Source organism: Micromonospora sp. NPDC005203 (assembly GCF_042872705.1).
Taxonomy (GTDB): domain Bacteria; phylum Actinomycetota; class Actinomycetes; order Mycobacteriales; family Micromonosporaceae; genus Micromonospora.
This window is the reverse complement of record NZ_JBIAKV010000015.1, coordinates 58,350-157,651: the sequence shown is the minus strand read 5'-3', so window position 1 is coordinate 157,651 and position 99,302 is coordinate 58,350. Positions and strand designations below refer to the sequence as shown.

Here is a 99,302-nt window from a genome sequence, read left to right as displayed (position 1 = left end):
CGGATCAGATCGGTACGCATGATGGCGTGCTCCTCTGCATCGGGGGTGCCCGCACCACACCCGGGGGGTGGGTGGTGGTGTGGGAGAAGTTCGTGCCCGGCAGCCCACAACGGGGGCCGGCATCGGGTAGCGGTGTAACGGCTCGCGCCGGCGTGGCATTCCGTCTGCCAGGGGCTCGCCGGGTTGTGGTGCTCGGTCCTGCGGGGGATGTAACCGTGGCGGCCCGGCGGGTGTTCCCGGCGGCTGCCGCACACCAACGACCCGACGGTCGCGGTGGCATGCCAGGTATAACGACCCGGCCCGGCCCCCCATTCCGCCGCCATGGTGACCCCGACCATGGGACGAAACCCCCCAGACAGAACGAATCGTTCACGCGGTGCTCCCACCCCGTGGGCAGCGCACGATGATCCACTCGCGGTCAGGAATATCGCGGTGTCGGCGCGGCCCGGACACCGCGATTTCGGCAAACGGGAGTGGACCATGCCCGTGTCCGGTTCCGGCCCGAAACGGGGCACGCCTTCCGCATCCCGGCCGCGCATCCGACTACCGCCTAAATATCGGCGAATCAGGCAAAAATCCCCACGACCTGGTCGACCTGCCGCCAGGAGCGGGAGGTGCCGAAGGGGTCGGCAGCACGCGCACCAGCGCGACCGCTACCGTCGCGACGACCGTCCAGGAGGGAGGCCCGAGGGCGCGGTGGTGCGGGAGTCGGTCGAGCTGGTCAGGCGCCGTCTGCGGGCTTCGTGGCGTCGCCGGCCTGGGCGTGCCGTTCCCGCAGGCGCTGCCGGATCTCCTCCGGGGTGTACGCGCGCCGGCGTCGTTCGGCCCGCGCGATGACCACGCCGGAGGCCGCCACGCCAGCGAGACCGGCCAGACCGAGGACCTTCCACCACCGCAATCCTTGCCGCATCGGCCTAGGCTAGTCCCTCATGAGCATCAGCCTGGATGAGGCCGTCGAGTTGACCCGTACCGGAGACGTGTGGGTGTTCCGGGGTCGCAGCGTGCCGGACCGGGCGATCCAGTCCATTACCAACAGCCCGGTCAACCACGTCGGGATGGCGGTCGTGCTGGACGACATGCCCCCGTTGATGTGGCACGCGGAGCTGGGCAGGTCGTTGCCGGACCTGTGGTCGGGCACCCACCAGCGCGGCGTCCAACTGCACGACCTACGGGACGCGGTCTGCGTCTGGGCCAACCGGTACGGCCAACGTGCCTGGCTGCGGCAACTCGACCCGCCGGCCGACGATGAGATGGAGCGGGCGGTGCTGCGGACGATCGCGCGGTTGGACGGCACGCCGTTCCCGTCGACGGCGCAGTTGGCGTGGCGCTGGGTACGTGGTCGGGTGCCGACGCTGCCGCTCCCCGGCCGCCTGTCCGCGCTGGCGCTCCCCGGCCGCCTGTCCGCGCTGTCGCGCCCCGCTCGGCCAACACCTGCGCCAACCCCGGCCGCCCCCGGCAGCGCGGTCGCCTCTGGCAGCGCGGTCGCCCCCGGGAGCACGGCCACGTCGGCGGGGGAGCGGGACCGGGCGTTGGAGACGGCGTACTGCGCCGAGGTGGTGGCGGTGACCTATGAGGCCATGGGGTTGCTGCCGGCGGGCCGGCGTCCGAACTGGTACGACCCGGGGCGGTTCTGGAGTGGGGACGACCTTGGCCTGGCCGGCGACGCCCGGTTGGGTTCGGAGATCGAGGTACGGGTGCCGCCGCGCTGAGGTTTGACCTGGGCGGAGACTGGCAACTGCGGTGACCGTGAACGCCTCCACGGATCTTGACACGTTGGCCGACTTCTTCGACAGGTACGGCGTGGCGTTGACCTCGGGCGACCTGCCGGCCATCGCTGGCTGTTACGCCCTGCCGGGGTTGGTGGTGGCCGACACCTACAGCTTCTCGTTCACGTCCGCGGCGGCGGTGGCGCTGTCCTTCGTGGGTGCCGCGCCCGACTACCAGGACCGGGAGTTGGTCGCGGCCCACGCCCGGATCGAGGACGTGCAGCCGCTGTCCGCGTTGTTGACGATGGTGGTCGTGGAGTGGGAGTTCCTGGACAGTCGGGGGCAGGCGGTGCCGGGGGAGCGGTACCGGTACCTGCTGCGGCTTGCGAATGGTGGACCACTGATCTGCACGGTTGTCCGGACGGGCTGACCGACCCGGGCCGGTTGGCCCGATCCGTACCCGCCCGGTTTCCGGTCCGTGCGCCGCTGGCTACGCTGTCGCGTCGGTGGGGACGAGGGGAGACCTGATGGCGGTGCGGCCGGACGGTGCGGCAGGGACACGAGCGGCGCGGGTGTTGGCATCGATGCCGTGGGTCGTGGTGCTGCTCGGTGTGTGCGCGCTGGTGGTGCTCCTGGTGATCGCGCTGCTGTCGTTCCGGACCAGGGAGCGGGACGTCGCGCCGTGGGCCGCACCCACGGTGTTCCTGCCGACCGTGCCGGCTGCCTCGTCGGCCAGCGGTGGGCCGAGTCCGGCCGCGGTGGAGCGGCGCTCGGTGTCGCCGCGGCCGTCGCGCAGTAGTCGGACGCCGTCGCCGCGGGCCACCACCGTGACCAGTTCGCCGACTCCGCTGCGGACGAGTGCTCCGGCGGTGCCGGTCGTGCCGGTCAGGCCGACCAACGGCACGGTGGGTGCCCGGTACCAGGTCGGTGAGAACGGCTGGGGCGGCGACGCCGCGGTGCTGTCGATAACGAACGAGTCGGGTCGGTCGGTGGACTGGTCGGTGGAGTTGGCGTTCGACGACGACCTGTGGGCTCTGCGGGCCACTGACGACTCGGGTGTCGCGGTGCGGGGTCGGGGGAACGGCGAGTTCGTGGTGCGCGGCACGCGTTCGCTGGAGGCGGGTGACTCTCGGACGGTGCGGCTGCGGGTCGGCTGGGGTGAGTCGGCGCAGCGGCCGCTCCGGTGCACGATCAACGGGGTCGACTGCCGGCTCGGCTGAGCCGGGAGGGCACCGGGGCGTGTCGTTGGCGCTTCCGGCTCCGGCCGCCGATCGCTAGGCTGCCCGGACGGTGCGCTGAGGGAGGTACATGTCCGGAATGCGTCGGGCCCCGTGGCTGTCGCACGGTCGGGCCGCGATCGTGTCGTCGCCCTGGATCGTGGTGGGCGTTGGTGTCCTCGTGATGGTGGTCCTGCTCTTCATGGCCCTGGGCGCGTACCGGGGGCGTAGTCCCGCGCCGGCCGGCGCGCCGGTGCCCCCGGTGGTGCCGCTGCCCACGGGGGTGGGGTTGCCGAGCGCTCCCGGCCCGGCGTCGTCGCCTCCGCCGGTGCGCCCGGGGTTGTCCGGGCGGGCGAGCGGGCTGCCGCCGAGCGCGTCGGCGGGGTCGCCGTCGCCGTCGGTCGGCCCGTCTGTCGGCGCGACGGCCAGTGGGCCGGTGGTGACGCGGTCACCGAGTCGGGCTCCGCAGGGGCAGCCGGCGATGAGTGGGCGGTACCGGGTGGTGCAGAGCTTCGACGGGGGTTTCATCGGCGAGGTGTCGATGATCAACCGGTCCCCGCAGGGTCGTGGGTGGACGGTCCGGTTGGAGTTCTCCGGTGGGCGGTTGGTGACCGCCTGGGTGGAGGGCGTGCCACAGGGGACGCTTCGCGAGTCCGGTGACGGTTTCACCTACGTCAGTGGGGTGGACGTGCGCCCCGGTGGGTCGGTGTCGTTGCGGTTCCACCTGGAGCGGACTTCCAGCACCCCCCGCGAGTGCACTGTCGACGGGGTGCGCTGTAGCGGATTCTGAGCGGCGCTTCCGCAAGGATGCTGCTGTGTTACGACCGTGTTTGCAAGGCATTGCAGAATGTTTCGGCAAGGGTTAGCGTGCGGCGCATCACGACCAGAGGAAGGCGTCGATGAGACCCACGCCGATACCGCGCACCGCCCTGCTGGCCCTCGTCCCCCTGCTCACCCTCACGCTTGTCGGCACTCCGGTCGCCGCGCATCCGGCCGCCGCCGCTGTCCGGCCCTCGGACGCCGCCGCGTCCGCCCCCACCGGCGCCGCGCAGTGGCGTGCCGAACCCACCGCCGAGGCGCTGCTGAAGGCGGGCGACAATTCGGCGCGCGCCGAGCAGTTCTACTTCGTCCTGCCGGACCGCTTCGCCAACGGTGACCCCCGCAACGACCAGGGCGGGCTGACCGGTGACCGGTTGCGGACCGGGCTCGACCCGACCGACAAGGGCTTCTACCACGGCGGTGACCTCAAGGGCGTCATCGACAGGTTGGACTACATCCAGGGGATGGGCACCACGGCCATCTGGCTCGCCCCGGTCTTCAAGAACCGGCCGGTGCAGGGTGCCGGCAACGACATCTCGGCCGGCTACCACGGCTACTGGATCACCGACTTCACCGAGGTGGACCCGCACTTCGGCACCAACGAGGAGATGAAGCGGCTGGTCACGCTCGCCCACCGGCGCGGCATCAAGATCTACCTCGATGTGATCGTCAACCACACCGCCGACGTCATCAAGTACGCCGAGGACACGTACGCGTACGTGGACAAGGCGACCTCGCCGTACACGGACGCGCAGGGGCGGGCGTTCGAGGACCGCAACTACGCCGACGGCAGCCGCGCGTTCCCGCCGGTCGACAAGGAGTCCTTCCCGTACACCCCGGTCCTTCCGGAGCCGGGTGACGCGAGCGTCAAGGTTCCGGCGTGGCTGAACGACGCGACGATGTACCACAACCGGGGAGACTCGACCTTCGCGGGCGAGAACAGCGAGTACGGCGACTTCTTCGGCCTCGACGACCTGTGGACCGAGCGGCCCGAGGTGGTCCGGGGGATGACCAAGGCGTACGGGGACTGGATTGGCGCGATCGGCGTCGACGGGTTCCGGCTGGACACCGTGAAGCACGTCAACATGGAGTTCTGGCCGCAGTTCAGCCAGGGTATCGAGCGGGCCGCCGAGAAGGCCGGCAAGAAGGACTTCTTCATGTTCGGTGAGGTCTACAGTGCCGACCCGGAGATCAGTTCCCGTTACGTGCGGCAGGGTGGCCTGCCGGCGACCCTCGACTTCGCCTTCCAGGAGGCCGCGCGCGGGTACACCGCCGGCGCCGGCTCGGCGAAGGCGCTCGCCGACGTGTACGCCCGCGACGACCTCTACGCCGCCCGGGACACCGACGCGGGCCGGTCGCCCACCTTCCTCGGCAACCACGACATGGGCCGGATCGGCTCGTTCATCGCCGGCGGTGGCACCGACCCGGCCAGCCACCTGCGCCGCGACCAGCTCGCGCACCAGCTGATGTTCCTGACCCGGGGCCAACCGGTGATCTACTCCGGCGACGAGCAGGGCTTCACCGGACCCGGCGGGGACAAGGACGCCCGGCAGGACATGTTCGCCTCGTCGGTGCCCGACTACCTCGACGACGACCTGCTCGGCACCGACCGCACCCACGCCAGCGACCAGTTCGACACCGGCCACCCGCTGTACCGGACGATCGCCGAGCTGGGCCGGCTGCGCCAGGCGCACCCCGGGCTGCGCGACGGTGTGCAGGTCACCCGGTACGCCGCCGACGGCCCGGGCGTGTTCGCCGCCGCCCGGATTGCCCCCGCCGACCGGACGGAGTACGTGGTGGCGGTGAACAACGCCGACACCGCGCAGACTGTCACCGTGGACACCTGGTCGGCCGGCGCAACCTTCACCGGCATCTACGGCGGCAGCCAGACTGCCGGGGCCGGCGCCGACGGCAAGCTGAGCGTGACCGTGCCGCCGCTGTCCGCGGTGGTGTACCGGGCCGGCACCCCGATCGCGCGCCCGGTCGCCGCATCGCGCATCACCATCACCAGCCCGGCCCCGGACGCGCCGGTCGCCACCCGGGCAGCGGTCACCGCCCAGGTGACAGGTGACCCCCTCGCCACCGTCACCGTCGCCGCCCGGGTCGCGGGTGGGCGGTGGACGTTGCTGGGCAGCGCGGACCACGCGCCGTACACCGTGCAGCACGACCTGACCGGCCTGGCCGGCGGCACCCGGATCGAGTACAAGGCGGTGGTCCGCGACGGCCGGGGCCGCACCGCGACGGCCCGGTCCACCGCCACCGTGGGTACGCCCCCGCCCGGCGGTTCGCGGGACTGGGCGGTGGTGCACTACCAGCGCCCCGCGGGTGGGTACGACGACTGGGGGCTGTACGCCTGGGGTGACATCGACCCGGCGTACGTCACCGAGTGGCCCAGCGGGCAGCCGTTCGCGGGGGAGGACTCCTACGGCCGGTTCACGTGGGTGAAACTCAAGCCGGGCGCGACGTCGGTGAACTTCCTGGTCGTCGACAGGACTGGTGCGAAGGACGTCGCCCAGGACCGCAGCATCGACGTGACCTCCACCGGGGAGATCTGGCTCAAACAGGGCGACCCGACGATCTACCCGACCCGGCAGGCGGCCACCGGTGAGCCGGACCCGCCGGTCGAGGAGGGCACCGCGGTGATCCACTACCGGCGGGCCGACAACACCTACGACGGCTGGGGCCTGCACGTGTGGGACGGCGCGGCCAACCCGACCGAGTGGTCGACGCCGCTGAAGCCCGTCCGGACCGACGCGTTCGGGGCGGTGTTCCAGGTGCCGCTGGCGGCCGGCGCGACCGCGCTGAACTACATCATCCACAACGGTGACACCAAGGATCTGCCCGAGGATCAGCGGCTCGACCTGGCCGGCACGGGCCGGGAGGTGTGGCTGCTCGCCGCCACGCCGGGCCGGTTGCTGCCGACGACGACGACCACCGCCAGCGGGGACACCGACATCGGCAAGCAGAAGGCACACTGGATCGACAGGTCCACCGTGGCGTGGCAGACGTCGCCGACCGACGGCAGGACGTACGCGCTCGTCGTCGCGCCCGAGGGCGGGGTCGGCGTGGTCGACGGGGAGCTGACCGGGGCGTACACGACGTTGCCGTTGCGGGCGCAGCGCAACGGGCTCACCGAGGCCCAACGCACGAGGTTCCCGCACCTGTGGTCGTACCGTAGCTTCGCCCTGGACCGGGGCGACCTGGCCAAGGTCCCGGCGGCGCTGCGCGGGCAGGTGCTGGTGACCGAGCGCGACGCGGCGGGTGCCCTGCTCGCGGCGACCGCCGTGCAGATCCCCGGTGTGCTCGACGACGTGTACGCGCGGGCCGCCGACGCCACCCTCGGGCCGACGTTCGCGGGCCGGACGCCGAGCGTCGCGCTGTGGGCGCCGACCGCGCGGACGGTGGCGTTGCAGGTGTTCGACTCGCCCACCGCGTCGCCGAGGACCGTGGGAATGCGGCGTGACGACCGCACCGGTGTGTGGTCGGCGCGCGGCGACCGGAGCTGGGTCGGGAAGTACTACCGGTACCAGGTGCGGGCGTGGCAGCCCGCCGTACAGAAGATGGTCACCGCGGCGGTGACCGACCCGTACTCGGTGGCCCTCGCCGCGGACTCCACGCACAGCCAGTTGGTCGACCTGAACGACCCGGCGCTGGCCCCGGCGGGCTGGCGGACGAGACGCAAACCAGCTCCGGTGCCCCCGGCGAAGGTGCAGATCACCGAGCTGTCGGTGCGGGACTTCTCCATCGCCGACGAGACCGTGCCGGCCGAGCGGCGGGGGACGTACCTCGCCTTCACCGACCCGATGACCGCCGGCATGACCCACCTGAAGGCCCTCGGTGACGCCGGTGTCAGCCACCTGCACCTGCTGCCGGCGTTCGACTTCGCGACGATCCCGGAGCAGCGAGCCGATCAGCGTCAACCCGCCTGCGACCTGGCCGCGCTCCCGCCGGACTCCGCCGAACAGCAGAAGTGCGTGGCGGCGGTCGCCGACACCGACGGCTACAACTGGGGGTACGACCCGCTGCACTACACCGTGCCCGAGGGCGGTTACGCCGTCGACCCGGCCGGGGCGGCGCGGACCACCGAGTTCCGGCGGATGGTCGCCGGGGCGAACGACGCCGGGCTGCGGGTCGTCATGGACGTGGTCTACAACCACACGGCCGCGGCCGGCACCGACCCGAAGTCGGTGCTCGACCAGATCGTGCCCGGCTACTACCACCGGTTGCTGGAGGACGGCACGGTCGCCAACTCCACCTGCTGCGCCAACACCGCCCCCGAGCACACCATGATGGGCAAACTGGTCGTGGACTCGCTCGTCACCTGGGCGCGGCAGTACAAGGTGGACGGCTTCCGGTTCGACCTGATGGGTCACCACCCGAAGGCGAACATCCTGGCCGTCCGCCAGGCGCTGGACCGGCTGACCGTCGCCCGCGAAGGCGTGGACGGCCGGTCGATCCTGCTCTACGGCGAGGGCTGGAACTTCGGCGAGGTCGCCAACGACGCCCGTTTCGTCCAGGCCACCCAGGCCAACATGGCCGGCACCGGCATCGGCACCTTCAACGACCGGCTGCGCGACGCGGTGCGCGGCGGCGGACCGTTCGACACCAACCCACGGGTGCAGGGCTTCGCGTCCGGGCTCTACACCGACCCGAACGGCGACACGGTCAACGGGTCGGCGGCCGAGCAGAAGGCGCGCCTGCTGCACGCCCACGACCTGATCAAGGTGGGGCTGACCGGCAACCTGGGCGGCTACCGGTTCACCGACACCGCCGGGCGGCAGGTCACCGGGGCGCAGGTGGACTACAACGGCTCCCCGGCCGGCTACACCGCCGCGCCGGGGGAGGCCGTCACCTACGTCGACGCGCACGACAACGAGATCCTGTACGACGCGCTGGCGTACAAGCTGCCGCAGGCCACCTCGGCGACCGACCGCTCCCGGATGCAGGTGCTGGCGCTGGGCACTGTGGTGCTGGGACAGGGCACCGGGTTCGTCACCGCCGGCACCGAGCGGCTGCGGTCGAAGTCGCTGGACCGCAACTCGTTCAACTCCGGTGACTGGTTCAACCAGATTCGCTGGGGTTGTGAACGGGGCAACGGGTTCGGCGCCGGTCTGCCGCCCGCGCCCGACAACGAGGACAAGTGGTCGTACGCGTTGCCGCTGCTGGCGGACCCTGCGCTGGTGCCGGACTGCGCGGCGATCAACACCACGAACGCCCGGTACGCCGAGTTGCTGCGCATCCGGGCGTCGTCGCCGGTGTTCGGGCTGGCCACCGCCGAGCAGGTGCAGCGGCGGGTGGCGTTCCCGCTGTCCGGGGAGCAGGAGACGCCGGGCGTGCTGACCATGACGCTGGACGCCCGGGGGCTGGGCGGGGCGTGGCAGTCGGTGACTGTCGTCTTCAACGGCACCCCGGAGACGGCGACGCAGACGGTGGCCGACCTGCGCGGTGCGGATGTGGCGCTGCACCCGGTGCTCGTCGACTCGGCCGATCGGGCGCTGCGTACCGCCTCGTTCCACCGGGCGGCCGGCACGTTCAGCGTCCCGGCGCGCAGCGTGGCGGTGTTCGTCCAGCGGTAGCGAACGTGAACCGGCCCCCTTCCGCGTGGCGCGGAAGGGGGCCGGTGCGTTGTGCTGGCGCTACCTGATCGATCAGGCGAAGCAGTTCTCGATGGTGCCGCCCGGGATGGCCAGGCAGTTCGTCGGACGGTTCGCGGTGATGGCGGACTTGTCGTCCACGTTTACCTCGCCGAAGAAGCTGAGGACACCGCCCGGCTCGAAGGTGGAGAAGTTGTGGGCGACCTTCGTCTTCGACAGGTTGACCTCGCCGAAGATGTTGAAGATGCCGCCGCCGACCCCGATCGGGCCCACGGCCCGGTTGCCGACGACCTCGCTGTCGCGCAGCGTGGTGACGCTGCCAGCGTTGAAGAGCCCGCCGCCGAAGAAGCCGGCGGTGTTGTCCTTGATGTTGCTCTGCTCGAACGTGACCACGCTGTCGAAGGCGATGGCCACACCGCCACCGACACCGGCGGTGCTGTTCTTCTCGATCGTGACGTGGTGCAGGTTGAGCTGGCTGTCCGCCGCCGCGAGGCCGCCACCGGCGAGGACCGCGGTGTTCGAGGCGAACTTCGTCTCGTACGCCGTGGTGTTGCCCTCGATGTCGAGGTAGCCGCCGCCGAAGCCGAGCGTCTCGTTGTCGGTGATCTCGGCCTTCTTGAGCTCGACGGTCCCACCGTCGACGTCGTCGGTGAAGATCTCCGCGGCGCCGTTGGAGATACCGCCACCACCGATGACGGCGGTGTTGTCGGTGATCTTCGACTCCTCGACCTTGAGCAGGCCGGCGTTGAAGACACCGCCACCGAAGAAGAAGGCGGTGTTACGGGTGACGGTGCTGTGCCAGATCTTCGTGGTGCCGAAGTTGGCCACGCCACCGCCGTTGCCGCCCGACTGGTTCAGGACGACCTCGGACTCCAGGATCTCGGCGGTGCCGCCCGGCTGGACCAGGATGCCGGCGCCGTCGTTCTCCTCCGGCTCCTCGACGAGCGGCGTGACGACGCCCGGCGTGACCTTCTTGGTGACCTTCGGCGCGGCCTTCAGGCCTGCCTTCGGGTTGGCCTGTCGGGTGCTGAGCGCCTGGGCCAACGGGGTGCCCGCCTTCACCTGCGCGGCGAGCGCCTCGGAGTCCGAGTAGGCCGCCCAGACCGCGGCCGGCTCGACGCTGTTCTCCAGTTCGATGGTCTGGCCACCCTTGATGGTCAGGCCCTTGATGGTGAGGTGACCACCGGCGCCGACGTTGAGGATGCGGAAGTAGTCCGCCGTGGCTTCCCGGGAGATCGTGGTGTGCTCACCCTTGAGGGTGATGCTCTCGGTGATCACCGGAAGGCCGTTGCCCTCGTAGTCGTTGCGGGTCAGGTTGTAGGTGCAGCCCTTGGCCAGCTCCAGCACACCGCCGTGCTTGTTGTTGGCGAACACGATGGCCTGAATCAGCTTGTCGGTGTCGCAGGGCACCTCCTTCCCGCGCTCGTGGTCCTTGTCCCGGTCCTTGTCGTTGTCCCGGCCCTTGTCCTTGTCCCACTCGCGCCCCTCGTCACCCCGCTGGTCGCCGTCTTTGCTGACCTGCGCGGTGTTCCAGTTCAGGCCGACCGCTCCGGCGCTGCCCGCGACGCCAACCGCCGCGAGACTGATCACGCCCGTCAAACCGGCCACGCCACTGGCGAGCCAGAGCTTGCGGCGGCGCTTGGCCGTCGCCCGCCCGGAGGCTTCGTTGTTCGTTAGGTAGTTGGACATCGGAGCTCTCTGCCCTCTCCTCGTACCAGACAGGGTCGCCGCCGTCAGACGGGTGTCCCCTGCTACAAATCGGTTGTAGCTCCCAAAACCACCGTATGAGAAGGTTCCTCGCCTCGCGGGCTTATCCGAGAGAACCCCACATTCGGTTCATGTCGCGTCGGGAAGGGTCGGGACACCCCGCCGGACCCACTGCCGCCCAGGACGCCGTAGACCCCTCTTGACCTGCCAAAACGGGTACGCCCCTCCGAGCCGTTGACGGCGCGGAGGGGCGTACCTCTCTATGTGGTTCAGCCCCACCCGATCAGGCGAAGCAGTCCGAAACGTTGAAGCAGTTGGTCGGGCGGTTGGCAGTGACCGCGGACTCGTCGTCAAGCGTCACGGTGCCGCCGATGCTGTTGAAGATGCCCCCCGGCTCGAGGGTGGAGAAGTTGTGCGCCACAGTCGTCCGGTGGAGTCTGACCTCGCTCCCATCGGCGTTGACGATGCCGCCGCCGCGGGCGAACGGACCGACGGCCCGGTTGCCCACCACTTCGCTGTCGCGCAGCGTGGTGACGCCGTCGTCGTTGTAGAGGCCGGCGCCGGACAAGCCCGAGGTGTTGTCCTTGATCCTGCTGCTCTCGATCGTCGCGACGCTGTCGGAGCTCACGAACAGGCCGCCACCCTCGCGAGCGGCGCTGTTCCTGGCCACCGTGGCGTCCTTGAGGGTGAGCTGGCTGTCCGCCACCGCGATGCCACCACCCTCGAGCACCGCGGTGTTGTCACCGACCGTCGTCTGGTGCAGCGTCGTGGTGCCCTCGACATCCAGCACGCCGCCGCCGAAGCCGAGCGTGTCGTTGTCGGTGACCTCACTCTTGTAGACCCAGACCGAACCGCCCACAACGCCCTCGCTGCGAATCGCCGGCGCGCCGTTGGAGATGCCACCGCCACCGATGATTCCGGTGTTGTCCTTGATCTTCGACTCGTCGACCTGGAGTACGCCGGCGTTGAAGATGCCGCCGCCGACGAGGAAGGCGGTGTTGTGCGCGACCGTCGTCTTGCTGAGCCGGGTGCTGCCGAAGTTGGCCAGCCCACCGCCGTTGCTGCCGGACTGGTTGTAGAGCAACTCGCTGTCCAGGATCTCGGCCCGACCACCGGGCTGCACCAGCACCCCGGCACCGTCGGTGAACCCGGGCTCCTCGACCAGCGGCGTCACCGCCGACCCGGCCGGCGCCGGCTTGGCCGCCACGGGCGTGGCCGGTGCCGCCTTGGCGGCCGTGGTTGCCGCCGCCGTGGCCGGTGCGGCCTTGGTTGCTGTTGCCGCCTTGGCCGCGGGTGCCGTGGCGGGTGCTGCCTTGGCGGCCGTTGTTGCGGCGGGCTTCGCTGCTGCCTTGGCGGCTGTTGTTGCGGCGGGCTTGGCTGGTGCCGCCTTGGCCGCTGGTGCGGCGGCCTTGGCGGCGGGTGCTGCCTTGGTCGCCGGTGCCGGTGCGGGCTTCGCTGCCGTGCCGGTGGTGGTGGAGCGGGTCAGAGCCGAGTACGGCGCCCAGACCGTCGCCGGGTCGGCGGTTATCGGGGACTGAAGGGTCTGGCCGCCCCTGATGCTCAGGCCCTTGAGGGTGAGGTGCCCGCCGGGGCCGACGTTGAGGATGCGGAAGTAGTCGGCGGTGGCCTCCCGGCCGATGGTGGTGTGCTCGCCCTTCAGGGTGATGTTCTCGGTGATCACCGGAAGGCCGTTGCCGTCCTGGTTGCGGGTCAGCGTGTAGGTGCAGCCCTTGGCCAGCTCCAACACGCCGCCGTCCTCGTTGTTGGCGAAGGTGATCGCCTGGATCAGCTTGTCGGTGTCGCACGGGACCTGCCTGCCACGGTCCTTCTCGTCGCGCTTGTCGTCCTGGCGCTTGTCGTCGCCGGACCGGTCGTCGAAGCCGCTCCAGTCGTCGCCGCCCCACTCGTGGTCCTGAGCGTCGGTTTCCTTGGCGTCGTTCTCGTCCGCACCGCCAGCGTCGCTGATGTTCTGCCGGTTGGTCGACGGCTGCGCGTCGGACACCTGGTCGGATTTGGGCTTGTCATTCCGGGCGGCCACACCGCCGAGGGCCGCCAGACCGACCACGCCGGTCAACCCGGCAACGCCGGCGACCCACAGCGCCCGCCGTCGTCGTGTTGGCGGAGCCGTCGAGGCCCCGCCGTCGGTACTCGTTACGTCGTTGGACATCAGAGCCTTCCGCCCTCTCCTGCTACCAGACGGGATCGCACCGCCCGAGGCGCCACGACCAGCTACAAATGGCTTGCAGCCTCTGATCCCCACCGTATGAGAACCATCTTCGCGACGCGGACTTATCCGAGATAACCCCGCATTTGGCGCAAGACGGATGAGGACGGGCAGCCGGTCCGGGCCGGTGAAAAGGGTGTGAGCAGCGCAAAGACGGCTCTGACGGGCGTCTGTCACCGCCATCGCGGGACAGGCATCGCCCGCCGCCCGCCGCCCGCCGACCGCCGCCCACGCCGCAGGCGTTGCCCAAGGGCGTGATCCACTCGGGTTTCAGCAAAAGGCGGTGTTCGTGCGGTCTGGATGGGGCGGTTTCCGTGAAGTCGAGTGGATCACGGGTGTGGTCGACCGTCACGGGGTGTGGTCGACCGTCACGGGGTGTGGTCGACCGTCACGGGGTGTGGTCGACCGTCACGGGGTGTGGTCGACCGCTACGGGTGTGGTCGGCCGTCACGGGTGTGGGCTGCCGCTGCCGGGGCGGCGCCAGCACACGGTGCTTGGCCGAGCCGGAGGTCTCGTCAACAACGGCGCACCGGCGCTGACGGGGGCCGGAGGTCTTTCGACAACCGCGCACTGGCGTTGGGCTGGGGCCGGAGGTCTTCGACAACGACGCACCGGCGTCGCCGGGCCGGTGGTCGGCTGGCGGCGGCGCCGGTGCGGTGGTCGGGTGGCGGGGCTGGTGGGGCGGTCAGCCGGGCAGGCGGGGGCCTGCCTCACGCTGCTCGGCCAGCCAGGTCTCCACCTGGTCGGAGGTGCGCGGCAGCCCAGCCGACAGGTTCACCGCGCCGGTCGCGGTGACCAGTACGTCGTCCTCGATCCGGATGCCCACGCCGCGCAGCTCGGCGGGGACCAGCTCGTCCTCCGGCTGGAAGTACAGGCCGGGCTCGACGGTGAGCACGTAGCCCTCGCCCAGCGCGCCGTCGCGGTAGGTCTCCTTGCGGGCGTTGGAGCAGTCGTGCACGTCGATACCGAGCATGTGGCCGAAGCCGTGCAGCGTCCACCGCCGGTAGACGGTCGACTTCTCATCCATCGCCTCGTCCACGCTCACCGGCAGCAGGCCCAGCTCGGATAGGCCCTCGGCGAGCACCCGCATGCAGGTCAGGTGGACGTCCTTGAACTTCACGCCGGGGCGGATGGCGTCGATGCCGGCCTGCTGCGAGGCGTACACGATGTCGTAGACCTGGCGTTGCAGCGCGGTGAACCGGCCGTTGACCGGCAGGACCCGGGTGACGTCGGCGGTGTAGAGGTTGCGGCCCTCGACGCCCATGTCCATCAGCAGCAGGTCACCCGGTCGGGTGGAGCCGTGGTTGTGCACCCAGTGCAGGATCGTGGCGTGCTCGCCGGCGCCGACGATCGAGCTGTACCCGACGTCGTTGCCGTCGTGCCGGGCCCGCAGCGCGAAGACACCCTCCAGGAGCCGCTCGGACACCGCGCGGTCGGCCGGGAGGATCCGGGCCACGTCCTCGAAGCCGCGGACGGTGGCGTCGATCGCATCCTGGAGTTGGCCGATCTCCCACTCGTCCTTGACCAGCTTCATTTCCGAGATGGCGATCGCCAACTCCCGGTCGCGGGCCGGCTGGCCCTCGGCGCGCGGTCCGTCGTAGCCACGGACGGCCGCGTCCACCTGGGTGTCGAAACCGCGCAACACCCGGGTACGCCCCGGCGCCAGGTCGGCGAGGGTCGCCTCCAGGCCGGTCAGGTCGGCGGTGGGCAGGCCCAGCTCGGTCGACTTCTCGCTGAGCGTGTGTCGCCGGCCCACCCACAGCTCGCCGTTGCGGCTGCGGAAGAACTCGTCGGTCTCCCGGGACGATCGGGGCCGCATGTACAGCGTCGCGTCGTGCCCCGAGCCGTTGGGGCGCAGCACCAGCACGCTGTCGGCGTCGTGGTCGCCGGTCAGGTAGGCGAAGTCGCTGCCCGGCCGGAACGGGTAGTCGGTGTCGTTGGCCCGGACCTTCTCGGTGCCGGTGGGGATGACAAGCGTCTCGCCCGGGAAGGCCGCGGAGAGCGCGGCACGCCGCTTGGCGTAGTTGGGCGTCTCCGGGCGGGGCGTCACGGGGAGCGCGGTGTCACGCCAGCCCTGCCGCATGAAGGACAGGAACGCCTCCGGGAAGTCCGGATCGTGCGATTCCGTGCCGTCCGTCGGCGTACCGTCGGTTTGTCCCTCGGTCATTGCGCCGCTCCCTCCGCCTCGTTGCTGATCTCGACGGTACCGCGCGCCCGGTTCCCGTTGGCGACCCCGGGAGTCGGATCGACGGACGGCTGCGACGGGCCGACAGCGCGCGTGGAAAGATGACCACCATGTGCGGACTTCTGGCCTTCTTCAGCGCGAACGGTAACGCCGCCGCGCACCGCGACCACATCGCCGGAGCGTTGGAATGCCTGCACCACCGCGGCCCCGACGAGACCGGGGTCGAGGTGGTCGGCGACGCTTCCGGCCGGTACGCGGACGGCGTGTTCGCCCACAAGCGGCTGGCCATCATCGACGTCGCGTCGAGTCACGAGCCGCTGCCCTACGCGAACGGCCGTTACCTGCTCACCTTCAACGGTGAGATCTACAACTACATCGAGCTGCGCGAGGAGTTGATCAGGAACTTCGGCGCGCAGTTCGCCACCGCCGGTGACGGCGAGGTGATCGTGGCGGGCTACCACTTCTGGGGCGAGCAGGTGCTCACCCGGCTGCGGGGCATGTTCGCCTTCGTCATCTGGGACCGGCAGGAGCGGCGCGCGTTCGGTGCCCGCGACTACTTCGGCATCAAGCCGATGCACTACCTGGAGACCGCCGACGGGCTCTACCTGGCGTCGGAGAAGAAGGCGCTGCTGCCGTTCGCGCACAGCAGCTACCAGGGTGACGCGGGCGTCGACGGAGCCAGCCTCAGCCACTACCTGACCCTGCAGTACGTCCCCGAGCCCGGCACCCTGCACAAGGGCATCAGCCGGATCGGCTCGGGGGAGTACCTGAACTGGACCCCGGGTGGGCGCATCGACGTACGGCGGTGGTACCGGCCGGTGTTCCGGCCGGCGCCTGTCGACGACGAGCAGAAGCTCTACCACGAGATCCGGGAGACGCTGCGGGAGAGCGTGCGCATGCACATGCGCTCCGACGTGCCGGTCGGCTCGTTCCTGTCCAGTGGCATCGACTCGACAGCGGTGGTGGCGCTGGCCCGGGAGTTCAACCCGAACATCCTCACCTTCACCGTCGGCTACGACGTCCCGGGTTACTCCGAGATCGACGTCGCCCAGGAGTCGGCGCGGCACCTGGACGTCACGACGATCCCCACCAAGATCGGTCCGCAGGACATGATCGACGCGCTGCCGAAGATCGTCTGGCACCTGGACGACCCGGTGGCCGACCCGGCGCTGGTGCCGCTCTACTTCGTGGCCAAGAAGGCCGCCGAGCACGTCACAGTGGTGCTCTCCGGCGAGGGCGCGGACGAGTTCTTCGGCGGCTACACGATCTACCGGGAGCCGCTGTCGCTGGGCACCGTCAACGGCCTGCCCGGCGGGGTGCAGAAGGGCCTGCGCGCGGTCTCCAAGGCGATCCCGCAGGGGGTCAAGGGCAAGAGCTTCCTGGAGCGGGGCACCACCCCGATCGAGGAGCGTTACTACGGCAACGCGCGGATGTTCACCGAGGAGGAGAAGCAGCACCTGATGCGCCGCTACGACCCCTCGGTGCGCTACACCGACGTCACCGCCCCGATCTACGCCGAGTGCACCGAGCTGGACGACGTCACCAAGATGCAGTACGTCGACCTCTACACCTGGCTGCGCGGCGACATCCTGGTCAAGGCCGACCGGATCTCGATGTCGCACTCGCTGGAGGTGCGGGTGCCGTTCCTCGACCGCGAGGTGTTCGACGTCGCGGCGAAGATCCCGGTGGACCTGAAGCTGCCGCCGCGCTCCGACGCCACCAAGTACGCGATGCGTCAGGCGTTGCAGGGTGTCGTGCCGCCGGCGATCGTCAACCGCAAGAAGCTGGGCTTCCCGACCCCCACCCGGGTCTGGCTGCGCGGCGAGATGTACGAGTGGGCCCGGCACGTGTTGAGCACCTCGGGCGCGGGCGACCTGCTCGACCTGTCGTACGCGCTGCGGCTGCTCGACGAGCACAAGCGGGAGGAGGCCGACCACTCCCGCAAGGTGTGGACGGTGTTGATCTTCTGCATCTGGCACGCGATCTTCGTGGCCAAGACCCTCGACCCGGGCATCCAGCGCAACCAGTCCGCCCTGCTCACGAAGCCGGTGGTCGGTTCGATGGTCCGCTGACACCCTGTTGACCAAGAGGTTTGCGTCATCCGGAGCAGTTCCGGTGACGCAAACCTCTTGATCATTCCAGGGGGTGGTGACGGCTACTTGCGGGCGCAGGTGACCGTCGGGAGTCCGTTCGTTCCTGTGCTGCTGGCCAGGAAGCCGAACGTGGTGGTGCCCTCCGGCGCGACGGTGCCGTTGTAGTTGACGTTCGTCGCCGTCACCGACGAGCCGGACGACGTCTGGGTGGCGCCCCAGATCTGACTTATCGCCTGCCCGTTGGGCCAGGTCCAGCTCGCGGTCCAGCCGTTGAACGGCGTACTGCCGTGGTTCATGATCGTGACCTCGCCCTGGAAGCCACCCTGCCAGGGAGTGCCCACCACCTTGTAGACCGCCATGCAGTCACCGCCCGGCGCTGGCGTGGTCGGGTTCGGTGGCGGGGTGGTCGGGTTCGGTGGCGGGGTGGTCGGGTCCGGCGGCGGCGTGGTCGGGTTGGGCGGCGGCGTGGTCGGGTCCGGCGGCGGGGTCGTCGGGTCGGGCGACGGCGAACCGGTACCCGGACCCACCCCGGTCACCTGACCGTTGCCGCCGTCGAAGGTCACGTCGGAGCAACCGAAGAAGTTCTCCTGCGAGTCCGAACGCACCCAGCGGGAGTAGATGATGTGCCGGCCACTCTTACCCGACGGCAGGTTGCCGCTGAAGTAGTAGTGCCCGTCGTTGGTGCCGACCGCGCCGCGCTGCGGCGGGTTGGTCACCGTCAGGAACGGCTGCTCCAGGTCGCTCCAGGCCAGCGCCCGGGTCGGGCTCCAGCTGTCCTTGGTCACGTAGAAGTAGAACGTGCCCGGGTGGTGCGCCCAGTTGCTGTACTTGAAGTCCAGCCGCGACCCGGCGGTCAGGTGGGTCAGCGGCCAGTCGGTGCGGGGCAGGTCGTAGCCGCGGAAACCGGTGGCGCCGCCGCTGCACAGCTGCCCGTCCGGGATGAAACCGGTGGTCCGGCCGCCAGCGTCGGAGCGCAGCACACTGAACCAGTTGTAGAGCGAGTTCGCCCCGCTCTGCGCCACCGCGGCGGAGCACGCGGGGTTGTTCGGCCGGATCTCACCGGTCTGGCTGCGGCCGTCCTGCCAGCACAGGTAGGTACGGCTGCCCGGGGTCATCGCCGCGCCGTGCGCGGCGGCGGGCTGGGGACTGGACGCCAGGGCGACAGCGCCCAGCGCGAGGGTCATGGCCGCGGTGAGCAACGCGGCCGTACGGGAACGGTTCACGGGTTCTCCTGACTCGCGAGGCGCGCCGCCCGAGCCGCCCCGCCGCGAACGGACGGGACGTGGCCTGCTCGCCCCGCTGAAATGAGCGGTGCGACGATCACGGCGACGTGCCCCGGCGGAAGCCCAGCCGGTGGACGCGTGCCATCAACGGTCCTGTCAGGGACCGGCGCCCTCGCGTGTGTCGAACCCGGCAACCGGTGGCGCGGCAGCCCTCGCACCGCCCGGTAGACGTCATCCCATCACGCCACGCCGTGCCAGCGCAATAGCTGTTCCTCGATGGATGAGTTGACCCGCCGGCCGCCGCCGAACGCCATATCCTGCGGACGGGGACGACGGAGGCGGAGAGGCGGCGGCCGGTGCCGGACGTATTCGACGAGGTGCTGCGCCGGTGCCGTTGCGGTGAGCCGGTCGCGCTGGCCACCGTCGTGGCCACCTGGCACTCCGCACCGCAACCGCCCGGCGCGGCGATGGCGGTGGCGACCGACGGCACGGTCACCGGCAGCGTCTCCGGCGGCTGCGTCGAGGCGGACCTCTACGAACGGTCCCGCCGGGTCCTGGACACCGGCGCCGCCGAGCTGATCCGGTACGGCATCAGCGACGACGACGCGTACTCCGTGGGTCTGACCTGCGGTGGCATCCTCGACGTGTTTGTGGAGCGCGTCGAGGCCAGCGCCCTGCCGGGGCTGGCAGCGGTCGCCGCCGCCCGCCGGGACGGCCAACCGGCGGCGGTGGTCACCTGCGTGGCCGCCGACGCCGGCGATCCACCGGGCGCGGTGCCGACCGATCCAGCTCGGCGGTTGGGCCGGCGACTGGTGCTGACCGGCCAACTGCCGATCGGGTCGCTGGGTGACGACCGGCTCGACGACGCCGCCCGCGTCGACGCCCTCGGGCTGCTCGCGGCCGGGCACAGCGGGGTGCTCCGGTACGGCTACCACGGGCAGCGCCGCGGCAGCGGGATCAGCCTCTTCGTGACCGCGTACGCCACCCCGCCTCGGATGATCGTCTTCGGGGCGATCGACTTCGCCGCCGCGGTGGCCCGGATCGGCGCGTTCCTCGGCTACCGGGTCACCGTCTGCGACGCCCGAGGAGTCTTCACCACCGCCCGGCGTTTCCCCGAGGCCGACGAGGTGGTGGTGCAGTGGCCGCACCGCTACCTGCGAGACGAGCTGGACGCGGGCCGGACCGACGGGCGGACCGTGGTGTGTGTCCTCACCCACGATCCGAAGTTCGACGTGCCGGTGCTGGAACTGGCGTTGCGCCACCGGTTGGCGTACGTCGGCGCGATGGGTTCGCGGCGCACCCACGACGAGCGGCACAAACTGCTGCGCGAGGCGGGGCTCGGCGCGGAGCAGCTCGCCCGGCTCGCCTCGCCGATCGGGTTGGACCTCGGTGGTCGTACCCCGGAGGAGACCGCGGTGAGTGTGGCCGCGCAGATCGTCGCGGCCCGCTGGGGTGGCAGCGGTCGCCCCCTCGCGGCGCTCGACGGGCCGGTCCACCGGCCCAGGTAGCCCCGTGCACCGCTTCGGTGCCCGCCGGGCGGCGCGCTGTGCCAGCCTGGGGGCACGGCGATCGGCTCGGCGTGCGGCGGCCGGTGGTTGGTGACGACGAGAGGATCTCCCATGGGCTACGCGGTGGTACTCGGCGAGGCACTCGTCGACCTGCTCGACACCGAGCGCGACGGGGAGCGGGTCTACCGGCAGGCGGTCGGCGGCGGGCCGCTCAACGTCGCCGTCGGGGTGGCCCGCCTCGGCGGCGCGGCACAGTTCGTCGGGTCCCTCGGCGACGACGTGCTGGGCGGCCGGATCCGCGCCTTCCTCAGCGCCGCCGACGTCGGGGTGGCCGGTGCGGTGACGGTGCCGGCGCCGACCACGCTCGCGGTGGTCACGTACGCCGGGCCGGAACCCGACTTCCGTTTCTACGGCGAACCGGCGTCCTACGGCCTGCTCGGGCCCGACGACCTGGACCTCGCGCTGGTGGAGGGCGCCGACGTGGTCTGCTGCGGCTCGATCGCGCTGCTCCAGCCCGGCCCGCTGGCCGCCGCCCGGCGCGCCTGGTCGCTCGCCACGGGTCTGCGGGTCTTCGACCCGAACGTGCGCCCCCGGGTGCTGGCCGGGCCGGAGGCGCTGGACGGGCTCCGCCAGGTGGTGGCCGAATTCGCCCCCGGCGCGCACCTGGTCAAGCTGAGCTCCGCCGACGCCGGGCTGCTCTATCCCGGTGAACCGGTCGAGGGGGTGGCCGCGTATCTGCGCGAGTTGGGGGCCGCCACGGTGGTGGTGACGCTCGGCGCGGCCGGCGCGGTGCTGGCCGCCGCCGACGCCGACCCGGTCCGGGTGCCGGCACCGAAGGTCGACGCGGTCGACGCCACCGGCGCCGGCGACTCGGTGCTGGCCGCGCTGATCGCCGACCTGCTCAACGACGGCGAACCGGACTCCCCGGCAGGTTGGGTCGAGCGGGTCGCGTTCGCGCTGCGGGTGGCGGGCCTGGTCTGCGAGCGCCCCGGCGGTGCCACCGCCATGCCCACCCGCGCCGACGTCGAACGCCGCTTCGCGGGTTAGCCCCCGCCCCCACCCCGCCCCCGCCCCGCCCCCCACCCCCCGCGCGCGCGCCCCACCCCACCCCCCGCGCGCGCCCCACCCCACCCCCCGCGCGCGCCCCACCCCACCCCGCGCGCGCGCCCCACCCCACCCCGCGCGCGTCGATCTTGCACTTTCTGTCGCCGTTCGGTCCCGCTGTGCCCCTTATGTCGGGACACAAACTGCAAGATCGACGCGGGTGGGGGGTGGGGGGTGGGGGGTGGGGGGTGGGGGTGGGGGTTAGATTTCGCCGTCCAGCTCCTGGTAGCCGCGGCGGGCGGCGACCAGGGCGGCGCGGGCGCCGAAGGGAGCCTCCGCGGCCACCCTCTCGGGCGGCGCGCTGCCGGTGTGCGCGGCCCGGATCAGCCAGGCCAACCTCACCAGGTCGGCATGTTGGGCGCGGACGAACTCGACGTTTACCGGGTCGCCGTGACCCGGCACCACAACCGTGCGCGCGGTGGTCAGCCGCAGCAGGTCCGCGACCGCGTCCGGCCACCGCAGGGGGTACGCGTCCTCGAAGGCGGGCGGGCCGCTCTGCTCCACCAGGTCCCCGGCGACCAGCACGTCGGCGTCCGGCACGTGCACCACCAGATCCGCGTCGGTGTGTCCCCGCCCCGGGTGGCGCAGCAGCACCCGCCGGCCACCCAGATCGAGCGACGTCTCGGTGTGCACGGTGTGCGTGGGGGCGAGCAGCGGGGTGTCGGCCAGCTCGGCGGCGAGCGCCGGGTGTTCCTCGCGCAGCTCCGCGTACGCCTCCCGGCGCAGCCCCTCCGGGTCCGTGCGCAGCGCCGTGGCGGCCAGCTCGTGCGCGTACACCGGGCGGGGTGGGTCGCCGGCCAGGACGGCGTTGCCGAAGCAGTGGTCGTAGTGGTGGTGGGTGTTGACAAGCGTCAACGGGCGGTCGGTGACCGTCCGGACGGCTGCGGCCAGGTCGGTGGCCTGCGCGGCCGACGAGAGCGTGTCCACCAGCAGCGCCTCGTCGTCCCCGACGACGAGTGTGACGTTGACCCGCAGCAGTGGTTCGCGAAGCACGTGCACCCGGTCGGCGACCTCGACGAACCCGGTGGTCACGACGGACGCCCGGCGCGTTCGACGAAGCGTTGCCGATCCACCAGGATCCGGTCCACCCGACCCCGGGCCACCGTCTGGTCACCGTCGCTGACCGTGACCTCGAACGACAGCCGGCGACCGTCGACGGTCGCCAGCAGCGCCTGCGCCCGGACCGTCCGGCCGACCACGGTCGGCGCCAGGTGCTCCAACTCGACCCGGGTGCCCACGGTCGTCGACCCGGGCGGCATCCCGGTCGCCGTCGCCGCGACGGTGGCCGCCTCGGCCAGCGCCAGCACCCGGGGAGTGCCCAGCACCGGTACGTCCCCGGAACCGACCGCCTGGGCGGTGTCCGCGTCGGTGACGGTCAACTCGACCTGGGCGGTCAGACCCGGCGCGAAGGCCGGCTCGGGCTGCTCCTGCATGGTCGTCAGCCTAGGTGTTCGGCGGACACGGTGAGCACGCGCCCGGCGATCCGGGCGCACCCGCCCGCGACGAGCACCGGGGTGGTCCCCCGTCGGTCGATGCCGTACCCGTCGTTAACCTTGACGACGATGGCCGTCGTGACTGACCCCCAGCCCCCCGCCCGGACCGAGCCGCCCGCGTCCCCGGACGGGGGTCGTCGGCGCGTCGTCGCGATGACCGTCTGGGCGGTCGCCTTCGTCGCCGCGTGGCTGGCCATCGGCCTGCCCACCGACCCGGCGTACGCCTTCGTCTGGATCTGGCTCGCGACCATCGCCTGGAACAGCGACCGACCCTGGCGCAGCCACCTGCGCTTCGCCCGGGACTGGGTGCCGGTGGTGCTGCTGTTCGTGATCTACAACCTCTCGCGCGGGTTCGCCGACAACGGGGCCACGCCGCACGCGATGGAGTTGATCGTCGCCGACCGGTTCATGTTCGGCTGGGCCACCGGCGGGGAGGTGCCCACCGTCTGGTTGCAGCAGCACCTCTACCACCCGCAGGTGCACTGGTGGGACGTTGCCGCGAGCTGGGTGTACTTCTCCCACTTCGTGGTGGCGCTGACCGCCGCCGCGGTGCTCTGGATGCGCGACCGGCACCGCTGGGCGGCGTACATGCGGCGCTGGGGTTTCCTCTGCGCAGCCGGCCTGGTGACCTACTTCATCTACCCGGCCGCCCCGCCCTGGTGGGCGGCGCAGAACGGCCTGCTCACCGAGGTCGCCCGGATCTCGACCCGGGGCTGGAAGGCGTTCGGCATGCACGGCGCCGGCAACGTGCTCAACGCCGGCCAGATCGCCTCCAACCCGGTCGCCGCGATGCCGTCGCTGCACACCGCGTGGGCGTTGTTCGTGGTGCTGTTCTTCCTGACCGCCACCCGCCGTCGCTGGTGGCCGCTACTGCTCGCGTACCCGCTGGCGATGACCTTCACCCTGGTCTACTCGGGTGAGCACTACGTGATCGACGTGCTGGTCGGCTGGGCGTACGTGGGTCTGACGTTCCTGGTGGTCGGTCTGGCGGAGCGTGGTTGGGCAGCGTGGCGCGTCGGTCACCCGCGCGCCAGGTCGGCCACGGAACCCCTACCGAATCCCGCCGACCCCCCGCCCGGTGAGCCCCCCACCCCCCGACAACCAGACACCACCACAACCCACCCCGCAATCCCCGCCGACCGCTGACCCCCACCCCGGCCCCCGGCTCCTCCGGCCCCCGGGGGCAGCGCGGACGGGCAGCGCGGCGCGGGCGGGCGGGCACCGCGGGCAGCGCAGCGCGGGCGGGCACCGCGGGCAGCGCAGCGCGGGCGGGCACCGCGGGCAGCGCAGCGCGGGCGGGCACCGCGGGCAGCGCAGCGCGGGCGGGCAGCGCGCGGCAGGGCAGCGGCGGGTCAGGGTTGGGTGCGGGCTTGGTGGGCTCTTTCGGTCAGGTCCGCTGCCAGGGACCAGGCCTCTGCCAGGTCGCGGTCCTGGGCGGTGGCGCCGGAGCCGCCCGCGGTGTCCGCGTGCACGGTGGCCAACCCGAGGCGGCGCTGGATGGGCCCCTGGACCACTCGCACGCTCTGGATCCGGGCGTACGGCACGATCACCAGCTGCCGGGTGAGCCGCCCGGACCGGGTGGCGAAGACCTGCTCGAACAGCCCCGCGCCGAACGCGGCACGGCCCAGTGGGTGCAGCCAACGGGTCCGGCGCGGAGGTGGGCTCAGCGGGAGCGCGTCGAGGCGTACCCCGGGAAGCACCTCGGCGACGATCATCGTCGCCGTCGGCAGGTCGCCGACCGGCAGCAGCCGGTCGGGCCGGCTGCGGTCGTCGGCCTCCGCGACGGAGTAACCGGCCACCTCCAGCCGCAGCCGCAGCCAGCCCTTCATCCGCCAGAGCAGCGGCCAGGTGGCCCGCACGGTCTGCACCCGCTCCAACGGCACGGTCTGCGCCCGCGTCTCCAGCAGGCCGTTGTGCACCCGCAGCGTGGCGCCGTCGCGGGCCAGCCGGAAGTTCCAGTCGTCGAGGACCCGGCGGATCGGCTGCAGCAGCACACCCGCCATCGCGGTCAGGGTGCTCGCCACCGCCACGAACGACCACGACCCGGCGGTGAGGAACTGCACCACGACGAAGGCCACACCGAACGGGAGCAGGAACGCCTGCGGGGTGAGCAGTTGGCTGATCAGCAGGTTCTGGTTGCGTACCGCGTGCAGTGGCCGACCCGGCGCGGCCGCCGGTGGCGCCGACGCACCCGGGGCCACCGGGGCGGTCGCGACGCCGGACGCGGGTAGCTGCGCCACCCGCCCGGCCAGCGCCAGCAGACGCTCGCGCAGCAGGGCGGCGTCGGCCACCCCGAGGTACGCCAGTGGCGCCTCGGTCTTGCCTCCGCCGACCACTTCCAGACGCAGCTCGGCCAGACCGGTGAGCTGGGCGAGCAGCGGCCGGACCACCTCCACGGCCTGCAACCGTTCCAACGGGATGGCCCGGGTACGCCGCCAGAGCAGCCCCTCGTACACCCGAAGTTCCCGGGCGACGACGTGGTAGCCGGTGTTGTACCAGCTGATCACCGACAGCACTGTCGCGCCGAGCGCCAGCACCGCCACCATCGCGGCGAACCAGCCGAAGCCGACCCGGGACAGCGTCGACCAGGACAGCCCGGCGATCACCACGACGAGGGACTTGGCGCCGTGCAGCACAGGGCTGAGCGGGTGCAGTCGCTGCCGGGGTTCGCCCTCGCCGCCGCCGGGTGGTGCCGGCCACGGTTCGCGCGCGCCGAACGGGTCAGCGGGAGCCGCGTCGGTGCCTGGCACGCCAGTGGCTGCCGGGCCAGTGGGCAGCACCGGCCCGGGTGGCGTCGGGCCAGTGGGTGGCAGGGTGCTCGGCCCGTCGCTCATCGCAGCGGCCCTCGGTGGGGACGGTGGTTGCCCGCGCGGGTGCTCACAGCCCCTCCGCCCGGTCCTCGCCGAGCGCGGTGAGCCGGTCGCGCAGCCGGGACGCCTCCGCCGGCCGCAGCCCGGGAACCCGCGCGTCGCTCGCCGCCGCCGCGGTGTGCAACTGCACGGTGGCCAGGTCGAAGGCGCGCTCCAACGGCCCGGCGCTCACATCGACGAACTGCATCCGCGAGTACGGCACGATGGAGAGCCGGCGGACCAGCAACCCGTGCCGGACCAGCAGGTCGTTCTCCCGCTCGGCGTACCCCCAGGCCCGCACCGCCCGGCCGATCGCGATGGCCCGCCACACGCCGAGCACCACCACGACGGCGACGGCGAGCCCGAACAGCCACTGGCCGCTGAGCGCCCAGCCGACGGCCGTCACCGCCAGCCCGATGGCGACGACGATCGCCAGCCGGATCAGCTCCACCCAGATCAGGTCGGTGGAGATCGGTTGCCAGTCGACCGTGTCCGGCCAGGGCTCCAGCGGCCCCCGGCCCGCCGGTGCGGCCGTCGAGGCGTCGGGTCCGGAAGGCGGTGGGGCGCCGGGTGTGCTCACGTGTCGAGCGTAGGCGATTCGGGCACCGCGGTGACGGCACGCAGGAAGCCGCGAGCGTCCAGGAAGTCACCGAGGCTGGTCCGATGGTCGGCGCAGGCCAGCCAGGTCTTGCGACGATCGGCGTCGTGCAGCCGGGGATTGTTCCACTCCAGGACCCAGACGGCGGCGGCCCGACAGCCGCGGGCCGAACAGACGAGGGCGTCGTCGGCGGTGGAGGGGATGCTCATCCGGGCCAGTCTAGGGGTGGCCGCACGGGAAGTTTGATCGCCGGGCGACCACGGGGGGAGCCGCCCGGCGACGGGGTGAATCGTACACGCGGCAGGCCGGTCCAGGTACACCCTCGACGGGCGATTCTGCTGCCGCGGACGGCGCGGCGAAAATCGGCTTCTCCCCACCTCGACACTCAGCAAGGCATGCGAGTCTTGATACCGCACGAGCCGCGACGACCGACAAACGCTGTGGAGGACCGGTGGCCCAGCCGACCATGCCCGACGCCCCGACGCCGAACGGAGCGGCACCCGCGCCGGTGACCACCCCCGCGCAGGACGCCACTCTCTTGGAGAAGGCGCTGTTCGAGATCAAACGTGTGATCGTCGGGCAGGACCGGATGGTGGAGCGGATGTTCGTCGCGCTGCTCGCTCGCGGTCACTGTCTGCTCGAAGGGGTGCCCGGGGTCGCCAAGACCCTGGCGGTGGAGACCCTCGCCAAGGTCGTCGGTGGGTCGTTCGCCCGGGTGCAGTTCACCCCGGACCTGGTGCCCGCCGACATCATGGGCACCCGCATCTACCGGCAGTCCAGCGAGAAGTTCGACGTCGAGCTGGGGCCGGTCTTCGTCAACTTCCTGCTCGCCGACGAGATCAACCGGGCTCCGGCGAAGGTGCAGTCCGCGCTGCTGGAGGTGATGAGCGAGCGGCAGGTGTCCATCGGCGGCGAGAGCCACCGGGTGCCCGACCCGTTCCTGGTGATGGCCACCCAGAACCCGATCGAGCAGGAGGGTGTCTACCCGCTGCCGGAGGCGCAACGCGACAGATTCCTCATGAAGATCGTGGTGGGTTACCCGACCGACGCGGAGGAACGCGAGATCGTCTACCGGATGGGTGTGTCCGCGCCCGAGCCGAGCGCGGTCTTCGACACACCTGAGCTGGTTGCCCTGCAACGTAAGGCGGACCAGGTCTTCGTGCACAACGCCCTGGTCGACTACGCGGTCCGGTTGGTGCTGGCGACGCGTACCCCCGCCGAGCACGGCATGCCCGACGTCGCGCAACTGATCCAGTACGGGGCCAGCCCACGCGCCTCGCTGGGCCTGGTCCGGGCGACGCGTGCGCTGGCGCTGCTGCGCGGGCGCGACTACGCCCTGCCGCAGGACGTGCAGGACATCGCGCCGGACATCCTGCGGCACCGGTTGGTGCTCAGCTACGACGCGCTCGCCGACGACGTGCCCGCCGACCACATCGTGCACCGGGTGATGTCGACGATTCCCCTGCCGGCGGTCGCGCCCCGGCAGCAGGCCACCGGACCGACGACCGCGCCGCCGCCGGGCGCTGGCTGGCCCGGGCAGCGGCCGTGACCTCACCCACCCCTCGTCCCGCCCCCGACCGCAGCGAGGCCGTGCTGTCCCGGCTGCAACTGCTCGTCACCCGCAAACTCGACGGTCTGCTCCAGGGCGACTACGCCGGTCTGCTGCCCGGGCCGGGCAGCGAGGCGGGCGAATCCCGGGAGTACCGCCCGGGCGACGACGTGCGCCGGATGGACTGGCCGGTCACCGCACGGACCACCACACCGCACGTGCGGCGTACGGTCGCCGACCGGGAACTGGAGACCTGGTTGGCGGTGGACCTGTCCGCCAGCCTGGACTTCGGCACCGGGAAGTGGCTCAAACGCGAGGTGGTGGTGGCCGCCGCGGCAGCCGTCACCCACCTGACCGTGCGCGGCGGCAACCGGATCGGCGCGGTGATCGGCACCGGTGGCGGTGTGTCCGCACCGGCCCGCCGCTGGCGTGGCGGAGCCGCACCGCCGGCCGGCCCTGGCGTGCTCACCCGGCTGCCGGCCCGCTCCGGCCGCAAGGAGGCGCAGGGCCTGCTGCGTACCCTCGCCGGCACCGCCATCCAGCCCGGCCGTGGTGACCTGGGCGCCCTGATCGAGATGCTCAACCGTCCGCCCCGGCGGCGCGGGGTGGCGGTGGTGATCTCGGACTTCCTCGCGCCGGCCGAGCAGTGGGCGCGGCCGATGCGCAAGCTGCGGGTCCGCCACGACGTGCTCGCGATCGAGGTGATCGACCCGCGCGAGCTGGAGTTGCCCGACGTGGGGGTGTTGCCGGTGGTCGACCCGGAGAGCGGCGAGCTGCATGAGGTGCAGACCGCCGATCCACGGCTGCGGCAGCGCTACGCCGACGCCGCGACCGCCCAACGGGCCACCATCGCCGCCGCCCTGCGTGGCGCCGGCGCGGCCCACCTGCGTCTGCGTACGGACCGAGACTGGCTGCTGGACATGGTGCGATTCGTGGCCGCGCAGCGGCACGCGCGTACCCGGGGGACGACACGATGATCCGTTTCATGCAACCGTGGTGGCTGTTGGCGGTGCTGCCGGTGCTCGCCCTCGCGGCGTTCTACGTGTGGCGGCAGCTGCACCGTCGGGCGTTCGCGATGCGCTTCACCAATGTGGACCTGCTGCGTACGGTGGCCCCGAAGGGCCTCGGTTGGCGTCGGCACGTTCCGGCGACGGCGTTCCTGCTCTGCCTGCTGGTGCTGGCCACCGCGCTGGCCCGGCCGGCGGTGGACACCCGGGAGCCGCTGGAGCGGGCCACCGTGATGCTCGCCATCGACGTGTCGCTGTCGATGCAGGCCGACGACGTGGCGCCGAACCGGTTGGAGGCGGCGCAGGAGGCGGCCAAGCAGTTCGTCGGTGAGCTGCCGGAGAGCTACAACCTGGGTCTCGTGTCGTTCGCCAAGGCGGCGAACGTGCTGGTGCCGCCGGGCAAGGACCGGGACGCGGTGACGAGCGCCATCGACGGTCTGGTGCTGGCCGAGGCGACCGCCACGGGTGAGGCGGTGTTCACCTGTCTGGAGGCGATCCGGTCGGTGCCGGCCGACGGCGCGGCGGGCATCCCGCCGGCACGGATCGTGCTGCTCTCCGACGGGTTCCGCACCTCCGGGCGGGCGGTGGAGGAGGCGGCGGCGGCCGCCCAGGCGGCGAACGTCCCGGTCTCCACCATCGCGTTCGGCACCGACACCGGGCAGGTCGACATCGGCGGGCAGTTGCAGCGGGTGCCGGTGGACCGGTTGGCCCTGGCCGAGCTTGCCGAGACCACCGAGGGCTACTTCTACGAGGCGGCCTCGGTGAGCGAGCTGAAGCAGGTCTATCAGGACATGGGCAGCTCGATCGGCTTCCGGACCGAGCCGCGGGAGGTGACCCAGTGGTACGCCGGGTTGGCGCTGCTGTTGGCGCTCTGCGCCGGTGCGCTCAGCCTGGTGTGGTCGTCACGGATGCTCTGAGCGGTGCACCGGCGGCGATCACCGACCGCCGCCGGTCGATCAGCACCACCTCAGTGGCCGCCGCCGGCGAGCACGAAGACGATGGCCACCCAGACGGCGGCGAGGGTGAAGCCCAGCGGGGCGACATAACGGCTCATGGACGGCTCCGGGTGGCGGCTGCTGGACGGTCCGCGTGCGGGGGCGGACCGCAGGGGGTGGGGAGGCGCACACGAAGTCGTGACCGGGCGGCTCCCGGCGACCGTCGGCGAACCGGACGGCGCGGCACGCTCCTCGGCGTGTGCCGAGGAGCGGGGGAGCGGAGCGGGGTCAGCTCACCAGACTGAGTCGTGGCTCAGCGGGGCTGACCATCGGCCCGGCCACGACTGGGAGGATCGCTATCTCGCACAGCGATCACCTCCTGCAAGTCGGGCGGGCCGGAACGTCGATGATCGTACACCTGCGCAGCCGACGAGACGCACTCGGCCGACCGGCCGGCGACCCCTCCACCGCCCGGTCGGCGCCCCGGCCGCGACTGGCCCGTCCGCACGATCGTGACCAGCACCGCGGCGAGCAACGGCAGCCAGCACAAGCGCGCCAGCACCCAGCCCGGGCCGTCCGGCACGGTGTGCAACCCGGGCAGCGCCAGCCCGCCGCGGGCGGTGAGCGCGGTCACCCCCACCAGTATCGGCTGGTGGCACAGATAGATCCGGAACGCGCAACGGTTCACCTCGGTCACCGCTCGGCCCGGCACCGGCCGGGCCAGCAGCCGTTCCAGCGCCGGCCGGGCGAGCAGCCCCAGCCCGACCTGGGTCACCGCCAGCGCCACGGCCAGCAGCGACGGCGGGTTCAGGTTGGACACCCCGGCCCCGGGCACGCCGACCGCGCTCACCGGGTAGCCCAGGGCCAGCAATGCCGCGAGCGCGGCCACGCCGCCGGCCGCGAGCGTGCCCGCCGCCCGTCGGCCGGCCAGCCGCCCGTCGGCGTGCGCCACGCCGAGCAGGTACGGCACGGACCAGGCCGCCACCACGCTGACCGGGGGCAGGTGGCTGCCGGCCGGCAGCAGACGCACCGCCACGTCCGCCGCGGCGACCACGATGACCGCCGGTACGACACAATGGCCCAACCCCCACCGGCGGACGGCGGCGCGCAGCGGTCCGGTCATCGCGATGAGGAACACCAGCGGCACCAGGAACCACAGCGGACTGATCGCGAGCCGCAGCGCGACGGCGAGCGTGTCGTCCGGGGTGCCGGCCACGGTGGCGGCGAGCAACACGGCGGCACCCACCCCGAGCAGCGCCACCGTCGGCAGCAGCAGCCGGCGCAGCCGACCGGCCAACCAGCCACCCGCACCGCCCCGGTGACCGGCCAACGAGCGGGCCGAGCCGAAGCCGGCGGTGAAGAAGAACAGCCCGAGCGTCTGCAACACCCAGGTCACCGGGGCCAGAGCGGGCAACGCGGTGAGCGGGCTGGCCTGGTGCAGCCCTCCGTCGCCGGTCAGCACCAACCCGGTGACCAGCCAGTGTCCCAGCACCACCCCGCCGATGGCGTACGCCCGCAACGCGTCGACGGTACGGTCCCGGTTCACCGCGGGTCCCCGACCCGGTCGGCGTCGACAGCGCCCAGCACGACGGCCGCCACCGCGACGAGCGTGGCGCTGCCCGGGGCCAGGTAGCCGTCGTGCCCGGTCACCCCGCCCGCCGGCAGGGTGCGGGCGCCGAACGACGGGTCGCCGGGGCGGCGGCCGAAGCCGAGACCGGGCAGCCGTACCGGCGGAACCCGACGGATCCAGTCGGTGCTCGCCTCCGCGGCCCAGAACCGCCGCCCGCCGGGCAGGTCGTCGGCGCGCTGCACCCCGGCGCCGACGCCGCCGAGGCTCACCACGTCGGTGACCTGGGCCGGGGCGTCCGCAGCCGCCAGGGCCACCACCAGCGACCCGTAGCTGTGCCCGACCAGGGTGATCGTCGCCGCCGGACGACGCGCCGCCAGTTCCCGCAGCAGTCCGGCCAGCCCGGCAGCGCCGCGCCGGGCGCTGAGGCCACCGGCGGCCGTCAACACCCCGTCGGGCGGGTCGTAGCCGAGCCAGGCCAGCACCACGACCCGCGCCGCCGGCTCGCTCGCCCGCAGCTCCCGGTAGAGCTGCCGGGCCTGCGTCGCCGGCGCCCGCCGGGCCACCCCGCCCAAACCCCTGTCGAAGTCGGCCAGGGTGCTGCCCACCCCAGGCACCAGCACCGCGATCCGGTCCGCGTCGGCCAGGTCGCCGAGCACCTCGACCGCGCGGCCGTCGCCGCGCCTGTCGAACGAGAGGAAACGACGCCCGTGGGCCGCCCAGTCCGCGTACGGCGGACCCGCCGCGCGCATCGCCGCCGCCGTGACCGGGTACGCCTCCACGAACCCGCTCGCCGCGACCGGCTCGGGTCGGGTCGGCAGGACCAGGTTCACGCCGAGCAGCGCGGCCAGCGCCACTCGGCTGGCACCTCGTCGTCGCATCTCGTTCTCCCTCCGGAATGTTCCTCCGGAGGCACAGTGCGCGGAAGGGCGGTGCGCGGTCGTCGTCCCGGGGAGCCGTCTGCGGGCTGGCTCCGGGGGACTACTCGCCGGCGGCCACCAGACCCGTCTCGTACGCCAGCACCACGGCCTGGGCCCGGTCGCGCAACCCCAGCTTGGCCAGGATCCGCCCGACGTGCGTCTTCACGGTCTGCTCGGCGACCACCAGGTCGCCCGCGATCTCCGCGTTGTTGCGACCCCGGGCGATCAACCGCAGCACCTCGGTTTCCCGGGGGGTGAGCCCGGCCAGGTCGGTGGGTCGGGGCCGGCGGCGGTCCGGGCGGGCCGCGAACTCGGCGATCAGCCGGCGGGTGACCGCCGGGGCGAGCAGCGCGTCCCCGGCCGCCACCACCCGCACCGCCTGCACCAGATCGGCCGCCGGGGCGTCCTTGAGCAGGAAGCCGCTCGCCCCGGCGCGCAGCGCCTCGTACACGTAGTCGTCGAGGTCGAAGGTGGTGAGGATGAGCACCCGGGGGCGCTGCGCCGACCGGTCGCCGAGCAGCTTGCGGGTGGCCTCCAGCCCGTCCATGACCGGCATCCGCACGTCCATCAGCACCACGTCCGGGTCGAGCCGGCGGGTGGCGGCGACGGCCTGCGCGCCGTCGGCGGCGTCACCCACCACCAGCAGGTCCGGTTGGGCGGCGAGCAGCGCTCCGAAGCCCTGTCGGACCATCGCCTGGTCGTCGGCGATCAGCACCTTGATCACGCGTCCCCGCCCTCCGCGTCGTACGGCAACTCGGCCGCCACCGCGTAACCCCCGTCGGGCAGTGGCCCGGCGGTGAACGTACCGCCCAGCGAGGTGGCCCGCTCCCGCATGCCGGTCAGCCCGTGCCCGGAGCCGCCGTCGGCGGTCGGTCGGACGTCGGCCGGGGAGTTCTCCACGCGTACCCCCAGCCCGGAGGGACCGGTGCGGACGCTGACCCGCACCGCGGCCCCGGCCGCGTGGCGGGCCGCGTTGGCCAGGCTCTCCTGCACGATGCGGTACGCGGCCAGCCCGACCGGCGCGGGCACCCGGTCGTCGTCCATCGGCTCGGCGTCCAGGGAGACCGCCAGCCCGGCCCGGCGCGCCGCGTCCACCATCGCGCCCAGGTCGGTCAGGTCCGGTTGCGGCGCGGTCTGCGGACCGATCGCCTCGCTGCGCAGCACGCCCAACAGCCGCCGCATGTCGGTGAGCGCGTCGCGGGCCGACGCGGCGATCGCGACGAACTCGGCGGCGGCCGGCGCGGGCACGTCCGACAGCCGGTACGGCGCGGTCTCCGCCTGCACCGCGATCAGTGACATGTGGTGCGCCACCACATCGTGCATCTCCCGGGCGATCCGGGTGCGCTCCTCCAGCACCGCGCGCCGCTCCTGCTCCCGTTCGCTCAGCTCGGTCTGCGCGTCCAGCGCCCGCCGGGACAGCCGGTTGCGCCGGATCAGGTCGCCGACGATCGCCAGCGCGCCGAGCAGCAGCAGGACCGGAACCCGGTTGTTGGGGTCGACGAAGGTCAGCACCGGCACCGTGCTGATCGTCACCACCCAGGCCAGCACCGGCCGGTCGACCCGCGCGACGACCACCGCCAGCACCGCGACCGACCCGAGCGCCAGCGGCGGGGTCCACGGCCAGGCCTGGTCGGCCGGCGCGTTGAACGTGCAGATCAGCAGGGCCAGCACCGTCAGCCGCCAGGCCAGCAGCGGACGCCGGGGCAGCGCCAGCAGCGGCGCCACCGTCAGCGCCGCGAACAGCAACGCGATCGGCGGCGGCAGGCCCCAGTCGCTCTCCACCGTCAGCGTGATCAGGAAGAGGCCGAGGACGGCCAGCAGACCGACCGGGGCGGCGTAACGGGCTGGCCCGGGCCAACCGGCCAGCAGCGGCCGTTCGGGCCGGGCGTCCGGGCCTACCAGGGTCTGCCGTAGGGCCCACAGGGCCACCGCGATCGGATGCCGGTTCACCACCCGGAGGCTACGGGCCGACCCCGTCACGAGGCGTGCCACCAGGGGTTGATCCCGGTGTCCTACCTCAGTGTGACGCGACTCCCGTTAGCGCTTACCTACCGGTAACGCCTAGGCTCCGACGCGTCCGTGCTGACCATTCGCAAGGGGGAACAGTGGCCCGTACCGTGCTGGTGACCGGGGGTAACCGGGGGATCGGCCTGGCCATCGCGCAGGCCTTCGCCAAGCAGGGCGACCGGGTGGCGGTCACCCACCGCAGCGGCGAGGCACCCGACGGGCTGTTCGGCGTACGCGCCGACGTCACCGACGCGGCCTCCATCGACGCCGCGTTCACCGCCGTCGAAGCCGAGTTGGGGCCGGTCGAGGTGCTCGTCGCGAACGCCGGCATGACCGCCGACACGCTGCTGCTGCGGATGACCGAGGAACAGTTCACCGGGGTGGTGGACACCAACCTCACCGGTGCGTTCCGGGTTGCCAAGCGGGCCTCCGCGAAGATGCTCCGCGCCAGGTGGGGCCGCATGATCTTCATCTCCTCGGTGGTCGGCCTCGCCGGCGGCGCCGGGCAGGTCAACTACGCCGCCAGCAAGGCCGGTCTGGTCGGCGTCGCTCGCTCGATCACCCGGGAGCTGGGCGGCCGCAACATCACCGCCAACGTGGTGGCGCCCGGCTTCGTCGACACCGACATGACCGCCGGCCTCACCGACGACCGCAAGGCGGAGCTGCTCAAGTCCATCCCGGCCGGCCGGATGGCCAGCCCGGACGAGGTCGCCGCCGTGGTCACCTGGCTGGCCTCGGACAGCGCCGGGTACGTCTCCGGCGCCGTCATCCCGGTCGACGGCGGCCTCGGCATGGGCCACTAACCCTTTTGACTACGGAGGAAATCAGCGATGTCCGGACTGCTCGCCGGTAAGCGACTGCTCGTCACCGGTGTCATCACCGACGCCTCGATCGCCTTCTCGGTGGCGAAGCTCGCTCAGGAAAACGGCGCGCAGGTCGTGCTCACCGGCTACGGCCGGCTCTCCCTGGTCGAGCGGATCGCCAAGCGGCTGCCCGAGGTGGCCCCGGTCATCGAGGTGGACGTCACCAACACCGAGCACCTGGCCGGCCTCGCCGACCGGGTACGCGAGCACGTCGACGGCCTCGACGGCGTCGTGCACTCGATCGGCTTCGCCCCGCAGAGCTGCCTGGGCGGCGGCTTCCTCGACGCCCCCTGGGAGGACGTGGCGACCGCGCTGCACGTCTCCACCTTCTCGTACAAGTCGCTGGCCATGGCGGCGCTGCCGCTGATGTCGCCGGGCGGCGCGGTGGTCGGCCTGACCTTCGACGCGACGAAGGCGTGGCCGGTCTACGACTGGATGGGCGTGGCCAAGGCCGGCCTGGAGTCCACGTCCCGCTACCTCGCCATGCACCTGGGCAAGCAGGGCATCCGCAGCAACCTGGTCGCCGCCGGGCCGCTGCGCACCATCGCCGCGAAGTCGATCCCCGGCTTCGACCAGTTCGAGGAGACCTGGTCCGAGCGGGCGCCGCTGGGCTGGAGCCTCACCGACCAGGAGCCGGCCGCGCGAGCCTGCCTGGCGCTGCTGTCCGACTGGTTCCCGGCCACCACCGGCGAGATCGTCCACGTCGACGGCGGCTACCACGCCATCGGCTCCTGACGCTCCACCGCGACGCTCCCTGGCCCCCGTCCGCGTGATCCACGCGTCCGGAGCAGGGGGCGTCGCCGGGCCGTCCCGGTCGAGGGACAAGAATGAGCCCATGTCGTACGACGCGGTGGTGCTGGTGTCCTTCGGTGGCCCGGAGCGGCCCGAGGACGTGATGCCGTTCCTGCAAAACGTGACCCGGGGTCGAGGCGTGCCGCCCGAGCGGCTGGCCGAGGTCGCCGAGCACTACCAGCACTTCGGCGGGGTGTCCCCGATCAACCAGCAGAACCGCGAGCTGCTGGCCGCGATCCGCGCCGACCTCGCCGCGCACGGCCTCGACCTGCCCGTCTACTGGGGCAACCGCAACTGGGACCCGATGCTCGCCGAGACCGTGACCCAGATGCGCGACGACGGGGTCACCCGGGCGCTGGCCTTCGTCACCAGCGCGTACGGCGGTTACTCGTCCTGCCGGCAGTACCAGGAGGACATCGCCGCCGCGCGCGCCGCGGTCGGCGCGGACGCCCCGGTGATCGAGAAGCTGCGCCAGTTCTGGGACCACCCCGGCTTCGTCGAGCCGCACACCGACGCGGTCCGGGCAGCCCTGGGTCAACTCGACCCGGCGATGCGGGAGACCACCCGGCTGGTCTTCACCGCCCACTCCATCCCCAGTTCGATGGCGGCCAACGCCGGCCCGCACGGCGGCCGGTACGAGGCGCAACTGCACGAGACCGCCCGGCTCGTGGCCGCGGCCGCCGCCCCCGACCTCGCGTACGACCTGGTCTGGCAGAGCCGCTCCGGCCCACCACAGATGCCGTGGCTGGAGCCGGACATCAACGAGCACCTGACCGCCCTCGCGCAGGGCGGCACCACCTCGGTGGTGGTCAGCCCGATCGGTTTCGTCTCCGATCACCTGGAGGTCGTCTGGGACCTGGACACCGAGGCGCTGGAAACGGCCAAGCAGCTCGGCCTGGACTTCGTCCGGGCTGCCACCCCGGGCATTGACCCGCGCTTCGTGAGCATGGTGCGGGAGCTCATCACCGAGCGGACCGACCCGGACGGCGCGCAACTGCGCCGTCGCCTGGGCGAGCTGCCGATCTGGGACACCTGCCCGACCGTCTGCTGCGTACCGACCCGCCGTCCGACGCCTGCTGGGGGCACCGATGCATGACCGCAAGCCCGTGCAGAGTTGGCTGACCGACATGGACGGCGTGCTGGTGCACGAGGGCCAGCCGGTGCCCGGGGCACCGGAGTTCATCAACCGGATGCGCGCCTCCGGCAAGCCGTTCCTGGTGCTGACCAATAACTCGATCTACACCCCGCGTGACCTGACGGCCCGACTGAGCCGGATGGGGCTGGACGTGCCGGAGGAGTCGATCTGGTCGTCCGCGCTGGCCACCGGCCAGTTCCTCGCCGACCAGCGGCCGGGTGGCACCGCGTACGTCATCGGTGAGGCCGGGCTGACCACGGCGCTGCACGCGGTCGGCTACGTGCTCACCGACTTCGCCCCGGACTACGTGGTGCTCGGTGAGACCCGCACCTACAGCTTCGAGGCGATCACCAAGGCGGTCCGTCTGATCAACGACGGGGCGCGGTTCATCTGCACCAACCCCGATGTGACCGGCCCATCGGTGGAGGGTGCGCTGCCGGCCGCCGGCTCGGTCGCGGCGATGATCTCCAAGGCGACCGGGGTGGAGCCGTACTTTGTCGGCAAACCCAACCCGATGATGATGCGCTCGGCGCTCAACACGATCAACGCGCACTCGGAGACCACCGCGATGATCGGCGACCGGATGGACACCGACATCCTCTGCGGCCTGGAGGCCGGGCTGGAGACCATCCTGGTGTTGACCGGGATCAGCAGCCGTACCGAGGCGGAGCGCTACCCGTACCGCCCGTCCCGGATCATCAACTCGGTCGCGGACCTGCTCGACGAGATCTGATCGACCGGCCTCGCCGGGCTGCCTCCGTCAGGGGCGTAGGGGGGCGTTGCAGGCGGCCACCAGCGCCTGGCGGCAGGCCGCGGTGAGGGGGCGCAGAGCCGCGTCGCGCTGCTGGGCCTCGTAATTGTTGATCGCGCCGCCGGGCGCGGCGTGCCCGGCCAACGCGAGCACCCGGTCGAGCACCGCGGCGCGGGCGAAGAGCCGGCGGGCTCGCGGGTCGAAGCCTGGTGGCAGGTCGGTGGTGCCGTCCGGACGGCGCAGCGCGGCCAGCGCGCCGGCCAATTCGGGTCGCCACTGGGCCACGTCGAGACGGGTCAGCGCGGCGGTCGTCTCGGCCAGCGCGGCGGCCAGCTCGGCCTCCGCCTCGGCGGCGCCAGGCAACGACAGTGACGCGGCGGGGGCGTTGGCCGGCAGCGGGTAGACCCGCCAGAGCACCGTCTCGAAGCAGTCCCCGGAGCCGGAGGTGTGCGAGCGGACCTCCGGGATCAACCCGAGCCCGCCGGCTACCACCGCCTCGCCCGTGACCAGCGCCGCGCCGGCGAAGTCACCGGGGCCGGGCAGTCCCCGGGGGTCGCCCGGCGCGGGGAGCACCAGGCGGATGTCGTCCGGGGAGAGCTTGGCCAGGGTGGGCAGCGCGGCGCCCAGCGGGACGTCGGTCCAGGTGCCGGGGGCGTCCGCGACGAGATGTTCCTCGTCGCCGGCGATGGCGTCGGCGACCTCGTCGTACGGCACCAACCCGGCGCGCCACGCGCGCACCCAGGCGACGAACCGGCTCGACCGGCGCGGCGTGAGTGTGGCCGCGCCCGTTGCGGGGGTGGACATGCCGAAAGGGTACGTGGTCCCGACCGGCCCTGTCTCGACTGCCGCTCCGGTCGCCCGGCCTGCCACCAACTGCCCTGTTCGCCCCAATCCCCGGCCCCTGGCGTGCGTGTGTGGTCGGCGCTCCTGGGACGGGCGGTGTGTCGAGGGCCGGGGTGGGCGCGGGCTGGGTTTAGCGTGATCGACATGGCGGGGCGATACGGCGAGGACGTGTTGGCGGGAGACTGGCGACGGCGGAAGGTCACCCCGGAGGTGGACGCCGAACCGGATCTCGTGGTCGAGGATGCCGACTCCGGGTTCTGCGGAGCGGTGGTGGGTTTCGAGGCCGGCGCGGTGGTGTTGGAGGACCGGCACGGTAAACGGCGCAACTTTCCGCTGCTGCCGGCGGCGTTCCTGCTCGACGGCCGCCCCGTGACGCTGCGCCGGCCGAGTCGCGCGTCGGTGCCGGCGGCCCGTCGACGGACGGCGTCCGGTTCGGTGGCGGTGGACAACGTCCGCGCCCAGGTGGCGAAGGCCAGCCGGATCTGGGTGGAGGGCATCCACGACGCCGCGCTGGTCGAGCGGATCTGGGGCGACGACCTGCGGATCGAGGGTGTGGTCGTCGAACCGTTGGACGGCATCGACGCCCTCGACGCCGAGGTACGCGGCTTCACCCCCGGTCCGACCCGACGGCTCGGCGTGCTCGTCGACCATCTCGTGCCGGGCAGCAAGGAGAGCCGGATCGTCGCCCGGGTGAACTCGCCGTACGTGCTGGTCACCGGCCACCCCTACGTGGACGTCTGGCAGGCGGTGAAGCCGGCTGCACTGGGCATCGCGGCATGGCCGGTGGTGCCACCGGGGCAGCCGTGGAAGGAAGGGGTCTGCGCGGCCCTCGGAGTGGCCGAGCCGGCCGCGATGTGGCGGCACATCCTCTCCCGGGTGAACAGCTTCGCCGACGTGGAGACACCCCTGATCAACGCGATGGAACGCCTGATCGACTTCGTCACCGAGCCGCTCTGACCTAGCCCCCGCCCCGCCCGCCTTGGCTCGCCCCGCCCGCCTTGGCTCGCCCCGCCCGCCCCCGCCCGCCTTGGCTCGCCCAGCCCGCCCCGCCGCCGCCCGGCCTTCGTTGATCGACCCGGTTTTCCGGAAGTCGGGGTGTCGGATCGTCCCGGATGCCCCGACTTTCGGGAAACCGAGTCGATCATGCGTGGAGCGGCTTGCGTGGGGGTGCAGGTGCCGGGTCGAGGCCGCCGCAGCGGCTCCTTCCGGGGCTGGGCACCGCAGCCACCCCTCAGTCCGCGGCGCCCGCGGATCTTGGACGGGTAGCGCGGGGGTTGCGTTGACGACGTGCGGACCTTGGACGGGTCGGGGCGGTGCTGGTTGGGGCGGTGCCGGAAGGCGGGGCGCCGGGCGACTCAGGGTTCCTGGTCGGGGGTGCGGGTGTAGACGAAGGTGGCGATGTCCAGCGCGACCGCTCGGCCCTGCTCGTCGCGGCGCACGGTGAGGATCTCGCCGTCCTGGACGCCGGCCCGGCCCCGCCACCGGTCCGGTCCCTCGGCGACGAAGCGGAGATTCGGCGCGCCGAGCGGGCCGGCGTGCAGGTCGCCGGCGGTGTCCGCGTACACCTCGATCGTGGTGCCCATCCACCACCAGCGGCCGGTCAGCTCGGCCAGTTCGGCGGTCGGCGGGGCGGCGGCCGGCCGCCACGGGGTGACCGGCGCGGGTTCGGCGTCCAGCACCTGGGTGAGCAACTGTCGTCCGAGCACGCCGAGGTGCACGCCGTGCAGCGTGTACGCGTTGACCAGGCCGACCACGGCGGTACGGGTGGGTCGGTGCACGGCCAGGGAGGCGCCGTAGCCGGGCATCGAGCCGCCGTGGCCGACGTACACCCGGTTGCCCTCCCGGAAGAGTTCCAGCCCGAGGCCGTGCCCGTGGGTCCAGGACTCCAGGTCGCTGACCACGACGGGGGAGCACATCTCGGTGAGCGTCTCGGCGGCGAGCACCGAGGGGTTGGGGTCGGCCAGGAACGCGGCCCACCGACCCAGGTCCTCGATCGTCGACCAGAGTTGCCCGGCGGGGGCCATGGCACCGGTGTCGGTCCGCGGTTCCTCGCGCAGCGTGTCGTGCCAGGGGTGGACGACGTAGCCGCGGGCGAACGGCTCGGTGGCCGCGTACGTGGTGCGGCGCAGGCCCAGGGGGGCGAGGATCCGTACGCCGAGCAGGTCGGCCCAGGGTGTCCCGGTGAGTCGTTCGAGGACGCCGCCGAGCAGCCCGTACGCGAGGTTGGAGTAGTGGTAGGTGGCGTGCGGCGGATAGGCGATCTTGTCGGGGGTGACCCCGGTGAGCAGGGTGGTCAGGTCGACCCCGGCGGTCCGCTCCCACCAGTCGCCCTCAGGCTCGCGCTGGATGCCGCTGGCGTGCCCGAGGAGTTGGCGCAGGGTGAGCGCGCCGACGCCGGTGCCGGGGAGGTGCTCCTCCAGCGGGTCATCGACGGCGAGCCGGCCGGCGTCGCGCAGTTGCATGATCAGGGTCGCGGTCATCGTCTTGCTGATCGAGCCCAGCCGGTACTGCAGGTCGGCGTCCGGGCGGGGGTGCTCGCCGGCGGTGGCCAGGTGAACCAGCGCGCCGTCGCGGACCACGCCCAGCACCAGTGACGGGGCGTGCCCGTCGAGCTGCGCCCGGGCGACCTGGGCGTCGAACTGTCGGGCGGTCTCGGGCAGCAGAGTCAACGGGATCTCCTCGGGTCGGGCCGCCGAATCACTTCTCGGAAAGGGATCCGCCGAGCCTACTGATCTTCCGGGGGAGGCCGCGCGTGCATATACGTGTCACGATCGTGGTGTGGACGCCGTGGTGTGGATCGTATTGGGTGTGCTGCTGGCCGTCGCGGAGATCTTCACGACGACACTGTTTCTGATCATGTTCGCGGCTGGCGCGTTCGCCGCTGGCGGTGCTGCCGCCCTGGGCGCGCCGGTAGCGGTGCAGGCGTTGGTCTTCGCGGTGGTGTCGGCGCTGAGTCTGTTGGTGGCCCGGCCGGCCCTCCGGCGGCACCAGCGCTCGTCGCTGGAAAGCGGCGAGCAGCCGTTCGGCGTGGAAGCGATCGAGGGTTCCACGGCGTTGGTGCTGGAGCGGGTGGACGCTGACCACGGCCTCGTCAAGATCGACGGTGAGTTGTGGAGTGCCCGCCCGTACGACACGACGCAGACGTTCGACCCTGGTCAACGGGTTCGGGTGATCAAAATCCGGGGCGCGACAGCCCTGGTGTGGCAGGACGACATTTCTTCCGCCGGTGAGCTGCCGGAAGCGAGAGGGTGAACGGGATGACCTTAATCGGGGTGGTGGTGATCGCGGTGGCGTTGATCGCCGTGATAACGCTGGCCAAGGCGGTGCGGATTGTGCCGCAGCAGCGCCAGGACGTGGTGGAACGGCTCGGCAAGTACAAGCGCACCCTCAGCCCCGGCCTCAACCTGCTGGTGCCGTTCATCGACGCGGTGCGTACGAAGGTCGACATGCGGGAGCAGGTGGTCAGCTTCCCGCCGCAACCGGTGATCACCTCGGACAACCTGGTGGTCTCGATCGACACGGTGCTCTACTTCAAGGTGGTCGACTCGGTCCGGGCGACCTACGAGATCTCCAGCTTCCTTCAGGCCATCGAGCAGTTGACCGTCACCACGTTGCGTAACGTGATCGGTTCGCTCGATCTGGAGCGCGCGCTGACCAGCCGGGACGAGATCAACCGGCACCTGTCCGGGGTGCTGGACGAGACCACCGGCCGGTGGGGCATCAAGGTGACCCGGGTCGAGATCAAGGCGATCGAGCCGCCGGCCAGCATCCGTGACTCGATGGAGAAGCAGATGCGCGCCGAGCGGGACCGCCGCGCGGCGATCCTGACCGCTGAGGGCCACAAGCAGTCGGTGATCCTCACCGCCGAGGGTGACAAGCAGTCGGCGGTGCTGCGGGCCGACGGTGACCGGCAGGCCCGGATCCTGCAGGCCGAGGGTCAGGCCAAGGCGATCCGGACGGTCTTCGACGCGATCCACCAGGCGAACCCGAGCCAGAAGGTGCTCGCCTACCAGTACCTGCAAGCCCTGCCGCAGATCGCCCAGGGCAGCGCCAACAAGGTCTGGATCATCCCGGCCGAGCTGACCAAGGCCCTGGAGGGCATGGGTGGCGCGCTCGGCGGGCTGAGCCAGATGGTGGGTGACCTGCCCGCACCGGAGGCAGCCGAACACGCGAGCCAGGTCGAGCGCGAGGCCGCGGAGGCGGCGCAGGCCGCGGCGGACGCGGCCCAGCAGATCCACGACGAGGTACGCGTCGCCGAGGCGCAGGCCACCGGCGGCAACAAGCCGCAAGGGCTGCCCGCGCCGGAGCCGGTGTCTGCGGCCAGCCTGACCGAGGACCCGGCCGACCAGCGCGAGCGCGGCTGACTCAGGACGCCGGCCGCCCGGCCGGCCGGGGCCGGTGACTCGGGCCTGAATGCGAGAAAGGCTCATGGGGCGCTTCGAGGCCTGCCACGATCGGTCCTAGGACGGGTGGTGACCAGGCAATCGGGGCGCCCCGGCGCGTTCCGCACCACTCGCGGACGAGCGAGGTGACGCATGAAGGATCCGGCGAATCGGAAGTGGTCCTCGGCCCCGGTGCCCGGCGCGCACGACCCGGTCGCCCCACTGGGGTCCCGCAGCACCGGTGGCGGGTTTGGCGTACTGCCGTTCGTCGACGAACCAACCGCGGGTGGCCCGGCCACGAACGCCAGCTGGGCCTGGTCGGTACGCCGGTTCGCGCGGGCGGCCGTGTGGCTGCTGCCCGCGTACGCCATCCTCTACGGCGCGGTGGCGATGGCCAGCGACGGCGGGGTGGGCAACGACCCCTATCCGGCCGACGGCCGGGCGGTGTACCTGATCGGTTGGGTGGCCGCGGTCTGGCTCGGTCTGCTCGCGCTGCTGGCCCTCACCGGGCTGCTGGCGGCGACCCGCAGCCGCCGGGTGGCCGCCGCCGGGCTGCTGGTCAGCATCGCCGGCACCGTGCTGATGCTGCCCTTCGCCGGGCTCGAAGAGCAGACGCCTGTCTTCGGCACCACCGCGCGGTCGTTGGTGCTGCTCGGCGCGGCGTTCTACAGCGTGGGCTGGTTCCTCACCGGGTGGGCGGTCGCCCGCTCGGGCACCTTCAGCCTCGGCGACGGCGTCATGCTGATCATTGCCGCGCCCCTCCTCGGCCTGGGCGGTGCCGTGATCGGTTCGCTGCAGACGTTCGGTGCGATCTTCGTGCTGATCGCCGGCATCGGCATCGGCTACCGCTCCGGCCGCCTGATGCCCCGCGAAACCGCGCGAGACGCCGCCACCGCCAGCTTAAGCACCCCAAACCCCTAACCCACCCACTCACCCACCCACCGGCTAAAACCCACCCAGACCCACCCAAAAACACCCACCTGGCCCCGCCCCGTCCCGCCCGCCACCGGTCCGGTGATCAAGAAGTTTGCGTCAGAAAACGGCCTTGGCTTGACGCAAACTTCTTGATCACCGGGGGCGGAGGGGGTGCCCGTTCCCGTGGGGTGGGGTGGGGTGGGGTGGGTGGGGGTTGGTTGGTGGGTGGGCGTGAAGTTGCTGACAATTGCGGGGTGGGGGTGGTCGGTTGGCGGCTTTCGTGGCAATCCTGGGGAGCATGGCCGCCTCCCGCTCGCCGCTGTCGCGGCTGTTCACCGTGCTGCTCGCCGGTGTGTTGGCCGGGCTTGTCCTGGCCGTCGCCGCGCTCCCGGGCAACCTGCTCCTCGGCCTCGGCGCCCGCTCCGCGCTCGGGTCGTACGCCGCGTTGCCGGCCTCGCTGAAGACCCCCGCAACTCCGCAGCGCTCGTACCTCTACGCCAACGACGGCAAGACGCTGATCACCACGTTCTACGACGTGAACCGCACCGACGTCCCGTTGGCGGAGATCGCCCCGGTGATGCGGCAGGCGATCGTGGCGGCCGAGGACCGGCGCTTCTACGACCACGGTGGTGCTGACCTGCGCGGTCTCGCCCGCGCACTGGTCGCGAACGTCAAGGGCGGTGGCACCGAGCAGGGCGGCTCGACGCTGACCATGCAGTACGTCCGTAACGTCCTCAAGACCGACCCCACCCGCACCGCCGAGGAGCGCGCCGCCGCCACCGACCCCACCGTCGGGCGCAAGATCCAGGAGATCCGGTACGCGAGCGCGCTGGACAAGAGCCTCGGCAAGGACGAGATCCTCGACCGGTACCTGAACATCGCCTACTTCGGCTCCGGCGCGTACGGCGTCGCGGCGGCCAGCCAGCGCTACTTCGGCAAGCCGCCGGCGCAGCTGACCCTCGGTGAGTCGGCCCTGCTCGCCGGCCTGGTGCAGTCGCCGGACGCGTACAGTCCGATCAGCGGCGACAAGGACGAGGCGGCCACCCGCCGGTCGTACGTGCTCGACTCGATGGTCGCCACCGGTGCGATCACCGTCGCGCAGGCCGCCCAGGCCAAGGCGGAGCCGCTGAACCTGCACCCCACCGCCCAGCCCAACGGCTGCACCGCCGTCTCCCAGGGCCACGACGACTGGGGCTACTTCTGCGACTACCTGCGCCAGTGGTGGCTGACCCAACCGGCCTTCGGAGCCACCGTGGCGGAGCGTGAGCAGGCACTGCGCTCGGGCGGCTACACCGTGGTCACCTCGCTGGACCCGAAGATCCAGGCCACCGCGCAGAAGCAGGCCACCAAGGTCTACTCCTACGACAACAAGCGCGCCCTGCCGATCGCGGCGGTCCAGCCGGGCACCGGGCAGGTGTTGGCGATGGCGGTCAACCGGCACTACAGCCTCGGCGACAACCCGGCCGGGCAGGCGAACTACCCGAACACCGTCAACCCGTTGATCTCCGGCGGCGCCAGTGTCGACGGGTACCAGGCGGGTTCGACGTTCAAGCTGTTCACCATGCTCGCCGCGCTGGAGTCGGGCCGTACCCTCTCCACCGGTTTCGACGCGCCCGCCAAGCTGCCCACCCGGTACGCCGCCGAGGGGCCGGGCAGCTGCGACGGCCACTGGTGCCCGGCGAACGCCAACCCGGACTGGATGGACGGGTACCGGATGATGTGGGACGGCTTCGGCCGCTCGGTGAACACCTACTTCGTCTGGTTGGCCGAGCAGGTCGGCCAGGACAAGGTTGTCGAGATGGCACAGCGGCTCGGCATCACGTTCCGCGCCGACTCGGACGCCACCTTCGCGAAGAACAACGCCGCGAACTGGGGTTCGTTCACCCTCGGCGTGGCCGCCACCACGCCGCTGGACCTGGCCAACGCGTACGCCACGGTGGCCGCCGAGGGCACCTACTGCACCCCGGTGCCGGTGGTCTCGGTGACCGCCGCGGACGGCACGAAGGTGCCGGTCGGGCAGCCCTCCTGCAAGCGGGTGCTCGACCCCGACGTCGCCCGTGCCGCGACCGACGCGGCGCGCTGCCCGGTGGGTCAGCAGTCGGCGTTCGGGCAGTGCAACGGCGGTACCGCCACCGGTGTGAACGACATCCTCGACGGTCGGCCGGTGGCCGGTAAGACGGGCAGCTCGGAGCAGAACTCCACCGAGACGTTCGTCGGTTTCACCCCGCAGGTCGCGGTGGCCGGCATCGCCGCCAACCCGGACGACCCGGCCGACTCGGTGGGCTCGGCGGTGCAGGGCAAGGTGATCGACGCGGTGTCCCGGGTCATCGCCACCGCCGTGCAGGGACAGCCGAAGAAGGCGTTCGCGGCACCCAGCCACGAGTTGGCCGGCGACGCGCACCGCCCGGTGCAGCGCCCCGCGGTCCCGGACCGTCCACAACCGCCCACCACCGAGGAGCCACGCTCGCCCCTGCAACGCTGGCTCGACCGCCGAGGCTGACCCGGCAACGTGCCGGCGCCTCCGCACCGATCGTGCGGAGGCGCCGGCCGAGGCGTGTGGATGGGCTACCTGCGCTTCAACTGGTCGAAGTCGACGATCTGGTCCGCCGCCGGCGCCTTCAGCTCGTCGAAGGTCGCGCCGAAATCGCTCAACGTGATCTGGCTGGCCCCGTCCGCGTTGCTGCCCTCCACCCGGACCGGGTACGGCTCGCCCGTGGTGGCGATGTAGAGGGTGCCCTCCTTCTTGCCGTCGACGAGGCCGATGGTCTGCACGCCGTTGATCTCCTTGGCCGCACCCTTGGTGATGGTGCCGTCGGGCTTGAGTAGCCCGTCGACGTTGGCGACGTCGAACATCTGGGTGAACTCGTCCTTCTGGGAGACCTTGGCCCACTTGTCGCCCATCAGCTTCACGATCTCGCCCGATGCCTCGGCACCGGTGTTCTTCGCCCAGAACTTCTCGTCCGGGCGGATGTACTGCTGGCCGCCCACCGAGAGCAGTTCCACGGTGCCGTCGTTCGTGGATATCTGACCGGTCAGGTCACTGCCGGTCATCTTGAAGTCGAGGGTCATCTTCTGACCGTCGTCGGCGATGTCCCCCGTCAGGCGGTAGGACTTCGCGTTCTTCACCGCCGTGGTGGCGCGCTGAAGCGCCTCGTTCGGTGCGAGCGCGGCGACACCGTTGTCGGCCGGGGCGTTCGACGCCGGCTGCTGTCCGCCGTCACCATCGCCGCAGCCGGCCAGCAACGCCATCGCCACCACGGCGACCATGCCTCGTCTGATTGTCGTCAACCTCATCGTCGGCTCCCTTGTGCCACCCCCCGTGGGTGAGCAGACAGCCAGGTACCCATGATCGATCGTGGGCAATCCCTCGATGTGTCGGAGATCCCGGATCAGTGCGGAGTCCTCCGGTCAGCCCCTGCGGCGGCGGGGGCGGTAGCTCGCGAGCGTCGACGGGATGCCGCGGCGGATGATGCCGGCCCAGTCGGTGTCGCCGCGCAGCACCGCCGCCGCGGTCTTGCGGGCCTGTTCGACGGTGAAGTGCGGCGGCAGCATCAGCTCGGCGGGGTCGACCAGGGCGTTGATGACCACCGGTCGATCGGCGGCGAGCGCCCGCTCCCAGACCGCCGGCACCTGCTCCGGGGAGTCGACCAGCTCACCGTGCAGCCCGAGCACCTGTGCCCACTGGTGGTAGGCGATGTCCGGCAACTGCTGGCTGTCCGGGAACATCGGCGTCCCCTCCGAGGAACGCTGTTCCCAGCTGACGAACGCCAGATCCCGGTTGTTCAGGACCAGCACCACGAATCGTGGGTCGGCCCACCCGCGCCAGTACTTCGCCACGGTGATCAGCTCGTTGACGCCGTTCATCTGCATGGCGCCGTCACCGATCAGTGCGACGAGCGGCCGGTCCGGGTGGGCGAACTTGGCGCTCAGCGCGTACGGCATGGCACCGCCCATGGACAGCAGGGTGCCGGACAGGCTGGCCAGCATCCCGGGGCGGACCTGGAGGTGGCGGGCGTACCAGGCGGTGGTGGTGCCGCAGTCGACGGCGAGCAGCACGTCGTCGGGCAGCCGCTCGTTGAGGGTGTGGAAGAGCAGTTGCGGGTTGACCGGGTCGGCGGTCTGCTCGGCCAGGTCCCGTTGCACGCGTCGCCACGCGGAGGTGGCCTCGGCGATCTCCGCCCGCCAGGCGGTCGGCCCGGGTCCGGGGCCCAGCTCGTTGAGCAGCGCCCGCAACGTGGGGCGGGCGTCGCCGGTCAGGTTCACCTCGGTCGGGTACCGCAGCCCGAGCTGGGTGCCGTCCAGGTCGATCTGCACCGCGCGGGCCTGTCCGGGCGGCGGGTAGAACTCCGAGTACGGCATGTTGCTGCCCACGATCAGCAGTCGGTCGCAGCCGGTCATCAACTGCCAGCTCGGTCGGGTGCCGAGGAGCCCGATCGCCCCGGTGACCCAGGGTTCGCGATGGTCGACGACTGTGAAACCGAGCAGGGCGGTGGCCACCCCGGCGCCGAGCCGATGGGCGATCTCGCGGACCTCCTCCTGCGCGCCCAGCGCGCCCTGCCCGACCAGCATGGCCACCCGCTGCCCACCGCTGAGCACCTCGGCGGCTCGGCGCAGGTCGGCCTCCGGCGGCACGGTGGGAGTGCTGCTCGGCACGTTGCTGGTCTGGTAGTAGCCGTGCGCGTGGGGCGGGTCCGGGATGGCCGGCTCGTCCTGGATGTCCAGGGGGAGGATCAGGGCGGTGACGGTACGTCGGGCCAACGCGGTGCGGCACGCCCGGTCGACCAGGTGGCGTACCTGCGCCGGGTGGTCGAGCTGGGCGAGGAATGCCGCTGCCACGTCCTTGTAGAGGGAGAGCAGGTCGACCTCCTGGTAGTAGCCGCCGCCCTCCGCGGTGGTCGCGGTGTGCCCCACCAGGGCGATCACCGGTTGGTGGTCGAGCTTGGCGTCATACAGGCCGTTGAGCAGGTGGATGGCGCCCGGGCCGCTGGTCACCAGGGCGCAGCCAAGCGGTCCGCCGCCGTACTTGACGTGTGCCGACGCGGCGAAGCCGGCGGTCTCCTCGTGGCGGACCTGGATGAACTGGGCGCGACCACCTGTGCGTTGCAGCGCGGACGTGAGGCCGTTGATGCCGTCGCCGGGGTAGCCGAAGTAGCGGTGTACGCCCCAGCTGGACAGTCGCGCCACGATGTGGTCCGCGACGGTGGCGTGCCGGGGTAGAGCGCCGGCTTCGCCTGGTTCGGTGTGCTCTGTGCTCACCTGGCTGGTCCTTCCCGTCGGGTCCGGTACTCCGCCGGTCGTTCCCCTTCTCCAGCGGACAAAACACCCCAGGGGTGGGCATCGGTGGGCGAGGTGCGCCGTCCGGCAGAATCGTCGGGTGCCCGTCCACCAGATCACCGACCCTGACGACGACCGCATCGCCGACTACCGCGCGCTCACCGACGTCGAACTGCGCACCCGCTGGGAGCCGCCGCACGGCCTGTTCATCGCCGAGGGGGAGCTGGTGCTGCGCCGGGCGTTGCGGGCCGGCTACCCGGCCCGGTCGTACCTGGTCGACGCCAAGCGGGTCGACCAGCTCGCCGACCTGGACACCGGCGACGCGCCGGTCTACGCCGCGACGCCTGACGTGCTGGAACGGGCCACCGGTTTCCACGTACACCGGGGGGTGCTGGCGTCGTTCCACCGCCGGCCGCTGCCGACGGCGGCCGAGGTGCTCGCCGCCGCACGCCGGGTGGTCATCCTGGAGGACATCAACAACCACACAAATCTCGGTGCGATCTTCCGGGGCGCCGCCGCGCTCGGCATCGACGGGGTGCTGTTGTCGCCGACCTGCGCCGATCCGCTCTACCGGCGCAGCGTCCGGGTCAGCATGGGCGAGGTCTTCGCGGTGCCGTACGCGAAGATCGAGCGCTGGCCCGATGGTCTGGACCAGGTGCGGGAGGCGGGCTTCACAGTTCTCGCCATGACGTTGGCTCCGGACGCCGTACCCATCCAGCGGTTGACGCCGGCGCAGCGCGAGCGGCCGGCGCTGTTGCTCGGCGCCGAGGGACCCGGCCTCACCGCGGCGGCCCAGGCCGCCAGCGACGTCCGGGTGGTCGTTCCGATGCGTCGGGGCGTCGATTCGCTGAATGTCGCCGCGGCGGCGGCTGTCGCCTTCTGGGAGTTGAGCCGAGAGGACCCTGTCTGACGCGAGCGCGGCTCCATAGGCTGCGCTCCATGACCTTTGGGGAGGGTGGCGTCCGCGGCGCGGCGTTGGGGCTGGGGCGGCGACTCGGCTGGTGGATCCTGCCGTTGAAGCTTGTCGTCGCGGTCGGCGTTATGCACCTCATGGCGATCGTGCTGACCCTGCTCTTCCCCCCTCCACCGGGAGTGTTCAGCCTGCGCGGGTTCGCGCTGACGTGGGTGCTGATGGCGGCGTTCGCGTCGCTGGCGGCGTGGTGGGAGCGGCGGAACCGCCGCCGTCGGCGGGAGCCGTCCGGGCGGCGGTGGCGTGACGACGCGCCGCGCTGGCTCGTGCAGGTCGAGCCGGTTGTCGGTGTCGTCTGGATCGCGACGTCGTTCTCGGCATATCTGGCCGCGCTGAACGGCGAACTCACGCTGCTCGGGGCGGGCACTCTGAGTGGCCTGGCCTTCGCGCCGATGGCAACCGTCGGCTTCCTGGCCGAGCGTCACGAGAGCCGCGACGATCCGGCGTTCGACGGAGAGTAGATCGCTTCAACTTGCATGGCCATGCGTTCTATTGCATAATCTTCCCCGTGTCCAAGGTTCTCACCTCCCTGCCCTCCGGCGAACGTGTCGGCATCGCCTTCTCCGGCGGCCTCGACACCTCGGTCGCGGTCGCGTGGATGCGCGACAAGGGCGCCGTCCCCTGCGCCTACACCGCCGACATCGGCCAGTACGACGAGCCCGACATCGACTCGGTGCCCGGCCGCGCCCTCAGCTACGGCGCCGAGGTCGCCCGGCTCGTCGACTGCCGCGCCGCCCTCGTCGAGGAGGGCCTGGCGGCGTTGACCTGCGGGGCCTTCCACATCCGCTCGGGCGGCCGGGCGTACTTCAACACCACTCCGCTCGGTCGGGCCGTGACCGGGACCCTGCTGGTCCGGGCGATGATCTCCGACGACGTCCAGATCTGGGGCGACGGCTCGACGTTCAAGGGCAACGACATCGAGCGCTTCTACAGGTACGGCCTGCTGGCCAACCCGATGCTGCGCATCTACAAGCCGTGGCTCGACACCGCCTTCGTCACCGAGCTGGGTGGGCGCAAGGAGATGTCCGAGTGGCTGCTCGAACGCGGCCTGCCCTACCGGGACAGCACCGAGAAGGCGTACTCCACCGACGCCAACATCTGGGGCGCCACGCACGAGGCGAAGACCCTGGAGCACCTCGACACCGGCATCGAGACGGTCAACCCGATCATGGGCGTCCGGTTCTGGGACCCGGCGGTGGAGATCCCGACCGAGGACGTCACCATCGGCTTCGACCAGGGCCGCCCGGTGACGATCAACGGCAAGGAGTTCGGCAACGCCGTCGACCTGGTGCTGGAGGCCAACGCCATCGGCGGCCGGCACGGCCTCGGCATGTCCGACCAGATCGAGAACCGGATCATCGAGGCCAAGAGCCGGGGCATCTACGAGGCGCCCGGCATGGCGCTGCTGCACGCCGCCTACGAGCGGCTGGTCAACGCCATCCACAACGAGGACACCCTGGCCAACTACCACAACGAGGGTCGCCGCCTGGGCCGGCTGATGTACGAGGGCCGCTGGCTGGACCCGCAGGCGCTGATGCTGCGCGAGTCGCTGCAGCGCTGGGTGGGCACGGCGGTCACCGGCGAGGTGACGCTGCGGCTGCGCCGGGGCGAGGACTACTCGATCCTGGACACCACCGGCCCGGCCTTCAGCTACCACCCGGACAAGCTGTCGATGGAGCGTACCGAGGACTCGGCGTTCGGCCCGTCGGACCGGATCGGCCAGCTCACCATGCGCAATCTGGACATCGCCGACTCGCGGGCGAAGCTGGAGCAGTACGCCAACCTCGGCATGGTCGGCGGGGGGACCCCGCAGCGGATGGTCGGCGCCGCGCAGGCGGCCTCGACCGGGCTGATCGGCGCGATGCCGGAGGGCGGCGCGGAAGCGATCGCCTCCCGGGGTGTCGCCTCCGCCGCCGACGAGGCACTCGACCGGGCCGCCATGGAGTTCGGCGTCGACTGAGCGAAGCCGCGCTGACCCTCCGTGACGTCGCCTGACGAATGTCGAGATCCGGCGTCACGGAGGGTAGCGTGTCGGCCGTGTTCCCTACCGTGCGTGAGGTCCTCGCCCTGGACCCGGTCCGCCACGGCGCACCGCGCGTGGTCGCCGGGGACGCCGGGCTGGACCGGCCGGTCCGCTGGGTGCACGTCGCCGAGGTGCCGGACATCGCCACCCTGCTCGGCGGCGGCGAGTTGGTGCTCACCACCGGCATCGGCCTACCCGGCGACGACGCCGGGCTCCGCGCGTTCATCGGGGACCTGGCCGACGTCGGCGTCTCCGGGCTCGTCGTCGAGTTGGGCCGCCGCTACGTCAGCGGGGTGCCCCGGGTGATGGTCGCCGCCGCCGAGCGGCGCGGGCTACCCCTGGTGGAGCTGCGCCGCGCCACCCCGTTCGTGCGGATCACCGAGGCGGTACACGCCCTGATCGTCGACGCGCAGCTCACCGAACTGCGCGCCACCGAGGAGATCCATCAGCGCTTCAACGACCTGTCCGTCGAGGGCGCCGACGCCGCCGAGGTGATCCGGCAGGCCGCCGAGCTGTCCGGTTGCCCGGTGGTGTTGGAGAACCTGTCCCGTCAGGTGCTGGGGTACGACCCGGCGGGGGAGAGCGCCGAGCTGCTGCTGGACGGCTGGGAGCAGCATTCGCGGCGGATCCGACCGGCCGGTCGGACCGCGTACGACCCGGACAGCGGCTGGCTGGTGACCGTCGTCGGCGCCCGGGGGCAGGACTGGGGGCGGCTGCTGCTGCGCTGGCCGGCCAGCGGCGACGTGCCCAGCGCCCAGCCCAGCGAGCCGATCGCCGGCCCGCCCACCCGGTTGACCATCCTGATCGAGCGGGCCGCGTCCACCCTCGCACTGGGCCGGTTGATCCGCCGCGACGCCGAAGGGCTGGAACGGCAGATCCACCGCACCCTGCTCACCGCGCTGCTCGACCACTCCCGACCGGTGGACGAGGTCGCGCTGCGGGCCAAGGCGCTCGGCGTGGTGCTCGACCGTCGGCACCTGGTGGGCGTGATGGTCCGACACCGGGCTGAGGACCCGGTCGGGGAGAGCGGCCCGGCGGCCGCGCAGGCCCGGCTGCGGGACCTGTCCGAGGCGGTCGGCCAGACGCTGCGCGAGGCGAAGCTGACCGGGCTCACCAGCGCGGTCGACGACAATTCGGTGGGTGTGCTGCTGGCCCTGACCGACCCGGCCGCCGAGGACCGCGCGCTGTCCGCGTTCGCCAGCGCACTGCGTCGGGTACGCCTCGACTCCGGCGCGGGGCGGGCGACCTCCGGTGGCGACGCGCCCCGGTCGGCGGCCACTGCCGAACCGCTCGCTGTCGATCCGCACCGGGTTGCTGGTCCGGGTGCCGTGATCGTGGCCGCCGGGTCCGGGGTGGGGAGCCTGCGCGAGGCCCGACGGTCGTTGGTCGAGGCGCGGCAGATCGCCGAGGCGGCCCGGCAGGACCGGCGGGACCTGCCGATCTTCCGGCTACCGCACGTCGGGCTGGCCGGGCTGCTGCACCTGCTGCGCGACGAGCCCCGGTTGCAGACCTTCGTGGAACGCGAACTCGGCGCTCTGCTGGAGTACGACGGCCGCCACCCCCGGGAGCAGTTGCTCGACACCCTGCGCGCGTACCTGGAGCAGGGGCGCAACAAGACCGCGGGCGCCGCTGCCGCCCACCTGTCCCGGCCGGCGTTCTACGAGCGACTGGCCCGCATCGCCCGCATCCTCGACGTGGACCTCGACTCGGTAGAGGCCACCCTCTCCCTACACGTAGCCCTGCTGGCCCTGAAAGCAGTCCGAACCCCCTAACCAGCCTCGGTGATCAAGAGGTTCGCGTCAGAAATCCCAGTCCTGTTGACGCAAACTTCTTGATCACCGGTGCGAGCCGGTGCGAGCCGGTGCGAGCCGGGGTGGGTGGGGTTAGAGGAGGGGGGTTAGGGCCTTGGCGTAGGTGGGGGGGACATGGTTGGGGCCGCCGGGGGTGAAGACGTCCGAGTGGGCCACCGCGGACCAGGCTGTCGCGGGGACGGCGTCGACCAGGGCTCGGATCACCGGGGCGTCGCGCCACTGGTCCTGTTCGGCGAGCAGGCCGAGGGCCACTACCGACTCCTCGACCTCGCCCACGCACTCGAACGGCTTGTGCCCGTCCACGCCCAGCAGTTCGCGGTAGCCGGGGATCTGCGACTCGTCGGCGAGCAGGTCGCCGCCGAAGATGTGGGTGATCCGCTCACGCGGCATGAACGGTGCCATGGCCAGGAAGACGAACCGGCACTTCGGGCAGTCCCGGCACCAGCGCTCGCTCGCGTTCCGCAGCTTGAACGCGGCGTTGCAGCTGGTCACCACGTCGTCGTACCTGGTGAACTCGGCGAACAGCCGGGCGATGTGCAGCTCGGACAGCGAGCGCAGCAGCGAGAAGTACGGTTCGGTCAGGCCGGCGTGCTCGGCCAACGACGCCCGCAGGAGCCCCTCCGCCTCGACACCCTTGGACCACTGGTGGTTGATCTCGTGGCCGTCCCAGACCAGGTTCGGGTCGGACGCCGAGCGCTCGTTCGACATCACCACCGGACCCAGCCCGTGCAGCACCGCGGTCGCCACCGCGATCAGCGAGTTGATCGCGGTCACCGGGATGTGCCCGTTCAGCGCGCCGGCCGCGTTCAGGTCGAACAGCACCGGGTCGATCCGCCGGCGGGCGGCCAGCGGGATCAGCCCGGACGCCTCGTTCACCGAGACGATCACATGGTTCGGGTTGACCGAGAACGGCACCGGGTCGAACTCGCCCTGGCGCAGCGCCTCCAGGCTGACGATCGAGTCCTTGCCACCACCCACCGCCGAGAGCGGACGACGGTCGGAGTCGTCGTACACGCGCGGGGGCTCCGGCGAGCCGGCCGGCACCTCCGGGCGTAGCTGGAGCACGTGCGGCAGGTGGTTGCGGTACGCGTACTCGGCGAGGCCCTTGGTGTAGACGGCCGTGACGTAGTCGACGGTGGCCGCGCCCAGCGGCGCCGGCAGTACGAGCCGGGCCGGTGCGGCGGTCTTGTAGTAGCTGACCCCGGCGACGAGGTGCAGCACCTCCAGCACCCGGCCGAGGGTCGCCACCGTCTCGTCCGACGGCGGCTCGGCCGGCAGCGGGAGGGTGATCACCTCGGTGAACCGCTGCTCACCGGCCGGACCGGTCAGCGCGTAGTCGAACAACACCTCGCCGGTCGCGAAGTCGATCGAGTAGGACGGGAAGGTGAAGGCGTCCATCCGCCGGAGCTGCTCGTTGGGCACACGCCATACTAGGCCCTGGTTCGTCCGGCCGTGTCCGGACCGGGCCCGCCCTGCCGCCGCCGCGATCCCCGAGGAGAGCCCAGTGCGCCTGTCTGACCTGCGCGGACGTACCGTCGCCGTCTGGGGCACCGGCCGGGAGGGCCGGGCCGCTGTGACCGCCATCGCCGCGCACGGCCCGGCCGAGCTGGTCGCCGTCGACGACAGCGCGAACTTCCTGGCGCTGCCCTGGGACGGCCCGCTGGCCGAGGCGGCGCCGCTGGTCACCGGCGAGGCGGGCTTCGAGCGATTGGCCGCCGCCGACGTGGTGGTCCGCTCCCCGGGCGTGCCGCAGACCCACCCGTGGCTCGTCGAGCTGCGCCGACGCGGCGTCCCGGTCACCCAGGGCACCGCGCTGTGGATGGCCGACCACGCCGCGCGCACCGTCGGGGTCACCGGCAGCAAGGGCAAGAGCACCACCTCCAGCCTGATCAGCCACCTGCTCAGCGCGACGAGCCGGCCGAACGTCTTCGGCGGCAACATCGGGGTGCCGACCCTGGACCTGCCGGATGCCGAGCTGTACGTGCTGGAGCTGTCCAGCTATCAGTGCAGCGATCTCACCGACTCGCCCCGCGTGGCGGTCGTCACCGCGCTCTTCCCCGAGCACCTGGACGCGCACGGTGGGGAGCGGGAGTACTACCGGGACAAGCTCAACCTGCTCGCCCACGACCCGCAGACGATCGTCGTCAACGGCACGGACCCACGACTCGCCGCCGAGCTGGGGGACCTGCCGGCCATCCGCGCCGGCCGTCCCGACAGCGTCCACGTCGCCGTCGGCGGTGACGGTACGCCCTGGTTCCACCTCGGCGACCAGCCGCTGTTCCCGCGTGCCGTACTGCCGCTGGTGGGCCGGCACAACGAGGGCAACCTGTGCGTCGCGCTCGCCGTGCTGGCCGCGCTCGGCACGAACGTGGTGACCGAGAAGGATCACCTCGCCGTCGCGGTCGCCGAATTTCAGGGGCTGGCCCACCGGCTCACCGAGATCACCGATTCGTCCGGGTTGACGTTCGTCGACGACACCCTGGCCACCAGCCCGTACGCGGCGATGCACGCCATCGACGCGTACGACGGGCGGCCGTTGACGGTGATCGTCGGGGGCAACGACCGGGGTCTGGACTACACCCCGTTGGCCGAGCACCTGGCCGAACGAGAGCTGACCGTGATCGGGATTCCGGACAGCGGCACCCGCATCGTCGAGGCGCTCGCCGGCCTGCCGAAGGTGCGCACCGAAGTGGTCGACGACCTGGTGGACGCGGTCCGGCTGTCCCGCGAGGTGACCCCGGCCGGCGGGGTGGTGCTGCTGTCGCCGGCCGCCCCCAGCTACGGCCGGTTCCGCAACTTCGAGCACCGTTCCGAGGTCTTCGCGCAGGCGGTCGCCGACACCGCCGGCTGAGCGAGGCTCAGGCGGTGTGCAGGGCGCGCATCGAGCGGATCGCCGAGCGGATCTCCTGCAGGTAGCGACCGGGCGTGAGCGTCTGCTCGGGCAGCACCGCCAGGTCGGCGAGCGTCGGGTCCACCCCCACCGTCTCGATGCCGCATCCGTAGGGCAGGGCCAGGGTGCGCAGCGCGTCGGAGTGCTGGAACGGCACGTAGATCGGCGCGGTGACCATCAGCACCTCGTCGCCCGGGGCGAGCCGGACGTGGCCGGCCCAGAACCGCTGCGTGTCGGCGGTGTGTGCCCGCCGCCGGTCCGGCTCGCTGGACGGGGCGGCCAGCACCCGGATCGGCGGCAGCCCGTCCGGCCGGTAGGTCCGCGACGACCAGGAGTGGTGTGGGTGGCCGGCGTCGACGCCGGCCTGCTCCGCCGGGTCGGCCACCCCGAACACCCGCCGGACGGCGGTGTCCAGCACGTCCACCTCGGTGTCGTCGGCCGGGAGGCCGGCGTCGGCGAGCGTCCGGCGTTCCCACTCCGACAGCGGCCGGAAGCTGCCCAGGACGGCGACCTCGCCACTCACCGGGAGGCCGGCGCGGAGCAGGTGCGCGGCGTACCCGACGCGTCGTACGCAGGCGTGCGCCAGGCCACCGAGCACCACCAGGTGGGCGTACGCCGGCCGGGTCGGCGGCATCGGGTGGATCAACCCGAGCGCGGCAGCCGCTTCCAGGACCAGCGCCGCGGTGGCCGGGTCGAGGTCGGGCTCCCGGGCGTCGGGTCGCTCCCGGCCGCCCCGGAAGTCCCAGTGTCGGGCGGAGAAGTCGTCCAGGAACCGCAGCACCTCGTCGAGGTCACCGGTCGGCCAGTCCCCGCCGAACCGGCGGACCAGGTCGCGGAGCGGGCCGGAGCACACCCAGGCCCGGATCTCCGCCGCGATCCGTTCGGCGTCCGCTCCCCTCGACCGGGCCGCGTCGGCTCTCTGCACCCGCCGGATGCTACCGGCCGGCCCGCTGCGGCGGGCCCGCTGGTTGTGGCTGCTGTCTAGGCTGGCGGGAGCGGCTGATTGGGGGATCTCGATGACCCGTGACGTGGCCCGCCAGCGGTTGCGGGACCAGGGCGGCGGTTCCGGTGGCGGTTTCCTTCGCCTGGTGGCGCACACCGACCCGGTGGCACTTGTCGGCATCACGCTGTCGATCACCCTCAGCATCGCTCTCGACCTCAGCGACGCCGCCTCCGGGGTGGAGTCGCTGCTGGCCGGCCTGATGGGCATCACCATCTCGCTGTTGGTCGACTCACTGGCTCGCGCGGAGCGCCGCTTTCACCTGCGCACCCTGCTGGACGGCCCGCCCTGGCTGGTCCGCACCACCACGGAGCTGGCCGGGGCCATGCGGGCGGCGGCCGAGCAGCACGCCGGCACCCGGGTCGCCGTGGAGGCAGAGCGGCGGTACGAGCAGTTCCGGCTGGAGGCCGAGCAGCTCGCGGACGGTCGGATCATCCGGCGCGGCGACGAGGACGAGGACCTGATCGGCGCGACCCGCACCTGCGTACGCCGACTGGACGCCCTGACCAACGTGATGCCGCGGGTGAGCGGGGAGCTCAGCTGGTGGCGCAGCGAGATCGGCCGGCGCTACTGGGAGGCCAACCTGGAGGCGCTGGAGCGGGGTGTCCAGATCACCAGGGTGTTCGTCTATGCCACGCTGAGCGACGAGCTGTCCGCCCTCGTGCGGCTGCAGCGCGCCGCCGGTGCGCGGGTGGGTCTGCTGCCCCTCGGTGTGGTCAGTCCGCACCTGCACGTCAATTTGGCACTGTGGGACGGGTCGAGCTGTTGGGAGGCCCACATGACCGCGCACGGCGAGATCGGCGAGAACCAGTTCTCGGTCAACCGGTCGGACGTCGCCCGGCTCACCCGCGTGTTCGACCTCTGCGCGAACGCCGCGACCTTCCAGGACTGACGGCCCCACCCCGGGGCGGAGACGGGTGAGCCATGACGGTGAGCGGGGTCCTGCTGGTGACGGCCGTGGTCTGGGCCGTCAGCGTGATCCGCTCGGTCCGGCTCCGGGCGCTGGTCTACAGCCTGCCGTTGCCGATGACGCTCGCCCTGGTCAGCACCGACCACCGGGTGGACGGCGCACAGCTGCTCGGTGTGCTCGGGCTCAACCTCTTCTTCGTCACCGTGGCGGTGACCCATCACCGGTTGCGCTGGCCGATCCTACTCGCCGACGGCGCGGGGATCGCCGTCTACGTGGCGCTCAGCGCCGGGCTGTTGGCCGTCCGTGTGCCGTTCGAGGTGGCCCTCGTCGGCACGCTCGCACTGTGGCTGGCGGCCATGCTGCTGCTGCGCCGTCGTGCCGCCCGCCCGCGCGCCGACACCGACGCCGCCGCGGATCCGGTCGCCGGCGCCGAGGCGCGTTCGGACGGGCTGCCGGTGCTGCTCAAGTTGGTAGTGATCTTCGTCGGGGCGATCCTCACCACGCTGCTCGGCGCGGTGTTGCGCGGCATGGTGGTGACCTTTCCGTACTCGGGGGTGCTGGTCGCCGTCGAGGCCCGTCGTCAGCTGCCGGAGTTCAGCTGGCACTTCGCCCGCAACAGCCTCGGGCTCGTCGGCTTCCTCACCGCGTACCACTACGTGCAGGACATCTCTCCGACCGTGGCACTCGGCGCCGGCTGGGCGGCCTTCGCGGTGGTCGCGGTCGCCCTGCACCTGCCGTCGCGGGCCCGCGCTGCCGCGCAGGCCCGCCCGGCGAGCCGCTCGCCGAGGTCACTGCGGCCGGCGGCCGAGCCACCCACACCTACCGGCCTGCCCTAACCAGTTCGGCGACGCGGGCGAGGGGTTCGGCGTACGCGGGCCAGTCGAGACCGTCCACGCTGAGCGTGGAGCCCAGTTCGAGGTGCCGCCGACCAGCAGCGCGTCCGCGCCCACCACACACCGGATCCGCTCGCCCGAGGCGACCACCCGTCCGACCAGTTCCGCTGGCAGTCGGCCCATGCCCAGTTCGTTGCCACCGTCGCCGATGCCGATCCGGAAGGCCGACCCGGAGGCGTAGAGCCGGTCCAGGGGTGCGGTGTGCGCGCTGATGTCCTCGCCGCGCATGTTGCGGGGCCGACCGTCCACTCCGGGGCCGACGCGCTCACAGGCGATGAGGTGCGTCAGTCGGGCGTACCGGGGGAGCAGGGCGGCGGCCCACTCCTCGTACCCCCGCAGTGGCGCGACGTCCACCGGCAGACCCGGCGTGGCCGTGGCGACGGCCGCCTCGACCACCGGGGCGCACGGCTCGTCGGTGACGAGCCGGCACCGGCCGCCGAGAAGGCGTACCGCGGCGGCGAGCTGGACCGCGCCGAGCGGGCCGTCGGTCTCCGCGGCGGGCGGTTCGGCGCCGGGGATGAAGAACCCGGTGAGCACCGCGGCGTCCGGGGCGGTGGCCGAGGCGAGCGACCGGGCGGCGGCCAGCAGTCCGCCGGCGGCGGGCGCGGCCAACGCCTCGCTGCCCCGGCCCACCTCGCGCGCGGCGACGCGCTCCAGCTCGGCGATCGTCTCTTCGATGTGCACCGTGGGCCTCCTCGGCGCCAGGGGACCGACCCAGGGTAGCCGTGCCCGGCCAGGACGCGGCCTGCCCCGGCCCGGCCGCAGGGCGGCGACGTGACCGATACTGATCAGGGGTTGGGGAAGAGGCGCGCGTGCAGGGCGGCCGGGTCGGTCACCTCGGGCAGGTCGCGGGCGGCGAGCCAGGCCGCGGCGGCGGCCCCGTCTCCGGCGGTACGCAGCGGCGCGTCCGGCCAGTGTCGAGTGATCTCGACCCGGACGGCGGCGGCGAGCGGGGTGTCCGCCGTGAGCAGCCCGCCGCCGAGCACGAGTGGGGTCACGGCCCCGGCGGGGCGGATACGGCTCACGCTCTCGGCCAGGTGTGCGGCGGCTTCGGTGATCAGCGCGGTGGCGACCGGGTCGCCGTGGTGGGCGGCGTCGACGACGAGGGGCGCGAGCTGGGCCAGCTCGATGGGGGGTCGACGGGTCACCGCCTGGATGGTGGCGTCGACGGTGTCCCGGGGGCGGGCGGCGATCTCGGGGCTGCCCAGCAGTTTGGTGAGCACCGTGGTGGCCAGCGCGCCGGGTGCACGGCCGGCGTCGAGGTCGGCGAGCAGCCGGCGTACCGACTCGCGGCCGAGCCAGAAGCCCGAGCCGGTGTCGCCGAGGAGCCAGCCGTGACCGTCGGCGATCCGGTCGAGCCGCAGGTCGTGGACCTGCGCGGTGATCGCGCCGGTGCCGGCGATGAGCACGGTTCCGTCCGCTGCGGCGCTGCCGGAGGCGTAGGCGACCAGGGCGTCGCCGTACACCGCGTACGGGCAGCGTAGGCCGGCGTCGTGCCAGGCGCGGTCGAAGGCGGCCCGGCCGGCGGGGTCGGCGAGCAACCGGCCCGCCCCGGCCAGCCCGATGGTGCCGGCGACCACCCGTGCCGGGTCGAGGTCGGCGAGCGCCTCGCGGAGCGCGGTCAACAGCTCAACGGCGGCCTGTTCGGCGCCGTGACTGGTGGGGTTGCCACCACCGGCGCGGCCGGTGCCGACGCGGTCCCCGGTGAGGGTCAGGGTGGTCGCCCGGGTGGACGTGCCTCCGACATCGAGACCGATCACGAGGGCGTCGGACATCGGCACAGGGCTCCTTGGTCAGTGCGGTGAATCGGGCCTGTTCATGCTGGTCGGCGACGTCTTGCGGGGCAAGTTCCGGCGGCTGCGGCGGGCTGTGCGCCAGGTAACAGTTTGAAAACTTCGCCCACAGTCTTGACACGGAGGGGCGGTTAGTAAGAACTTTTACCACTAACAGTTAACAAGCTTTTCGGAAAGGTGAGGCGACCCATGGTTGATCACGAGGTGGACACCGCCGCGGGGACCGCGGTGGTCGACGCCGACGCGATCGATCGAAGGAGCTCAGCCTCCGACGGGGTGCTGGCCCGCGTCCGCAACGGGCTCGACGAGCTGACCGACGCGCTGCGCCGCGTCGCCGACCACGTGCTGAGCGACCCGGAGGCCGCTGCCCGATCCACGATCGTCGAGCTGGCCGAGCGCAGCGGCACCTCACCGGCGACCATCACCCGCTTCTGCCGGGCAATGGGCTTCGAGGGGTACGCCGACCTGCGGCTGGGCATCGCCTCCGAGACCGGTCGGGCCCGCTCGGCCGGCTGGACCGTCGACATCGGACGCGAGATCCAGCCGAGCGACCCGCTCGCCCGGGTGCTCGACCAGATCATGGCCGCCGACACCCGGGCCATGCACGACACCGCCACCCTGCTCGATCTGAGCGAGGTGGAACGGGCCGCCGTGGCGATCGCCGGGGCCAACCGGGTGAACATCTTCGGCGCCAGCGGCAGCGCGCTCGTCGGCGAGGAGATGCAGTTCAGCCTGCACCGCATCGGTGTGGCCGCGTGGGCGTGGAACGACGTGCACGAGGGACTGGCCAGCGCCGCGTTGCTGCGCGGCGGAGACGTGGCGCTCGGCATCTCGCACACCGGGCAGACCCGGGAGACGATCGAGATGCTCGCCGAGGCGGGCAGCCGCGGCGCCACCACGATCGCGCTCACCGGCTTCCCCCGCTCACCGTTGGCCGAACTGGCCGACATCGTGCTGCTCACCGCCAGCCAGGCCACCACCTTCCGGCCGGACGCCCTCTCCGCCCGGCACCCCCAACTGGTGGTGCTCGACCTGCTCTACATCGCCGTCGCCCAACGCACACACGACCGCGCCCACGCGGCCTTCCGGCGGACCGCGCAGGCCGTCGACGGCCACAAGGCAGCCAAGAGGTTGTCGGGAAACCCGGGGGCGAGCGAGGCGGAGTCCAGCCGGCGATCCGGCAAGGCCGAGATCGGTCTGGATACCGGTGTTGTATCCGGACCGATCTCCAACGCGGCCGGTCGTCGGCTGGGTCCGCCGCAGCCGACGCCAGGTTTCCCGACAACCTCTGAAGGGGTCGTCTCATGATCAGCGCCCAGGGGTACGCGGACGCCGTCCGCCCGGTGCTCGACCGGCTGCTCGAATCGGAGGCCGACGGGATCACCCGGGCAGCCGATCTCATCGCCGACAGCCTGCGCGACGGCGGGGTGCTCCAGGCGTTCGGCGCCGGGCACTCCGAGGCGTTCGCCGCCGAGCTGGTGGCCCGGGCCGGCGGGCTGGTCCCCACCAACCGGCTCTCGGTGCGGGACCTGGTGATGCACGGTGACGCCCCGCGGGACGTGCTCGCCGACCCCAAGCTGGAACGCGATCCCTCCATCGCCCACCAGATCTACGCGCTCGCGGCGCCCCAGCCGCGCGACGTGTTCGTGGTGGCATCCCAATCCGGCATCAACGGCTCGGTGGTTGAGCTGGCGGCGCTGGTCACCGAGCGCGGTCACCCGTTGATCGCGGTCACCTCGGTCGAGCACACGGCACGGGTCGCTCCACGGCATCCGTCCGGTCAGCGGCTCGCCGACCTCGCCGACGTCGTGCTGGACAACGGCGCGCCGTACGGCGATGCACTGCTGCCGCTCGAGGGCGGCGGCGCGGTCTGTGCGGTCTCCTCGGTCACCACGGCGCTGCTGGCGCAGCTGCTGACCGCGGAGGTCGTACGACGGTTCCACCAGGCCGGAGAGGTGCCCCCTATCTACCTCTCCGCCAACGTCCCCGGAGGGGACGAGCACAACATCGCCCTCGAGTCGCGCTACGCCGGGCGTCTCCGGCGTACCGCCTGACCCGAATTCCACAAGGAGAGACGACGATGTCGATTACCCCCGAACACCCGGCCGCGCTAGACCGTCGCACGGTGCTGCGTCGCGCCGCCGCCGTGGGCATGCTCGCCACTCCGGCCATCGGCCTGCTCAGCGCCTGCGCGACGAGCGGCGGCGACAAGGAGAACGAGCAGGTCGCCGGTGGCACCAAGAGCGAGAAGAACCCGCTGGGCGTCAAGGAGGACGCCGCCATCGAGGTGGTCATCTTCAACGGCGGCTACGGCGAGAAGTACGCCACCGACGTGCACGAGCCGCTGTACAAGAAGGCCTTCCCCAAGGCGGAGGTCAAGCACCAGTCCACCCAGGCCGTCTCCACGGTGCTCCAGCCGCGGTTCGCGTCCGGCAACCCGCCGGAGTTCGTGAACAACTCGGGCGAGAAGCTGATCGACTTCGGTTCGCTGGTCGCCGACGGTCAGCTCCAGGACCTCACCGAGCTGTGGGACGCCCCGTCGGTCGACGACCCGGCCAAGAAGGTGCGCGACACCGTGGTGCCGGGCACCGTCGAGGCGGGCTCGTTCAACGGCAAGCCGTACGTGCTGTACTACGTCTCCACCGTCTTCGGCATCTGGTACTCGGCCAAGCTGTTCAAGGACAACGGCTGGGCGCCGGCGAAGACCTGGGAAGACTTCATCAAGCTGCTCACCGCCATCAAGGCCAAGGGCATCACGCCGTACGGCTACGCGGGCGCGAACGCGGCCTACTACCAGTGGAACGTGATCCTCACCCAGGCCGCCAAGATCGGCGGCACGGACGTGCTGAAGAACATCGACAACCTGGAGGATGGCGCCTGGAAGCAGGACGCGATCAAGCAGGCCGCCACGGCGTGGGCCGAGGTCGGGGCGAAGTTCAGCGACAAGAGCTTCGAGGGTCTCAAGCACACCGACGTGCAGCTGCGGCAGAACCAGTACAAGGTCGCCCTGTACCCCAGCGGTGACTGGCTGGAGGGCGAGCAGAAGCAGGACACCCCGGCCGGCTTCGACTACCAGCTCATGCCGGTGCCGAGCCTCACCGCGTCGGACAAGCTGCCGGCCACCGCGCTGCGGGCCACCGCGGGCGAGGGCTACTTCGTCTCGGCGAAGAGCAAGAACCCCAAGGGCGGGTTGGAGTACATGCGCCAGATGCTGTCCAAGGAGGGCGCAAAGGGCTTCACCGAGACGGTCAAGGCCCCGACCGTGGTCACCGCCGGTTCGGAGGGCTTCGCCTTCCCGCCCGGTGTGGCCAGCTCGCAGGCCGCGCTCAAGGCGGCCGGCCAGGACGTGTTCAACCTGTACTTCGACGGCTGGTACAAGGAGCTCGACACGGAGGCGCGCAGCGCCACCAACGAGCTGATGTTCGGCCGGATCAACGCGGACGCCTTCGTGGAGCGGATCCAGAAGCGCGCCGACGCGATCAAGAAGGACAGCTCCGTCGCCAAGTTCAAGCGCTGATCGATCGGAGCTAGGGTCATGCGGCACGGCAAGTATCCATTCGTGATCGGGTTTCTGTTCGCCCCGGTCGCGCTGTACGTGACATTCGTGATCTGGCCGTACGCGCAGGCGTTCCAGATCTCGATGACCAACTGGCGGGGCCTGTCCGCCCCGCAGTGGGTGGGCTTCGACAACTACCGGAGGCTGCTCGACGACGGGGCCTTCTGGAAGGCGGTCCAGCACCACGGCGTACTGCTGCTTGCCCTGCCGCTGATCACCATTGCCATCGCGCTGTTCTTCTCCTTCCTGCTCAACGTGGGCGGCAAGAGCAGCGGCGGTCAACGCCAGGGGGTCTGGGGGGCGAAGTTCTACCGGGTGGTGTTCTTCTTCCCCCAGGTCCTGGCGGTGGCCATCATCGCGGTGCTGTTCCAGATGGTCTACCGGCCGAACGAGTCCGGCCTGATCAACGGTGTGCTGATGAAGATCGGCCTGGAGCCGATCCTCTTCCTCATCCAGCCGAACCTGGCGCTCTGGTCGATCATCGGGGTGCTGGTCTGGCAGGCCGTCGGCTTCTACGTGGTGCTCTTCTCGGCGGGGATGGCCTCCATCCCGGGCGAGATCTACGAGGCCGCCGAGATGGACGGGGCGAGCAAGGTGGCCCTGTTCTTCCGGGTCACCCTGCCGCTGCTCTGGGACACGCTCCAGGTGGCCTGGGTCTACCTGGGCATCGCGGCGTTCGACTGCTTCGCCATCGTCGCGGTGCTCTCGGTGGACGGTGGTGGCCCGGACGGCGCCACCACCGTGCTGGCCGTGGAGATCTACCGCAACGCATTCGTCTACTCGAAGTACGGCTACGCCTCGGCGATGGGTGTGGCGCTGTTCTTCCTCACCCTCACGTTCGCGGCGCTGACGCTGCGGCTCACCAAGCGGGAAAGCGTGGAGTACTGATGAATCCGCAGTCGACGCTGCCGCCGACGCCGGCGGCGCTACCGCCGAAGACCGGTGACCCCTCCGCCACCGCTGGGCCAGGACAAAAGGGTCCCCGCGGGGAGGCACGGCTCTTCGCCAAGCTGGGGCACGTCGCGCTCGCCGTGTGGGCGGTGATCGTGATTGTCCCGATCCTGTGGACCTTCCTGGCCGCGTTCAAGAACACCAGCGAGATCTTCAGCAGCCCGTGGACGCTCCCGGCCGAGCTGCGCTGGGAGAACTTCGGGCGGGCCTGGACCAAGGCGAACGTCGGCCGGTACTTCCTGAACAGCGTCATCGTGGTCTCGTGCAGCACGTTCCTCACCATGCTGCTCGGCTCGATGGCCGCGTACGTGCTGGCCCGGTACAAGTTCTGGGGCAACCGGGCGATCTACTACCTGTTCGTCTCGGGGCTGGCCTTCCCGGTCTTCCTGGCCCTGGTGCCGCTCTTCTTCGTGGTGAAGAACCTGGGCCTGCTGGACACCCACACCGGCGTGGTGCTGGTCTATACGGCCTATTCGTTGCCGTTCACCGTGTTCTTCCTGGCCGCGTTCTTCAAGACGCTGCCGTCGTCGGTGGCCGAGGCCGGGATGATCGACGGCTGTTCACACACCCGGCTGTTCTTCCAGGTGATGATGCCGATGGCGAAGCCGGGCCTGATCAGTGTGGCGATCTTCAACATTATCGGCCAGTGGGCGCAGTACCAGCTTCCGCTGGTGCTGCTCTCCAACGCCAAGGACAAGTGGGTGCTCACCCAGGGCATCGCCGACATCTCGGTGAACGCCGGCTACGAGGCGGACTGGTCCGGGCTGTTCGCCGCGCTGACCATCGCCATCCTTCCGATGATCATCGTGTACGGGGTCTTCCAACGCCAGATCCAGGCCGGCCTCACGGCAGGCGCCGTCAAGTAACCGGTCACCTCGGGCGCTCGTCGGCCGGACTGTGCCAGGAGTGCCAGAGGGCCGCGTACGCCCCGTCGGCAGCCACGAGGTCCTCGTGGCTGCCGATCTCGGTGATCCGGCCGTCGGCAAGCACGGCGACCCGGTCGGCGTCGTGCGCGGTGTTGAGCCGGTGCGCGATCGCGATGACGGTCCGCCCGACCAGCACGGCGGCCAGCGCCCGTTCGGTGCGGCGGGCGGTGCTCGGGTCGAGCGCGGCGGTCGCCTCGTCGAGGATCAGCGTGTGCGGGTCGGCGAGCACCAGCCGGGCCAGCGCGAGCTGCTGTGCCTCGGCCGCGCCGAGCTGCCGGGCACCGTCGCCGAGCTGGGTGTCCAGCCCGTCGGGCAGCTCGGCACACCAGTCCGCGCCGACTGTGCCAAGCGCGGCGCGCATCTGCTCGTCCGACGCGTCCGGCCCGGCGAAGGCGAGGTTGTCGCGCACCGAGCCGATGAACACGTGGTGCTCCTGGGTGACCAGGGCGATGCGGCGTCGACGTTCGGCGGGGTCGAGGTCGGTAACCGGGCAACCACCGATGCTGACCACGCCGTCGCGGGGCGCGTCGATCCCGGCCAGCAGTCGGGCCAGGGTGGACTTGCCAGCGCCCGACGGACCGACGACGGCCAGCCGCTCACCCGGCTGCACCTCCAGGTCGATGCCGTGCAGCACGTCCGGGCCGCCGGAGTAGGAGAACCGCGCCCCCCGGACGACGACCCGTTCGCCCCGGGACGTGGCCGCCCGACCGGGTGGCTCCGGCGGGACCAGGCCGACGCCGAGCACCCGGGCGTACGACGCGAAACCACGCTGCGCCTGCTCGGTCCACTGCAACAGCCGGTCCATCGGGTCGATCGCCTGTTGCAGGTAGAGCGCGGCGGCGACCACCGCGCCGAGGGTGACCTGGTCCCGGGAGAGCAGGTAGCCGCCGACGAGCAGGACCAGGGCGATCGGCAGCGGATAGCTGGCCTCGACGACGGAGAAGAACACCGTACGCAGCCTCAGGGTCGCCCGTCGGGCCTGCCACAACCGGGTGATCCGGTCGGTGCCGTGCCGGATCCGGTCGTCGGTCAGCCGCAGCGCCTCCACCGTGCGGGCGCCCGCGGCGGTGGTGGTCAGCGTCTCGGTCAACTCCGCCGCCGCCGCGCCCTCGGTGAGGTAGGCGGGACTGGCCCGGCGCAGGTACCAGCGGGTGGCCGCCACGATCGACGGGAGCCCGGCCAGTGCCGCCAGGCCGAGCAGCGGATGCAACAGGAAGATCGCCCCGAACAGCAGGGTCAACTGCACCGAGGAGATGACGATCGTGGGCACCACGTTCCGCACCGTGGTCCCGACCGTCGACACGTCGACCGAGCTGCGGGTGGCCAGGTCGCCCGAGCCGGCGCGCTCGACGACCGAGACCGGCAGGCCGAGGGTCCGGGAGACGAACTCCTCCCGCAACTCGGCGACGGCCCGTTCACCGAAGCGGTGGCCGGCGTACTGGGCGTAGCGGGACAGCAGCGCGCTGACCAGGACGCAGCCGGCGATGGCAAGCGCCAGCCGGTCCACTGTCGCCACTCCGGCGCCCGCGGTGACCCGGTCGACGATGGTGCCCAGCAGCCACGGCGGGGCGAGCCCGGCGACCGCGGCAGCGGCGTGCAGCGCCAGCACGACACCTACCGCGCGGCGATGCCGGCTGATCATCTCGCGCAGGGCACGACGAACGGTGCTCCGGTCGGCCACCGGCAGCCGGCTCACCGGTAGACCTCCTCGGTGTCGGTTGGCCTGTCGAGATCCGCGCTGCCCCGGGACACCAGACGCCGGTAGTCGGCGTCGGAGTCGAGCAAATCGGCGTGGCTGCCGGCGGCGGCGATCCGGCCGGCGCTCAGGAACGCGACCAGGTCGGCCCGGCCGAGCAGCAGCGGCGAGGTGGCGATCACCACCGTCGTCCGCCCGGCCCGGGCGGTCCGCAGCCGCTCGGCGATCCGCGCCTCGGTGTGCGCGTCCACCGCCGACGTCGGGTCGACGAGGATCAGCACCTCCGCTTCGGCGAGGAGCGCCCGGGCCAGGCGGACCCGTTGGCGCTGACCGCCGGAGAGGGTCCGGGCCCGGGCGTCCAGCGGGGTGTCCAGCCCGCCGGGCAGGGCGTCGACGATGTCGTCCGCCGAGGCAATCCGCAGGGCCGCCCGGATCCGGTTATCGTCGCCCCCACGGCACAGCACGTCCCGCAGTGCACCGGCGAACAGGTACGAGTCGTGGTCGGCGACCAGGATCCGGGAGCGGACCTCGTCCAGGGCGACCCCGGCCAACGGCACGTCACCCCAGGTGGTGTCGCTGACGGCGTACCGGCCGAGCCGGTCGGCCAGCGCCACGGCCGCCGCCGGGTCGTCGGCGGCCACCCCGGTCAGCCGGCCGGCGGGCACGGTCAGGCCGGTCTCCGGGTCGTGCAGGTCGGCGGGGCCGACCGGTGCGGCCAGGGCACCCGGCCGGCGTGCGTCGGGCACCGAGCCCGACCACCGACGACCCGGGCCGCCGATGTCGTCCGGGGTCACGGTGAGCAGGTCGGCGATCCGTCGGGCGGCGACCCGTCCCCGGATCAGCTCGTGGCTGCCCTCCAGCAGGAACCAGACCGGCACGATCAGGGTCGCCACGTAGCCGTAGACGGCGACCAGCTCGCCGATCGTGACGGCACCCGTCACCGCCATCCGCGCGGTCAGCCACACCACCGCGGCAAGGAACAACCCGGGAATGGCGACGGTCGCCGCGTCGATCCAGCTGTTCACCGCGCCGACGCGGTAGCCCTCGGCGCGCAGGTCCTGGGACCTGACCGCGTACCGCCTGGCGAACAGGTCCCGGCCACCCACGCCGGCGAGCACCCGCAGCCCCGCCACGATGTCCCCGGAGCGGGCGGTGAGCGCACCCTGCTGCCGGCGGTAGACCGACTCGGCCCGTTCCAGGCGGCGCAGCAGCGGCCCGACGACCAGACCGACCGCCGGCACGCCCAGCAGCACGCAGAGCGCCAGCAGCGGGGAGATCGACCAGAGGACCACGGCGATGATGCCGTACGCGACGACCGCGCCGACGCCCGGCCCGGTCAGCGTCAGCACCTGCGCCGTCCAGTCGATGTCGGAGCCGCCGACGGTGGACACCTCGCCCGCGCCGAACCGGCGCGGCAGCACCGCGCCGATCCGGGACAGGTGACGCAGCAGCACCTCTGCCGAGCGCGCCTTGGCGTCCTCCCGGATGAAGGTCATCGTGCGGTGCCGCATGATGCCGAGGTAGGACAGGGCCACCCCCGCGACGACGATCGCCGCGACCCAGAACACCAGGGCGTGCGTGTCTCCCGGGCGCAGCCCGTCGTCGACGGCGCGGTAGATCAGGTAGGGCCGGGCGGAGAGCCCGACCATCCAGGCCGTGCCGATCAGGCTGCCGCGCAGCACCCGCCAGGGTTGGCACCGGACCAGCCACCACAGGTATCGCATCGGTCCCCGGGTGTCGGGGGTGCCAGGATCGGAATGGGGGATCTGCGGGGGCACTCGACCACGCTACCGAGCGCCTCCGACGCCCGACCGGCCCGACACCGGTGAGGTGCGCCTCCGGTTTTGTCGCAAGGGAGAGGCAGAATCACGTTCGTGCTGGTGGCGGTGGTGTCTGACGAGCGAGGTGGGGGAGTGCTGTGCCCGCTGGGTGCCGGCGGTCAGCCCGCCGGCCCGCCCGAGGTCGTCGTCGACCTGGTCGCCGCGGTCGCCGCCCGCGAGGCCGCCGAGCATCCGCGTTGGGTCTGGTCCACCGCCACCTCCGTCTACCCGCCGCTGCTGCGTGCCGGCGTCCGGGTCGACAGGTGTCACGACGTGGAGCTGACCGAGGCGTTGCTGCTCGGGCAGGCCGGCCGCTGGGGTGAGCCGCGCTCGCTCGCGGCGGCCTGGGCCCGGCTGACCGGCGCGTCGGTGCCACCCGACCCACCGCCGCGCGCCGCCGCGCCCCCCGGGCACGGCCAGGGCGCGCTCTTCGACACACTGCCCGGCCCTTCGGGGCCGGGCATCGACGCGCTGATCCGGGTGTACGCCGACCAGCTCGCCCGCACCGCCGCGACCGAGCACCCGGGCCGGTTCCGGTTGCTGGTGGCCGCCGAGTCGGCAGGCGCGCTGATCGCGGCGGAGATGGGTGCCGCCGGGCTGCCCTGGCGCGCCGACGTGCACAACGAGATCCTGCACGAGTTGCTCGGCGAGGCGTCCCCGGTCGGTGGTCCGCCACGCCGACTCGCCGAGCTGGCCGCCCGGATCGCCGACGCGCTCGGCGTACGCGGCCTGCACACCGACTCCCCGACGGAGCTGCTGAAGGCGTTCGCCCGCGTCGGGGTGGAGCTGCCCAACACCCGGGCCTGGGTGCTGCGCGGGGTTGACCATCCGGCGGTGCCGCTGGTCCTGGAATACAAGGAGCTCTACCGGATCTGGACGGCGCACGGCTGGGCCTGGCTCGATCAGTGGGTGCGGGGCGGCCGGTTCCAACCGGAGTACGTGCCGGCCGGTGTCGTCTCCGGCCGGTGGGCGACCCGGGGTGGTGGCGCGTTGCAGATCCCCAAGGTGATCCGTCGGGCGGTGGTGGCCGATCCGGGCTGGCGGTTGGTGGTCGCCGACGCCGGTCAGTTGGAGCCGCGGGTGCTGGCGGCGGTGTCCGGCGACGCGCGGCTGGCGGCGGCGGGTGGGGCCGGTGACCTCTATGCCGCGCTGGCGCGCGACTCGTTCGGCGGCGACCGGGCCAAGGCCAAGGTGGCCCTGCTCGGCGCCATGTACGGGCAGACCGGCGGTGCGGCGGTGCCCGCGTTGGCGGTGCTGAAGCGCAGCTACCCGACGGCGTTCGCCTTCGTGGAGGCGGCGGCGCGTACCGGTGAGGCGGGTGGTCTGGTGCGGTCCTGGCTGGGGCGGACGTGTCCGCCCGGTGCGGTGGGGTTCGGTGACCCCGACGACCTGCCCTCCGACCCGGACGCGGCGGCCGATCCGCAGGGTCCCCGGGCGCGGGCCGCGCGATCCCGGGGCCGTTTCACGCGCAACTTCGTCATCCAGGCGACCGCTGCCGAGTGGGCTTCCACCCTGCTGGCCACGTTGCGTACCGAGTTGGTCGGCACCGACGCGGAGCTGGTCTTCTTCCAGCACGACGAGGTGGTCGTGCATGCGCCCGCCGCGCAGGCGGATGCGGTCGCCGAGGCCGTCAACCGGTGTGGCGAGCAGGCCTCCGCACTGCTCTTCGGTGCGACGCCGGTCCGCTTTCCGCTTGATCTGTCCATCGTGGACTGTTACGCCGACGCGACCTGACCGACCGCGGGGGCGCGGGCCGGCGGATGTCCGCCCGGGTGCCCGGCGGTGGGGCGGGTCGACGGTCCCGCGGTCTCCCGAGGTGGCTTGACCGCCGCTCGACGCTCGGCTTCGCCGTCGCGGCGGACCACGTCGGGGCTGTTGGCAGAGATGCCGGGCGTGTAACGGTTGTGCTATTTCTCCTTTTCGCCCCGCTACTCTCGGCCCGCCGTCCTCGTTGCAGTGTCCGTAGGAGGGGGCGGATCGGTCACGGTCGCTCCCATGCTTGAGGGGGCGCAGCTGAACGGGATCGCAGGAATGATCATCGCCGCGGGCGGGGGACGACGTATCGGTGGTCCCGAGGCGCTGCTGCACCACGGCGAGAAGCCGCTGGTCAATCAGATGATCGACACGATGACCGAGGCGGGCTGCGAGCAGATCGTGGTCGTGCTGGGTGCCGCCGCCGAGCAGGTCCGGGAAACCGCCGACCTGGGCCGGGCCACCGTCGTGATCAACAAGGCGTGGGGCACCGGGGTCGGCTCGTCCATCCGGGCCGGTTTGGCCGCCATCGGTGACGAGGGGATCGAGGCGGTGGTGGTGGTCCCGGTCGACATGCCGGGCCTGACCGCCGTCGCGGTCCGACGGGTTGCCGCGCTGCCGTACCCGGACGTGCTGGTCTGCGCCACCTACGACGGCCTGCGCGGTTACCCGATGCTCTTCGGTCGCCGGCACTGGCCCGGCATCGCGACCCTCGCCAGCGCGGACGTGGGTGCCCGACCGTACCTGCTGGCGCACAAGGACCAGATCGTCGACATCGCCTGCGACGCGGTCGCGGACGGCAGCCGGGTCGACACCCCCGAGATGATGGCGCTCTACGGCCTGACCGTTCCGCCCCAGCGCGTCGGGGTCTGAGGTGGACTGAGTATCCGTACGGATGTGCCGGGTCGCCCAGCGGCGATACTCGTTGCCATGCGTCGACTCGCCACCGCCCTGCTGTGCCTGGCCGCGCTCGTCGGCTGCGCCAGGCCGGGCGAAACCCCAGTGCGGGATGGCCCTCCCGTGGGCACCGACTGGAGCACCTACCAGGCTGATGTCACGGCCGTCCGGGCCAGCACGGACCCGCGCTCGCTCGTGCTGACCGTGGCGCTGTTGGCTGACGCGGACGGTTGCTCCCGGAATCCGCGAATCGAGTACCTCGTCGAGGAGAACAACCTCATCCACGCCAACGTGGTGCAGGATTCGCGCCTGTCCGCGGTGGTCGGGGCCTGCCCCACCCACACACCGGGCGAGACGACGCTGACGGTGCCGGGGCCGATCGCCGGCCGGACCGTCGTGCTCAACCAGGAGCCGTGGAAACTCGACGGCGCGCAGTACCACCGCTGCGACCCGACGTTCGGCTGTGGTCCGATGCCGAAGGACCACTGCGACCACAAGTGGGTCGATGTCGTGGTCCGCGGCATGGACGTGTCCCGGCACTCGGTCGGATCGGTCGAGGGCTGCGACGGCAGCTGGTTGGTCATGACGGTGCCGTTCGATCCGGTGCCGTGCGGCGTCGAGGCGCGGCCCGGCTGCGACGCGTCGGTAAACGTGCGCCGCTACTTCCTGCGGTGGGCCGGCCCCGGCGGCTGGGAGAGGATCGCCAGCTCGACGGAGGTCGGCTGCGGACGCGTCCACACCACCGCGCCGGCCTTCCCGAGGAAGCTCTGCGCCGACCTGCCCAGGCCGTGATCGCGTGGTCAGCCCTCTCCGGTGACTCCGGGCCGAGCCGATCGGCCAGACCCTCTCACCACCGCTGCCCGGGCACGGCCCGGATCACGACTGGCGACGGGTGCTCGCGCGCACCACCACGTGCCAATCGTGGCGTGCTGATGCCGTGGTGGGGCCTCCGAGCGCCGCACGGGCGCAGTGCGCGCCCTGCTCGCGCAGCGACTGCGCCAGGGTGGTCAGGCCGGCGGGCGCGGCCGCGTCCGCGTCGTCCCAGCCCGTCACCGCGACGTTGTCGGGAACGCGCAGGCCGGCGCTCGCCACGGCGCGCAGGGCACCCAGGGCGAGTTCGTCGCTCATCGCGGCGATGGCGTCCGGCGGGTCGGTGCCCCCGAGCAGTTCGGCGGCGAAGGTCTCGCCCTCGGCGACGTGGTTGACCGGGCAGACTGCCAGCCGCATATCCGCGGCCCGCTGACCCGCGTGTGTCCAGGCGTCCCGGAAACCCTCCCACCGGTGCCGGGTCACCGGGAACCTCACCTCGGGCTCCTGGTCGCCGGTGAGCAGTCGGCGGGCGCGACTCCGGTCGAGCGGAAAACCGAGCACGAGCGGGCGTCGCGCCTCGGCGAACGCCACCCGTCCGACCGCGGCGGCGGCAGCCCGGTCGTCGATGCCGATCACCGGCAGGTCCCGGCGGTGCGGGCCGGCGTGGACCACCGCGGACAGGCCGGTGTCGGCCACGGCGTCCAGGACCGGATCGTCGTCGCTGGTGGTCCAGACGACGAACCCGTCCACGGCCGCCTGCGCGACGCGCTGGGCGTCCGACGGTGCGCCGGTGATCGGTATCAGGGTGAGTCCGACGCCCTCCGCCGCGCACACGTCGGAGACCCCGGCGAGGAAGCGCGCCGCCTGCGGGTCGTCGAAGGCGTAGCTCAACCTCTCACCGAGTACGACGCCGAGCGTGCCCGCGCGGCCGCGTCGCAGCGAGCGGGCGGCCGGGTGCGGCCCGGGATAGCCCAGCTCCCGCGCCGCCGCACGCACCTTCGCCGCGGCCTCGGCGGAGACCCTCCCGGGCTGGGAGTACGCGTAGGAAACCGTCATCGGCGAGACGCCGGCGGCGGCGGCCACCTGATGCAGAGTCGGCCGCTTGGGGTTGTCCGCGGGGCGGTTCATGGCACAGACTCTATCTGTGTATCGATACACAACGCGGCAGCGGCCGCCCACGTCACGACGGCAGACCGAGATCGAGACCTTCGTCCGGGACGCGCCGACCAGGCTTTCGTACGCCGTCCTGGCCTGCTGGACGTTCTGGCTGTACGCCTTCGGGCCGGCGCTGACCCTCCTGCGGGCGGAGTTGGGTTTCTCCTACACGCTGCTGGGCGTCTACGAACTGTTGTGGGCGGGGGGCGCGGCGCTGTCCGCGGTCGGGTTCGTGTGGGCGGCTCGCCGCCTGGCCCGGGGTGCGCTGCTGTGGTGCTCGGCCGTCGCCACCGCGGTCGGCGCCGGCCTGTTCACCCTGGGCGACAGCACGGCGGCCACCCTGCTCGGAGCCGTCGTGTTCGGTCTGGCCGGGACCACGATGCTCACCGTCGTCCAGGCGGTGCTGTCCGACCGGCACGGCGACCGGCGCGACCGGGCGTTGACCGAGGCCAACGTGGGCGCTGGCGCGTCCGCGGTGTTCGCCCCGCTGGTCCTCGGCGCGCTGGCGGCCAGCGCGGTGGGCTGGCGCGCCACATTCGTGTTGCCGGCCGTCGTCCTCGTGCTGCTGTACCTGCGCCACCGCCGCCAGCCGCTACCGGCGGCGCCGCGACCCACCACCGCGAAGAAGGCCGGGGGCCTGCCGCTGGCCTGCTGGCTGTTCGCCATGCTGACCGCTGTCAGTTCGGCGATCGAGTTCTGCCTGGTGTACTTCGGTCCCCAGTTGCTCATCCAGGCCGGCATGTCCGCCGCCGCGGCCAGCACCGCGCTGAGCAGCAACTACCTCGGCATCCTGATCGGACGCCTGCTCGGCGCGCGGCTCACCCGCCGCCCCGGTCGCGCGGTGGCGCTGCTGTACGCATCGCTGGCGGTCACCGGCCCCAGCTTCGTGCTGTTCTGGCTGACCGACCAGCCGGTCCTCGCCGTCCTCGGGCTGTTCCTGTCCGGAGTGGGCATCGCCAACCTCTATCCGCTCGGGCTCTCGCTCACCCTCGGCGCGGCCGGCGGACAGGAGGACCGGGCCAATGCCCGCTCGCAACTGATCCTCGGCGTGGTCGCGGGCGTGTCCCCCTTCCTGCTCGGCGGCCTGGCGGACCGGTACGGGCTGGTCACCGCCTTCACCCTGGAGCCGGTGCTGATCGGCTGCTGCGTGCTGCTCCTGTGGGGCGGGCTCCGTGCCCGCCGCGCCAGCAGGTGAGCCGATCGCCCGCCGCGCCGGCCGCCCACGCGCTCCGACAGGTCACCTGGGCATTCTGGCCGCGCTCTCGTACGCGGTCGCTCGGGCGAGCACCTCGGGGGTCGCGCGGGACGGGTGGCCGCTGTCGAACGGCGGTTGTGGGTCGTACTCCATCCAGAGTTGGACGGCCTCTGCGGTCGTCCGGTCGGTGAGGAGTTCGACAAGTCTCAGTCCCATGTCGATGCCGCTCGACACACCGGCCGCCGTGATGATGCGGGCGTCCGGTTCTTCGACGACTCGCTGGTCCGTCGGCTCGGCGCCGAAGTGGACCAACTCCTGGACGGTGCGGTAGTGGCTGGTGCCCCGTCGACCCCGAAGCAGCCCGGCGGCTCCCAGCAGGATCGACCCGGAGCACACGGAGGTCGTGAGCTTTGTCGTCTCGTGGATGCGTCTGATCCAGCCCGGCAGCGGCCCAGTGAGAGCCTGAACGGTCCCTGGTCCTCCCGGGACGACGAGAACGTCAGCCGCTTCCACGTCTTCGAGCGCGATCTCGGCCACCAGGGAGACCATCCCGCAGTCGTCCCTAACGGGACCGTGGCGTTCGGCGACCAGGACCACGTGGATGCCCGGGGTGAGAGCCAGTGGCTGGTAGACGCCGATGACGTCCAGCGCGGTGAAACGCTCGTACAGAGGTATGACGACGTTCATCACCGGAGGTCCCTTCGGTTGACAGTGCTGGACCGCCGAACGCGGTCAGAGCATCGAGAAGCGTGCGCGAAAGGCACCCGGGGTCGTGCCGAGCCGTTCGCCGAAGACTCGTCGGAGCGACTCGGCGGACCCGAGCCCCGACCTGGCCGCCACCACATCGAGGGCGAGGTCGGACTGCACCAGAAGGCGTTTGGCGGCCTCCAGGCGAAGCTCGCTGAGATAGCGCCCGACGGTGAGCCCCGTCTCACGGACGAAGAGACGTTGGAAGTGCCGGGGCGACAGGGCGAGCTGCGCGGCAAGGTCGTCGACGCGGTGTTTCGCGGCCGGATCGGCGTCGAGGGCACGCTGAACGGCAGCCACTCGTCTCTCCGTGGCACGTTCCAACCACACCGGGCCGGAGAACTGCGCCTGTTGGCCGGGCCGGTGTAGGTACATCACGAGCCAGCGGGCGATCTCCTGGGCGACTCGTGCTCCGTGGTCGGCCGCCACGACGGCCAGTGCCAGATCGATTCCTGACGTGACACCGCCCGACGTCCAGACCGGGCCGTCGTGCACGTAGAGGGCGTCGTGGTCGACGGCGAGGTCGGTGAATCGCCGACCGAGGTCCCTCGACAGGGACCAGTGGGTGGCCACCCTACGACCGCTGAGCAACCCGGCCCGCGCGCACAGGAACGCCCCGGAACAGATCGACAACAGTCGGGTGGGGCGGCACTCGCGCAACCAGGCGACGAGGTCGGCATGCCCATCCTGGGCTGCCGCCCGGCCGCCGGGCACCACGAGCGTGCCGGCCCGGACCGGCTCTCCGAGCGCGTCGGCCACCAGGACGAGGCCGCTCTCGGACATCACCTCGGCCTCCGCGCCCGCCAGCCGCAGGTCGTACGCGGGGCGCTCGCCGCGTGCCGCCCGGTACTGGTTCACCCCCGCCAGAACCTCCCACGGCCCGTTGACGTCGAGGGACTGCATGCCCGCGAAGGCGACGACGGTGACGCGCTCAACCATGCCCTGAGTCTGCCGGCGGAGCCATCGTGACACCATGACGCCGTACCCACGGAAAGTGACACGGTGCCGGTGAGCCGCTGGTACCACTGGGCGCGACGGTGCCTAGGCGGATGAGGGGGCGGGCCACGCCACGTCGTCGATCGCGAGCCATGGCGCCGCGGCCAGCGCCGTGGGCGTCTGCGCGGCGAACTCCCGCACGTCGCGGTGCAGATGTGACTGGTCGACGTAGCCGCTGTCGGTGGCAACTGTGGCGGCGGAATGGCCCGCGGCGAGAAGGTGGGCGGCATGGTCGAACCGCACCAGGCGGGCGGCGCGTTTGGGTGTGATGCCCAGCTGCGACCGAAAGCGGGACAGCAGGCGCTTGCGGCTCCAGCCGAGCTCGGCGGCCAGGCTGTCGACTCGTATCCGGCCTCGGCTGGTGCGGGTCCGCCGCCAGGCGTGGACGACCTCCGGATCGGTCGGTCGACGGGTGTCCAACCGCCGGCCGAGGAGCTCTGCGGCGATGGCGAACCGTTCGTCCCACGACGCGGTGGCGCGCAGCCTCGCCTCCACCCGCTCGGCGGCGCGGCCCCAGACGTCGTCGAGGGAGACCACCGCTCCGCAGATCCCCGCCGACGTGCCGAGCACGGCGGCCGCGGGGATCGGCTCCAGCCGGATCTGGAGGCACTCGCCGAACCCTCGGCCCGTCGCCCGGAGGTCACCGGGGAGCAGGCCGACGACCGCACTGCCGCTGCCGTGCCGGCCGTTCACGGTGTAGGTCAGGCCCGTATCCTCGTCGAGGTCGATGAGCAGGGTGATCGACGGGTGCGCGACCAGCGCGATGTCCACGGGTGCGCAGCCCTGGTGCCGGAAGCCGGCCATCCGGATCCCCGGCAGCCGGGCCGCCGGACCCGGGACCACCACGTCCACCGACGACCAGTCGAGCGGCGGCGTCCCCATCTGTCGAGTCTAGGCCGGCGGGGTCGCCGGCGGGGTGTCCGTGACCGTTGCCGTGAAGCCCAGCAGCAGCCTGCTGGTCGCCTCGGGGGCTTCCAGCATGGGTACGTGTCCGACGTTGGGCAGCACCTCGACCCGCGCCCTCGGCACCGCGTCGTACCGGTGCGCCGACGACGGATCCCAGCGGCGGTCGCCGCCGCCGAAGAGCACAAGCACCGGGACATCGAGAGCGGCGAGCCGCTCGGGCACACTCCGCTCCTCAATGTAGGCGTCGTAGGCGCGCAGCACCGATCGCAGCCCGCCGTAGGTGATGCGTCGGACGTCGCTGACCAGATCGTCCGGAACGTCGACCGGACGCGCGCAGGTGGCGCTGATCCCCCTGCGGATCATGGCATCCGATCGTCGCGCCCAGAGCAGCGGACCGAGCGGCGGAGCTAGCAGGGCACGGAGAACGGCCGGCTGTGGAAGCAGAGCGTCGGGACTCGGGCCGGTGCTGACCAGAGCGAGCGACGCCACCAGGTCCGGACGTCGTTCGGCGAGCGCGGTGGCGAGGTAGCCGCCACTGGAGTGCCCGACTGCGATGACTGGCCGGACGCCGAGGTTGTCGAGCACCGCCGCCACCCGGTCGACCTGGGCGGTCACCTCGTACGACGGCGAGGCCGGCGACCGCCCGCAGCCCGGGAGGTCCACCCGGACGACGTGGTGCTGGTCGGCGAGCGCCGGTACCACCGGGTTCCAGGAGGCGCCCGACATCCCGGACCCGTGGATCAGCAACAACGGCGGCGCCTCCCGCGGACCGTCGTGGACCACGTGCATGCCCTGCGACCGCGCAACGTCGTACTCAGTCATGAGAACGACGATGCACGGGCCGCCGGTCGTTCGTCTTGGACGAATGTCAGCGCGGCTCCAGAAGGCGTCGCCTCGCGCCTTGCGGAATGGGTGATGCCTGTGAGTCATCGAGATGACTCACAGGCATCACGCTCGTCAGGACATGGCCGCCGGATCGGACCGGGCGTGGCGTGCTACCTCAGTCCTGTGCCGAGTCCAGCTTGCCGGTGGCGGCGAGCCGCTGGTACCAGTGGGCGCTGTCCTTCCAGGTGCGGACCTGGGTGTCGTAGTCGACCCGGATGATCCCGAAGCGACGGTCGTAGCCGTAGCCCCACTCGAAGTTGTCCAGCAGCGACCAGACGAAGTAACCGCGCACGTCCGCGCCCTGCGCGCGGGCGTCGGCCATCGCGCCGATGTGCCGACGCAGGTAGTCGATCCGTCGGTCGTCGTGGATCCGCCCGTCGGCCGACACCACGTCGTCGAACGCCGCGCCGTTCTCGGTGATCATCATCGGCTGGCTGGGGTATTCGCGGTGCAGGCGCAGCAGCAACTCGGTCAGGGCCGGCGGGTCGATGTTCCAACCCATCGCCGTGTACGGGCCGGGCTGCGGAAGGAAGTCGACGGTGTCGGCGGCGACCCACGGCGTCGAGGCCGACGTGCCGTGCCCGTCGGCGTCGGAGCGGGCCGACACGCCGTCCCAGGCCCGGACCAGGGTGCTGGAGTAGTAGTTGACCCCGAGCACGTCCAGCGGCACCGCGATCAGCTTCTCGTCACCCGCGCGGACGAACGACCAGTCGGTGACGGACGCGGTGTCGGCCAGCAGATCGGCCGGGTATTCCCCGTCCAGCATCGGGCCGAGGAACGCGCGGTTGGCCAGGGCGTCGATCCGCCGTGCCGCGTCGGAGTCCGCCTCCGAGTCCGACGCGGCCCGGATGACGTGCAGGTTCAACGTCACCGACAGCTCGGCGGCGGGAGCCAGCTCCCGGACCACCCGACCGGCCAGCCCGTGCGCGAGGTTGAGGTGGTGGACCGCGGCCAGGGCCGCCGCCGGCTCCGTGCGACCCGGAGCGTGTACGCCGGAGGCGTAGCCCAGGTACGCCGAGCACCACGGCTCGTTGAGCGTCGTCCAGGTGTGCACCCGGTCGCCCAGCGCACCGACGATGCCGGCCGCGTACTCCTGGAAGCGCAGCGCGGTCTCCCGCGCCGCCCAGCCGCCGGCGTCCTCCAACTCCTGCGGCAGGTCCCAGTGGTACATGGTGGCCACCGGACGGATGCCCCGTTCCAGCAGACCGTCCACCAGCCGCGCGTAGAAGTCGATGCCAGCCTGGTTGAAGCGGCCCGAGCCGCCCGGCTGCACCCGCGGCCAGGAGACGGAGAACCGGTACGCGCTGAGCCCGAGGTCAGCGATGTGACCGAGGTCGTCGGCCCACCTGTGGTAGTGGTCGGCGGCCACGTCGCCGGTGTCGCCGTTCAACGTCCGACCCGGTGTGTGGCTGTAGGTGTCCCAGATGGACGGTCCGCGGCCGTCCTCCGTGGCGGCGCCCTCGATCTGGTACGCCGCCGTCGCCGACCCCCAGACGAAGCTCTCCGGAAAGTGGTGTCGCGTCATCGTTCCGTCCCCTGGATCTCGCAGCTGTAGCCCGTCGAGGTGCCGGCGACCAGTTCGACACTGGCCGTCGCCGCCTCGTAGCGCACGTCGAACTCGGCGCCCGGCCCGTCCCCGGGTGACGGTACCCGTACCCGGGTCCGCTGCCCCTCGGCCGGTGCGTACAGCCGCAGCCGTACGTCGTCGGCCCACTCGTAGTCCGGTCGGTCGGTGCGGGAGCCGAACGGGATGACCGCGCCGGGCCGGGCCAACACCGGCAGGCTGTCGACCGCGTGCTTCTCGGTGACCCACGCCGGGCCGGTGACCTGCGCGCCGCTGACCAGGTGCGTCCAGGTGCCGGCGGGCACGTAGTAGGTGACGGTGCCGTCGGCGCTGAACACCGGTGCGACGAGCACGTCCGGGCCGAGCATGTACTGCCGGTCCAGGTGCGCCGTGGCCGGATCGTCCGGGAACTCCAGGAACATCGGGCGCATCACCGGCGTACCGTCGCGGTGCGCCTCCTGTGCGGCGGCCGCCAGGTACGGCATCAGGCCGAGCTTGAGCCGGGTGAAGTGCCGCAGCACGTCGACGGCCTCGTCGTCGAACGCCCACGGCACCCGGTAGGACCCCGAGCCGTGCAGCCGGGAATGCGAGGAGAGCAACCCGAAGGCGACCCAGCGCTTGAAGACCGCCGGATCGGGGGTGCCCTCGAAGCCGCCGATGTCATGGCTCCAGTAGCCGAAGCCGGACGCGGCCAGAGACAGACCGCCACGCAGCGACTCGGCCATCGCGACGAACGTCGACTCGCAGTCGCCACCCCAGTGCACCGGGAACTGCTGCCCGCCGGTGGTGGCCGAGCGGGCGAACAACACCGCCTCGCCCTTGCCGCGCTCGGTCTCCAGCAGCTCGAAGACCGCCTTGTTGTAGAGGTAGGAGTAGTAGTTGTGCATCCGCTGCGGGTCCGACCCGTCGTGCCACACCACGTCGGTCGGGATGCGCTCGCCGAAGTCGGTCTTGAAGCAGTCGACGCCCATGTCGAGCAGCGCCTTGAGCTTGCCGGTGAACCAGCGCACGGCGTCCGGGTTGGTGAAGTCGACAAGCGCCATGCCGGCCTGCCACCTGTCCCACTGCCACACCGAACCGTCCGGGTTACGCACCAGGTAGCCGGCCTCGCGGCCCTCCTCGAAGAGGTACGACCGCTGCGCGATGTACGGGTTGATCCAGACGCACACCTTCAGGTCACGCTCGTGCAGCCGGCGCAGCATCCCCTCCGGATCTCCGAAGGTCGCCGGGTCCCAGACGAAGTCGACCCAGTGGAACTGGCGCATCCAGAAGCAGTCGAAGTGGAACACCGACAGCGGCAGCCCGCGCTCGGCCATCCCGTCGACGAACTCGGTCACCGTCTTCTCGTCGTACGAGGTGGTGAACGAGGTGGACAGCCACAACCCGTACGACCAGGCGGGGATCCGGGCCGGACGGCCGGTGAGCGCGGTGTAGCGGCGCAGCACGTCCTTCGGGGTGGGGCCGTCGATGACGTAGTAGGTGAGCGCCTGCCCCTCGACGCTGAACTGGGTCTGCGCGACCACCTCGGAGCCGACCTCGAACGACACGTGCTCCGGGTGGTCCACGAACACCCCGTAGCCGGCGCTGCTGAGATAGAACGGCACGTTCTTGTACGCCTGCTCGCTGGCGGTGCCCCCGTCGGCGTTCCAGATGTCGACGGTCTGCCCGTTCTTCACGAACGGGCCGAAGCGCTCACCCAACCCGTACACCGTCTCGCCGACGCCGAGGGCGAGCCTTTCGTGCACGTGCGAGCGCCCCTGGGCGTCGGTGACGACACCGACGCTGCGCTCGGTGGAGGCGGTGACCAGCCGGTCGCCGTGCAGGAACTCGACCCGCCACCCGTCGACGAGCGCGACCCGCGCGGTCAGCTCACCTGTGGTCAGCGTCGCGCTGAGCCCGGTGACGTCGACGACGAGCGGGTGCGTCTCGTCGGTGCTCAGCGCGAAGTGCGGCTCGCGGGGCAGCCCACCGGTGTGGTGGGCGATGGTCACCCCGACGACGCCGGGGGCGGGGGAGAAGAACCGGACGGTGACCAGGGGCCGGTTGAGGGTGGCGCCGCGTCCGGTGAGCTGACCGGTCGGCGCGAAGACGGTGAAGCCGCGTTCGTCCGGCTCGACCGACTCCACGACGCCGGGGCGTAGGACGTTGACACCGGGGCGCAGTTGCCAGTACCCGTCGGTGAACTTCACTTCTCGGCTCCTGCCGTGATGCCGCGCGCCAGGGTGCGCTGGAAGATGAGGAAGAAGAGGATGGCCGGCACCAGGCTGATCAGGGCGCCGGCGTTCGTGGTCGGAGCGTCCATCAGCCGGTCACCCTGCAGCGACGCGAGCGCCACCGGGATGGTCTGCGTCTGGTTGTCGATCAGCATGACCAGCGGGATGAGGAACTCGTTCCAGGTCCAGATGAAGAAGAAGATGAGCAGCACCGAGAGGGTGGGGCGCAGGTTGGGGAAGACCACCCGCCACAGCACCGTCCACTTGCCGGCGCCGTCCAGTGCCGCCGCCTCCAGCAGCGAGCGGGGGAACGTCCCCAGCACCGAGGCGAGCAGGTACGTGCCGAACGCGCTCTGGATCACCGTGAAGATGATGATCACCGCGAGTCGGGTGTTGTAGAGCCCGACCTCCTTGGCCGCGTAGTACAGCGGGTAGATCAACGCCTCCTGCGGCAGCATGTTGGCCAGCAGGAACAACCCGACGATCCAGAGCCGGCCGCGGACCCGGCCGATGCCCAGGGCGTATGCGTTGAGCAGCGACACGGCCACGCCGAGCACGGCCACCGAACCGGCGATGAGCGTCGAGTTCCAGAGCTTGAGCGGGAAGTTCACCTCGGTCCAGTACGTCCGCAGACCCTTGGTGTAGAACTCCGTCGGCCAGCTCAGCGGGCCACCCGACGAGTAGTCACCCGGCGACTTGAACGCGTTGAGCAGCATGAACGCGAACGGCACGAGCATGACCAACGCGCCGAGGACGACCAGGGCGAGCACCACCCAGCGGCTGACACCGCGGTGGTGCCGATCGGGTACGGGCCGGCGTGGCGTCACCGGGGCCACGGTCGGAGTGATGACGGCCATCTCAGAACCCCCGGTCCCGGCGCTCGCTGCGGGCCTGCATCCAGATGAAGACCACGGCCACGACGACGATGATCAACGTCAGTACCGTGGAGATCGCGGAGCCGTAGCCGACCTGCAGTTTCTTGAAGAACGTGTAGTAGGCGAAGTACGACGGGACGTTTGTCGCGTTGTCCGGGCCGCCCCGGGTCAGGGCGAAGATCGGCCCGAACACCTTCAGTGCGGCGATGGTGCAGGTCAGCGCCACCACGAACGTCTCCGGCCGGATCTGCGGGAGGGTGATCGCCCGGAACCGGTGCAGCCAGTTCGCGCCGTCGACCTCGGCCGCCTCGTACAACTCGGGGTCGACCCGCTGCAACGCGGCCATGAAGACGACCACCGGATAGCCGATCTGCACCCAGATCATCACCGCCATCACGGCCGGCAGGGCGGTGCCCGGGTCGCCGAGCCAGTCGTGGCGCAGCGCGCCGAGACCGACCGCGTCGAGCAGGCTGTTGAACGCCCCGTCCGGGCGCAGGATCCAGCCCCAGACGATGCCTGCCACCACGACGGGCAGCACCTGCGGGAGGTAGAACGCGGCCCGCAGCGCGGCGGCGGTGCGCGGCTTGAACCGGCGGCCGATGACGTCGAAGAGCACCGCGGCGAGCAGCAGCCCGAGCACGGTGGGCACCACCACCATCGCGACGAGCATCCAGACGGTGTTGCGGAACGACGCCCAGAACACGTCGTCCTGCAGCAACTGCCGGTAGTTGTCCAGGCCGACCCACCGGGGGTCGCCGATGCCGGACCACTTGGTCAGCGACAGGTAGAGGGTGCCGATCAGCGGCGCGCCGATCACCAGGACGAAGAGCGTCGCTCCGGGGAGCAGGTATAGCCAGTACGCCGCGTTGCGGCCGCGGCGTCTGCGGCTGGGCGCGGGCGGGGTGGGCGTCGCGGCCGGCGGTGTGGCGGCGACGGTCTCGGAGACTGCCATGGAAGATCCTTCCCGGCGGGGCGGGCGGGCGCGCCGGTCGTGCCGGTCACGCCCGCCGCTCGCCGTGTCACTTGCCGGTGATCTCCTTGACGCCATCGGCGTACGGCTTGCCGATCGTGTCGAGGACCTGGTCGGGCGACTTGGACCCGTTGATCAGGCCCTGGAAGCCGGAGACCAGCACGTCGTAGTAGCCGGGGACCGGCCAGTCCGGGTAGAAGGCGAGCCCGTCGGCCTTGCTGACCGTGTTGAAGTCCTCGATCAGCTTGCGGTCCTTCGGGTCGCTGATCTTCGACGCGTCGGCGGCGACCGGCACACCACCGTTGTTGCCGATCAGGTCCTGGATCTCCGGACGCAGGGTGATGTCGATGAAGTCGTACGCCAGGCTCTTGGCCTTGCTGTTCTCCGGGACGACCCAGAGGTTGCCGGAGGAGCCGGCCTGCAGGGTGTTGCCGGGGAAGAGGAAGGTGTCCCAGTTGGCCTTCATCTCGGTCTTGAACCGGCCGTACCACCAGCTACCCGAGACGATCATCGGAACCTTGCCGCCGATGAAGGCGGTGCCCATGTCCTCGGCCTTGAGGCTGGCCGAGTTCTTCGCGACGTAACCCTTCTGCACCCACTGGGCGAAGGTGTCCGCGCCGTACTTGAGCGGGTCGGCCTTGAAGTCCACCGGGTTCTTGTAGAGCTGGTAGTTGTCGACGAACTGCCGGTCGCCCTTGGACAGGGCGAGCTGGTAGAAGAGCTGCCCGGCCGGGTACTCGGCGCCGGCCATTCCCAGCGGGGTGACGCCCTTGCCGACGAAGGTGTCCATCGCGGCGGTCATCTCGGCCATGCTGGTCGGCACCTTGACGCCGTTGCTCTGGAACAGGTCCTTGTTGTAGTAGACCGTGACGTACTCGCCGTAGTTCGGCACGCCGAACCACTTGCCCGACCCCATCACGCCCTTGTCGCTGTAGCGGGCGGTGGTCTGCAGGCTGGGGCTGAGCTTGCCGGCCCAGCCGCGCTTGTCGGCCTCGCCGCTCAGGTCGGTGAGGAGGCCCTGGGTGGAGAGCAGGCCCGCGGTCGCGTTGCCCTTGTTGTACTCCATGATGTCCGGGCCCTCGGACGAGTTGATGATCATGCCGGCGTTCTGCTGGATCTGCTCGAACGCCTTACGCTCGAAGCGCACCTCGACGCCCGGGTGCTCGGTCTTGAAGAGCTCGATGGCCCGGTTCCAACCGACGCCCATGGCGCTGTTCTCGCTCTCGTAGTGCCAGAGCTTGAGGACCTTGGCGTCGCTGTCGTCCCCGTTGTCACCACCGCCGCAGGCGGCCACGGTGGTCGTCGCGGTCGCCGCCAGGGCGAGCGCGGCGACGATCCGGCGGAATCGCTGCATTACTATCCTCCTCGTTGAGTATCTAGCGGTACTGCATCGGGCCCGTCGTCGCGTTGCCGCGCGGCGGCGGGCCGTTTCTACTGGTCAGCCCCCATGAGTTGACGGCTTCGTGGTGCGGCTGTCGAACCCCGGATCTCCAGCGAGCACGGCAGCAGTTGTTGGTGGAGCCGATTGCCGGCGCCGTCCAGGTGGCGCACCAGCGCCTCGATCGCGATCCGACCCAGCGCCGAACCGGGTGACGTCATCGCGGTCAGCGCCGGCGTCGCCAGTTCGGCCACCTGCGGCGAGGTGACCATCGAGACGACGGAGACGTCGTCGGGCACCGACAAGCCACGACCGGTCAACTCGCCGAGAATGCCGAAGATCGCGGTCTCGTTCATGGCGAGCACGGCGGTCAGCTCCGGGGCCTGCGCGAACGCGTCGGCCAGGGCCGCACGGCCGCCGGCGGCGCTGTCCTCGGCGGTGATCATCAGCGGGTCGAGACCGTGTCCGGTCATCGCCGCGACAAAAGCATCCCGGGTACGCAGCGCGGGGCCGTATCCGCTGGCCAGCGTCGCGGCCGAGTGGTTGACGTAGACGACCCGCCGGTGCCCCAGACCAACCAGGTGCGCGACGGCCTCCCGGACGGTCTGGTCGAAGTCGATGTCGACGTAGGAGAGCGCGCTGGTGTCGCCGGTCCGACCGATCAACACCAGCGGCACGCCGGCCTCCTGAAGCACGGTGACCCGCTCGTCGGCGAGCTGGACCTCCATCAGCACGACGCCGTCGAGCATCCGCTGGGTGGCCAGCCGCCGCAGGTCGTCGAGGTCGCCACCGCCGACCGGCGAGAGTACGAGGTGGTAGCCGGCCGCGCTGGCCGCCGAGGCGGCGCCGGTGACGAAGGCGGTTTCGGTGGCGCCGAGGCCACGCTCGTCCATCGGCATCAGCAGGCCGAGGATCCGGCTGCGCCGGCTGGCCAGACCACGGGCCATCGCGTTGGGCTGGTAGTCGAGCTCCGTCATCGCGGCGAGCACCCTGTCCCGGGTGGCCTGGGAGATCGGCCGGGCGCCGGTGAGCACGTACGAGACGGTGCTGACCGAGACCTGCGCGAGGCGGGCGACATCGTGCATGGTGGCCACGCGTACCTCCACAGCCGGGGGCTCCTACCTGTGCGTCGAAGCGGTTCGACGAAGCGGTTCGACAGGACGCTAGGCCACCTGTTACGGCGACGTCAATAGCGGATGTCGAAAAGACTTCAGCGGTCACGCCAGACCCCGCGCCCGCTCCTCCACCGCGCCGCACGCCCCGCTGGTGGGTCCCGGAGGGGGCGCGCTCCTCAAGATCGCACTCGATCCTGGTTGTAGTCCCCTCAGCCCGAACCGAGGCCACTACAACAAGGATCGAGCACGATCTTGCAAGCGACGGCGACGGCGACGGCGACGGCGAGGGCGACGGCGAGGGCGACGGCGAGGGCGACGGCGACGGCGAGGGCGACGGCGAGGGCGAGGGGGCGAGGGCGCGGGCGCTGGCGCTGGCGCGGGCGCGGGCGCGGGGGTGGCGCGGGGGTGGTGCGGGGGGCCGGGTTGGTCAGAGGTCGATGTCGAACCGGCTCAGCACCGAGGGCGCGATCAGGCCGACGGTGGCGAGCGCCGAGACGACGGTCAGTGCGATGCGCATCCCGACCACCTCGGCCTTGCTGCCGACCCGCAGGGCGATGCTGTTGGGTAGGCCGACCATCATCCACATCCGCCGCTTGATCGGGATCGGCCAGAGGATCGGCACGCCCGCCCTGGTGATCATGTCACCGAGGATGTGCACGAAGCAGCCCACGCCCAGGGCCGTGCCGATCAGCGGATAGCCGCGACCTCCCGGCAGGTTGGCGAAGGTGAACCAGGCGGCTCCGGCCGACGCGAGGGTGATGATCACCCATCCGGCACGTTCGGCCCACTCGTCGAACAGCCCGCGTAGCGCCAGGCCGAACATGAAGAACAGGATGGTGATGACGGCCCACTTACCGTACGCGGCGCAGAGCGCGGTGGTGCCCCAGCCGACCAGCAGAGTGAACGGCAGCGTGTGGGTCAGCGTCCGGTGCCCGTTGTTGCGGCGGGGGTCCCTGCTGAGCTTCGTGGCGTAGTAGACGCCGAGCGAGATCTTCTCCATCACCTCGGCGGCGAAGAGCGAGAAGACGCCGAAGGTGCGGGCCACCGTGGCACCACCCTGGTTCTTGGTCACCTTGCCGGACATGTCGAGGTCGGGAAAGAGCGCGCCGCCGGCACACACCGCGGTGCCCACCGCCAACGCGAGCGGCGACTGGTGATAGTCGGCGAACTGGTCCAGTGCCCAGGACCCCGCCAACCACGCCGCCGCGCCGGACAACGCGTGCTGTGGTCCCATCATGTCGGCTCACCCTCCCCAGGGATCTTGAGCGCCCAAAACTACGCCACTGTAGTCAGCGTCGGCGTCGCAGGGGCATCACCCGGAGGGTCCACATCGGACGTCGTCAGAGAGCTGGGGTGAAGCTCTGCCGGATCATCGGCAAGTATGCCGCGTTGACCTGCCAGTCGAACTCTTTTGTCATCCACGAGACGGTGTAGGAACGGTCGGCCGAGGTGTTGGCCAGCAACCGGAAGCTGTGCAGCTGTTCACCTGCGGCGTTCCTCCAGCCGCACTCCCAGACCGCCCCGCCCTCGAAGATGTCCATCGCGGAGATGTCCACCCGGAGGTAGCCGTTCAGCAGCGCGTCGCCGGAGGTGAGTCGCGCCTCCTCGGCCTCCCAGTACGCCACCGGGTCGGCCCGCGCCGGCCCTGCCTCGACGCTGAGCACCCGGGCGCCGTCGTGCTCCCGGAAGCAGGTCACCGCCCCTTCGGTCCAGCGTGTCCAGCCCACCGGCACGGCAATCCGAAACCCGGCCGGATCGTCGTGCCAGGTCCAGCCCACGCGCAGTTGGTACGGCGCGTCCGCCGGGCGTGACTTCGAGGCCACCGGAGTGGCCGTCGGCGGTGGCGCCGCGCAGGCGAACGCGGCCGGCCGGGGGGTCGGCGCGCCGCCTCCGGACCCCGACGGTGGTGTGCGCTCGGTGTTGTGGTCGACAAGCGTCAGCGTCACACCCGCGGCGACGAGCAGGGCGGTGGCCGCTCCGCCCAGGACGAGCAGACGCCGCCTGCCGGGTCGGGTGCCCGGCGCGCGTTTCGGTGCCGGCGCATCGGCGGGTACGGCGGCCGGGTCGACCCGGACGGGCAGGACGGCCCGGCCCGCGCTGCGTACCGCGGTCAGCGCCGCGGACCGCGTCGGCCCGACCGGCTGGTCGTGGCCCGCCGCGGCGCGGCGCAGCAGCGGCTCCACCTCGGAGGCGGTCAACCGTCGCCAGGGGTCACGTTGCAGCAGACCGTTGAGCGCGGGGCGCATCGGACCGGCGCGGCGCATCGGGTCCGGTGGGTCGGTGGCCAGCGCGCTGAGGGTCGCCATCGCGCTGGACCGGGCGTACGGTGACTGCCCCTCGACCGTCGCGTACAGCGTCGCGCCCAGCGACCACATGTCGGTACGCGGATCCGACACCCCATCGCGGGCCCGCTCCGGCGCGACGAACTGCGGCGAGCCGAGCACCGTGCCCGGCCCGGTCATCGCACCCTCGCCACCGTCGAAGGTGGCCAGCCCGAAGTCGGTGAGCACCACCCGCCCGTCGTCGGCGACCAGCACGTTGTGCGGCTTCACGTCGCGGTGCAGCACCCCGGCGGCGTGCGCGGCCCGCAGCGCGGCGAGCACCGCCAACCCGATCTGGGCGGTGCGTTGCGGGCTCAGGGGCCCCTCGTCGCTGATGATCTGCTGCACCGACCGGGACGGCACGTACTCCATCACGATCCAGGGGCTCTCCCGGTCGTGCACCACGTCGTAGATCCGAACCACATTGGGGTGATTGAGCCGGGCAGCGGTGCGGGCCTCGCGCAGCGTCCGCAGCCGCGACTCCTCGCGTTCGGCCTCGGCCAGCCAGGACGGCGGCACGACCTCCTTCACGGCGACGTCGCGGTGCAGCATCTCGTCGCGAGCAAGCCACACCCGCCCCATCCCGCCGGTGCCGACCAGGTCGAGCAGCCGGTACCGACCCGCGATCAGCAACTGATGCACGGTCGCTCCCCCTTGGTCACCCCGGGTTACACGATAGCCACAGGTGCCGGCATTCTCATCCGCTGACCGGCCTCGATCCACGCCGGACGGTGGTCCGGATCATGGCCGTACGGTGCAGGTCAGCGGGGTGGTCGGAAACTCTTTCGCACCACGGACCAGTCGGTGTCGGCCGCCGCCCAGTCCTCGTCGGCGGTGGTCCAGCCCAGCGTCCAGGGGGCGGTGCCGACGACGAGTTGTCGGGCGTGCAGCAGTGGACCGTCAGGTGCCCGCCAGCGGCACTCCCACTCCGCGCCACCGTCGCGCGCGGCAAGTTGGATCTCGTCGTACTCCGGTAGTGCCCCGCCCACGGCAGCCATGTCGCGGACCGCCTGCAGCGCGGCCAGCGGGTCGGCGGCGCCACCCGCGGCGATGCTGAACGCCCGGCCGGTCGCCGGGTCCTGGAAACAGGCCACCACACCGTCGCGGGAGTAGTGCCAGGTCGCCGGCACGGAGACCCGGAAGCCGGCGGTGTCGGCGTGCCAGACCCAGCCGGGCGGCGGGCGGAACCATTCGCCGGGAGCCGGCGCGCGGGCCGCGACCGGCGCACCGCCGATGTCCGGGCGCACGCAGGCGAACGGTGGTGGGGCCACGCCGGGACCGCCGGGTGGCGGTCGGTGTCGGTTGGGGCCGGGACCGTACGGGCCGTCCCGGCCGCCGCCGTTCGGCGGGGCGTACGGCGGTGGGTCGGAGGGCCGGGCGACGGTGTCGGTGGGCTGGTCAGCGGTGAGGGCCAGCGCGGTGCCGACACCGGCGGCCACGGCCACCAGGAGTGACACGGCGATCAGCGCGACCCGCCGTGACGTGCGGCGCGCCGTCGATCCGCTGGGCACCGCAACCGCATCACCCGCGGCCCGACCGGGTTGGGAAAGCGCAACTGTCGGCTCCTGATCGGCCGACCCGTCGGCCCCGGCGGTCGGGTCTTCCGTCACCGACCCGAGCCGACCCGCCGGCCCCAACCCCAATCCCGGCCCCGACCTCAACCCCGGCCCCAGCCCCGAGGTCGTGGCCGACGCCGGCGGCGCATCGGTGTGGCCGATCGCCGCCCGGACCAGCAACCGGCGGGCCGCCTCGTGGTCGAGGCGATCGCGCGGGTCGCGGCGCAACAGCCCCGCGAGTACCGGCGCGAGCGCCCCGGCGTGCGGGGCCGGGTCCGGCGGCCCGGCGGCCAGTGCGCTCAGGGTCGCCATCGCGGTGCTGCGGGCGTACGGGGAGCGGCCCTCCACCGCGGCGTGCAGGGTCGCTCCGAGGGACCACAGGTCGGCGGCGACCGTGGACGCCCCCTCGGCGGCCCGCTCCGGGGCGACGTACTGCGGGGAGCCGAAGACCATCCCGGGGCGGGTCGTCACGCCGTCGCCGCCGTCGAAGGTGGCCAGCCCGAAGTCGGTGAGCATCACCCGTCCGTCGTGCGCCACCAGCACGTTCTGCGGCTTGATGTCGCGGTGCAGCACCCCGGCGGTGTGCGCGGCGTGCAGCGCGTCGAGCACGGCGAGGCCGATCCGGGCGGCGCGGGAGGGCTCCAGTGGCCCTTCGGCGTCGACCACGTCCTGGAGCGTGCGGGACGGGACGTACTCCATCACGATCCACGGATTGTCGTCGACCGAGATGACGTCGTAGAGCCGGACCACAGCGGGGTGGTTGAGCCGGGCCGCCGCGCGCGCCTCCCGCAGGGTGCGCGAGCGCACCTCGGCCCGCTCGTGGTCGGCCAGCCAGGTGGGCGGCACGATCTCCTTGACGGCGACCTCGCGGTGCAGCATCTCGTCGCGGGCCAGCCACACCCGACCCATGCCCCCGCGACCCACCAGGTCGAGCAGCCGGTACCGACCGGCGATCAGCACCTGCGCACGCTCCTCCTCAACCGCTGTCCGGGCTACACCCTAACCAGCGGATCGGAAGTCACCTATCGGTAGTCCGACTCGGCTCAGCAGGCGGCGTGGTCCACGCGCGCGAGCAGATTGCCCTCCGGGATGGCGATCCGGGCACGTCCACCAGCCAGTCGGGCGGAGGCACGCCGGGCCTGGAGCGGATCGTGCTCGCGGCGGGCCGCGGCGTAGCTGGCGGCCGTGCGGGCGGCGATCGTGGCCCACCCGTACTGTTCGCCGACCATCGTGCGGGCCCGGCGCGCCACCCGTCGGGCGAAGACCTCGTCGTCGAGCAGTTGACCGACCGCGCCGGCGAGCGCATCGGGGTCGCTGTGCGGGAACGTCACCCCGGTCACGCCGGACTCCACGATCTCGGCGAGGCCGCCGGTACGGGCCACCGCCAGTGGCGCCCCGGCGGCTGCCGCCTCCAGCGCCACCATGCCGAACGGCTCGTAGAGGCTGGGCACGACTGTCGCGTCGGTGGCGCCGAGCATCGCCGGCAGTTGGGTGGAGTCGAGGAAACCGGTGAACCGGACGGTCGAGCCGAGCGCCAGCCGTCGAGCCTGGGCTTCCAACTCGGGCCGGTACGGGCCGTCGCCGGCGATCACCACGCGCAGACCCGGGTGCCGCTCGCGCAGCCGGGGGACCGCGTGCACCAGATGCTGGACGCCCTTCTCGTAGACCAGCCGTCCGGCGTACCCGATCAACGGGCCGTCCCCGGCGAACCGTGCCCGGGCCGACGCGACCGCGCGTGGACGGGCCCGCCAGGCCCGGCCGTCGACCCCGTTGGGCACCACGTCGACCTGGGTGGCCGGGACGTCGAACAGGGCCTTCACCTGCTCCCGCATGTACCCGGAGCAGACGATCACCCGGCCGGACTCGTTGCTGAGCCACTGCTCGACGCCGTGGATGGTGCGGTTCATCTCCTCCGGCAGCCAGCCCTGGTGCCGCCCGGCCTCGGTGGCGTGCATGGTGGTGACCAGGGGCAGGTCCAGGTGCTCGGCCAGGGAGATGGCGCTGTGGGCGACGAGCCAGTCGTGGGCGTGGATGACGTCGTAGCTGCCGGCCTGGGTGGCGCGTAGTGCGGTGCGGGTGAGGGTGTGGTTGAAGGCCATGGTCCAGGCCAGCAGGGAGTCGGTGGCGAGGGGGAAGGCGACGGGGTCTTCGGGGGCGCGCAGGATGCGGACGCCGTCGGCGTACTCCTCCATGGGTGCGCCGTCGGTGTGGCGGGTGACGACGGTGACCTCGTGGCCGGCGGCGGCGAGGGCGACGGAGAGGGCGTGCACGTGGCGGCCGAGGCCGCCGACGAGCACCGGCGGGTACTCCCAGGACAGCATCAACACCCGCAGTTGCCGGGCGGCGTGAATGTCGATCACGTGGGCGTCGGGTGACATGCGGCCCCCTTTGAGTTGTCCCCGGGCGCGCGCCGACCGACACCGGAACTCGATGTCGCCGTCGCGTCTGGATCGGGGCCAATCCTGCCGGGATCGAGATAACCGGCGGCGACACCACCGTTGCGGTCGTGTAAAGCGCTACTGGCCCTTTCGGCGCACCCGCAGCAGCTCGGCCACCGACCACGCCTGGAATGGGCAGCCGGTCGCGGCGTGCGGCGCGAGGCCGTCGGCCGTCTCGCTTACCGAGCCTAATCCATATTCGGTCAGATGAGACTCAATCCCAACGAACATGTCATCGACTGACATCTTGCCCCGGCGGGCGGCGTCGACGTACGGGCCGAGCAGCCACGGCCACACCGTGCCCTGGTGGTAGCCCCCGTCGCGCTCGGCGGGGCCACCCCGGTGCCGGCCCACGAACTCCGACGAATCCGGAGCGAGGCTGCGCGGCCCGAGCGGGGTGAGCAACCCGTCCGCGACGCGGCGCAACGTCGCCTCGTCCGGCTCCAACGGCGCGAACGGCAGAGACCAGGCCAGCAACTGGTTGGGACGCAGCGCGTCGTCGTCGTGCAGGGCGGCCCCACCCAGTGGGTACGCCGGAGCGGGCGCGTCCAGCACGTCGTGCAACCAGCCGGTCGGCGCCGGGAAACGCTCCCGGAACGAGGCGGTCGCCTGCCCGTGCCGTCGCCACAGCTCGTCCGCGTCCTGCCCGGCCAGCTCGGTCAGCTCCGCGAGCCCGGCCAGCCCGTTGATCCACAACGCGTTGACCTCGACCGGCTTGCCGGTACGCGGGGTGACCGGCACCCCGTACACCCGGGCGTCCATCCAGGTCAGGGCGGTGCCGGCGGCGCCCTGGGTGAGGAGGCCGTCGGCCGGGTCGACGGCGATCCCGTACCGGGTGCCCGCCACGTGAGCGTCGATCACCGCACGCAGCGCGGGCAGCAGCTCGTCGCCGAGATCGGTGTCACCGGTGACCGTGACGTGCCGGCTCACCGCGTGCAGGAACCACAGCGTGCCATCGACGGTGTTGTACTCCACCCGACCGGTGTCGGCCGTGTTGGCCAGCATTCCCTCGGACAGCGTCGCCGCGTACGAGCGCAGCAGCTCGCGCCCCTCAGCGGCCCGGCCCGTGCAGAGGAACAACCCCTCGTACGAGATCATCGTGTCGCGGGACCAGGCCCCGAACCACGGGTAGCCGGCGACCACGTCCGCTGGCGCGTCGCCTGCGCGCACCACGAACGCGTCGGCGGCCAGCACCAGGGTGGCCTCCACGTCGTCGGCCGGCCTCGCCGTCGCCACCACCTGCCGGTTGCGCCGCCGGGCCGTCGCCACGATCTCCTCCGCCGCGATGGGCTCCTGGTCGAGCGGATCGGCCCAGGCCCGCACCGACACCGTGTCGCCGGGGCGCTCCAACTCGCCGACGAAGCGCCCCGCGTACCAGAGGTCCTCGTCGGGGTGCAGACCCCGCTTGGCCTCCTCGCGGTGGTGCACGCCCAGCCACCACTGCCCCTCGGGCGTCCAGCCCGGCCCGGCCAGCCGGTACGCGCCCTCGACCACCGCACCGCCGGCCACCGACTCGACCTGCGGAGTCGGGCCGTCGGCCCGCCGCTCGCCGTGCGCGTCGCGCCACGTGCAGGCGGCGGACAGCTCCAGCCGGACGGGCCCGCCGGCGACCAGCCGGTGCACCACCGCCACACAGGAGCGGCCGGGCAGCATGGCCACCTCCCGTTCGATCACCACCGCACCGATCCGCCACCGCCACCGGGGCAGGCCGTCGACCAGGTCGAAGCGTTCCAACAGCTCGAAGCCGCGCGGATCCACGTCGCCGGAGGACCACTCGTGCGCGCCGAGCCGGACCCGCGCACCGGACGGCAGGGTGACCGCCGGGTCCAGACTGACCAGTCCCACGTGACGGGACGCCGGGGTTTCACCGGGGACCACGAGCAGACCGTGGTAGCGGCGGGTCCGCAGCCCGGCGACGGTGCCCATCGCATAGCCGCCGAGACCGTCCGGAACCAGCCACTCCCGGCTGGCCGCGCTGGTCAGATCGCCGCAGACCTGCGGGCCGAAGTGAATGTCAATCAACTTTCCTCCACCGGCGGCGGGGTGTAACACGCCACGACGAGAATGGCCGCTGTGGTCAAGTACCGCGGCGACGTCAAAGATATGCACGTGATCACTGACCGATCGTCCTCCGACGCCTCGCCACCCGACGCCGAGCGGCTCCGGCTCGCCCAGGCGGACTCGGGGGAGCAGGACTGGCGCGCATGGGGTCCCTATCTGTCCGAACGGGCGTGGGGGACGGTACGGGAGGACTACAGCGAGCACGGTACGGCCTGGGACTACTTCCCACATGACCACGCGCGATCCAGAGCTTACCGGTGGAACGAAGACGGGATGGCCGGCGTCTGCGACGAACGGCAGACGTTCGCGTTCGCCCTCGCGCTGTGGAACGGCAAGGATCCGATCCTCAAGGAGCGGATGTTCGGCCTCGGCGGCGACAGCGGCAACCACGGCGAGGACGTCAAGGAATATTGGTGGTACGAGGACTCCACGCCCACCCACTCCTGGATGCGCTGGCGCTACCACTACCCGCAGGCCGCCTTTCCGTACGACGAACTCGTCGCGGTGAACGCGTTGCGTGGCCGCGACGACACCGAGTACGAGCTGGTCGACACCGGGATCTTCGACGACGACAGGTACTGGGCGGTGACCGTCGACTACGCCAAGGCGTCCCCGACCGACCTGTGCATGGTGATCACCGTGGCCAACCGGGGCGACCGGGCGGCAACCCTGCACGTGCTGCCCACCCTGTGGTTCCGCAACACGTGGGCCTGGGGCCTGCCCGGTGGTGACCGCATCCCCACGCTGACCGGGCAGGGCACCCGGCTCGTCGGCGAGCACCGCGTGCTCGGCCAACTGCTGCTGGAGGGTGACGGCGGCCCGGTGCCGCTGCTCTGCGACAACGACACGAACGCCGAGCGACTCTGGGGCCTGCCCGGCCGCTCGCCGTACCCCAAGGACGGCATCAACGACCACGTGGTCAACGGCGCGGCCACCGTCAACCCCGCGCGGGAGGGCACCAAGGGCGCGCTGCACTACGTGCTCGACGTGCCAGCCGGCGGGCAGCGCCAGATTCGGCTGCGGCTGACCCGTACCGCGTCGCCGCCGGCCGCCGCGCCGCCGCCCCCGGCCGACCTCAGCGAGGGCTTCGAGGCCGTGGTGTGGGCGCGGCGGGCCGAGGCGAACCGGTTCTTCGCCGGGGTGATCCCACCGGCCGCCACCGCCGACGAGGCGCTGGTGGCCCGGCAGGCGATCGCCGGGCTGATGTGGGGCAAGCAGTTCTACCACTTCGACGTCAAACGCTGGCTCGAAGGCGACCCGGGCTCGACGCCGCCGGCCGGGCGTCGACACGGGCGCAACAGCGCCTGGTGGCACATGACCAGCTTCGACGTCATCTCCATGCCCGACCCCTGGGAGTATCCCTGGTACGCGGCCTGGGACCTGGCCTTCCACTGCGTGAGCATCGCCCGGGTCGACCCGGGTTTCGCCAAGGAGCAGATCCTGCTCCTGCTCCGCGAGTGGTACCTGCACCCCAACGGACAGATCCCGGCGTACGAGTGGGCCTTCGGTGACGTGAACCCGCCGGTGCACGCCTGGGCGGCGCTGAAGGTGTTCGAGATCGACGGAGGGCGGGACTACGAGTTCCTGGCCCGGGTGATGCACAAGCTGCTGCTCAACTTCACCTGGTGGGTCAACCGCAAGGACACCGGCGGCAACAACGTCTTCGAGGGCGGCTTCCTCGGGCTGGACAACGTCGGGCCGTTCGACAGGTCGGCGGCGCTGCCGGTGGCGGGCGTGTTGGAGCAGTCCGACGGCACCGGCTGGATGGCCATGTACGCCCTCAACCTGCTGGACATGGCGGTCGTGCTCGCCGAGCACGACCGGACCTGGGTGGACACCGCCACCAAGTTCTTCGAACACTTCCTCTACATCGCCGCCGCCGCGTACGAGCAGGGGTTGTGGGACGACGAGGACGCGTTCTTCTACGACGTGTTGCGCCTCGCCGACGGCACGAAGGTGCCGCTGAAGGTCCGTTCCGTGGTCGGGCTGCTGCCGTTGGCCGCGACCACCCGGCTCACCGCGAAGACCCTGCACCACCTACCGGAGCTGGGCGCGCGGTTGCGCTGGTTCCTCACCAACCGCCCGGAGTACGCGCAGGTGATCGGCACCCGCCGCCTCGGCCCGGACGGTCGGCAGCAGCGGCTGCTGTCCATGGTCGGCCAGGAGCAGGTGGTCCGGCTGCTCGCCCGGATGCTCGACCCCGACGAGTTCCTCTCCGACTTCGGCCTGCGGACGCTGTCCCGCGCGCACCTGGACAAGCCGTTCTCGGTCACCCTCGGCGGGCAGGAGTTCTCCGTCGGCTACGAGCCGGCCGAGTCGACGAGCGGCCTGTTCGGCGGCAACTCGAACTGGCGCGGACCGATCTGGATGCCGACGAACTTCCTCCTGGTCAGCGCCCTGCGCGACTACGCCGCGTTCTTCGGCGACGACCTCCAGGTGGAATATCCGACCCGCTCCGGGGTGAAACGCAGCCTCGACGAGATCGCCGATGACCTGTCGGCTCGGCTGATCTCACTCTTCACCCAGGACGACTGGGGTCGGCGACCCATCTACGGCGCGTGCCAGCTCTTCCAGACCCACCCCGACTGGCGCGACCTGATCGCCTTCCCCGAGTACTTCCACGGCGACAACGGTGCCGGCCTGGGCGCCTGGCACCAGACCGGCTGGACAGCCCTGGTGGCCGACCTGATCCTCACGCTGCGCCGCTGAACGCCCCGATCCGCTGCGCGCGCCGCGCCGTGGGCGTGCCGCGCGCGGTGCGCCGTGCCGTGCCGTGCGCCGTGCCGTGCCGTGCGCCGGGCCGTGCCGCGCCGTGCGCCGTGCCGGGCCGCGCTGCGCCGTGCCGGGCCGCGCTGCGCCGTGCCGGGCCGCGCTGCGCCGTGCCGGGCCGCGCTGCGCCGTGCCGGGCCGCGCTGCGCCGTGCCGGGCCGCGCTGCGCCGTGCCGGGCCGCGCTGCGCCGTGCCGGGCC

Annotated in this window: 77 protein-coding genes and 3 pseudogenes; 39 read left to right on the top strand and 41 right to left on the bottom strand. The window is 71.9% G+C overall.

Annotation, left to right across the window (positions count from 1 at the left end; genetic code table 11):
• Positions 1 to 721: 721 nt before the first annotated feature.
• Positions 722 to 910 (bottom strand): hypothetical protein, encoded by a 189-nt coding sequence (locus tag ACFYPM_RS27260; RefSeq protein ID WP_387202597.1) that lies wholly within the window; start codon positions 908 to 910, stop codon positions 722 to 724.
• Between the two features lie 19 nt (positions 911 to 929).
• On the opposite strand from ACFYPM_RS27260, the gene ACFYPM_RS27255 reads away from it, so the two are divergent.
• The 5 genes from ACFYPM_RS27255 (at position 930) to pulA (ending at position 9,318) form a co-directional block, all read left to right on the top strand.
• Positions 930 to 1,709 carry a hypothetical protein gene (locus ACFYPM_RS27255; protein WP_387202594.1) on the top strand — a complete coding sequence of 260 codons (780 nt, stop codon included), beginning with the start codon at positions 930 to 932 and terminating at the stop codon, positions 1,707 to 1,709.
• Positions 1,710 to 1,746: 37 nt separating this feature from the next.
• A complete protein-coding gene (locus tag ACFYPM_RS27250) occupies positions 1,747 to 2,136 on the top strand; it encodes a hypothetical protein (RefSeq protein WP_387202624.1) in 390 nt (129 codons plus the stop codon).
• A 154-nt stretch (positions 2,137 to 2,290) separates the two neighbouring features.
• Positions 2,291 to 2,926: a hypothetical protein gene (locus ACFYPM_RS27245; protein WP_387202591.1), complete on the top strand. Its 636-nt coding sequence runs from the start codon at positions 2,291 to 2,293 to the stop codon at positions 2,924 to 2,926.
• Between the two features lie 88 nt (positions 2,927 to 3,014).
• Entirely contained in the window at positions 3,015 to 3,713 is a 699-nt protein-coding gene (locus ACFYPM_RS27240; RefSeq protein ID WP_387202588.1) for a cellulose binding domain-containing protein, read from the top strand.
• Between the two features lie 109 nt (positions 3,714 to 3,822).
• Positions 3,823 to 9,318, top strand: coding sequence for a pullulanase-type alpha-1,6-glucosidase (gene pulA, locus ACFYPM_RS27235; protein WP_387202585.1), 5,496 nt, complete (start codon positions 3,823 to 3,825; stop codon positions 9,316 to 9,318).
• A gap of 72 nt (positions 9,319 to 9,390) precedes the next feature.
• Here the strand turns inward: pulA and ACFYPM_RS27230 are convergent, their stop codons facing one another.
• The 3 genes from ACFYPM_RS27230 to ACFYPM_RS27220 all read right to left on the bottom strand — a co-directional run bounded on the left by ACFYPM_RS27230 (position 9,391) and on the right by ACFYPM_RS27220 (position 15,434).
• A complete protein-coding gene (locus tag ACFYPM_RS27230) occupies positions 9,391 to 11,025 on the bottom strand; it encodes a hypothetical protein (protein ID WP_387202582.1) in 1,635 nt (544 codons plus the stop codon).
• Between the two features lie 301 nt (positions 11,026 to 11,326).
• Positions 11,327 to 13,210, bottom strand: a complete 1,884-nt coding sequence (locus ACFYPM_RS27225) for a hypothetical protein (protein WP_387202579.1) — start codon at positions 13,208 to 13,210, stop codon at positions 11,327 to 11,329.
• A 742-nt stretch (positions 13,211 to 13,952) separates the two neighbouring features.
• A complete protein-coding gene (locus ACFYPM_RS27220) occupies positions 13,953 to 15,434 on the bottom strand; it encodes an aminopeptidase P family protein (RefSeq protein ID WP_387202576.1) in 1,482 nt (493 codons plus the stop codon).
• Positions 15,435 to 15,562: 128 nt separating this feature from the next.
• Between ACFYPM_RS27220 and asnB the strand changes: the two genes are divergently transcribed.
• Positions 15,563 to 17,524, top strand: coding sequence for an asparagine synthase (glutamine-hydrolyzing) (asnB, locus tag ACFYPM_RS27215; RefSeq protein WP_387202573.1), 1,962 nt, complete (start codon positions 15,563 to 15,565; stop codon positions 17,522 to 17,524).
• A gap of 83 nt (positions 17,525 to 17,607) precedes the next feature.
• On the opposite strand, the gene ACFYPM_RS27210 is transcribed toward asnB, so the two are convergent.
• Positions 17,608 to 18,729, bottom strand: coding sequence for a lytic polysaccharide monooxygenase (locus tag ACFYPM_RS27210; RefSeq protein ID WP_387202620.1), 1,122 nt, complete (start codon positions 18,727 to 18,729; stop codon positions 17,608 to 17,610).
• Positions 18,730 to 19,124: 395 nt separating this feature from the next.
• Here ACFYPM_RS27210 and ACFYPM_RS27205 point away from each other — a divergent pair, with 395 nt between their 5' ends.
• Positions 19,125 to 20,276 (top strand): XdhC family protein, encoded by a 1,152-nt coding sequence (locus tag ACFYPM_RS27205; protein WP_387202570.1) that lies wholly within the window; start codon positions 19,125 to 19,127, stop codon positions 20,274 to 20,276.
• Between the two features lie 111 nt (positions 20,277 to 20,387).
• Positions 20,388 to 21,323, top strand: a complete 936-nt coding sequence (locus ACFYPM_RS27200) for a PfkB family carbohydrate kinase (protein ID WP_387202567.1) — start codon at positions 20,388 to 20,390, stop codon at positions 21,321 to 21,323.
• A 258-nt stretch (positions 21,324 to 21,581) separates the two neighbouring features.
• Here ACFYPM_RS27200 and ACFYPM_RS27195 read toward each other — a convergent pair whose 3' ends face one another.
• Complete coding sequence (locus tag ACFYPM_RS27195; RefSeq protein ID WP_387202564.1) at positions 21,582 to 22,412, bottom strand: MBL fold metallo-hydrolase; 831 nt, start codon at positions 22,410 to 22,412, stop codon at positions 21,582 to 21,584.
• Positions 22,409 to 22,813, bottom strand: coding sequence for a thioesterase family protein (locus ACFYPM_RS27190; RefSeq protein ID WP_387202561.1), 405 nt, complete (start codon positions 22,811 to 22,813; stop codon positions 22,409 to 22,411). Before ACFYPM_RS27190 ends, ACFYPM_RS27195 begins: the two co-directional genes overlap by 4 nt.
• A 129-nt stretch (positions 22,814 to 22,942) precedes the next feature.
• On the opposite strand from ACFYPM_RS27190, the gene ACFYPM_RS27185 reads away from it, so the two are divergent.
• On the top strand, positions 22,943 to 24,019 hold the full coding sequence (locus ACFYPM_RS27185) for a phosphatase PAP2 family protein (protein WP_387202558.1): 1,077 nt from the start codon (positions 22,943 to 22,945) through the stop codon (positions 24,017 to 24,019).
• Between the two features lie 206 nt (positions 24,020 to 24,225).
• Here the strand turns inward: ACFYPM_RS27185 and ACFYPM_RS27180 are convergent, their stop codons facing one another.
• Genes ACFYPM_RS27180 through ACFYPM_RS27170 form a run of 3 tightly spaced genes read right to left on the bottom strand, consistent with a single transcriptional unit; the run spans position 24,226 to position 26,529 of the window.
• Positions 24,226 to 25,707, bottom strand: a complete 1,482-nt coding sequence (locus tag ACFYPM_RS27180) for a PH domain-containing protein (protein WP_387202555.1) — start codon at positions 25,705 to 25,707, stop codon at positions 24,226 to 24,228.
• Between the two features lie 43 nt (positions 25,708 to 25,750).
• Positions 25,751 to 26,302 carry a PH domain-containing protein gene (locus ACFYPM_RS27175; protein WP_387202552.1) on the bottom strand — a complete coding sequence of 184 codons (552 nt, stop codon included), beginning with the start codon at positions 26,300 to 26,302 and terminating at the stop codon, positions 25,751 to 25,753.
• The gene (locus tag ACFYPM_RS27170) at positions 26,299 to 26,529 is read right to left on the bottom strand and encodes a hypothetical protein (protein ID WP_387202550.1); all 231 of its coding nucleotides are present in this window, start codon (positions 26,527 to 26,529) and stop codon (positions 26,299 to 26,301) included. The genes ACFYPM_RS27175 and ACFYPM_RS27170 overlap by 4 nt, the downstream gene beginning before the upstream one ends.
• Positions 26,530 to 26,771: 242 nt before the next feature.
• Between ACFYPM_RS27170 and ACFYPM_RS27165 the strand changes: the two genes are divergently transcribed.
• Genes ACFYPM_RS27165 through ACFYPM_RS27155 form a run of 3 tightly spaced genes read left to right on the top strand, consistent with a single transcriptional unit; the run spans position 26,772 to position 29,793 of the window.
• Entirely contained in the window at positions 26,772 to 27,869 is a 1,098-nt protein-coding gene (locus tag ACFYPM_RS27165; protein ID WP_387202547.1) for an AAA family ATPase, read from the top strand.
• Complete coding sequence (locus ACFYPM_RS27160) at positions 27,848 to 28,846, top strand: DUF58 domain-containing protein (RefSeq protein ID WP_357248806.1); 999 nt, start codon at positions 27,848 to 27,850, stop codon at positions 28,844 to 28,846. The genes ACFYPM_RS27165 and ACFYPM_RS27160 overlap by 22 nt, the downstream gene beginning before the upstream one ends.
• Positions 28,843 to 29,793: a VWA domain-containing protein gene (locus tag ACFYPM_RS27155; RefSeq protein WP_357248675.1), complete on the top strand. Its 951-nt coding sequence runs from the start codon at positions 28,843 to 28,845 to the stop codon at positions 29,791 to 29,793. The genes ACFYPM_RS27160 and ACFYPM_RS27155 overlap by 4 nt, the downstream gene beginning before the upstream one ends.
• A 331-nt stretch (positions 29,794 to 30,124) precedes the next feature.
• Here the strand turns inward: ACFYPM_RS27155 and ACFYPM_RS27150 are convergent, their stop codons facing one another.
• From ACFYPM_RS27150 to ACFYPM_RS27135, 4 genes are all read right to left on the bottom strand, one after another.
• Positions 30,125 to 31,357 carry an acyltransferase gene (locus ACFYPM_RS27150; RefSeq protein ID WP_387202543.1) on the bottom strand — a complete coding sequence of 411 codons (1,233 nt, stop codon included), beginning with the start codon at positions 31,355 to 31,357 and terminating at the stop codon, positions 30,125 to 30,127.
• On the bottom strand, positions 31,354 to 32,259 hold the full coding sequence (locus ACFYPM_RS27145) for an alpha/beta hydrolase (protein ID WP_387202540.1): 906 nt from the start codon (positions 32,257 to 32,259) through the stop codon (positions 31,354 to 31,356). The genes ACFYPM_RS27150 and ACFYPM_RS27145 overlap by 4 nt, the downstream gene beginning before the upstream one ends.
• A gap of 100 nt (positions 32,260 to 32,359) precedes the next feature.
• Positions 32,360 to 33,022 (bottom strand): response regulator transcription factor, encoded by a 663-nt coding sequence (locus ACFYPM_RS27140; RefSeq protein WP_357248668.1) that lies wholly within the window; start codon positions 33,020 to 33,022, stop codon positions 32,360 to 32,362.
• A complete protein-coding gene (locus ACFYPM_RS27135; RefSeq protein ID WP_387202537.1) occupies positions 33,019 to 34,248 on the bottom strand; it encodes a sensor histidine kinase in 1,230 nt (409 codons plus the stop codon). The genes ACFYPM_RS27140 and ACFYPM_RS27135 overlap by 4 nt, the downstream gene beginning before the upstream one ends.
• A gap of 155 nt (positions 34,249 to 34,403) precedes the next feature.
• Here ACFYPM_RS27135 and fabG point away from each other — a divergent pair, with 155 nt between their 5' ends.
• From fabG to ACFYPM_RS27115, 4 genes are all read left to right on the top strand, one after another.
• The gene (gene fabG / locus ACFYPM_RS27130; RefSeq protein ID WP_387202534.1) at positions 34,404 to 35,108 is read left to right on the top strand and encodes a 3-oxoacyl-ACP reductase FabG; all 705 of its coding nucleotides are present in this window, start codon (positions 34,404 to 34,406) and stop codon (positions 35,106 to 35,108) included.
• Between the two features lie 27 nt (positions 35,109 to 35,135).
• The gene (gene fabI, locus ACFYPM_RS27125) at positions 35,136 to 35,903 is read left to right on the top strand and encodes an enoyl-ACP reductase FabI (RefSeq protein WP_387202531.1); all 768 of its coding nucleotides are present in this window, start codon (positions 35,136 to 35,138) and stop codon (positions 35,901 to 35,903) included.
• A gap of 100 nt (positions 35,904 to 36,003) precedes the next feature.
• A complete protein-coding gene (locus ACFYPM_RS27120; RefSeq protein WP_387202528.1) occupies positions 36,004 to 37,056 on the top strand; it encodes a ferrochelatase in 1,053 nt (350 codons plus the stop codon).
• Positions 37,049 to 37,828, top strand: coding sequence for an HAD-IIA family hydrolase (locus ACFYPM_RS27115; RefSeq protein WP_007462546.1), 780 nt, complete (start codon positions 37,049 to 37,051; stop codon positions 37,826 to 37,828). The genes ACFYPM_RS27120 and ACFYPM_RS27115 overlap by 8 nt, the downstream gene beginning before the upstream one ends.
• A gap of 27 nt (positions 37,829 to 37,855) precedes the next feature.
• On the opposite strand, the gene ACFYPM_RS27110 is transcribed toward ACFYPM_RS27115, so the two are convergent.
• Positions 37,856 to 38,650 (bottom strand): hypothetical protein, encoded by a 795-nt coding sequence (locus tag ACFYPM_RS27110; RefSeq protein WP_387202525.1) that lies wholly within the window; start codon positions 38,648 to 38,650, stop codon positions 37,856 to 37,858.
• A gap of 183 nt (positions 38,651 to 38,833) precedes the next feature.
• Between ACFYPM_RS27110 and ACFYPM_RS27105 the strand changes: the two genes are divergently transcribed.
• On the top strand, positions 38,834 to 39,646 hold the full coding sequence (locus tag ACFYPM_RS27105; protein ID WP_387202521.1) for a DUF3097 domain-containing protein: 813 nt from the start codon (positions 38,834 to 38,836) through the stop codon (positions 39,644 to 39,646).
• 398 nt (positions 39,647 to 40,044) lie between these two features.
• Here ACFYPM_RS27105 and ACFYPM_RS27100 read toward each other — a convergent pair whose 3' ends face one another.
• Positions 40,045 to 41,358, bottom strand: coding sequence for a serine hydrolase domain-containing protein (locus tag ACFYPM_RS27100; RefSeq protein ID WP_387202518.1), 1,314 nt, complete (start codon positions 41,356 to 41,358; stop codon positions 40,045 to 40,047).
• A 109-nt stretch (positions 41,359 to 41,467) separates the two neighbouring features.
• Here ACFYPM_RS27100 and ACFYPM_RS27095 point away from each other — a divergent pair, with 109 nt between their 5' ends.
• From ACFYPM_RS27095 to ACFYPM_RS27080, 4 genes are all read left to right on the top strand, one after another.
• The gene (locus tag ACFYPM_RS27095) at positions 41,468 to 41,941 is read left to right on the top strand and encodes an NfeD family protein (protein WP_387202515.1); all 474 of its coding nucleotides are present in this window, start codon (positions 41,468 to 41,470) and stop codon (positions 41,939 to 41,941) included.
• Positions 41,942 to 41,946: 5 nt separating this feature from the next.
• A complete protein-coding gene (locus ACFYPM_RS27090; RefSeq protein WP_328653000.1) occupies positions 41,947 to 43,053 on the top strand; it encodes an SPFH domain-containing protein in 1,107 nt (368 codons plus the stop codon).
• A gap of 171 nt (positions 43,054 to 43,224) precedes the next feature.
• Positions 43,225 to 43,992 carry a hypothetical protein gene (locus ACFYPM_RS27085; RefSeq protein WP_387202511.1) on the top strand — a complete coding sequence of 256 codons (768 nt, stop codon included), beginning with the start codon at positions 43,225 to 43,227 and terminating at the stop codon, positions 43,990 to 43,992.
• A gap of 292 nt (positions 43,993 to 44,284) precedes the next feature.
• Positions 44,285 to 46,486, top strand: coding sequence for a transglycosylase domain-containing protein (locus ACFYPM_RS27080; protein WP_387202508.1), 2,202 nt, complete (start codon positions 44,285 to 44,287; stop codon positions 46,484 to 46,486).
• 65 nt (positions 46,487 to 46,551) lie between these two features.
• On the opposite strand, the gene ACFYPM_RS27075 is transcribed toward ACFYPM_RS27080, so the two are convergent.
• On the bottom strand, positions 46,552 to 47,280 hold the full coding sequence (locus ACFYPM_RS27075) for a hypothetical protein (protein ID WP_387202505.1): 729 nt from the start codon (positions 47,278 to 47,280) through the stop codon (positions 46,552 to 46,554).
• A 114-nt stretch (positions 47,281 to 47,394) separates the two neighbouring features.
• Entirely contained in the window at positions 47,395 to 49,242 is a 1,848-nt protein-coding gene (locus tag ACFYPM_RS27070) for a thiamine pyrophosphate-requiring protein (protein WP_387202502.1), read from the bottom strand.
• A 118-nt stretch (positions 49,243 to 49,360) separates the two neighbouring features.
• Here ACFYPM_RS27070 and ACFYPM_RS27065 point away from each other — a divergent pair, with 118 nt between their 5' ends.
• From ACFYPM_RS27065 to ACFYPM_RS27050, 4 genes are read left to right on the top strand one after another with little or no spacing between them, the layout of a single operon-like run.
• On the top strand, positions 49,361 to 50,170 hold the full coding sequence (locus tag ACFYPM_RS27065; RefSeq protein WP_387202499.1) for a TrmH family RNA methyltransferase: 810 nt from the start codon (positions 49,361 to 49,363) through the stop codon (positions 50,168 to 50,170).
• A gap of 29 nt (positions 50,171 to 50,199) precedes the next feature.
• On the top strand, positions 50,200 to 50,691 hold the full coding sequence (locus ACFYPM_RS27060; protein WP_387202496.1) for a hypothetical protein: 492 nt from the start codon (positions 50,200 to 50,202) through the stop codon (positions 50,689 to 50,691).
• A 47-nt stretch (positions 50,692 to 50,738) separates the two neighbouring features.
• Complete coding sequence (argG, locus tag ACFYPM_RS27055) at positions 50,739 to 52,190, top strand: argininosuccinate synthase (RefSeq protein ID WP_387202493.1); 1,452 nt, start codon at positions 50,739 to 50,741, stop codon at positions 52,188 to 52,190.
• Between the two features lie 38 nt (positions 52,191 to 52,228).
• The gene (locus tag ACFYPM_RS27050; protein ID WP_387202490.1) at positions 52,229 to 54,025 is read left to right on the top strand and encodes a PucR family transcriptional regulator; all 1,797 of its coding nucleotides are present in this window, start codon (positions 52,229 to 52,231) and stop codon (positions 54,023 to 54,025) included.
• A gap of 111 nt (positions 54,026 to 54,136) precedes the next feature.
• On the opposite strand, the gene ACFYPM_RS27045 is transcribed toward ACFYPM_RS27050, so the two are convergent.
• On the bottom strand, positions 54,137 to 55,486 hold the full coding sequence (locus tag ACFYPM_RS27045) for a hypothetical protein (protein WP_387202487.1): 1,350 nt from the start codon (positions 55,484 to 55,486) through the stop codon (positions 54,137 to 54,139).
• Positions 55,487 to 55,568: 82 nt separating this feature from the next.
• Between ACFYPM_RS27045 and murD the strand changes: the two genes are divergently transcribed.
• Entirely contained in the window at positions 55,569 to 56,915 is a 1,347-nt protein-coding gene (murD, locus tag ACFYPM_RS27040; protein WP_387202485.1) for a UDP-N-acetylmuramoyl-L-alanine--D-glutamate ligase, read from the top strand.
• 7 nt (positions 56,916 to 56,922) lie between these two features.
• On the opposite strand, the gene ACFYPM_RS27035 is transcribed toward murD, so the two are convergent.
• The gene (locus ACFYPM_RS27035) at positions 56,923 to 57,879 is read right to left on the bottom strand and encodes a hypothetical protein (RefSeq protein ID WP_387202482.1); all 957 of its coding nucleotides are present in this window, start codon (positions 57,877 to 57,879) and stop codon (positions 56,923 to 56,925) included.
• A 91-nt stretch (positions 57,880 to 57,970) separates the two neighbouring features.
• On the opposite strand from ACFYPM_RS27035, the gene ACFYPM_RS27030 reads away from it, so the two are divergent.
• Complete coding sequence (locus tag ACFYPM_RS27030) at positions 57,971 to 58,846, top strand: hypothetical protein (RefSeq protein ID WP_387202479.1); 876 nt, start codon at positions 57,971 to 57,973, stop codon at positions 58,844 to 58,846.
• 32 nt (positions 58,847 to 58,878) lie between these two features.
• Positions 58,879 to 59,700 carry a hypothetical protein gene (locus ACFYPM_RS27025; RefSeq protein ID WP_387202476.1) on the top strand — a complete coding sequence of 274 codons (822 nt, stop codon included), beginning with the start codon at positions 58,879 to 58,881 and terminating at the stop codon, positions 59,698 to 59,700.
• Here ACFYPM_RS27025 and ACFYPM_RS27020 read toward each other — a convergent pair.
• Both ACFYPM_RS27020 and ACFYPM_RS27015 read right to left on the bottom strand, forming a co-directional pair.
• Positions 59,653 to 60,441, bottom strand: coding sequence for a glutamate cyclase domain-containing protein (locus ACFYPM_RS27020; RefSeq protein WP_387202473.1), 789 nt, complete (start codon positions 60,439 to 60,441; stop codon positions 59,653 to 59,655). The genes ACFYPM_RS27025 and ACFYPM_RS27020 overlap by 48 nt on opposite strands.
• Before the next feature lie 104 nt (positions 60,442 to 60,545).
• A complete protein-coding gene (locus ACFYPM_RS27015; RefSeq protein ID WP_387202469.1) occupies positions 60,546 to 61,532 on the bottom strand; it encodes an N-acetylglucosamine kinase in 987 nt (328 codons plus the stop codon).
• A gap of 207 nt (positions 61,533 to 61,739) precedes the next feature.
• Between ACFYPM_RS27015 and ACFYPM_RS27010 the strand changes: the two are divergent.
• The 5 genes and pseudogenes from ACFYPM_RS27010 to ACFYPM_RS26990 form a co-directional block, all read left to right on the top strand.
• Positions 61,740 to 62,678 (top strand): annotated as a pseudogene (locus ACFYPM_RS27010) (MurR/RpiR family transcriptional regulator); the annotation flags it as partial.
• Between the two features lie 176 nt (positions 62,679 to 62,854).
• Entirely contained in the window at positions 62,855 to 63,604 is a 750-nt protein-coding gene (locus ACFYPM_RS27005) for a sugar isomerase domain-containing protein (protein ID WP_387202466.1), read from the top strand.
• 26 nt (positions 63,605 to 63,630) lie between these two features.
• Entirely contained in the window at positions 63,631 to 65,067 is a 1,437-nt protein-coding gene (ngcE, locus tag ACFYPM_RS27000; protein WP_387202463.1) for an N-acetylglucosamine/diacetylchitobiose ABC transporter substrate-binding protein, read from the top strand.
• A gap of 18 nt (positions 65,068 to 65,085) precedes the next feature.
• The gene (locus tag ACFYPM_RS26995) at positions 65,086 to 65,994 is read left to right on the top strand and encodes a carbohydrate ABC transporter permease (protein ID WP_387202460.1); all 909 of its coding nucleotides are present in this window, start codon (positions 65,086 to 65,088) and stop codon (positions 65,992 to 65,994) included.
• Entirely contained in the window at positions 65,994 to 66,923 is a 930-nt protein-coding gene (locus ACFYPM_RS26990) for a carbohydrate ABC transporter permease (protein WP_387202457.1), read from the top strand. The genes ACFYPM_RS26995 and ACFYPM_RS26990 overlap by 1 nt, the downstream gene beginning before the upstream one ends.
• A 4-nt stretch (positions 66,924 to 66,927) precedes the next feature.
• Here ACFYPM_RS26990 and ACFYPM_RS26985 read toward each other — a convergent pair whose 3' ends face one another.
• Both ACFYPM_RS26985 and ACFYPM_RS26980 read right to left on the bottom strand, forming a co-directional pair.
• Positions 66,928 to 68,625: an ABC transporter ATP-binding protein gene (locus tag ACFYPM_RS26985; RefSeq protein WP_387202616.1), complete on the bottom strand. Its 1,698-nt coding sequence runs from the start codon at positions 68,623 to 68,625 to the stop codon at positions 66,928 to 66,930.
• 50 nt (positions 68,626 to 68,675) lie between these two features.
• Complete coding sequence (locus ACFYPM_RS26980; RefSeq protein WP_387202454.1) at positions 68,676 to 70,403, bottom strand: ABC transporter ATP-binding protein; 1,728 nt, start codon at positions 70,401 to 70,403, stop codon at positions 68,676 to 68,678.
• Between the two features lie 120 nt (positions 70,404 to 70,523).
• Here ACFYPM_RS26980 and ACFYPM_RS26975 point away from each other — a divergent pair, with 120 nt between their 5' ends.
• From ACFYPM_RS26975 to ACFYPM_RS26965, 3 genes are all read left to right on the top strand, one after another.
• Complete coding sequence (locus ACFYPM_RS26975) at positions 70,524 to 72,233, top strand: bifunctional 3'-5' exonuclease/DNA polymerase (RefSeq protein ID WP_387202451.1); 1,710 nt, start codon at positions 70,524 to 70,526, stop codon at positions 72,231 to 72,233.
• A 297-nt stretch (positions 72,234 to 72,530) separates the two neighbouring features.
• Complete coding sequence (locus ACFYPM_RS26970; protein ID WP_387202613.1) at positions 72,531 to 73,124, top strand: NTP transferase domain-containing protein; 594 nt, start codon at positions 72,531 to 72,533, stop codon at positions 73,122 to 73,124.
• A gap of 57 nt (positions 73,125 to 73,181) precedes the next feature.
• Entirely contained in the window at positions 73,182 to 73,940 is a 759-nt protein-coding gene (locus ACFYPM_RS26965) for a hypothetical protein (protein ID WP_387202448.1), read from the top strand.
• Between the two features lie 84 nt (positions 73,941 to 74,024).
• Here the strand turns inward: ACFYPM_RS26965 and ACFYPM_RS26960 are convergent, their stop codons facing one another.
• Positions 74,025 to 75,086 (bottom strand): LacI family DNA-binding transcriptional regulator, encoded by a 1,062-nt coding sequence (locus ACFYPM_RS26960; protein WP_387202445.1) that lies wholly within the window; start codon positions 75,084 to 75,086, stop codon positions 74,025 to 74,027.
• Positions 75,087 to 75,102: 16 nt separating this feature from the next.
• Between ACFYPM_RS26960 and ACFYPM_RS26955 the strand changes: the two genes are divergently transcribed.
• A complete protein-coding gene (locus ACFYPM_RS26955; RefSeq protein ID WP_387202442.1) occupies positions 75,103 to 76,308 on the top strand; it encodes an MFS transporter in 1,206 nt (401 codons plus the stop codon).
• Between the two features lie 42 nt (positions 76,309 to 76,350).
• Here ACFYPM_RS26955 and ACFYPM_RS26950 read toward each other — a convergent pair whose 3' ends face one another.
• From ACFYPM_RS26950 to ACFYPM_RS26905, 10 genes are all read right to left on the bottom strand, one after another.
• Complete coding sequence (locus ACFYPM_RS26950; protein ID WP_387202610.1) at positions 76,351 to 76,995, bottom strand: DJ-1/PfpI family protein; 645 nt, start codon at positions 76,993 to 76,995, stop codon at positions 76,351 to 76,353.
• Positions 76,996 to 77,040: 45 nt separating this feature from the next.
• Positions 77,041 to 77,994, bottom strand: a complete 954-nt coding sequence (locus ACFYPM_RS26945) for a GlxA family transcriptional regulator (protein WP_387202439.1) — start codon at positions 77,992 to 77,994, stop codon at positions 77,041 to 77,043.
• Between the two features lie 102 nt (positions 77,995 to 78,096).
• Positions 78,097 to 78,933, bottom strand: coding sequence for a helix-turn-helix domain-containing protein (locus ACFYPM_RS26940; RefSeq protein WP_387202437.1), 837 nt, complete (start codon positions 78,931 to 78,933; stop codon positions 78,097 to 78,099).
• A 9-nt stretch (positions 78,934 to 78,942) separates the two neighbouring features.
• Positions 78,943 to 79,779, bottom strand: a complete 837-nt coding sequence (locus ACFYPM_RS26935) for an alpha/beta fold hydrolase (RefSeq protein ID WP_387202434.1) — start codon at positions 79,777 to 79,779, stop codon at positions 78,943 to 78,945.
• A 178-nt stretch (positions 79,780 to 79,957) separates the two neighbouring features.
• Entirely contained in the window at positions 79,958 to 81,367 is a 1,410-nt protein-coding gene (locus ACFYPM_RS26930; RefSeq protein WP_387202431.1) for a GH1 family beta-glucosidase, read from the bottom strand.
• Complete coding sequence (gene yicI, locus ACFYPM_RS26925) at positions 81,364 to 83,595, bottom strand: alpha-xylosidase (protein ID WP_387202428.1); 2,232 nt, start codon at positions 83,593 to 83,595, stop codon at positions 81,364 to 81,366. The genes ACFYPM_RS26930 and yicI overlap by 4 nt, the downstream gene beginning before the upstream one ends.
• Entirely contained in the window at positions 83,592 to 84,476 is an 885-nt protein-coding gene (locus tag ACFYPM_RS26920; protein ID WP_387202425.1) for a carbohydrate ABC transporter permease, read from the bottom strand. Before ACFYPM_RS26920 ends, yicI begins: the two co-directional genes overlap by 4 nt.
• 1 nt (position 84,477) lies before the next feature.
• Positions 84,478 to 85,446, bottom strand: a complete 969-nt coding sequence (locus tag ACFYPM_RS26915) for a sugar ABC transporter permease (protein ID WP_357248550.1) — start codon at positions 85,444 to 85,446, stop codon at positions 84,478 to 84,480.
• 67 nt (positions 85,447 to 85,513) lie between these two features.
• The gene (locus ACFYPM_RS26910) at positions 85,514 to 86,818 is read right to left on the bottom strand and encodes an ABC transporter substrate-binding protein (RefSeq protein ID WP_387202422.1); all 1,305 of its coding nucleotides are present in this window, start codon (positions 86,816 to 86,818) and stop codon (positions 85,514 to 85,516) included.
• Positions 86,819 to 86,895: 77 nt separating this feature from the next.
• Positions 86,896 to 87,927, bottom strand: coding sequence for a LacI family DNA-binding transcriptional regulator (locus ACFYPM_RS26905; RefSeq protein WP_387202607.1), 1,032 nt, complete (start codon positions 87,925 to 87,927; stop codon positions 86,896 to 86,898).
• Positions 87,928 to 88,031: 104 nt separating this feature from the next.
• Here ACFYPM_RS26905 and ACFYPM_RS26900 point away from each other — a divergent pair.
• Positions 88,032 to 88,295 (top strand): annotated as a pseudogene (locus tag ACFYPM_RS26900) (hypothetical protein); the annotation flags it as partial.
• 89 nt (positions 88,296 to 88,384) lie between these two features.
• Here the strand turns inward: ACFYPM_RS26900 and ACFYPM_RS26895 are convergent.
• From ACFYPM_RS26895 to ACFYPM_RS26875, 5 genes are all read right to left on the bottom strand, one after another.
• A complete protein-coding gene (locus tag ACFYPM_RS26895; protein ID WP_357248543.1) occupies positions 88,385 to 89,194 on the bottom strand; it encodes a metal-dependent hydrolase in 810 nt (269 codons plus the stop codon).
• Between the two features lie 103 nt (positions 89,195 to 89,297).
• Positions 89,298 to 90,920 (bottom strand): serine/threonine-protein kinase, encoded by a 1,623-nt coding sequence (locus ACFYPM_RS26890; protein WP_387202418.1) that lies wholly within the window; start codon positions 90,918 to 90,920, stop codon positions 89,298 to 89,300.
• A 119-nt stretch (positions 90,921 to 91,039) separates the two neighbouring features.
• The gene (locus tag ACFYPM_RS26885; RefSeq protein ID WP_387202415.1) at positions 91,040 to 92,794 is read right to left on the bottom strand and encodes a protein kinase; all 1,755 of its coding nucleotides are present in this window, start codon (positions 92,792 to 92,794) and stop codon (positions 91,040 to 91,042) included.
• A gap of 83 nt (positions 92,795 to 92,877) precedes the next feature.
• Complete coding sequence (locus tag ACFYPM_RS26880; RefSeq protein WP_387202413.1) at positions 92,878 to 94,212, bottom strand: glycosyltransferase family 4 protein; 1,335 nt, start codon at positions 94,210 to 94,212, stop codon at positions 92,878 to 92,880.
• Between the two features lie 138 nt (positions 94,213 to 94,350).
• On the bottom strand, positions 94,351 to 96,294 hold the full coding sequence (locus ACFYPM_RS26875; RefSeq protein ID WP_387202410.1) for an amylo-alpha-1,6-glucosidase: 1,944 nt from the start codon (positions 96,292 to 96,294) through the stop codon (positions 94,351 to 94,353).
• Positions 96,295 to 96,375: 81 nt separating this feature from the next.
• Between ACFYPM_RS26875 and ACFYPM_RS26870 the strand changes: the two genes are divergently transcribed.
• Positions 96,376 to 99,042 (top strand): glucosidase, encoded by a 2,667-nt coding sequence (locus tag ACFYPM_RS26870; protein ID WP_387202604.1) that lies wholly within the window; start codon positions 96,376 to 96,378, stop codon positions 99,040 to 99,042.
• On the opposite strand, the pseudogene ACFYPM_RS26865 reads toward ACFYPM_RS26870, so the two are convergent.
• Positions 99,026 to 99,302: pseudogene (locus tag ACFYPM_RS26865) on the bottom strand (hypothetical protein); the annotation flags it as partial. The gene ACFYPM_RS26870 and the pseudogene ACFYPM_RS26865 sit on opposite strands and share 17 nt — an antisense overlap.

Bases quoted from the DNA above. Each gene is read 5' to 3' on its own strand.
- ACFYPM_RS27145 (WP_387202540.1), bottom strand. From the start codon at position 32,259: ATGCGACGACGAGGTGCCAGCCGAGTGGCGCTGGCCGCGCTGCTCGGC.
- ACFYPM_RS27080 (WP_387202508.1), top strand. From the start codon at position 44,285: ATGGCCGCCTCCCGCTCGCCGCTGTCGCGGCTGTTCACCGTGCTGCTC.
- ACFYPM_RS26920 (WP_387202425.1), bottom strand. From the start codon at position 84,476: ATGGCCGTCATCACTCCGACCGTGGCCCCGGTGACGCCACGCCGGCCC.
- ACFYPM_RS27225 (WP_387202579.1), bottom strand. From the start codon at position 13,210: ATGTCCAACGACGTAACGAGTACCGACGGCGGGGCCTCGACGGCTCCG.
- ACFYPM_RS26960 (WP_387202445.1), bottom strand. From the start codon at position 75,086: ATGAACCGCCCCGCGGACAACCCCAAGCGGCCGACTCTGCATCAGGTG.
- ACFYPM_RS26945 (WP_387202439.1), bottom strand. From the start codon at position 77,994: ATGGTTGAGCGCGTCACCGTCGTCGCCTTCGCGGGCATGCAGTCCCTC.
- ACFYPM_RS27060 (WP_387202496.1), top strand. From the start codon at position 50,200: ATGACCTTTGGGGAGGGTGGCGTCCGCGGCGCGGCGTTGGGGCTGGGG.
- asnB (WP_387202573.1), top strand. From the start codon at position 15,563: ATGTGCGGACTTCTGGCCTTCTTCAGCGCGAACGGTAACGCCGCCGCG.
- ACFYPM_RS26980 (WP_387202454.1), bottom strand. From the start codon at position 70,403: ATGCGATACCTGTGGTGGCTGGTCCGGTGCCAACCCTGGCGGGTGCTG.
- ACFYPM_RS27170 (WP_387202550.1), bottom strand. From the start codon at position 26,529: ATGAGCATCCCCTCCACCGCCGACGACGCCCTCGTCTGTTCGGCCCGC.
- fabI (WP_387202531.1), top strand. From the start codon at position 35,136: ATGTCCGGACTGCTCGCCGGTAAGCGACTGCTCGTCACCGGTGTCATC.
- ACFYPM_RS27245 (WP_387202591.1), top strand. From the start codon at position 2,291: ATGCCGTGGGTCGTGGTGCTGCTCGGTGTGTGCGCGCTGGTGGTGCTC.
- ACFYPM_RS26965 (WP_387202448.1), top strand. From the start codon at position 73,182: ATGCGTCGACTCGCCACCGCCCTGCTGTGCCTGGCCGCGCTCGTCGGC.
- ngcE (WP_387202463.1), top strand. From the start codon at position 63,631: ATGTCGATTACCCCCGAACACCCGGCCGCGCTAGACCGTCGCACGGTG.
- ACFYPM_RS26930 (WP_387202431.1), bottom strand. From the start codon at position 81,367: ATGACGCGACACCACTTTCCGGAGAGCTTCGTCTGGGGGTCGGCGACG.
- ACFYPM_RS27185 (WP_387202558.1), top strand. From the start codon at position 22,943: ATGGCCGTCGTGACTGACCCCCAGCCCCCCGCCCGGACCGAGCCGCCC.
- ACFYPM_RS27200 (WP_387202567.1), top strand. From the start codon at position 20,388: ATGGGCTACGCGGTGGTACTCGGCGAGGCACTCGTCGACCTGCTCGAC.
- ACFYPM_RS26880 (WP_387202413.1), bottom strand. From the start codon at position 94,212: ATGTCACCCGACGCCCACGTGATCGACATTCACGCCGCCCGGCAACTG.
- ACFYPM_RS27030 (WP_387202479.1), top strand. From the start codon at position 57,971: ATGACCCGTGACGTGGCCCGCCAGCGGTTGCGGGACCAGGGCGGCGGT.
- ACFYPM_RS27050 (WP_387202490.1), top strand. From the start codon at position 52,229: ATGTCGAGATCCGGCGTCACGGAGGGTAGCGTGTCGGCCGTGTTCCCT.
- ACFYPM_RS27120 (WP_387202528.1), top strand. From the start codon at position 36,004: ATGTCGTACGACGCGGTGGTGCTGGTGTCCTTCGGTGGCCCGGAGCGG.
- ACFYPM_RS27085 (WP_387202511.1), top strand. From the start codon at position 43,225: ATGAAGGATCCGGCGAATCGGAAGTGGTCCTCGGCCCCGGTGCCCGGC.
- ACFYPM_RS26990 (WP_387202457.1), top strand. From the start codon at position 65,994: ATGAATCCGCAGTCGACGCTGCCGCCGACGCCGGCGGCGCTACCGCCG.
- ACFYPM_RS27105 (WP_387202521.1), top strand. From the start codon at position 38,834: ATGGCGGGGCGATACGGCGAGGACGTGTTGGCGGGAGACTGGCGACGG.
- ACFYPM_RS27090 (WP_328653000.1), top strand. From the start codon at position 41,947: ATGACCTTAATCGGGGTGGTGGTGATCGCGGTGGCGTTGATCGCCGTG.
- ACFYPM_RS27180 (WP_387202555.1), bottom strand. From the start codon at position 25,707: ATGAGCGACGGGCCGAGCACCCTGCCACCCACTGGCCCGACGCCACCC.
- ACFYPM_RS26950 (WP_387202610.1), bottom strand. From the start codon at position 76,995: ATGAACGTCGTCATACCTCTGTACGAGCGTTTCACCGCGCTGGACGTC.
- ACFYPM_RS26935 (WP_387202434.1), bottom strand. From the start codon at position 79,779: ATGACTGAGTACGACGTTGCGCGGTCGCAGGGCATGCACGTGGTCCAC.
- ACFYPM_RS27190 (WP_387202561.1), bottom strand. From the start codon at position 22,813: ATGCAGGAGCAGCCCGAGCCGGCCTTCGCGCCGGGTCTGACCGCCCAG.
- ACFYPM_RS27015 (WP_387202469.1), bottom strand. From the start codon at position 61,532: ATGTCCGACGCCCTCGTGATCGGTCTCGATGTCGGAGGCACGTCCACC.
- ACFYPM_RS27230 (WP_387202582.1), bottom strand. From the start codon at position 11,025: ATGTCCAACTACCTAACGAACAACGAAGCCTCCGGGCGGGCGACGGCC.
- ACFYPM_RS26940 (WP_387202437.1), bottom strand. From the start codon at position 78,933: ATGGGGACGCCGCCGCTCGACTGGTCGTCGGTGGACGTGGTGGTCCCG.
- ACFYPM_RS27155 (WP_357248675.1), top strand. From the start codon at position 28,843: ATGATCCGTTTCATGCAACCGTGGTGGCTGTTGGCGGTGCTGCCGGTG.
- ACFYPM_RS26905 (WP_387202607.1), bottom strand. From the start codon at position 87,927: ATGCACGATGTCGCCCGCCTCGCGCAGGTCTCGGTCAGCACCGTCTCG.
- ACFYPM_RS27210 (WP_387202620.1), bottom strand. From the start codon at position 18,729: ATGACCCTCGCGCTGGGCGCTGTCGCCCTGGCGTCCAGTCCCCAGCCC.
- ACFYPM_RS26970 (WP_387202613.1), top strand. From the start codon at position 72,531: ATGATCATCGCCGCGGGCGGGGGACGACGTATCGGTGGTCCCGAGGCG.
- ACFYPM_RS26915 (WP_357248550.1), bottom strand. From the start codon at position 85,446: ATGGCAGTCTCCGAGACCGTCGCCGCCACACCGCCGGCCGCGACGCCC.
- ACFYPM_RS26910 (WP_387202422.1), bottom strand. From the start codon at position 86,818: ATGCAGCGATTCCGCCGGATCGTCGCCGCGCTCGCCCTGGCGGCGACC.
- ACFYPM_RS27115 (WP_007462546.1), top strand. From the start codon at position 37,049: ATGCATGACCGCAAGCCCGTGCAGAGTTGGCTGACCGACATGGACGGC.
- ACFYPM_RS27025 (WP_387202476.1), top strand. From the start codon at position 58,879: ATGACGGTGAGCGGGGTCCTGCTGGTGACGGCCGTGGTCTGGGCCGTC.
- ACFYPM_RS26985 (WP_387202616.1), bottom strand. From the start codon at position 68,625: ATGATCAGCCGGCATCGCCGCGCGGTAGGTGTCGTGCTGGCGCTGCAC.
- ACFYPM_RS27005 (WP_387202466.1), top strand. From the start codon at position 62,855: ATGATCAGCGCCCAGGGGTACGCGGACGCCGTCCGCCCGGTGCTCGAC.
- ACFYPM_RS27110 (WP_387202525.1), bottom strand. From the start codon at position 38,650: ATGTCCACCCCCGCAACGGGCGCGGCCACACTCACGCCGCGCCGGTCG.
- ACFYPM_RS27240 (WP_387202588.1), top strand. From the start codon at position 3,015: ATGTCCGGAATGCGTCGGGCCCCGTGGCTGTCGCACGGTCGGGCCGCG.
- pulA (WP_387202585.1), top strand. From the start codon at position 3,823: ATGAGACCCACGCCGATACCGCGCACCGCCCTGCTGGCCCTCGTCCCC.
- ACFYPM_RS27260 (WP_387202597.1), bottom strand. From the start codon at position 910: ATGCGGCAAGGATTGCGGTGGTGGAAGGTCCTCGGTCTGGCCGGTCTC.
- ACFYPM_RS27220 (WP_387202576.1), bottom strand. From the start codon at position 15,434: ATGACCGAGGGACAAACCGACGGTACGCCGACGGACGGCACGGAATCG.
- ACFYPM_RS26870 (WP_387202604.1), top strand. From the start codon at position 96,376: ATGCACGTGATCACTGACCGATCGTCCTCCGACGCCTCGCCACCCGAC.
- ACFYPM_RS27255 (WP_387202594.1), top strand. From the start codon at position 930: ATGAGCATCAGCCTGGATGAGGCCGTCGAGTTGACCCGTACCGGAGAC.
- ACFYPM_RS27075 (WP_387202505.1), bottom strand. From the start codon at position 47,280: ATGAGGTTGACGACAATCAGACGAGGCATGGTCGCCGTGGTGGCGATG.
- ACFYPM_RS26995 (WP_387202460.1), top strand. From the start codon at position 65,086: ATGCGGCACGGCAAGTATCCATTCGTGATCGGGTTTCTGTTCGCCCCG.
- ACFYPM_RS26895 (WP_357248543.1), bottom strand. From the start codon at position 89,194: ATGATGGGACCACAGCACGCGTTGTCCGGCGCGGCGGCGTGGTTGGCG.